The organism is Nostoc sp. DSM 114160 (genome assembly GCF_053470305.1).
This window is the reverse complement of the sequence record NZ_JBPFGO010000001.1, coordinates 3,257,416-3,372,758: the sequence shown is the minus strand read 5'-3', so window position 1 is coordinate 3,372,758 and position 115,343 is coordinate 3,257,416. Positions and strand designations below refer to the sequence as shown.

Sequence of the window (115,343 nt, the reverse complement as noted above, 5' to 3'; positions counted from 1 at the left end):
ACTGGAATTCGTTAAAACTATTTGGGCTGGGGCTTTACAAAAATTTAGTTTTGCGGCAACTTCGATATTTTTTTTCATCTGTTTAATTGTTGTAGCCTGATTCATAGCTTGTTCAAAAAGAGTATTTAATTGTTTGACTATCTGAGGCGATTTTAAGTTTTGGTTTGCAACAACTTTATTGTTAATTATTTCCACTATACTGGAAATATTTTTTTGGGTAGATGCCGCATCTAGAAAGGGAAGAATGACAATGTAAGCAGTGGGAAATAATGCTTCGTCGCTATCTACATGAAAGGTAAAAATAGTTCGGCGACGGCCACTTTCAATGCTTGGAGGTTGTTTCAGCCCTCGATATTCTTGAGCAATTTGGTAGTAAGCACCAGCGATCGCAAAATTGGCTTCATGTTCTAGAGCTGCATCAACAATAATCCGAATTGTTGGCGGTGTTTCGTTAAAAAAATCTCGTGACTCTTCAGAATGGAAATTTTGGACAATGGAGCGATCGCCATTTGGGCTAAGATCGACCCATTCACAAACTATGCCTTCGGTTTTTAAACCAAATCTGGAAGTGGCATAAAGCTTGGCTCCCGTTAAAGTTGCTCCTGTTAAGTCAGCACCGATCCATTCTGCTCTAATTAATTTTGCCTGAGTTAAATTAGCGTGGACTAAACTTGTATTTGTTAAATTGGCATTGCTTAAATCTGCGCCAATTAAATCAGCCCCGCTCAATTTTGCGCCGCTTAAATCTGCCCACCGGAGATTTGCGCTGCTCAAATCTGCCCACCGGAGATTTGCACCACTCAAATCAGCCCCGCTCAAGTTAGCATGGCTGAGATTGGCTTGTCTGAGTTCGGCATCTCGCAAATTTGCACCGCTCAAGTCAGAACGACTCAGGTCACTGGCGTTTAAGTTAGCTATCTCCAAGTTGGCTCCAGTTAAAGAAGCACCTCTCAAGATCGCCTCACTTAAGTTAGCGTGACGGAGATTCGCTTGGCGCAGTGTCGCTTCTCGCAAATCAGCACTGGTGAGATCGGCCTCCAACAAGTCAGCACGACTGAGGGTCAGCGCGAACTAATTCGGTGCGGATTAATGAGGCTCCTCTAAGTTGAGCGCGACTTAGATCCGCTCGAATCAAATTAGCGACGTTGAGACTGGCGTTATTGAGGATAGCGCTGCATAAATTCGCACCACTCAGTCTGGCTACATTCAGCTTGACATTGCTCAAGTTAGCTTCACTCAGATTCGCGCCACTCAGGTTGACTATACTCAAATTAGCATCGCTCAGATTTACGCCACTGAGTTTAACTCCACTCAGATTGGCTTCTGGGAGGTCAACACCACTAAAGTTTAAGACTCCTGCTGCGTATTGTTCCAGTAATTCCTCTACAGTCATCGATGCTACCCCTTGGATGCCAACTTTAATAGTTGGTAAAGTCATAAAAAACGAATGTCAAAATCAAAAATGAATATTGGAATTTTAGGATTGGGACTGATTGGCGGATCTTTGGGTTTTGATTTGCGATCGCAAGGACATCATATCTTAGGAGTTAGTCGCCGTGAAGCAACCTGTCAAAAGGCAGTTACCTTGGGCAGTGTTGATGAAGCATCAGTCGATCTGAGCCTATTAGCAGCCGCAGAAGTTGTATTTATTTGTACACCTCTAGCCCTTATTGTGCCCCAATTTGAACAGTTAATCGCTCATTTGCCTACGGCTACAGTCGTCACTGATGTCGGTTCGGCGAAAGCACAGATAGTTAAGGATATTACTCCCCTTTGGGATAATTTTATCGGCGGTCATCCAATGGCGGGCAGAACAGATAGTGGGATAGAAGCTGCACAGCGAGATTTATTTGTTGATAAACCTTATGTCTTAACACCGATAACGACAACACCAACTAATGCAATTACAGTCGTAGAAGAAATTGTGCGATCGCTCGGAGCTAATATCTATTTTTGTCAACCAGAGCAACACGACCGCGCTGTGAGTTGGATTTCCCATTTACCGGTGATGGTTAGTTCTTCGTTGATTGCTGCTTGTTTGAGCGAAACTGACCCCGATGTTTTGCAATTAGCCCAAAAGTTAGCTAGTTCGGGTTTTCGGGATACTAGTCGTGTGGGTGGTGGGAATCCAGAATTGGGCGTGATGATGGCGCGGTATAATCGTCAAGCATTGCTGCGATCGCTGCAACAATATCGTCAAAACCTCGATGAATTGACTAATTTAATTGAGCAAGAAAATTGGGCAGTTTTAGAGGAAAAGTTCAAATCAAGGCAACAGGCACGACCTGATTTTGTTTAATAGTTGTCGGGTGCGTTCAGCTATCGATAACGTACCCATTTTTTAATTTAAACCTCGTCTACCTTGAAAACCGTAGTTTTGTAGGTTGGGTGCAGCGATAGCGTAACCCAACATAAAATTTGGTGGTAATGTTGGGTTGCGTTTCACTCCACCCAACCTACAAAAGTATATTTTTTAAAAAACTCTAGGTTTCAACATAGATGAGGTTTAGTAAGTTAATTGATAAACAGAATTCAGAATTCAGAATTCAGGAGTCAGAATCAATCAGGAAACTTTAGTTATAAGTTGGTCAGCGATAGCCAAGCTGTCATAGTAGAAAATCTTCATGTATTAGGCATGGTACGCAATCATAAATTGGCGAAATCAATATCTGATGCAGGATGGGGAACATTCACCAACTTTTTAGCCTACAAGCTAGAACGCGGAGGTGGAAAGTTGGTTGAGATTGATAGATGATTCCCCAGTTCTAAGCTTTGCTCTAATTGTTTCTATCAAATCGGTGAGATATTATTGGATGTCCGTGAATGGACTTGTCCTCATTGCAAAACTCATCACGATCGTGATGCGAACGCAGCCGTAAATATTAGAGCAGAGGGTATCAGAATGCTTGCCCTGAGCGCAGCCGAAGGGATAAAGGCGGAAGGTTCAGCCGTCTCTGCTGTAGAAGGGGAGGTAAGACCAAAATTAGGGCGAAAGTCCAAGTTGCGGCACTCCCCCGTGATTACAGAAGCCAACACTGTACTTGGTACTCCAAGTCAGTGTGAGTAGTTCACAAATGCTACTCAACAGTCTGATAGTCACCAAACCGATGTACCATACAGATAAATTTACAAAAATCAACAATGGTAGAACGTCCAATCAAGAAATCGGAACGTCAGGCTCAAGCAAACACTGACAGCAATTCCGAAAATTCGGATTCTGTAACTCCGATTGAATCCAACCCCAAAAGCTCAAAACCGAGCCGCGAACGCTCATCTGACAAAGGGAAAAAAGCATCATCTAGGGATGAAAGCAGACCACCGGTAAATCCGGCACTAGCGCGTGGCCCAAAACCGGTTAAACCTCCAACCCCCAAAGTTAAAACAGAAGAACTTGAAACCGAATCAGAATCTATCTCTGAGGAGTCTCAAGACTAAAATTACAAGTGTTGTTGTGTGTGATGTGGGAGGCTATAAGCATATTAAAGATTGAGATTTCTGACTCCGAAGGCAGCGATCGCGCCCCCCATCACCATTAGATTATTTTTAGCGATCGCGTCTCTCATAGAGTTCCTGTATGTCAAATGCGCGAATGGGTAGGTGTACAAATTTCACACCCTCAAAAAATTGCTTCTATCTCAATACCAGCAAGCATTTCACGCCACTCATTACCAAATTATCATCCGCGCAATCTCTGAAATGCTTACAAAAACTAGGATATCAGCCTTTAACTTTTCCCGGCACTCTTCCCAAAGGAATTCTCTAATGCTATGATTGCTCCAGAATCGCGCAACCGCACCTTGAAAACTAAATATAGCTTGGCTTTCAGGCTCCCGCTATTGCAATTCATCAAAATCCCTATTAGGGATTGAAACTGGCTATTTAGAAAGGTATATCATCATCATCCCAGGATTGCAATTCATCAAAATCCCTATTAGGGATTGAAACCTCATTTTTTCTTAGAGGAAAGTACTGAGTGCAAATTGCAATTCATCAAAATCCCTATTAGGGATTGAAACTCAGAAATCGATGGTTACTGCTGCGATATCCTCAAATTGCAATTCATCAAAATCCCTATTAGGGATTGAAACACATCTATTCCTGCTGAGTGGCTATATTCGGCTTATTGCAATTCATCAAAATCCCTATTAGGGATTGAAACAAATGCAATTGGAAAGAGTCAGAGTTTATTTCAGAATTGCAATTCATCAAAATCCCTATTAGGGATTGAAACACTCACCATTGCATCTCGCACCGATCGCGCCCTGAATTGCAATTCATCAAAATCCCTATTAGGGATTGAAACTCAATGCCACTTCTGATGATATAAGTTTCATCGGCATTGCAATTCATCAAAATCCCTATTAGGGATTGAAACAAAACAAGGTGCTTCAGAAATCTGGAGTTGAAGTATTGCAATTCATCAAAATCCCTATTAGGGATTGAAACATATCAAATACAGTATCCTCTCCATCTATTACTCCATTGCAATTCATCAAAATCCCTATTAGGGATTGAAACTCAACTCCAGTGCTTTTTGACCCTAACGAAATCACATTGCAATTCATCAAAATCCCTATTAGGGATTGAAACGAGAAAGAAGTTTGCACCTGGAACTAGCTGGCATAAATTGCAATTCATCAAAATCCCTATTAGGGATTGAAACGTACCGAACGCGAGCTTTTTTCCCTAAATCACCCATTGCAATTCATCAAAATCCCTATTAGGGATTGAAACTCTAGAACTACAAGATGGTCGAGTATTCCGAACTTTGAATTGCAATTCATCAAAATCCCTATTAGGGATTGAAACCCAACGATTTATGTAAATGGAGAAGCACCGGGACCTGGGGAATTGCAATTCATCAAAATCCCTATTAGGGATTGAAACTTCAAGATACTGGGCTTGCACCATCGCATCTATCATTGCAATTCATCAAAATCCCTATTAGGGATTGAAACTTGACATGAGCGCCATTGACGGATGTAGGCGATCGCATTGCAATTCATCAAAATCCCTATTAGGGATTGAAACGGATCTGTGCTTCCTCCACCACTATTACCGCCACTGATTGCAATTCATCAAAATCCCTATTAGGGATTGAAACAAGTTTTTTAAACGGCGGCAATATTTACCTAAAAATTGCAATTCATCAAAATCCCTATTAGGGATTGAAACTGAACTGATATAAAGCTTCAAGTGTGCCTCTGCTATTGCAATTCATCAAAATCCCTATTAGGGATTGAAACAGTTTATCCCTTTGGGCGAGGGTAAGGTGCAGGAATTGCAATTCATCAAAATCCCTATTAGGGATTGAAACGTGTAATTACGACGTATATAAAAACAAGGATAAGATTGCAATTCATCAAAATCCCTATTAGGGATTGAAACATAGCAAAGGGAAGATTTACTATACAACATGGCAAATTGCAATTCATCAAAATCCCTATTAGGGAAGCTGAAACCCCATATAGGTTTTAGCATTAGCGTTGCTAAAACCCTCTTCCCTCCTGCCTCCTGCTTCATCCCAACGACAAATATTTACACGCACCTACTGATTACTGTTCTTCGCCTTTTTCTTGAAGGAGCGATCGCCAATCTTCAATCGCCTTTTCCGTCCACAGCCAATTTTTAGTTAATTTATCTACCTGGAAATTTTCTGGATCGGACTTGAGAACCGTTTGGCGCAATTTGATCGCTTCATTCAAATATTGCGTCTGCTTACCATTAGATTGACTAAGTGCAGATTTATACAGTCCAAGAGCTAAACCAGCATAAGAAGTTAAAGCATCTTGAGGAACTGCTGTGTTTTGGGATGTTGATTTTGTGTTCTGTTCTTTGAGAGCTAAATTCAAAGCCTTGAACCAAGAATCATTGGCGCGATTCAGATTGCCTTCTGTGTAGTAGGCAAATCCCAAAGCGTTATTATACAAAAGCGATTCGGGTTTAGCTTTGGCAGCAGTTTCCCAATAACGACGGGCATCATCGACGCTATAATTATTGTCTCCAGTTTGGATAGACTGCCACGCCAATCGTCCCTTGTAAAAATTCACAGATGGATCGTCAGCTTGTTTACTGGGAATTAGTTTTAAGGAAGTTCCAGCCGCAGCCAGTGCGCCCCGATTCAGTAGTTCTTCTACAGCCAATAACCCACCTTGCAAGTCACCCTGACTCAATTTTTCCGTAGCAGTAGCGGTGACAATTCCAGTTGCTTCTATTCCTAAATCGATGTTCGGCTGCTTTTGAATCGGTCGAGAATCAGGTAAAGACTGGGCGGGAATTTCTGGTATTTTAGGCAATGCTTGGGGGCGATTTTGCCACCAATTTAAACCGATCGCAGCTGCGATCGCACTAATTCCCACAACACCCACAATCGGCCACAGTTTGCGGCGACGAGTACGATTTCTTGGCGGGGGTGGTTGCGATTGCGAAAAATTAGAATTTTGCCAATTTTCTTCAAGGTTTCCAGGAGTTGCAGGTGGCGGTGGGGGAACTTCTCCCCACAAATCTGCTGACTCTTCTGAAGAAGTCATTTCCTCTGAAATCTGGCTTTGGTGAAGACTATTTTCGCTAATTTGTCGATCCGGTTCAGTTGCAGGTTTTTGGTTATCTAGCTGACGAAATAAATCCGAAACGATCGCAGAATCTTCTTCATAGCTTGGGTCATCATACTCAATTTCATCAACCAGATCGCCCCAAGTCTCTTCACCCAGCCAGTCCAACCCAGAATCCCGCGTTAAACCACTAGGAATCATATCTTCCATTCCTAAAGGCATCTCGCTATCATCAGGCATACCAGGGTACATCATGGAAGTTACCCCTAAAGGCGAACTATACTGATTCAGCGAATCTGTACTTGTAGATACCTCAGTTTCCTGACTTAAAAAACCGTCAAATTCTGGCTGGAGATATAAAATCGGTAATGCCCAATACATCTGGTGAGAACCATAAGCCGAAATTAATCCTTGGCGCACCCGACTTACACACAAATCTACTGGATATCCCTGACTTAAATTGCGGTAAAACAATTGTGTGAGCGTCAACGCCACTTCATCAGGAATCCGTTCTGACATCGCCAAAACGCTTCTAATTCCGCGCTTCACCAGACTTTCTGCTAAGTTTCGTTCGCCAGTATCTCCAGAGGGATTAGACGCTGCTGTGTAAGCGCCCAAGCAGGAATTAAACACTGCCATTTGGATATTATTGTTGACGAGCAAACCTGCCAAATCGTCCCCAGTTAAGATTTCCGTTAAGCCAGTTCTGCGACTAACAAGATAAATTTCTCCGCCATTTGCGCCTAAGTTACTATGACCAGAGTAATGGAGAACGTGGTATCTGCCTTGTTCTAGGGCTTGCGTCAGTTCTTCCCGTCCTGGTTGGTCTAAGACAGTGAGTTCAATTTCTGGGAAACGATTGCGACTTTCACCAAGTCGTGACGTTTGACGGTGAAGTTCCGCTTGCAGTTTAATTGCTTCTTGTTTCTGTAAGTCAAGACGGACTTGATCTGAGGGAGAAGCAATTACCATCAAAACTCTGACACCACCTTGTTCTGGTGGTGTGGGCATATTTTGGGATCGCAAAGGAGAAGCCCCCAAAATTCCACTTTGGAAGCGAGAAAAAGCCACATAAGGCCCAGTAGCCAAAGGGCGATCGCCTGCGTGCATCACTTCCCAAGGCAAACGAGCTAATCTAGTGTCTTTTAGCCCCAAGCGTAAGCGTAGTACTTGTTGATGGTTCTGAGCAATACCTTGGGCAGTAATCCAACTATCTCTGAGAGTGCCTTGAAATAGGGCGTTATAAAATTGTTGACCCAACGCCACCAAATTCACAGAGTTTCTGGCGATATCGCTTTCATGTCCGCCAGAGGTAAATGGATCTCCTTGCAACACTGAATTCAACGGGTCATTCATCAAATGCCCAGCAGCCATCAACCAATCAGCTATAGGCCAAGTCACCAATTCTTCTGCCAATGGTACCCCAGGCGCGACTTGTTCCGTCCGCACCAAGTAGTCATTTTGCCCTACTGGGGTTACGGAAATATGGAATTCCTGGGTCACAACTTCTCCTGTCCCGCCTCCTAAATCTGGTTTGAAACGCGAAAGTTTCAAGTCGATTTTTCGCTTTCTCTGATAATTTAGATGCATCCTGCCCCTGAATGTTTCTGATTCGGTGTCGTTTTGGTTTTTCTGCCTTTACAACTTTATCCGGATCGGATTACCTGGGTCTAGAACACTTAATTGGTAGATGCACCTTGATCTTCAACTCCCCTAGTTGGCTAACACCCACTGGGGGTTTTTTTATTTTTGGCAAACAACAGCAACTTCTGACGCAGATATTCTCTACCAGAAAATAGTGCTTAATCCTAGAATACTTGATTAATAGATGGATGTCCCTCGATCTTTAACTCCCCTCATTGAGTTAATATCCACTTTGGTTTTTTTGACACACGATAACAATCAATTTTCTCATAAATTTATCCGGAGCATGGTGGTTAAACCTAGAACATTTAAGTGGTAGATGCACCCTGATAACTAGCTCCCCTGGTTGGCTAACGCCCACTGGGGGGTTTTTTTATGAAAATTCAGTCCTATTGATTAACCCTGAAACACCCATTTTGTAAAGCAGCGCACCGATCGTTTAATTGGTAGGTCTGTCCTGATAACTAACCCTTTTGAAGTTTCTCTTCCATCGACAAACAGTAACAACTTCAACCTCTGCTAATTTATCCGGTAGCGACCCATTTATTTTAGAAAAGATTATTGGTAGATTCACCCTGATAACTTACTCCCCTGGTTGGTTAACACCCACTGGGGGTTTTTTCTAGTTGCGTCACCGATAGCGATCGCAAATGCCTCTGGTAGAAAAATCTGCGCGAGTCTTTTACTCTCAGAGATGCTACATGTAGCTTGCTTCTCCATGAGGTACGAGCTTTACAGCCCATCGTCGTAGACATCGCTTCTGATTTCGCTCATTTTTCCCGGAAGATGCTATCTGCCCTTAGAAAAGATTATTGGTAGATGCACCCTGATAACTCACTCTCCTAGTAGGTTAACACCCACTGGGGGTTTTTTTATTAAAAAAAATAACTGACCCTGATAACTCAACTCCCTTGATAGGTTAACACCCACTGGGGGTTTTTTCTAGTTGCGTTCCCAATAGCGATCGCAAATGCCTCTGGTAGAAAAATCTGCGCGAGTCTTTTCCTCTCAGAGATGCTACGCGTAACTTGCTTTTCCATAGAGGTACGAGCTTTACAGCCCATCGTCGTAGACATCGCCTCTGATTTCGTTCATTTTTCCCGGAAGATGCTATCTGCCCCTAGAAAAGATTATTGGTAGATGCACCCTGATAACTCACTCTCCTAGTAGGTTAACACCCACTGGGAGTTTTTTTTATTAAAAAAAAATAACTGACCCTGATAACTCAACTCCCTTGATAGGTTAACACCCACTGGGGATTTTTTCTAGTTGCGTTCCCAATAGCGATCGCAAATGCCTCTGGTAGAAAAATCTGCGCGAGTCTTTTCCTCTCAGAGATGCTACATATAGGTTGCTTCTCCATGAGGTACGAACGTTACAGCCCGTTATAGACATCACCATTAACTCTAATTGAGTTCATTTTTCCCGGAAGATGCTGGATGCCCCTAGAAAAGATTATTGGTAGATGCACCCTGATAACTCACTCCCCTAGTAGGTTAACACCCACTGGGGGTTTTTTATTTAAAAAATAACTAACCTTTGTGCAAATTTATCCGGAGTATGGTCTTCAACCTGAGAACACTTAATTGGTAGATGCACCCTGATAACTAACTCCCCTAGTAGGTTAACACCCACTGGGGGTTTTTTTACCCCAGACGCGTAGCAGTGAGCCATACAACCAGAGTAAATCACTATCACTAGTCTTGTTGCTACTGCTGGTAGACCTTGAGTCTCCTCCTGTTGCCAGGATAGAGCATAACTTACTCACTCAATCCCTGAATCGCTTTCTTTTTATTGTGAGCTAGAGACGCCACTCCAAAATGATTGCTATGATATTTAATCACATTCTTAATTTTTTTTATATATTTTGACCGATATTCCTTGATGGTACAAGCCCCTAGATTTATCTATAGGGTCAATCCAAAATCCAAAACTTGTACTGAGCTTGTCCTGAGCGTAGTCGTACCCCTCCGGGGAAGCAAGCTACGCGTAGCGTCTCCGACAGGAGAAGGGCGAAGTCGAAGTATCTAAAATCCAAAATTGTCTGACGAGTTCCCTTTTAACTTTCACTATTTGTCTGCCTCAGCACCCACTAACAGACTAAATATCAGGCTACCGTTAACAGCACCCCTGAAGCAATTGAAAACTGCTAGAAGTTCCAATTTTTTAGCTGGTTGGGATTAGACGCTAATTGTGTGGTAAACAGGCGGTCTAAAATTTCTGATTTCTGTTCTGAACTGAAGTTGTCATAAAAATTTTCCAGCTTCTCAACTATTCCGAAATTTCTGAAAGCCTCTAAATTAGAATCTGGTTTTTCAATTAAAGGTTTTTGTCTATTCTGGGAATAACTAAGTATATCTACTGTATGATTATTCCTTCGATGCACAAGCTGCATCAATAAATCTATTGCAACAGTTGGCAGAACGCGGTAGGTAGAAGTCACAAAAAAATCAAAAGTCATATTTCCTAGACGGATGCGATCGCCGTCTTTGAGCTTAATCGGCCTAACAGCGCGATTACCGTTCACAAAGGAGCCATTGGTACTGTTGAAATCAATTAAGTAGAAGCCTTGCTGGTCAATATGCTGAATAGCAGCGTGGCGACGAGACAGATGATTGTCAGCAATACAAATACCACTGGTGCGATTACGACCTATCGTCCAGATTTGTTGTGGCTGTCGTAAACTCTGAGTCTCATTATCGCCCAAGTTAGTCATCAGATAAACAGCAACACTATCCACTACACCATGTACGTAACCTGTCGTCTTGACTCTCCTCAACGACGGTTGAGATAGGTTTTCTAGCTGAAGAATTTCATCTAGAAGGCTGCTGTGGTGTTCGTACAACTTGAGGAATACTTGATATAAAGTTAATCGCCGTTCTATTTCCGTTTGTGCAAAGTCAGTCATTATACGTGAACCTTATACTACCTGATTTCGCGTGTAATATACATTTCCAGCCGACAATCAGGAATAATTGATTTTTTGCTTTTTGCTGCCATCTGAAAAATTTAGTGGTTTAGAAACATGCTATTTTACAAATTTTAAGTGTGAGATTCTCTGTTATTTATAGCCATCAAAAGCATGTAAATACCTTTATAAAATTATTATGATGCTTTATGGTTTATTGTAAATAATCATTTGTTATTTGTAACAGATAAAAATCATAAAGATTTCATGAAGAATTGACAACCATCTACGTATTTTTGCTAGATAGTCGGATATTTCTTAATATTCGTGAGAGTGATGGCTATGGCTTAACTGAAACATTATACATATTTGGTCAATTTTGAATAAATCTAAGTTTTATTGAAAAGAATCAGGGCTAATTTTCCCATATATAAGAAAAGTTCAGCATTGTGATTTCGATCGAACAAGTGTTTGAAAATTGTTAATAAAAATGGAGAACTGAAAAGCAGGGAGGTTGAGGCTATTCTGCTAATCGAAAATAATTGATTTCAATAAAAAAGATTCATCCTTCAAGATAATCTAGAACCTAATATCGGAGAATATTCGCATAGAAATACGACGGCAAAACAGACTATTCCCGAGGAATCAGGAAACTCCATTCGTCTAAAGATTGGGTAGTTCACACTTTCAAATCACAACAGGCCTCGTTTGCCATTGGGACGCACGGTCATCCAATTTGTTTTTGCTAGTGCTAGCTGCTCATCAGAAATTTTGGCACTGGTGAGATTAGCACCACACAGATTAGCTCCTCGGAGGTTCGCATTGCTGAGATAAGCATTGCTAAGGTCTGCGCCTCGCAGGTCTGCTCCTTCTAAATCAGCATGGTTAAAGTATGCTTTGCTCAAATTAGCATCTTTAAGATTTGCTCGAGTCAGACTGGCTCTGCCAAAGTCACTATTGTGAAGATTAGCTCCCTGAAGATTGGTTTTTTGCAATTGAGCAGAATGGAAATTTGTTTGAGATAAATCAGCACCTTGCAGATTTAGCAAATTTAAATTGTGTAAGGCAAAATCTCGTCTTCCCTTCAGATAAGCTGTCAATAAACCTTGGGTATCTAACTTTCGCCCAACTTTAGAATTTTGACTTTGTGAACCATTGCTGTTGCTACTGAAAGTCGTTGATTTGGCCATCCCAGAACCCTGGTGTAATCCTGCAGCTTCCGCTGCCTTGGCTCGTCTAGCACGAATCGCTGCCGCTACCTGTGCCACTCCAGTGTTGGTACCAGCAGGATTGTTACATAAAACAGCAGAATTTTCCAGGTGGTTATGTGTTCGCTCTTTAGATCGATTATCAGATTTAGTCAGCAAACCCTTTGCTAAACTATCTAAGTATGGTTCTATTTCCAATGCTCTGAGAACTTCTGCCGCTGACTGATAGCGATTACGTACAGACACCTCTAACATTTTTCGCAACACATTGCCCAAGTGATCGCTCACTTGCACAAGCTGCTCCCACATCATCTCGCCAGTGTTGGGATTGTAATCTAAATCTTTAGGAGTTTTGCTAGTCAGTAAATAAATGCATGTCACACCTAGTGCATAAATATCACTGGCGTAGACTGGACGCATAGCCATTTGCTCTGGAGGTGCAAAACCAGGAGTACCAATAGCATATGCAGTTAATGCTGTCTGTCCTGATGGGCCTGCCGCACTTTGGCTAATTTGGTTTTTGACGGCACCAAAATCGATGAGTACCATTCTGGCATCTTGAGTGCGGCGGATTAAGTTGGCTGGCTTGATATCACGGTGAATCACCTTTTGCTCGTGGATGTATTGCAACAGTGGCAAAATCTCGCTCAAAAATTGCTTAACTCCAGTTTCGCTCAAGATGCCGTTAAGTTTGACCTCCTCTTGCAAGGTGTCACCACTGATATATTCTTGAACTAAGTAGAATTGCTCGCGATCTTCAAAATAGTCTAACAATCTTGGTACTTGGGGATGATTGCCAATCTTACCTAAAGTTTTAGCTTCTCGTTCAAAGAGTTCTCTGGCCATCTGTAAAACGTATGGAGCGCTTCCTGATGGACGTAATTGTTTGATTACGCAACTCGGTTCTCCTGGTAAGCCTCGATCGTTGGCTAGGAAGGTCGCTCCAAAGCCACCCTGACCCTAATGGTTTGATCGTCTGATAGCGATCGCGCAACAGTAGTTGCGAGCCACAAGACTGACACCTTTGGCTATATACCAAATTTTCTGGATTGGAACAGGTAGGATTTAAGCAGTAGCTCATGCACTCTCAACTCGCTGCACGAATAATCACGGGGAGTGTTATACTCTCTTCCAATTATTTAGACATTAATCAACTCTTGCCAGGTAATTTTTGCTGGAAATCCTTTGAAGAGTTCCTAAAGTTTAACTGAGATTACCTAAAGCGATCGCTAAACAAGATTATTTATTATACTTACATTGGTAAAGACTGTGTATGCTACTTTCTACCAATTCCTAATTCCTAATCACGCTTTCTCAAGGCTTGTGGCGTGCATCGTGCTGTTATTCCATTCAGAAAATCAGCTTTAATCTGGTTTTTTGTATGGGAGAACTGGTATTAAAAGGTATTGGAGGGCAGTGCCCAACGCCAGTTACTAATTTGGGGAAACCCCAGACGCTCGCCGACTCGCTTGCCGCCGACGCTATCGCTTTTAGCGTCTCCCCTTCCTCCCAAAGGGAGAAGACCGCACTGGCTACTCTACAGAAATTCGCTGTAGAATTTTGGATGCCCAAATTTGGAGGCAATTTAGAATTATCTCCATTAGTCATTAAGAGATTATTAGCTAGCTTTCATATTCACACTAGTCAGTTGTTCGATAAGTGCAAAAACATCACTGCGGCTGAGTTTCTCTTTACCATTAGCAAGGGCGTCAAGAGTGCCGTTTGCCAGGGTGAAGGGGATTTGACAAAAATCTAAGGCTGGCCCGGTAGGAAGGTCTTTGATATAAGCTTCGGCCAAACCTAGATTGCGTCGGGCATACTCTTGCATATTTTCTGCACTCCAACCTTCTGGGAAGAATTCTACCCCACGCTTCAAATCTTCAGTGTGGTTACGCAAGATATTGACTGCTTGTAAACCCCGCCCAAAACCAATCGCCTGGGTACGGTTTGTTTGTGTTCCATCGTACCAAGTCCACAAGTCAGAAAGTAATAGTCCCACTGCACCTGCAACTCCAAAGGTATAACGATCTAAATCAGATTCTGTATAAATTTTCCAGTTTTTTTCTGACCAATAAGCCATCCGGTCAGCCATTGCAGCAGTGGCATCCCAAATTCGAGGTGCAATGGTGTCTGGTGCTAGCAGTGACCATTCTCTAATCCTCAAAGTGACTTCTTCTAATGAATTCTCATACCCACTAAATCCTGCAAAGAAAGCATCTACCGCAAAGCCATCAACTCCTGCCTGTAATGTCAAGCTAATGGTTCTTAACAGCTTTGCTTTAGTAGCGTTATCTAGTTCGGGATGATCTTCAATTTCATCAATGGCACGCATACACAAATATGCTGATGCTACTGCTTCTTGCAATCCTGGCGGTAAAAGACTAATTGGAATATAAAAAGTTCGGCTAGTTTCTTTGAGGATTTGCAATGCATCTCTACGTAAATTCATGTTTTCACTCCCCACTTGATTTTTGCACCACATGAAGTTTGCAGTTTTTTGATGATACTGGATATAGTTTTGACTAAACTTTAAAAACTATAGACTATAAGATACGCTAGTATTTCATCTAAAAATTGATAGTTTTTGGTATTGCAATTAACAAAACTCTCAAATTTATCAAAGTCTAGTCTAGTATAGAGGTTTTTGGGTGCAAAAGTGTTTGAAGTGTCGTTTGATATAGCTTTCATAAACTTTTAGCATACATATAAAGAATTATGGTAATATTTGGTTGGATATGACGAAATTGTTCTATAAGCAAACATCCATTTTAGCGATTTGAAAGTGCTTGAAGTCTGCGTTAATCTGACTAACAAAATGTAATTCTTGTATATATAAAGACAATTCAGGAAAAGCTGACAACGGATAACAGCATTTGTACATACCTTTGGATGGGTACAATGGTTTACCGAAGATTTAGGGTCAGTTAAATTGGACAACATATAAGGCTGCAATGCCTGAGTTGGACTAAGCCTAATCGATTGGAGTCAGAACCGTCTTGCTGTTTAAAGTGACATAAAGTGACCAAAACTTAGAACAAGAAGTTCCCGTATATTTACGAGATTGGCAAAAGTCGGGAAAATTCCATACCTTTTCCCGACTTTTGCAAGAAGTGGGAATGAGAGGACACCTCCCCATCTGCTCTTAGGAAGGGGAGATGCCGTAGGCATTGGGGTTCTTTCGCGTATTCATCAAGAATCGGTGTTATAGTCTAGATTATGTTTACAAACAAACCGAACAGTTTGTAAAAAATTAAAAAAATATAGAAGTATTCCTAATTATTAAATTTTCTGAATCTCTTGTTGATACTGTAAATATTTTTTATGTAATTCCTCTGGAATGGGAATAAGACGATTATTTTGCAAACTGACAAAACCACCCTTCTGACTAGCCACTGCTGCTAACTCATTGTTAGATAAAATTTCAGCTTGCACAGTCCACTTTAAGCGTCCTAAACCACTCAGCCATAAACGTCCAATCACTCGATCGATAATCTTTATTGGACGTTTATATTCAATTTCAGTCCCAGCTAGAATTGGTGTATATCCTAGCTCAATTTGTTGATTGAGTTGCCAATGTTCATCTAAAAACTTTAGACGTAAATCCTCTAGCCATCTGATATACACGATATTACTCACAATTCCCATAAAATCAATGTCGTATGTTTTGACAGGAATTGCTAATACTACTTCTAATGGTCTGTGTAAGTTGTTATTTACTAGCATTATTTCTCTTGATATTTTTTAATACTGCTTGGTCTGTTCAATTAAAGAGAAGTTTTTAAGTATTGATTCAAGTGATTAATTACCCTATGGATATGAATTGAATCTCCATAAAGCTTGCTGATCATTATGCCTCCTTCCAGTGTTGCGATTATGATGGTAGCGATTTCATCAGCACTCACTTCCGGGCGAATTTCACCCTTTTTAATTCCTTTTTCAATAATTCGACAAATTAGATGTAGCCAAGAGTTCATCGCTTGTTGAGCACGTTGTCGCAACGCCGGATGAGCATCATCACTTTCCACAGCAGTATTCAGCAGTGGACACCCGCCCTTGATTGGTGGATTTTCTGCGAAGCTACTAAACACCCCAATGATTGCTTGCAGACGTTCTACTGCGTGGTGTTTGCTTCGTAATGCAAATCTAGTATGCTGCTTAATGCGAGCGATCGCAAAATCAAAAGCCTGTAGTGCGAGATCGTCTTTGCTTTGGAAGTGATTGTAAATTCCTCCTTTCTGCAATCCAGTTACACGCATAATGTCTGACATCGATGAACCTGCATACCCCTGTTGATTAAACAGTTCGGCTGCTTGCTCAAGAATTCTAGTTTTTGTTTCTTCGCCTTTGGACATTACAGCGATTTTGATAGTAGGGAGTGAGGAGTTTATTGAATTGAAAATTGCTGTAAATAAAATATTACCGACCGAATGGTTTGATTTAAACTATCATGATAGTTGCTTGTAAGTCAAGATTTTTTCAACACTGAGTAAAGAACTAGGCATTAGACCTGCCTTGAAAATAAGGCAGGAGGCAGTGTTTCGACTCCCAACTCTTGGAAAGGCTGCACAACTCTTGGAGACGCTCTTGCTAGCTTGCTTCCACGAAGTGGTACGACTACGCTCTGTTACTACGCCAACGACTACCAAGAGGGCTAGTCGCTCAACAACCAGGCAGTTCTTGCTGGAGGAAAAGTTTGCCAATGCAGACTTCACCTGGTTATAGACGCCGTTAGTTTTGATGCTACCCCACCATAATTAATCAGGATTTTGGCGCGATCGGGAATTTCAGCAGCAATGTTGGCGATTTGACCTTTGCCAAACAGGATTTTGACTGGATTGCAAAAAACAAAGTTTTCCATGAGTCATTAAACTAGGGAATCGAAATTGACCTTGAGTATTGTAATCACTTTCAGGATATTGCCTAATTGCAGCATAAATGCGATATATCGCGTCTCTACAAAGTTTGATATTATCCCTATGCTTACTAACTTGTAGGTAAATTTTTGAGCAACCAGTCCGTAGGGAGTTTGACTGACTGCGGTGTATTATCCAGATAATTGAGCAATATACAACGCGAATACGCTAGACGTTTAATCATACTTCCGAGTAAAATACGGTAAGTGCATCGCCTTACGTGGTTTTATATGTAAAACTGTAGAAAAACCTAGTTAGAAGTTGAGTTTCGCAGAGCGACTGACCAATAAGCAGTTATCAAATTCTGTTTGAGCTAAATGCCAGTTGTCATGCTTACAAAAACTTCCAGACAGGTTTTAAGTTGTCCAGGAATCATTGAGAAACACAATAACTTGTCATAACTAGCTCTGTCTACCACTGGGCTATAGTTTGGCTGAGTTGCTGCTCTCTAACTGCTCGTAATTAAGTCAGTGAACAGTTATCAAGGCTTCGTTTGGGGATCTAATCAACCCTTACCGACGCTGCTCACTTATAGAAGTGGGAGATTCAACAGGACTTTGATAACTGATAACTAATTGTTGAAACCCCTGAAGAGTATGCACTATTTATTACTACCGTTCTTAAGCTTTTTTGTTGGTATCATCGTTGGTTTGACGGGTATTGGTGGAGCGTCTCTCATCACCCCAATGTTAATTTTTATTTTTCAGGTTCCGCCTTCTATCGCTGTGAGTTCTGATGTTGTGGCCGCCACCTTAATGAAAATTGTTGGTAGCGTCAAGCATTGGGAACAGAAAACCCTCGACACAGAAGTTGTCAAATGGCTGACCTTTGGAAGTGTTCCAGGCTCATTGTTCGGAGTAGGGATTTTGCACTTCATTAAACATACAGGTGAGTATAGCCTGGATAATATCTTGCTCCGTTTGCTTGGCGGGATGATTTTGCTAGTCACATTGTTAGCACTAGTGCAATTGTTGTTATTGACTTTTTTCCCCAAATTTAATTTACCCGAACTGCCAAAGTTAGACTTAGAAACTAACTTTGGTCGATTTATGACAGTTACTTTAGGAGCAATTTTAGGCTGTCTGGTGGGTCTAACTAGCGTCTCCTCAGGTTCGATGTTTGCCCTAGTACTGATTGGGTTTTTCCGCCTTGACGCCCGGAAGTTAGTGGGTACAGATATTTCACACGCAGCGATTTTACTGCTGTTTACAGCCCTTGGTCATCTCAGCCTGGGAACAGTTGATTGGAGTTTGGTACTGCCTATATGGTTAGGCTCTGTGCCTGGGGTGTTACTAGGTGCTAAAATCTGCCAAGTAGCTCCGCAACGGCCACTACGGTTTATTATTTACGCCATTTTAATGATGGTAAGTTGGAAATTAGTTCATCAAGTGTAACCAACTTGAGATTTTCAATTCCAAATCCAACATCCAACATTGATTAACTTCTTACCCAAAGAGTAGAGTGAATGTACCTCGCTCATACATAATCAACAGACCCCCAAGCCAATTAACACAAAAGGTACGGCAGCTTTACCGTAGCGACTTAAAATATTAGCAATGGTAGGTTGACGGCTTAAAAAATAAGCGATCGCACACCAAACTCCTACCATGATAAAAAATATACCTAAAATTACTCCCAAACTGGTAAGGTTATGACCAGCGAACAAAGGGATATATATACTAATATTGTCACCACCATTAGCGATCGTTACTGCTGCCACTTTATAGGTTTGGGGGTGCAAAATACTCAAAATAAAAGACAATACCGGGTTAGTAGGTGTAGGCTCTATAAAATCACTACTGACTGTCTGAACTGTTATAGTTTCTTCTTTTCTAGATATCAATTGTTGAATACCAATTGCTATTGGTAGTAGTCCTAACAATCCTATCCATTCTCGCTGTACAACCAATCCACCAAAAAATCCTGGTAAGCTAGCGATGATAATGGCTGTAAAACCCAAATATTGACCGAGTAAGATATGCCGCCGCCGAAAATTAGCATCTACTTGTGAAAAAAATATTAACAAGATAATGATGTCATCTATGTTAGTGGCGATGAAGGCAATTATCCCTTCACTGAAGGCTGTCCCTAGCTGACTCATGCTGGATTTTTAGAATCTACGATTTACCACCATACCAAATTCACTAATTCGTAATTCGTAATTATTGACAAATACTCGCGCATCATTATCAATCACGAATTATTTTAACCTTCTGGTACAACTTAGATTTAAAATGACACAGTAATTATTACTGACTCCTCAATTCTTCTTGATTTTAAAATATGAACGAGTTAGTTACTGCAATTACTACAGGGGCAATCGCATTCATTGCTACTAATATTGATGATATTGTCATTCTATTATTATTTTTTTCTCAAATAAATGCTAACTTTCGCCCCCGGCATATAGTTGCTGGCCAGTTTCTCGGTTTTACAGTTCTGTTAATCCTTAGCCTTTCGGGTTTATTTGGGGGATTAGTTTTATCAAAAAACTGGATTGGATTACTTGGTTTACTACCAATGTCCATAGGTATCAGTAGCTTAGTCAATCAGGAAGAAGATTCATCAAAAAAAGTTGTAGCTGCAACAGAAAAAGCTGAAACATCAACGATTACTAGCTTTTTTTCTCCCCAAGCTTATAGTGTGGCTGCTGTTACAATTGCCAATGGAAGCGATAATATTAGTGTTTATATACCTTTATTTGCTAGCTGCAACTTAGAGAGCTTTTTGGTAATTATCGGATTATTTTTTCTCTTGTTAGGAGTTTGGTGCTACGTTGCATATAAATTAATTAACAACAGAGTTATAGCTGAAGTATTTACTCACTACATTAACAATCTAGTACCTTTTGTTCTTATCGGATTAGGCGCTTTTATTGTATTAAAAAGTGAAGCTTTAAGTCCAATAAAGCTAGCTGCTAGTAGTATCTGTTTGATTATTTTGGTGAAAAATAATGAAAGTAATGATAAAATTGGCGGAAATTCTAGTAAATGAATGTAACTAGTACGACGGACGTGGCGAAAATCTCCGAAAGGATTGATGTTTGAAAAAATTTCTGTTTCTGTATCAGCTAACGGCTGTGCGTACACAGTAGAACAGCAGGAGAGTGTGCTGAAGCAATCGCAATATTCCAAAAGAACAGAAGATTAGGCGATCGTTATTGTTAATCAGATGCTCCAGCGTGTATTAATAAACATTGTCTTTGTTCTTGATTAACTATCAAAAATGTAAATCCCCAGATAATAAAATCCCACAGTTCGTCATCGATATCAAAGGCTGGATTATATTGAAAAACTCTCGCATTCTGGTAATCAATACACTCATTGACATTCCGCCAAAAACTTGTAATCAGATTGCGCTTTTTAGATTTTTCAACGTTTTTGAATCCGTCAGATGGGTTGATGCGTGCAATAAAAGTATTAATTCTGGTAGTCAGCACTGTGGAAGCATGATAACACTCACACATGGTAGCCAGTTCTGGCTTTGCTCCTGGATAAGCCAATTGGATTAATCTTTGCATTTCTAAATCTGGCGTTGCTTCTTGAGAAGTTTTTTGAATGGCTAGTTTGTCCAATGTTTGAGGCTCTAAATCACCATCCTCAAGCTTTATTCCCTTCGCACTGAACCAGATGACATAGTTGCCACCTTGTAGGCAACAACTCATAGCTTCCATGTATCCATTTAACCTACCCAGTTCTGGTGTATTCTGTATTATCATACTGTTATTGGTTTTGAACGGCTCGAACTTCTCTGTGCCTCCAGTCCAGTATAGTTGCCTTCTTGTACTAAGGAATCAGGATTAAATAACTCCCCAAACTGTAAAGAAGGGCGGATTTGACTATCTAATTAACAGTTGCGCGACTATATCGAGGAAACCCGCCCCTATCTAATCCTGGAACTTGTTTAATTCACGATTCTAAGTTGCCTCATTAAGAGTCTTATCCTGAGAATTCTTACCATAAGGAATCAAACTTTACTCAACCACTCATTCTCCTCTGGATCTTTGAACAGTGAGGTGCTGAGGTAACGTTCGCCGAAGCTAGGCTGTACCATGACGATGAGGCGACCCTGCATTTTCTGGTCGTTGTGCCACTTGAATAGCCGCGTATAAAGCAGCGCCAGTCGAAATCCCCGATAGTAATCCTTCTTCTTTTGCTAGGCGACGGCTGTAAGCGATCGCTTGCTCATCTGCTACCTGAATCACTTCATCTACCAGTTCGGAACGGTAAATTGCTGGGACAAATCCCGCGCCGATACCTTGAATTTTGTGAGGTCCTGATTTACCGCCTGCTAATACCGGACTGTTGCTGGGTTCAACTGCGATCGCTTGAAAACTCGGCTTCCGTTTTTTAATAACTTCTGAAACTCCTGTAATCGTCCCACCAGTACCCACTCCCGCCACGAGAATATCTACCTCTCCATCGGTATCATTCCAAATTTCTTCGGCTGTGGTTTCGGCGTGAACTTTCGGATTAGCAGGGTTGCGGAACTGCTGCAACATATAAGCATTGGGCGTTTTAGCTACAAGCTGTTCTGCATGAGCGATCGCTCCTCGCATACCTTCTACCCCTGGCGTTAACTCTAATTGAGCGCCATAAGCTTTGAGCATGGATCGTCTTTCGTGGCTCATTGTGTCAGGCATCGTTAGAATGAGATGGTAGCTCTTGGCAGCTGCCACCATCGCTAGCGCAATTCCTGTATTTCCAGAAGTCGGCTCTACTAAAACAGTTTTTCCGGGGTGAATCAAGCCTGCTTCTTCTGCCACTTCCACCATACTCGCGCCAATCCGGTCTTTCACAGAAGATGCTGGATTCATGCTTTCTAGCTTCACCACAATCCGAGCAACCGCTCCTGAAGCTTGGGGAATCTTGTTTAATTGAACTAGAGGAGTTCGGCCGATTAACTCTGTGATATCTTTCGCTATCCGCATGTGGGTACTCCGTCGTGTCTAAATATAATACATTGGACTCTGCTGGGCGCGAGTTTCTCTTTCCTCGCACAAGTCTTGGAGTGTATAACGACCCAAAACTTCTATTGAGGCAGCGTTAGCTTGCTCCCAAACTTCATAAACCAGAGTCTTTTCTAGAGTCGGAGAGTTAGAGGTATCTTTCTCTTTCCGCTCGCCTTCAACCAAAGTGACAATTTCAAGTATTGTAATCTGCCAAGGTTCCCGAACTAAAACGAAACCTCCTTTAGAGCCGCGTTGACTCTGCACCACACCAGCACGCCGGAGGTTAGTCAAAATTTGTTCCAGATAGCGCTCAGGTATGGGTTGCTTGGCAACGATCTCGCTCATGGTTAAAGGAAGTTTTTGTCCGTGGTGGCTTGCTAGTTCTAAGAGTGCCAGCAGCGCGTATTCCACTTTGGAAGACAGATCCAAGAGAGCGTAGTTTTGGCTATTCAAGACTGTACTCAATATACTACGGTGAATTGAGGGACTTATCGCAGTTTATGCGAAATTAATTTTTTTCAACTGTGGAATGTGATAGCATCCCACTTATTACCCACAAAAACACTATAATCTATCGACTTACCGTAGATTTAGATATTACACAATTCCCAATATAAGGACTCGACCTTTTTCTGGGAGTCATCCTGAGTTTCTGTTTTCAGAGCCTCACCCATCAATAGAAATCTCAACAGAGTATGCTACTAACTGATTTGCAAACCATTTTTGAGCGTGATCCAGCAGCCCGTAACTGGCTAGAAGTATTGTTTTGTTACCCTGGACTCCAAGCTCTAGTGTTTCATCGATTGGCGCACTGGCTGTATAAAATTGGAATTCCTTTCATACCAAGATTCATCTCTCATCTTAGTAGGTTTTTAACCGGAATTGAAATCCATCCTGGGGCATTAATTGGCCAGGGAGTGTTTATTGACCACGGTATGGGAGTTGTGATTGGCGAGACTGCGATCGTGGGGGATTATGCCCTGATTTATCAAGGTGTCACCCTTGGCGGGACTGGGAAAGAAAGTGGCAAACGCCATCCAACTTTAGGTTCTCATGTGGTTGTGGGAGCAGGTGCGAAGGTATTGGGAAACATTCAAATTGGCGATCGCGTCCGTATCGGAGCCGGTTCAGTGGTGCTACGAGATGTTCCCAGTAACACTACAGTAGTTGGGATTCCAGGGCGTGTGACTCGTCAGAACAACTCATCTACCAATATTCTGGATCATGATAAAGTCCGCGACGTAGAAGCTGAAGTCATCCGTGCTTTATTTGAACGCGTCAAGTCTCTAGAGAAACAGTTCGAGGAGTTGGAACAATCAAGTTTGTCCCCAACTGAGCTTGGCGACGAATTAACTGACAACCCTAAGAGCAAAAATTCTGATGGGATGATTGAAGATTTTCTTGATGGTGCAGGAATTTAAGTGAGGGAATGGGGCATTGGGCATTGGGCATTGGGCATTGGGCATTGGGCATTGGGAAGAGACAAAAAAGACAAGAAAGAAGGGGAGACTTGGGAGAGATTTTCAATAATTCCTCCTTGTCCCCCTTGTCCCCCTTGTCCCCTGCTCCCCTGCCCCTCTGCCCCCTCCTCCCCTCTTTAAAATACCCATAGGTTCTTATAACCTGATATAAATGTAATACTACGGTTAATTTATCGGAGAATGGTTTTATATAATATGGTGTCTTTGTACACAAGTTTATCAAGTTCAAACAGTAACAATACTAAGCAACTTTTTGCCCGTAGGTCATTTCTGCCAGAGCATCATAACGACCTTTGGAAGATTGAAACGGGTTTTGTAAGAACTTTTAGCTATCTGGAAGATGGTACAACTGTTGCTTTAGGATTGTGGGGGCCTGGAGATGTCGTTGGTAAAAGGTTGTCAAAATTAGAACCTTATCAAATGGAATGCCTAACTAAAGTGGAGGCAACAGTTTTACCTCTAGAGGAGTGGACTGAACTCACAGAAACTCTACTAGCCCATATCCAACAGGCTCAAGAATTGATGATCATTCGTAGCCATAAAAAAGTGGATACTATGCTTATCAAGCTATTGGCATGGTTATCCAAAAAGTTTGGTTCGGAAGTTGAGAAGGGACGTTTAATAGATATGCGTCTGACTCATGAAGACCTGGCGGAAATGGTCGGTTCAACTCGTGTTACGATCACTCGTGTTCTTGGGCAGTTTGAGCAAGAGGGCTTGATCGATCGCCTCTCCTTACATCGAATTGTTCTCAAAGAAGAAGAAATTTGGTACTACGAAATTTAAATTATTTCAGTAAAACCAGCTATCGCCGTCGGCATTCGGCTTGCCCACAATTCTAAGATTCAAGGATTCTAGGTAAGCTAAACCGCGAGAAATTTGTGGCACTGTTCCCCGCAGTTCAATGTCAAAGCATCCTTCTGTATTTGGTTGTAGCATAGCCTTGGTAATATTAACTACCAAGCCGTAAGTAGAAATTAACTGCGAAATCACGGGCGCTTGCAGATAGCATTTGGGAATATGTATCCGCAGACGAATTTGAGTGATTTGGCTTTTTTCAGAAACTGAAGAAACCAGTGATAATCTGTTTTGGGAATTGGTTTTTTGGTTATTTAGTGCTGACATTGGATAGTGATGATTTTATTAATTAGCGTAGGCGTAGCCCGTCGTAGACATCGCTATAAACGCTAGACAAATCTAGCCAAATCGGTAGTCCCAGTTTTTCTAAATAACTCAAGCTAGAGTAGAGTTGCTTTGTTCTTCCCCACAAATCCAAGTCAAACCAGCCGTCATCTTGCGTATCGGGTTGAAGTATCGCACTGGTAATATTAACTGTTAGTCCATAACCAGAAACTAACTCGGAAATTACTGGTTCTTGGTAATAAGATTTTAAGATGCACAGTTGTAAGCGCAATCGATTGGTTTGACCTTGAGAAATCCATTGCTGGAATTGTTCTTGCCATTTATTTGTCAGCCATGCAGAGTCTTTGGGACTGAGTTTACTAGCTGAATTTGGGAAAGGTAGAGTGTGCTGGTTAAGTTGAATTTGGTTAGCGATCGCTAGTTGCAGTAAATTCACTCCTAATCCTTGCAAGTAAGATAGGCTATTTGTCAGTTTTTGAGGATTTCCTGAAAGTTCCAAATCAAACCAGCCATCGCTGTCATTTTCGGATGTCAGGGATGCAGCTTTGATATTGACGGTTAAACCATAACGAGAAACCAGTCGAGAAATTACAGGTTGCCTGTTATACCGTTGAGGCACAAGAATTCGACTGTGGACTGAAGCAGGTTCTACGGATTTACTCTGAGACATCAGATTAATTCCCAATAGCGATGCCTACGGCGGGCTGCGCCTACGCAATTTTTGGGTTCGGCAGAGAATCTTGCTGATGTCGTGCCCCCACAACTCAACTGTGCCTGCTTGAATGTTAGCCTCATAGAAATGTTCATATTTCTAGCTTTTATTAAACTACTGTAAATCTATCGATTTTATGCACTTAATTGTTATGTAAAGGAGACTCCCACAAAGACGGAAAAAATACAATGGGTAAAATAACGTAAATCAAACTCATTATATTTTGACTAGCTTGAGGTTAATACGGTTGACATTTTTACAAAAAAATAGTATGTATACCTTTTACAGAGATAGTCCAGTTTAAGTAATCCACGCGCAACTTGAGACTTAGGCAGTGGACGATGTTAGATGCTCTACTTGGAAGGAAAGTTTTTATTCATACTTAATACTTATTTCCTCCAGGAATAACTGCTATCTCTTGTGAGAAGTAGAACGGTGTTAATAATTAAAGGTTTAGATTAAGCGGCTCTAGCCCTCAAAGTAGGGCTAGAGCCTTCAAAGCAGAGAAAAATTATGTTTTTTACATTATTTAATGTACTTTAATTTGTGACTGCCTACTTACTTAAATATTTTTGGTACTTCAGCTAATTTTTAATAAAATGAAAAGTCAGTGTTGACGCGATCGCAGAAACTTTAAACTTTAAGTTCATATCCTAAAATTGCCTTGATCTTTACCTTGTTAGGATATTAATGACTGTAGAATAGTCGCTTAAATTTTCATGATAAAAGTTGATGATTAATATTACTAAATTAAATAAATTTGACTTTTTAGTTTTGATTGGGATTGTGATTATTGGTCTTATACATTTGCCTTTTCCATTTGATGGAGATCAAGCATTTTTTCGGCTTGGTGCTTTGGAGATGCAACAAGGAAAGTTACTCTATCGTGATTTTTGGGATGTCAAGCAACCGGGGATTTTTTGCTTTTACTTTTTGGGAGGAATTTTATTTGGTTTTAATGAGATTGGCATCCATCTCTTTGAACTTATTTACATGGTGTTTCTGTCTATAATATTGTTGCTGAGTCTAAAAAGCTATTTTCAGCATCCGATAATCGCAAGTTTAGTACCTTTGTTAACGGTTGGCGTTTACTATATTGTTTCACAGCCTTGGCATCTTACTCAAGTAGAGGCACTGGTTAGTTTGCCTTTATTTACTTGTGTTTGGTTAACTTCTCAATCTTTTAAATATGAAGGTAGAAAAGCATTTTTTATACTTTTACTATCAGGCTTTCTTGGTGGAATTATCATCACATTTAAATTAATACTTTTACTAATATTACTTTCTTTTTGGCTAACTACTTTGATATATTCTTTGCTGATCAAACGGCAGCCAATTCCAAAAGTATTTATAGAAATCTTTATTCCCATTTTTATGGGGATTATATTTCCTATTTTATGTATTGTTAGTTATTTTGCCTGGTTTAATAGTTTACCAATTTTGTATCAGACATTTTTTTTATATCCACCTCGGATTGTTGCTAATTCCCAATTTAACCCAAGTGGGCTTTTTGCAGGAATAAAATGGTTTTTAAATAATTTTTACCCTCTAATTTTAGCTGCTACTGTTGCCGTAGATGTATCATTACGTAAGTCTAAGAATATATTGACTTTGCTACTTGTTATTTGGTGTATTTTTGCTTGGGGTGTGATTGCTCTACAACGTGGCGCATTTTGGGAATATCATTATTTACTATTGTTTGTACCTTTAGGTATTTTAGCTACTAAAGGATTAGATGTTTTATGGGAGTCTTTAATAAAATTGAGTTCCCCATTTACGACAATCTTGCTGATATTTTTGTTTTTCTTCCCTTTATCGCACACTTTGATAAAAAAGAGTGTTGTTCTGGTTAATAATAACTTTGCTTTAACTGAAGAGACACGATTCAAATATCAGACTGTTTTTAGAGAAAAATACCCATCTCTTCGTTCAGAAGCTGAATTTATCTCCCAACCAGGAAGTCTTCTTGGTAAGATTTATGTAGCTGGCGATCCATCTATTTACTACTTCTCCAATCGGACTCAGGCAACATCACTACGTGGTTGGGCACTTGAATATTTTCTGCCTGAGCAATGGACAAAACTTTTAGAAGAGTTAGATTCATCTAAGCCTCCTTATATCTTTATTGATGATATTCAGCAGCCTACTATCAACAAAAATTTTCCCAGAATGCTAGAATTTCTTGAGAGTAAATACCGTATTTTACGTCAAAATAATAACGGTACTTGGTATACACTTTTGTAGACAAATCACTACAGCAATTCTGAATCATTTATCAGAAATAAGATCCCCGACAACTTTTATAAAGTCGGGGATCTGCGGGTTTTAATACAATACAGTTCAGTTAAAGAAAATTGTAGGTTGGGTTAAGCAAAGCGCAACCCAACAAAACCCCGAAAATGTTGGGTTTCGTTCCTCAACCCAACCTACACATTTCAAAGTTTTTGGCACTAACCCAAGCGTATTGGGTTTCAAGACTCTTAAAACCAGACAAATAAACTGTTTGTGTTACTATAACTCTTACCAATCGGTTGCTTTAGTATCATCCCAGACTTCCAATTCCAAATCGCGGAGATAAGTTAAACCGCTTTGAATTTGTGCATCTGTTCCTTGTAGTTCAAGGTCAAACCAACCATCTCCGACAGCATTGGCTCCCAAAATCGCTGCCGTGATATTCACAATCAGTCCGTAGTCAGACACCAGGCGAGAAATGACAGGTTCCTGGTGATAATCTTTAGGAATTCTGAGTCGAATCCGTTTATTGGTAAGTGTATTGTCAGTAGCCATATCTGAGTTATTTCAATCCCTAATCGGGATTGGTACAGAACTACTCTTAACCCTAACGGTAATTTCCTGATAGGTACTAAGTAGATCGTACCATGTCCCATGATTTGCTTGTATCCTATTTCAAAAGATAACTATAATCGCTTGATTTTTCTATTCAACATCTTTAATGCGGGTTTTCCGTTCTAGAATCTCCTTCAGCACCAAGGTTACTACTGCTAACAACGCTAACAGTACAGCCGCAGAAAAAGCCGCTTCAGTTTCGTATTGTTTGTAAGCGTCTTCTACAAACAGTGGTAGGCTCTGGGTTTGGTCAGCAATGTTTCCAGATACCACTGAAACCGCTCCGAATTCACCCATTGCTCTGGCATTGGTCAAAATTAAACCATAGAGTAAGCCCCAACGGATACTAGGTAGAGTGACGCGCAGAAATATCTGCCAATCTTTTGCACCTAGAGTTCTTGCAGCTTCTTCTTGATCCTTACCAAACTCTTCTAAAACAGGAATCACTTCCCGCGCCACAAAGGGCATACTCACGAAGGCTGTAGCTAGTACCATACCTGGAAAGGCAAAGATAATCTTGATATCATGGGCTTGAAGCCAAGGGCCAAACCACCCATTCCGTCCGTAAAGTAGGACAATCATTAACCCTGCAACTACAGGCGAAATTGAAAAGGGCAGATCGATAATGCTCAAAACTACGGCGCGTCCAGGAAATTTATGACGAGCGATCGCCCAAGCTGCACATAAACCAAATACCGTATTTAAAGGTAGAGAAATCACAGCTAGTAACAGTGTTAGCCAAGCTGCATGGATAAAAGCTGGTCGCGTCAGATTGGACAGAAACGGCCCAACACCCTTACTAAAGGCTTGGACAAAAACGTTAATTGCCGGGATATATTGAACTAGGGCTAAATAAGCGATCGCTATCCCAATTAAAACTATTGGCACCCAACTCTTCTGCTCTTTCGGCTTGGCCGTATGTGTCTCAGATGCAGATGAGTGAAAACTTGGCTTATCTACTGTCATATCGCCTTGCCCATGCTTGTAAGAAATTAATTGCTAATAACAGTACTAACGAAATTGATAGTAAAACTATGCCAATTACTGTTGCACCAGAATAGTCGTACTGCTCTAGCCGTTGGAAAATCAGTACAGGTGCGATCAAATCTTGAAAAGGCGTATTAGAAGAGATAATCACAGTCGAACCATACTCTCCAACTGCACGAGAGAAACCCAAGGCAATACCAGTCAAAATCGTGGGAAATAAAGGTGGCAAAATCACTTTCCAGAAGGTCTGCCATTGAGAAGCACCCAGACACCAGGCGGCTTCTTCAATTTCATGTTCCATTTCCTGAAGTACGGGTTGCACAGTTCTCACAATAAAAGGTAGTGAGATAAATATCATTGCTACCGCTACTCCCGTGCGGGTAAAAGATATCTTAATTCCCAGTGGTGCTAGTAGCGAACCTAGCCAGCCGTTATCGCTGTAAACAGTTGCCAGTGTTAAACCTGCTACAGAAGTTGGTAGTGCAAAGGGTAAATCCACTGTGGCATCAATCAAGCGCTTGAAGGGAAAGTCGTAGCGAACCAGAACCCAAGCAATTAAAGTTCCAAATACGCCATTGAGTAAGGCAGCAAATATTGCCGTCACAAAAGTTACGTTGTATGTTGCTAGTGCGATATCACTGGTTGCGATCGCCCAAAACCTAGATGGAGGTTCTGTAGCTGCTTTCAGGAACATTGCAGTTATGGGGATCAGCAACATAACTGTCAAGTATACAATGGTGATTACCCAAGTCCAAGAAACTCGCTCCAATCTCTTCAAAAACGGTGTTTTGCGTTCAACTTCTACAGAAGGAGATACAGTCGTCATAGTCAAAAATTCAAAATTGGAAATTCACAAGGAGCTTTTTGCCAGTGTTCGTAATTGCTAATTCGTAATTCAACCACAGACCAACTATTTTTTATTCTGGAGAAAAGAAAGTTGTGGAGTCAGAATTACGAATTACGAATTACGAACTTGTACTGAGCTTGTCCTGAGCGTAGTCGTTGGCGCAGCCTCTCGTAGAGAAGGGCGTAGCCGAAGTATTACGAATTATTTTTTGCCTTGAATCTTGTCAAACACGCCCCCATCTGCGAAGAACTTCTTATCAATTGCTTCCCAACCGCCCAAGTCTGCAACTGTACCCAGAGTTTTCAGCTTAGGAAATTTGTCAGTGACTTCCTTGGTTTGAGCTAAAGTCTCATCCACAGGACGGAATCCTAATTTGACAAACTCTTGCTGTGCTTCTGGGCTATAGAGGTATTTCACAAAACCTTCAGCAACTTCGCGGGTTCCGTGCTTATCGACGTTTTTATCTACCACAGCGATCGGATTGTCGATGGATATATTCACATCGGGAACGACATACTCAACCTTCTCGCCCTTTTGTTGTGCCAAAAGAACTTCGTTTTCGTAGTTGATTAAGACATCTCCCTGCCCTTGCTTGGCAAATGTATCAGTAGCTTCCCGCGCATCTTTAGGCAAGATTGGCACATTTTTGTAAACTTTAGTCACAAATTCAGTAGCTTTCGCCTCATCGCCACCTGTTTTAATTACAGAATCCCATAGTGCTAAGAAATTCCACTTAGCACCGCCGGAAGTTTTGGGGTTAGCAGTAATCAATTTCACACCATCTTTGGCTAAATCTTGCCAGTTCTTGATGCCTTTAGGATTGCCGGGACGAGTGACTATTGCTGCAACAGATTTGGAGACAATGCCATTGTTGGGAACTTCTTTCTCCCATCCTGGCTGAATCAATCCAGCCTTCTCAATCTTTGTAGTGTCTCCAGCTAATGCTAAGTGAACAACATCTGCTTCCAAACCATCAATAACAGCGCGAGTTTGGGAACCAGAACCACCATAGCTTTGCTTGAAGACGACAGTTTGATTATGATCTTTTTTCCACTGTTCTACAAACTTAGGAATAATTGCTTCGTGAGCGGCTTTGGTGACAGCAAAGGAAACTAGAGTTAGTTCAACACTATCTTTGCTTGCAGCCACAGGAGTAGCATTAGCAGCAGGGGTTTCAGAGGAAGAAGTACTCCCAGTTCCTCCACCAGAGCAGGCGGCAAGGGCTACACTCAATACAGTACCTACCAAAAAGAGTGATATAAAGCCTTTGAGCGAATTTAGTTTGAATCGATACGTTCTATTGAACGCGTAGATGCGTTCGCCTTTGGCGTTGCCGTAGGCTAGCAGCTTGTCGTAAGACATCGCTTGTAATCTTTTCAATAAGCGTTGCCACAAACTCATTCTATTTCCTCCACTAAATCCACAAATAATCGATGGGAATACAGTTATATAGTGTTTATCATACTGGATGATTCCATGTATCTAGTTGCAAACACCAAAAAACCTCACATTCTTTATCAAGAACATGGTGATTTTACCAGTTCTGTGAAAAATTAAAAATGCTTTTATTTTCAACTATCAAATTGCATAGGCGCAGCCCTTCATAGGCATCGCAATCAACTATCTGCTGCATCAAGCAACTTGCTATAGAATAGCTAATCTAGCGTAGGCGTAGCCCGCACTTCGAGTGAGCTTCAGTGACCATCGTAGATATCGGCTTCGTTCAACGCAGTGCAACAAAATCAAATAACGTCTTGAGTGCAAGAGAAATTACTGTAGTGAGAAATATACGGCGCAACCAGAGGTTACTGAGTATGAGAGCAACCCGCGATCCAACAACTCCACCAATGAACATAGTAATACTCAGAATAATACCTAGTTTGTAATCAACTATTCCCTGCATAAAGAAAATAATGGTGGCAATTAACGAAGAAAAAATGTTGATAAACTTTGTGTTTGCGATCGCCTGCACAAATGTCATCCGAAATAGACTGACATAAACTGCTGTGAGCATAGTGATATAGCCTCCACTAAAGAAACCACCATAAACACCAAGCACAAAAGTTGCCACATATCCACCAATTTCTGCTATTGGTGAGGGTTTCCCTATTTTTGAAACGATTCCAGCATTCCGATTGGTGATTGAAAAGACGGTAACTACAATCATCAAAATCGAGATAATCAGAGGCATCGATTTTGAAGGTACAACTAAAACAAGTAATGCACCGATAATTGAGCCTAAAAGTGTTAATAAAATCATTATTGGCAAGCGACTGCGGTCAACTACTTTTTTACCAATAAAAGGCAATGTACCACCAACACTCATAAAAGTTAATGCCAGCATATTAGTGGCAAGAGCAATACGCGGTTCAATGCTCAATTGAAACATTACAGGGACGGTAATTAAAGAAGTGCTTCCTGTAATGACACTTATAACACTTGTGAGAAAGAAAACTGCAATGAGTAAAAATAATTGGATAGCATTCATTAGAGATTCGATCTTTATGTTGTTATAAATACATTTTTTTACAGAATGCTTGCAGTAGATAAAAGATATCTAAAGCCCCTAATCTGAAGGAGATACAGCTTTTTGGAATTATATTAATATAAATATAATTCCGTGTAAACTTATAATTTTATACCAAGTTACAGCAAATTTGAGGTTCATGAGGTACAGTAGCAGCAATTAGTAAACCAATTTTTTAGATGCTTTGGATCAACTAGTTTCAGCGCAATTTTAATTAAACCATCAACGACAGATGCACTCTTGGGAGAAAATTGTTTCAGAAAAGCTTTTAATTGTGACCACCAATGTTCAATTGGATTGAATTCAGGAGAATAAGGAGATAGATAAAGAACACTTGCTCCCACTCCTTCAATCAAAAGCTTAATCTCTTCGACTTTATGAGCAGGTAGATTATCCATTACAACGACTGCACCAACCCATAATTGCGGAAGTAAAAAATGTTCTACAAAAACTTTATATGCATCTCCATCCATTGAGCCGTTTAAAGTCATCACGGCTAAAACCTTCTTTAAGCTAATTCCTCCGATTACACTTATTTTTGCTCCCCGATAATATGGTTTAAAATTATACGTTCTAGTACCGCGCTCGCTTCTTTGATGAGTTCTAGTTAAGCCAAGTAAAACACCCATTTCATCTATAAATACAAGGTCTTCTGGGTCTACTTGCTTTACTTTCTCCCAATACTCTATTCTCAGTTTTTGGACTCTTTCTGTTTTTCCTTGGCTGCACTTTCACTTTTTTTTCGCGTTAATTTTTGTTTTTGTAATGCACAACACATCACACTTGCACACACCCAAACGTTGTATTTTTCTCCAAAATATTCGCAATATTCCAATAAAGTTGCGTCTGGGTAAATTTGAACCATTTCGGCTAATTCGCTCACGAAATCATCTAACCTACCCTTCATGGCTCCACCTTGCTTTTTAGGTTCTAGATGTCCTTGCACTCTATGAAGTTGGATTAGCTTTTGCACATAGCTTTTTGCTACACCAAATTGCACAGCAACCTTTCTTATTGAAGTACCACCCTTTTCGTAAGTATTTACTATTTTTTCTCGTAAATCGATTGAGTATGCTTTCATTTTAAGTCTTGATACACCAATATTATGTGTACCTCATTTACCTCGAAAGTGCTGTAAATGGTAAATTTTATATATTGGTAACAACTAAGTTGGGGGACTTTATATAAATTGATAAATTACAACAGTGAGCCACATCCAATACTGTGCGATCGAGAGTTATTGGTGTAGATAATTGGTCTTTCAATAAGCGATAAATAGTGTCTCTACATCAGGGTTTGATTGGTGATACCAATTCAATTAATGATTGCAACATATCCTTGGCTAAAGAAGCGATAAATCGCGTCTCTACAAATGATCTATTTGTCGCATTCTTTTTTCAATTGGTATGATTATGAACTGTATGTATTACAATATAAATAGCATCAAAAACAAAACCCATTTAGAAATTATCTAAATGGGAAAAATCGAACAAATATTTATGATTAACTGAATGCATATTTCAGGGGTAGCCCGTCCTGAAAAACTAGTAATTCCCCTGGTTGAATTTGTGTCCAAACTTCATTGTCAGTCAGGGGCGTGGTAGCAATGACAGCGACGCGATCGCGTTCAGTAGTCACTTCCCGAAAATCTACGGTCATGTCTTGGTCAATTAAATGGGCAGCAGCAAAGGGCGCTTGGCGAATAATGTAGCTGAGTTTAGTTGAGCAATAAGCAAAAAAGTGTTCTCCATCTGATAATAAGTAATTAAATATACCTACTGTAGCAATTACAGCAGTAATTTCTTGCAGCACAAAATACAATTCCTTGATATCGGGCTTACCTTTAGGAAAGCGCGATCGCAATGTTTCTAGGATCGTACAGAATGCTTTTTCACTATCGGTATCACCTACGGCTTGATAAAAGCCCAAATTTTCTGGATCAAAATCTGGCAAATTACCGTTGTGGGCAAACACCCAATACTGGCCCCACAATTCTCTGCGGAAAGGATGGCAATTGTGTAAGGCAATTTCACCCTGAGTAGCTTTGCGGATATGGGCTATGACATGGGTTGAGTGGATGGGATAACTCCGCACAAACTCAGCTACCGGAGAAGCAACAGAAGGTTGAGCGTCTAAAAACATTCGACATCCCTTTCCTTCAAAGAAAGCAATGCCCCAACCATCGCTATGGTCATCCGTTTTTCCTCCCCGTGCAGAAAACCCTTCAAAAGAAAAGCAAATATCCGTTGGAACATTGCAATTCATTCCGAGCAATTGGCACATTAGCTCTCAATTTTTGACTAAGGTCTCAGGATCAAGATACTTCAGAATGCTGCATTGATTCTGGAGCGATCGCTTCAATCTTAGAATTTAAGGCTGAGATATGCCAAACGATCCCCAAAAATAAAGAGTCTGCTTCTAGTTAGGATGATGACACTATGCCAAAAGATGGTAACGGCGGATATCTGGTGCAGCAGTCACTAAACCTTCGAGTTTAGCTGCGGCCGCTTGGAAATGGGGTGAATCTAGATGAGTATTCAGGGCTTCATCAGAAGTCCACTCTTCTACAAAAGTAAAGTCTGTTGGATCGTATTGGTTTTGCAAAAGTTCATACTTAATCGCACCTGCTTCCTGACGGGTTGGCTCAATAAGTTCCAACAGTACAGCTTTTAGTTCTTCTACTTTGTTAGGCAAAGCAATAACACGGGCAACAATTTGAATAGTTTGGTTTGTCATTTGTTATTTGTCATTGGTCATTTGTCATTGGTCATTGGTCAAAACAGTGTTGAGTAATGAGTAATGAGTAATGAGTAATGAGTAATGAGTAATGAGTAATGAGTAATGAGTAATGAGTTTTGTTTATCCCCTTGTCCCCTCACTCCCTCATCTCCCTCATCTCCCTGCTCCCCTGCTCCCCTGCTCCCCTGCTCCCTGCTCCCTGCTCCCTGCCCCCTGCCTCCCCTGCTCCCTGCTCCCTGCCCCCTGCTCCCCGATCTTCCCTGCTGCTCTGGTATTAATATTTATTAAAACATCTGCTGTAAATATTGTTCATAGCCTAGTTGTTCTAGTTTTGCTTGCTTTGCAATTACTGATTCACATAAGGTTTGACGATATTGTTGTACTTTTTCTAACAATTCTGGTTGATGAGTTGCGAGGATTTGTATTGCTAAAAGACCGGCATTTTTGGCATTACCGATCGCTACTGTTGCCACAGGAATACCACCAGGCATCTGTAAAATAGAATACAAAGAATCTACACCTTGTAAGTTCCGAGTGGGTACAGGAACACCGATCACAGGAAGGGGAGTCAAAGACGCTACCATTCCAGGTAGATGGGCAGCACCACCGGCACCTGCAATAATTACCTTAATACCGCGTTGGTGTGCAAGTTGAGCATATTGCACCATGCGTTCTGGGGTGCGGTGAGCCGAAACGATCGCTACTTCGCTCTCAATACCAAATTCTTCACAAACTGCGATCGCATCTTTCATAGTGGGCAAATCGGAATCGCTGCCCATGATAATACCAACTAGAGGAGCCATAGAATTTTGGATTTTGGATACTTCGACTTCGCGGTAGTTGAATCTCGACTTCGCTCGATTACCGCGCAGTCGAAACTCAGTACAAGTTTTGGATTTTGGATTAATCGTCGGTTGTTTCATCTAAAATCGGAGAGATTTAGCTATCTTCTCCTCAGTGTGATGACCCAAGCAACACAAAATCCTGTAGATATTATCAATGCTAGAGTGCCTGGTTACAAAGATTTGCAGATGCTCTTGGTTAATCAAGAGGGCATAATAGAGCAAATCTTGCCAATGGATACAGTCGGGAAAGACATCTGTGCATCTGCGATCGATGTTGCAGGTGACTGGATTTCATTGGGTGGCGTTGATTTGCAAATTAACGGTGCATTGGGTTTGGCATTTCCTGATTTAACGGCTGAAAATGCTCATGTACTCCAGAAAATAACGCAATTTTTGTGGGATGTCGGGGTAGATGGATTTTTACCGACACTTGTAACAACTTCAGTAGAAAATATTCAGCGATCGCTTGCTGTGATTGCTGATATTATCCCCTGTCAACAAGCTGGTGCCAAGATTCTCGGAGTCCATTTAGAAGGCCCATGTTTGAATTACCATAAGCGCGGCGCACACCCAGCAGAGTACTTGTTACCCTTAACAATTGACGAGGTAAGGCGGGTTTTGGGAGATTATGCCCGCGTTGTGAAAATCATCACTTTAGCGCCGGAGTTAGATCCCACTGACGAAGTAATTCCATATTTGCGTTCTTTGGGAATTACCGTTAGTTTAGGACATTCTCAGGCGACATCAGCCCAAGCGCAACTTGCTTTTGAACTCGGTGCAACGATGGTAACTCATGCTTTCAATGCCATGCCACCATTGCATCACCGCGAACCAGGATTATTAGGAGCAGCAATTACCCATTCTGATGTGATGTGTGGTTTTATTGCTGATGGCGAACACGTTTCGCCCACAATGCTGCAAATATTACTTCGCGCTAGCTATCAAGAAAAAGGGCTGTTCCTCGTTAGTGATGCCCTTTCACCTCTGGGGCTACCCGATGGCGTGTATCCTTGGGACAGTCGGGAAATTGAAGTTAAAAACGGTACGGCACGACTAGCCGATGGCACTTTATCAGGGACGACTTTACCTTTATTAGTGGGAGTGCAGAATTTGGTGAAGTGGGGGATTTGTGATGTAGAGACTGCCATTTTACTAGCTACGGATGCACCTAGACAAGCGATTGGTTTGCCTGGAATTACCAAGAGTCAACCTGCTAATTTATTACGCTGGCATTGGGATGAAGCGACAAACGAACTAACGTGGCAGCGATTATTGGGCTAAATTTCGCTTCAAGGTGATAGGGGAAGAAGCGTTAATTATACTCAGTAAAAATGTACATTTGTGAGATAGACATCATAAACCAATCGGATATCGCTAGGGAAATAGGCGATCGCAACGGCAAAGGTTTATCCTTATATAATTTGGGCAATGCTTACAACTCACTGGGACAGTATGAACGAGCGACAGATTTCTTGCAGCAGTCTTTGGGTATAGCTCAAGACCAATTTGGAGAATAGTTATCAAACCATGCGATCGCTCTTGTCGATTCCCATCACTGAGACAAAAGCGATCGCATACGTGTAGAAGCCGAGGATATGGCAAATCAATTAATGTTTCTAACAAAATATATTGATAATTTTTAATCGGCGATCGCTTTGTGTGAAAATCTGTAAATTTATAATTGTATATAGTTAAATTATGGAATGTATGTAGAAGGTAAAAAAATGACAATTACTACCAAACTAAAACAACTCTATGAAACCGATGAGAATTTATGGTTAGAAGAAACTATTGAATTATTAAAACAAAAACAGTTTAGCCAGCTTGATTTAGAAAACTTAATTGAGGAATTAATCAGTTTGGGTAGAAGAGATTTAGCTAAAGCCAAAGGTCTTTTAAGGCAAATTATTATTCATATATTGTTACTCCAATATTGGCAGATTGAATATGAGAGAAACTATCGTCATTGGATTGGAGAAATTAAAACTTTTAGATATGACTTAAATAATCATTTAACAACAAATTTAACAAAAAAGTTACAGGATGATTTAGAGAATATTTATCAAAGTGCAGTTGATTTTGTGAAAGTTAAAACCGATTTAACTATTTTATTAGAAAAGTGTCCTTACACTCTTGTACAATTATTAGATGAAAATTATTTACCTTAAAGATAGCAGTATTATCTAATTTTGGTTAAATCAAAGCAGCACCAAGAGCGATCGCAGTTTCACGAATAGTCATGGGAATAATCCTTTTTCAGTTCTCTTCATTTTTACTCAAGGATTTTACTAAACGCACGCTAAGGGCGAACACTTACATCTTTATCTAATCTGCTTATCTTAATAAAGTTTTCATGACTTAATTAACTGATAAAATCTAGGTTAATTTCTCCGAGTCTTTACAATTAGGACAAATAGAAACTTCAGTAAAAGAACCAAATGGAGTTCTTACGCGTTTGCGAACTTCTCCCGATCCTTTGCAAGCTTGACATACCTGAGTATGGACAAAGTGTGCCTCGATTTGTTGCTTAATTGGCAAAATATTATCGTCTTTTAACCCTAGAAGCTCTTGAAGCATATTCAGTTCTTTACAGGCTTCCTCACTTAAAGGATATTCATGCTCTGCTTCTGCAATTAAAGCTTCTCTATAGGTTTGTAAATTCTCTAATCGCTCCTGATAAGGGCGTAATACCTCGGTTTCAATTTCAGTAGCTTCTTGAGAGGTCAAGCCTAACTGCTGCCTCAGTGTATTCAGAACAGCCCGACCAGCAGGTCGAATACTTCCGACATTTGCATAACGTGAAGCGGCTTTCCGATATCTTAGCTTAGGGTCAGTAACTCGTGCTTTAGAGAGAACAATTTCAAACCCCTTGTCTTTAAGAACGATGATCTTTGGGGTCATCTTTGGGGCAGTTTCCTGTACTTTACTGGCAGCATACTCATGCAATTCCAGCACCGAAACAAACCCATCCTCATTGCGATCGCCTGCTCCTGTTTCAATCCCCTCGACTAGATATCTGGTGTAAATCGATAAGTCTGATCCCTGCTGCTCAAAGGAATACTGAGTTGAACTGGAGGAAGTGAGTACCACTCGCCCTTCAGATCCAAGTTGTGTTTGCAAGTCAACCGATCCATCATCTTTGACTTGTAAGGCAGGGTCGAACGCTCCACTAAAACAACAGTCTAAGATAATTGCCTGCCGTTTAGCACGGCTATTGTTCATAATTTCTTGAACAAAGTTGGCAGGTACAGCTGTTGACCGAATCAACTCCTCTTTGGAATTCTTGCGAGTTATCCGAGTTGCAAAATACAGCTTGCCACCATCATCTTTGATGCCGTGTCCAGAGAAAAATAGCAACACAAGATCGTCTTTGGCTCGACCCGAAAACAAGGTTTCAATCTCAGATTCCATTGTTTGTCGGTCAGGATTAGGAAGCGCTTTCACGTCATCAAACCCGCCCATTTCCGAATCTTTCAAAACCCGTTGCAACGCCTCGATATCTTTGACAGCCGCAGGTAAAGGATTTAGTCCTGGCTCATACTCACTGACTCCAATCAGCAATGCTACCTTTGCCATGTTTTCTTGTCTATGCTGCAATAAAATCTTGGGCTGCTTTGATGGCCGCTTCTAGTTCTTCGCGACTGTGGGCTTTCACCGTCAACTTCTTGCCATTAGCTTTCACCGACAGTTCAATAGGTTTACCACCGAGGCGATCGCCCAAAAATCCCATAAACTTTTTCGCATTGGCTGTATTTACCTCAGCCATTAATAGACCCACCAGAAACCCGCCTAATGCTTTGTTGCCCTCTGGTGGTCTGGGATCAAGAACACGACCAACTGCATCTACCTCGTCAATTTGCTTGAGTTCAGTAATTAGCCGTTGAACCTGTTCGTCCCTTTCTTCCGCGTCCAAGTCAGCGTCGTTGAAGGCGATCGTAAACTTAATGTTATTTGCGGTCATACTGCACTAATAAAAGTTTAGTTAGTTGTTTTTATAAAGACTGACAATTATGTTTATTTATACCAGTCAAAACCTCATTCTTTAATGAACATAACGAACATTTGCATAAATCTTCATAGAAGAAAAATTTGTCTTTTCAGATATAAGTACGACAAACAACAGTAGAAAGTTTCGAGGACTTGAGCAACTTAAAAAAGACATATACAGATGTAACCAACAAAATAAAAAGCCCACTAATGAATGTGGGCTTTCTAAATCAATCAACTTTACTTACCGTTTCGCTAACTTCTTCGACATCTTCCGTAGACGAATTGATTGGGGTGTAACTTCTACCAATTCATCGGGGCCAATGTATTCCAAAGCACGTTCTAGGCTCATGTCTATCGGTGCTTGCAGTTGCACTAGTTCATCGCCACCAGCCGCGCGGTGGTTGGTTAACTGCTTGGTTTTACAGATATTCAGTTCCAAATCTTGCGGACGATTGTGTTCGCCGACAATCATGCCTCTGTAAACCTTTGTGCCGGGAGTAATAAAGAATGCTCCTCTATCTTCGGCGTTTCTCATGGCGTAGAATGTAGAAACACCTTCTTCAAAGGAGATTAAAACGCCTTTGTTACGGGCTTCAATATCACCACTGAGTGGACGGTAGTCCAAGAAACTGTGGTTCATGATGCCTTCACCACGAGTCATTCGCATGAATTCACCCCGGAAACCAATCAAACCACGGGCGGGTATGACAAACTCTAACTGGGTGCGATCGCCACTACTTGGTTGCATATCTTGCATTTCGCCTTTGCGTTGTCCCAGGCGTTCGATACAGCTACCCACAGCATCAACAGGAATGTCTAACACCAAGAGTTCGTAAGGTTCGCAAGGTTGACCGTTGACTTCGCGGTAAATAACCTGTGGCTGAGATACCTGAAACTCGAAGCCTTCCCGGCGCATGGTTTCAATTAAGATACCCAGGTGGAGTTCTCCACGACCGGAAACGAGGAATTTATCGGGAGAATCGGTTTCTTCGACACGTAAAGCCACGTTGGTTTCAAGTTCGCGGAATAGGCGATCGCGCACTTGTCTTGATGTTACCAACTTGCCTTCTTGACCAGCAAAGGGTGAATCATTCACCCAGAAGGTCATTTGCAAAGTTGGTTCATCTACTTTAATTAGTGGTAAAGCTTGGGGTTCGTTAGGATCGGTAATCGTTTCCCCAATATAAGCATCGGCGAAACCAGCCACCGCCACAATATAACCTGCGGTTGCTTCTTCCAAGTCTACGCGCTTGAGTCCTTCAAAGCCCATCAACTTGGTAATTTTACCTTTGACAATGGTGCCATTTTCTGTAACTAAAGCGGCTTGTTGTCCTGAGCGGATAGTACCATTGTGAATTCTGCCAATGATAATCCGTCCCAGATATTCAGAATAATCTAGGGTTGTGACTTGTAATTGTAGAGGCTTATTGCGATCGCCCACTGGTGATGGAACGTGTTTCAAAATCGCGTTAAACAAAGGTTGCATGTCTACCGATTCTGCTTCCAATGTTTCTTTGGCAAAACCTCCCATCCCGGAGGCGAACAGATAAGGAAAATCACATTGGTCTTCATCTGCGCCTAATTCCAAGAACAGATCCAAGACTTTATCAACTGCAACGTGGGGGTCAGCTTGACCGCGATCGATTTTGTTGATGACAACGATGGGACGCAGCCCTTTTTCTAAAGCTTTTTTCAGAACAAAGCGTGTTTGGGGCATGGGGCCTTCATTGGCATCGACAATCAGCAGACATCCGTCAACCATGCCAAGTACCCGTTCAACTTCGCCACCAAAGTCAGCGTGTCCAGGAGTATCAACAATATTAATTAGTGTTTCTTTGTAGCGAACTGCTGTATTTTTGGACAGGATAGTAATACCCCGTTCCCGTTCTAGGGCGTTGGAGTCCATAACGCAATCCGGAACGTCTTCGCCTTCGCGGAAAATGCCGGATTGTTTGAGAAGTGCGTCAACCAGCGTGGTTTTGCCGTGGTCAACGTGGGCGATAATGGCGACGTTGCGAATTGGGAGCGTCATAGAAGCTTTTGGTGAACTCTAGAGGGTGTTTATAAGATTTACATTTGAATGCTAGGCTGTTTTAACAGAATTGAGAAGGATCGGCAAATTCTGTAAAGAACCTTTAATAATTCTAGCGTAATCGTCACAATTGCGGGGAGTTTTGTAAACCCCACAATCGAGATGTGTGGTAATTACGGCGTTGGTGGGATAAAAAAGCTTCTGTGACAAACAGGTGTTAACTGAAGGGCTGTATTGCTTTTGAGAATTGCGGTTGATTCGCATAGAGAATTTTGTCATTGAAATACTTTGGTGAAAAGTGCGATCTTTGTCACACAGAGATGAAGTTCCTGGCTGCTAAAAGTCAGGTTATTTCGTGTTTGGGATCGATAGAGAAGCGATCGCCAAGCCTGGTTTTTATTGACTAGAATGGGGTGGGTATCTCTACAAAAATATTCAACTTACACAGAATTCTCACAATGTAGAGCGAGGTCAATTGTTTAGGAGAGTAAGAAGCGATGTCTACGATGGTCACTAAGCTTGTCGTACCACTTCGTGGAAGCAAGCTAGCAAGAGCGTCTCGTAGAGAAGTGCGGGCTACGCCTACGTCATTATCTATGTAGAGACTTTACAATGTAACGCTTCTAGAGAATTTAAGGTATATCCTAAAAACTAATAAAATGACAGCGATAGTTATATGGTCTGCTGCCTAAATCCTAATTGCGAGAATCCCAAAAATCCTGACGGGGCAAATTTCTGCCTCAGTTGTGGCACACAGTTGGTATCGCTATTGAGAAATCGTTACCGAATCATCGCACCATTAGGAAGAGGAGGTTTTTCACGCACATATATTGCAGAAGATATAGACAAGCTCAATGAACGATGTGTTGTTAAGCAGCTGGTTCTAAGTCAATTTTATGCCAGTCAGGGTAGTCAGGCACATAAAAAAGCGACTGAGTTGTTTGAACGAGAAGCTAAACGTCTCAAAGAACTAGGAGAACATGTCCAAATTCCCAATTTATATGCATATTTTAAGGAAGCTGAATATCTGTATTTAGTGCAGCAGTTTATCGAAGGGCAAAATCTGTTGCAAGAGTTAAAACAACAGGGAGTTTTTGATGAAGCCAAAATTCGAGATTTTTTAAATGATTTATTATCCGTAATGGTAGACATCCATCAACAACAAGTAATTCACCGAGATATTAAACCAGAAAATATTATTCGTCGTCAAAATGATGGGAAGTTAGTACTAATTGATTTTGGGGTGGCAAAACAAAAAACGGAACCTACAAACACTACGATCGGGACAATTATTGGTTCTTTGGGTTATGCACCAATTGAGCAAATGCAAACGGGTAAAGTTTTTCTGTCTAGTGATATTTACAGTTTAGGAATAACTTGCTTTCAACTGCTGACCAATATTTCTCCTTCGAGTTTGTGGATGAAACAAGGCTATGGTTGGACTTCTAGTTGGCGGCAGCATTTAACGCAACCCATAAGTCAAGAATTAGAGATGATTCTTAACAAGTGTCTACAAGAAAATCACGAACAGCGTTATCAATCTGCACAGGCTGTCTTACAAGACTTGAAGAAGTTGCCACCGCTAAGGTATACATCACCTCCTACAGTTATTCCACCTACTCTACCATCAAGAACGCAACTGCAAAATCAATATCAATCAACTCGATATCTACCACAATTATCTAACAGGAGATTATTGTCTGGAGCAATAATAGCTGGATCGGGTAGTTCATTTTTAGCGATCGCACTTATAAGTTTTCTTGGAACGACTTGGATTAGCTCTGGATTGTGGTTGCTCATTTTAGTAGGATTAATCTTTATTCAATCTCGCCCACTTCTAGAAAAAGCTTATTTAATTGTTATTGCTATCATCGCCAATTTACTCGTTGTCTTTATTTTCAGAAATCTCTTAACTAATAATCTTTTTAAAGCTGGTTTAAATGGGATGTTACTTGTAGGATTGCTAGTTATTCTAGCAGGTTTATTAACAGTTATTATTGTGGGCGTATCTGAAATAATCAACAACCTGATTGCTAAATATCTTTAGTTTTTTGGTTTTGTTCAATTGTCATAAATCTCTCTATTAAGATAAATTTTGTAAAAGATTGGTAATTATTCATGATAAATAAAAAAGAAAACTTGAGACTACTTATTTCTTTGGGCCTGGCTGGGGTAATGGTAGCAGCTATTTTATGGTTAATTAACAAAGTATCTTCTACTATCGTAACAACACCATCAAACCCCACACAAACTTCATCTTCATTTACAAATAAGTCGTCATTAATGAATTTGGGTACAAGGATTTTGGTGAAAGTGCAAACATCCCCTGAAAAGACAGATGGAGTTAAAGCTTTTGCTGAAAAAGATTACGTTACTGCCGTTAAAAAGTTTACTGATTCTCTGAAAAATAATCGCAATGACCCAGAAACTTTAATTTATTTAAACAATGCCAAAATAGCGCGAGATAATTCATCAGCTATAAAAGTTGCGATCGTCGCACCAATTAATTTCGATCCTAGTTTAGCAGAAGAGATTTTACGCGGTGTAGCTCAAGCTCAAAATGAAGTTAATACCCAAGGAGGAATTAATGGTAAAAAATTGCAAATTGTAATTGCAAGTGCTGATAATAGAGAAGATTCTGCACGGCTAGATAATGAATTAGTTGAAGATCGAAGCCTTGTAGCTGCTGTGGGTGTTAGACGCAACGCAGAAATATATAAAGAGAAAGGTTTGGTTTTAGTCTTACCCGTCGAGCTACCAAATCAAGCAGAAAATCCAGGAAAGTTAAATAATAATACATTAAATAGTCAGCCTAATAGTTCCACAAATAACTACTTATTTCACGTAAATCCCTTATATGATAATTTAGTAGATACTCATTCTCGCTACATTGCTCGACAAGCAAGGAATGTTGCTATTTGTGGCGATGTTCGTAATTCAAGAGATAATCCAACCTCTTCATCAAATCAGATACTTGTAGAAAAGTACACTCAAGCTATCCAAAATTATGGCAGCAACGTTATTAGTACGCCTTGCAATTTAGCAGATAAGAATTTTGACCCTAAAGCTTTTGTAGATAAAGCCATAGAAACAGAAAATGCAAATGGCTTTTTACTAATGCCTTCAATCAGAAATATCTACTTTGCCACCAAAGTAGCACAAGAAGTTAAAGGTAGAAAGCCACTGTTTGCTTCTGAAACTATGTACAGTGCAACAACTTTGCAAAATGGCAAGGATCTCGAAGGAATGGTATTACCTGTGTATTGGCATCGTGATGCTAATAAAGATAACCCCTTTGCCAAAAATGCCTTTCAGCTTTGGAATGCACAAGTAAATCAGAGAACAGCAGGAGCTTATGATGCACTCCAAGCAATTATTGCTGGTTTAAAAAAAGATAGTACCCGCGAAGGATTACAAAGGGTATTGTCTAATCCGAATTTTTCAACATCTGGTGCAACCGGAATGATTCAGTTTTCGGCATCCGGGGAGCGTCAAGGAGAAGCAATGCTTGTCAAAATTGAGCGTTGCGAGTCTTGCTCTAGTGGGACTGGTTACGATTTTGCCCTCTTGAATAAGAAGTAGTTTTTTCGATCTTAATTGTCATTCTAAAGATATAAATTGCTTTCAAATAGGTAATTTATTCAATTTGAATGTCATACTAAACTGCTTAATTTAATGGCAATCAAAAATTGAAGCGATCGCTTCGATTTTTCTCTAAGGAAAAGTTTTTTTCTCTACCCAGAGTTGCGAGCGCGATCGCTCAAAAGAAAGATGGAATCCCCCTAACCTCTGTGTCAAGGTTATATCAAGTAAGAATTACGAACACTTTGCCGAGGAGAACACGGATGGTAACTACTTTAGATGATACGAAACGGAATGCTATTGCTGTAAAACTAGCAAGTCTTAAAGCTCTGCAACAGTTGGTCATCGAAAATGAACAATCGCTTTTGACGCAAGGGCTAGATGCTGAAATTGCCGATCGCATCCGAAATTTTATAAATGATGATGAAAAAAACCTTGGTGTTCTGGAAACCGTAATTGGTCAGTATGGTATTCAAGCTGAACCCAAACAAAATGTTACACAATTCATTGAAAAAGCTCGCGAATTGTTCAAAGGTTCTGAGTTGAGCCTGTATGAGAAAGTCTCTCAGCATGAATTGTTGAAACATCAAATAGTAATGAGTGGCTTGATAGTTCACAAAGCTGCTCAAAAAGTTGGCGCTGATGTGTTGCTAGCGATCGGGCCTTTGAACACCATTAACTTTGAGAACCGCGCTCACCAAGAACAACTCAAAGGCATTCTGGAAATTCTGGGTGTTCGCGAACTCACCGGACAAGATGCAGATCAAGGAATTTGGGCACGTGTTCAAGACGCTATGGCCGCAGTCAGTGGTGTAGTAGGTAGTGCTGTCACCCAAAATAGCGACAAAAAGGATCTCAATATCCAAGATGTTATCCGCCTCGATCACAACAAGGTAAATACCTTATTCACCGAACTACTGCAAAGCGACGATCCACAAAAGATCCAAGAGTACTTCGGTCAAATTTATAAGGATTTAAGTGCTCACGCTGAAGCTGAAGAGGAAGTAGTTTACCCACGAGTACGTCCTTTCTACGGTCAAGATAACACCCAAGAACTGTTTGACGAACAAGCTGAAATGAAGCAGGTGTTAGATCAAATTAAGGGTATTAGTCCTTCTTCATCTGAATTCAAAGATCGAGTTAGACAGCTAATGGAAGCTGTTGGCGACCATATTCGTCAAGAAGAAAGCACAATGTTTGCTGCTATTCGTAACAATTTGAGCAGCGATGAAAGCGAGCAACTGGCTACTGAATTCAAAGCCGCTAAGACCAAAATTCAAGAGAAATTGGGCGTTGTTAGCGAATCCAATGCGTAGAATGCTTAAAAGCATTCTATAGCAAAGTGCTGTTAGCGAAGCTCGGCGTTGAGCCAGTGCTGAGTAGAAACCCAGTTAGATCGTGGCTTTTAGCAATCAACATTGTCCTAACCTATGTGGCTACGGCTATATATCCGCTAAAAAAGGTTAGTTAAACAAAAACTCCCAGCGTTTATCTGCTGGGAGTTTTTGTTTACAAATTTTGCTGACAGTATTTATAAGCGGTGTATGCCATAGTTACAACCCCGGTGATAATTGCAGATTCATCGACTTCAAATTGGGGATGGTGTAATGGGTGGTTAACGATCCTTTCTTTGTAGCCGACACCCAAGCGAAACATAGAACCGGGGACGTGTTCCAAATATATAGAAAAATCTTCAGCACCAAGGGAAGGTTCGGGTAATACTTGAACGCGATCGCTACTCCAAGCTTCTTCTGCGGCTGATTGTAACAATTGCGTCAGGGCGTAATCATTTTGGACGCTGGGTACACCCTGGCGATAATTGACTTGATACTTTGCTCCGTAGGTATGGCAAACATTAGATACAATGTTTTCAATCCAGTTTGGGAGATGGGCACGGGTTACGGGATGGAGCGATCGCACTGTTCCCAATAATTGCACTTTATCAGCAATTATATTCGGCGCTCTGCCACCATTAATCTTCCCGATACTCAATACTACAGGACGCAAAGGATTTTGTGTCCGGCTGATAGCTTGTTGCAGTGCCGTAATCACTTGGCAAGCAATCCAAATCGCATCAATCGCCTCATGGGGACGCGCCCCGTGTCCAGATTCTCCCATAATCAGAATCTCTAAATCATCAGCGGCGGCTGTTAATGCCCCGTAACGCACGCCAATAGAACCTGCGGGTATAGAAGGGAAAACATGAACCCCTAATAAAGCTGAGACATTTTCCATCGCCCCATCTTTCACCATCCAGCTTGCCCCTTGGGCAATTTCCTCGGCTGGCTGAAATAAAAACCGCACTTTCCCACCCAACTCCTCAGTCATTTGGGACAGCACCATTGCCGTTCCTAACCCTACAGTGGTATGAACATCGTGACCGCAAGCGTGCATAATCCCATCTGTACGAGAGGCATATTCTAAATTAGTACCCTCTTGAATTGGCAAGGCATCCATATCAGTGCGAATTGCCAATAAACGGTCATTTTGGCCAGTGCCTTGAAGTTCTCCAATCACGCCCGTTTTACCAACTCCTTCTTGTACGTGCAGTCCACTGGAAGACAAAACACCAGCAACAAAGGCTGCTGTTTGGTACTCTTGCCCACTGAGTTCTGGATGAGAGTGGATATGGCGGCGAATTTCAATTAAGCGGGGCGCTAGTTTTGCTGCTAAGTCTTTTATATGGGTAAGCATCGATTTAATTAATCTATAGGCTAGGCTTTTTTCCCATGATAAAGAACTGTTAACAAACAAAATGCTTTTGCTATACAAGGATAAGGGAGGCAGGGGAGCAGGGAGCAGGGGGCAGAGAGCAGGGGGATGTGGTTCGACTGCGCTCACCAACCGGGAGATGAGGGAGTAAGGGGACAAGGGGACAAGGAGATAAACAAAACTCCTAACTCCTAACTCCTAACTCTTAACTCCTAACTCAGCACTCCTAACGCCCCATTCCCAATGCCCAATGCCCCAGTTTATTTTGAATAGCAGGTTGTGCCTCGAGTATTTTCGGGTTTAAACTCGTTACATTCTCTGGGATTTTGACGCTCTAACGACCAGCCATAGGGTTTGTCGGAGGTAACGACACCATTAGCCAGAGTTGTTAGTCGGTAGTTAGCCCCTCGAAAATTAGTAAATTGCAATATGGCATCTTTTAAGTTTGCTGCTTCTAAATTGGCGCTGATAAAACCGGCAAAAGACAGATCGGCATTTTCCAGGGATGCTGATTTTAAATTTGCTCCAGTTAAAGAAGCACCATTGAGATTCGCCGAATTCAGAATCGCACCTTCTAAATTTGCACCGGTGAGATCGGCATTTGTGAGATTAGCTTGAGATAATGTAGCGCCGCTCAAGTCAGCCCCTCGCAAATTTGCTCCAGTTAGATTCAGCCTAGTGAGGTCAGCGCCACTCAAATTACACCGAGGACAGGCACTTGTTGCCTTCAACTGATCCAAGTCTAGCTGATTTAATGCAAGAGCCTGCTCTGCAAACCCTAAACAAGCTAACAGGGAGACGCTGGCAATAATCTTAAGTTTCATATTTTTTACTGATATTTACAAAAATGACAAGTTACGAACATCACGTACTGTCATCCTTACATATACCGCTTCTCTAAGGAAGTACAGGGATGAAGCATTGATTAAGAAGCTGTAAAAATACTATAAATTATAGTATTAACACTACTCAAACGGAAATATAGGCTATAGAATCAAATCGTAAGGAACTATACCGAACCAATTATAGACTACCAAATATGTGATCCCCCTAGCTCGATGAAAAATACGACTAGGGGGATCTTGTTTTTGGGCATTGGGAATGGGGCATTGGGCGTTAAGAGTGCTGTTAGCGAAGCTCGGCGTTTAGCCAGTGCTGAGTTAGGAGTTTTATTTATCTCCTTGTCTCCCTTGTCCCCTTGTCTCCCTTGTCCCCTTGTCTCCCTTGTCCCCTTGTCTCCCTTATCTCCCGGTTGGTGAGCGCAGTCGAACCACATCCCCCTGCTCCCACGGTTACTGAGCGTAGTCGAAGTATGCTCCCCTGCCTTCTTCACCGCCATCCTAAAAAGCGCAGTCCAGGAACAATTAGGTAATAACTCACTCCTAACCAGAAGCTGATAAAGAAGCCTACAGAGCCAAAAAAAGTCAGAGGTAACTTTAATGCTGACCAAGCTGGTTGACTGGCAAATTGGAAAATTGGGGGTGCTAAATTCAAAAGAATCAAAACTGCATAACCGATCGCACTGCCAAAGGCCGCGAACACAGCGTACACTACATGATGGCTGCGAAGTCCTAAACTCAAGGTGAGTAGGCAAACTGCTACTAAAATCACAGCTACTAAGCCCTCGCCGCTATCTTTTGGGGTGATTAATTGCAAAATCAACCAGCCGAAGCCATAGCTAATCATGCCCATCAGGGAAGCCACTAAAAACCGCCGCCGTTGACCAAAACACCCGGATACTGTCAGTCCCCACGCGGTTCCCCAGCCTGCGGCGACGAACACCAAAATATCTGCCCCGAAGACGGGTTGAGTATTTGGTACTAATTGATTTAGCTGACTCCCAATCAATTCCACAACCTGAGGCCCCAAGCTGGTGCGATAGGCCAAAATAAAACCAGCGATCGCACCAAAACAAGCGCCGATAGTACTCAGGATCATCGCCCAAATCGTCGCCAAACAAGCTCGGAAAATTTTGATGATTGTCTGAGCGATAAAAATAACGGTTTTGGTGACAGCTAGGCTAAAGTTAACTAAAACTTGTTCAATAGCTTGTGTTATCAGTGTAAATCTCTGGGAAACTTGCGTTGAGGCTTGCTTAATCTTGTCTTGCAGTTGAGCAAATAACCCTGGTGGCGATAATGGTTGAGAAATCTTCGCCAAACGTTTTTGAATTATAGCTGCATTGGCTGGACGCGATCGCACATCCTCCTGCACCATCTCATCCAGCAAATCTGCTAGTTGCGGGTTGACATTCACCACAGTTCGCCAGCGCAATTTACCCGTTTGCCGATCTTCCAACTCTAGTGGGTATTTGCCTGTTAGTAGTTCAATCACCGTTCGACCAAGAGCATAAAAATCGGCACTTGGCCCAACAATACCTCCAGTCACTTGTTCTGGTGGACTGTAGCCAGAAGAAAATAATCGCGTGGAACTGGACACAGAACGTACCTTAGAGGCACTAAATTGTTTCGCTCCACCAAAATCAATTAACACCAAGCGATCGCCTTCTGCTTGCCCTGGAGACGGGGTTACAGATGACGAAGTACCCAGCATTAAATTAGAAGGTTTGATATCTCGGTGAAGAATCTGACGTTTGTGTAATTCTTGTAAAATCTGCACTGCTTGGGCAAACCAATTTAAAACCAAATTCTCTGGACACCCTTGGGGAAAGTTTTTTAATATCTCCTCTAAAGTCTGCCCATTGATTTTTTCCATTACCAGACAAGGGAGTTGGTGCGGTTTGGGGTTAAACAGTTGTATCTGAAAATATCCTTCGGCATCGACTCTGGGGACACCTGGATGGTGCAAACCGGATAAAACCGCCGCCTCTTGGGTAAATAACTCCAGTGCCTTCGGCGAATCTTCTACCAATACTTTCAACACTTTCTCTGTTTGAGTTTTTTCATCCCAAACTGTGTAGATTTGAGCAAATCCTCCCGATCCCAAGGACTGAAGTGGAACATAGCGGTCTAACAACTCTAGCGGTGCGCCACAGCTGTTGCAAAATTTGTTTCCCCAAGGCTGAGGATAAGGACGTTGACAATCAGGATTTATGCAGTGAACCGCACTCTGAGTGATGTGGGACACAACCGCTACAATACAAAGGCTGACTTGATTTTAGCGTTTCTTTAGGTTTCCTGATTTGAAAATAGATAAAAGGAAAACCCCCATAGAATCTATGAGGGAATTCATTCATATTTACAGCGAATTTCAAAGAAGGTGAAGTACACAAGCTTGCGTCTCAAAGCAAGGTATAAAGCCTGTTTGACTTCTGACTCACTGAATTCTGCTGTATCTCAGCCCTTAATTACGAAAACTTCTCTTACTTTGTCTGTGCTTGGCAACTTCTTTGCGCTTGCGTTTTTCTAAGGGTGTTTCAAAATGACGATGCTTTCTCATGTCTGGAAAAATTCCCGCCTTGGAAACTTCTCGTTTAAATCGTCGTAAAGCTGACTCAATGTGTTCATTGTCACCTACAATTACTTGGGTCATTATTTCTCCTACTAAGTTGACTTCATCAATGGCTATGCAGGCGGTAACATTACAAAAAAAAGACAGACTCTTGTTTGTCTGACCTTAAGACTCTTGGTAAGTTTTTGTTTCCAAGGTTAGTACCGTCCGCCACTGCCACCGCCGCGGTTGCCGTATCCTCCTCTGTTACCACCAAAGGAACCTCTATCACCTCTGTCTTCCTTGGGTTTAGCTTTGTTAACTTTCAAGTCACGACCCCCATCCACTCAGCACCGTCGAGAGCTTCAATGGCAGCAGTTTCTTCAGCTTCAGTTCCCATTTCCACAAAAGCAAAGCCGCGCGGACGACCTGTTTCACGGTCAGTAGGTACTTGAACGCGCTTTACAGTACCATATTCTGCAAAAATACCACTTAAATCTTCTTGTGTAACGTCATAAGAGAGGTTACCTACATAAATTGACATCGATTCTCTCCAAAATCATCACTGTGTAGAGATTTTAATTTCTCTCAGAAGTCTGTAAATACTAAAAGGAAAAAGCCTTTCAATACTAAAACCAAAGACATCACTAAATTAACTCTCATAAATCTAGGATGACATACGAGCCAACTCTTTGCACCCACTAGATAGTTAACTAGTGATGCGATCGCACCTAAGCGATCGCCCGCCCCCACATACCCTAAGTACAATCCACCGCAAAAAGGGGTTGGAAATGGAATAAGATAAATTCTGTAGGGTGATATAGAAAATCAGACATGCAGGGGCGCATCTTTGAATATCCGAATTGAACGTTTGACTGCATTCACCATGAAGCATTACTTCAAGATTTTAATACGAAAGGCAAAGTCAGGCAACAAATATAAAACTATTGTGACTTGTATTCTTTGGGAAAACCTGCTATAAAAGCAACTGCGATGCTGATAGCAGTAAGCATCGCGAGTCTTTTTCTTTGGCGCTAGCCTCTTTTTTTGGAAAAGGAGAGTAAGTGGCATGAAAAAGAGGGGGAAAGGGCAAGGGGGAAAAGGGAAAGGGAACCCCGTATTTCAAAACAGGGGTTTCAGATATCGAGTCGGCAATTTTTATCGCACTACGTGGCGGGTAAAATCTTCTTTTTTGTTCATGATGTAAAAGTTTTTCCTTCTTCCCTTCCCCCCTCCCCTTATCCCCAGAGGGGGCCCCACCTTCCCCTTTCCCCTTTTCCCCTTCTTGGTAACATCATGTTCGGCTAATTAACCAAAGTTGCAATCTTAAGTTGCCGAACATCACCTTTCCACGCTGTCTCCAATTCAGCTTTAACAAGTTGAGCGGCCTCATCTTTGCCTAGTGCCTGCAAAGTTGCCTGCAAGCCAAATAAAGAACGTCCATTATGGGGATATTTTTTTAAATCGGCACGAAAGACTTTCTCAGCTTCTCTATAATCACCCTTAGCCAAAAGCACAGCACCCAAAGATTCCCGCGTTGGAAAGTACCAGTCTGGTGGTTCCACGTAATTAAGGGCATCTTCTGCTACTACTGCTTTTTCTAGCAATTGGATGGCAGATTCATAATCATGCTTTTTTCTGGCAATTTTAGCGTCTAGAACTTTTGAGGCAATGTCTAAAATAGTACTGGCTGGACTGAATCCAATGGTTGCTTTAGTGGAAATTCCCTGTTTGGCAGCCAGTAATGCCCGACTTTCACTTGCTGCATCTTCAAGTTTGCCTGTGGCTGCGCTTGCCATACCGCGAGCAAAATGCCAAAGTGCAGAGGTAGTGGGCAATTTAGCTTCGGGAGCAGGAGTTTTGAAGATCGCATCCCAATCACTAAAGCGTGTCTGAATCAGCATTTTGCTGCCGAGGAATCCCTCAAGCATTGGTGCATAGGGGTCAATTGCAGTAGCATTTGCAACTAATTTATCTGCGGATTTCAGAGCATCTTCATATCTTCCTGCCATGCTGCTAGCCACCATGAGGAAATGTACGTTGTGGTTGTAATACATCATGGGGTAAGTGCCCTGGACTTGATATTTTTTGATGTAAATATCATCTTGAGCGATCGCCAGCTCGTTTGCCTGCATTGCTCCTTGATAATCTCCCACACGAAAATAAATATGACTTGGCATGTGTACCAAGTGTCCTGCTGCTGGCGCTAGAGTTCCGAGTCGGTTAGCACTGACAAGGGCCCGTTCTGGAGAAGGTGAGGCTTCTACTGCATGAATATAGTAATGATTAGCTCCTGCATGATTCGGGTTACGTTTGAGAACTGATTCTAAAACAGCCACAATTTCTTCTGTATCTGGCTGTGGTTTACCATCTTTAGTCCAGTGCTGCCAAGGATGCAGATCCATCAAGCTTTCAGCGTAAAGTGTCGCTGCATCCAAATCATCAGGATAGCGCTTGACTAGGTTTCCCATTGCTTTGGCGTAATCTACTGCTAGTTGATACAAATCAGCATCGGCATCTTGAGAGTAACGTTTTGCTAAGGCGTTAATGTAGTCTCGTTCTGGGGTGGAAGCTTGGGTAGAAAGGGCCAAAGCTTGCTGTACTGCTTGGTAAGCAGCTAATTCCCGATTGGGGTCTATTTCTGAATTAATATTGGGCCCCAAGGCTAAAGCAACACCCCAATATGCGATCGCTAAATGCGGATCGAGTTTGGCAGCGTATTGAAAAGAACGCACTGCCTCATCATGATTGAAAGCGTAAATTAAATTTAATCCCTGATCGAAAAACTTTTGGGCTTGGGGATTAGAAGTAGAAACTGGATGGTGGATTGTACCAAGTCCAGATATTAAGTTGTATGGCTGTTTTAATTCAGTGTAGACGTGTTGGTGTAGGCTCTCGTCGAGAAGCGGCTTGTTGTCAGATATCGCCGCACTAGGAGCGACTAAAGAGAATATAAGCACCCAAACTAGAAATAAGTACCTCATTATTATTGTTCTTCAAGCTCTTTTTTAATATTCAAATGCCACAGTTTCTCTAAATAAGCAACTTGTCGGCAAAAAACAGCAGTCCGGTATTGCTTATAGATATTAAACCCGACAAACACAATCATTGGAATCAAGATAGAATATCCGATGAAAATGTTAACAGACGAATCAGTTGGCATTTTGTAGTCTATATATTGGGAGTTGGGAGTTGGTTGAGTACTAAAATTTGATTGCATAAATATCTTCATAAATACTACAAGTAAGAAGCTAGAAATAAACGTGGATAATTGTTCCTGCTGTCTTTGAGCAGAAATTAATCACAAGTTCTATTAGGTACTTCAAAGTCGCTGCTGAGACTTATCTATGCCTTTTTCCACTAGCTAAATTATTCTTCAGTTAAAACCTGAAAAATTATGTTGATTTCTGCTAATTTTTGTGACAAAATCCTTATTCTGTAAGCTACTGCTCCTAAAGTATTTACTGAAATTTCAACTATTTTTAGTGTCAGTTATTTCTAGTACAAGCTTTAATTAGTCAGAGTTGCAGAAGCAATATACAGCGGATTGCAAGTTAATAAGTGACTATTAAAAAGATGTGACTAATATATAACCCAATAAGCTTGGGTTAGCCCTAAAAACCTTAAACTATGTAGGTTGGGTGGCACTGGCCCCTTGCGGTTTCCTGACTTGTACCCCTACGGGGAAGCAAGCTACGCTTTTAGCGTTCCCTTCAGGTAGCAAGTGGCGTTTGAGGAACGTAGCAAGATCCCAAAGTGTAACCCAACATTTGCACGACTTCATATTTTTTTAAATTATGAGTTATATTTTCGATATATCTCTTTTTCAAGTTTTAGCTTTTCTTCATCTATTCGGATTATCATGTCATCTTCCTCTCCATCTTCATCTGGTATGAGTTGATATAAACCAAACTCACAACACTCTGCAATTACAGATATCATACTGATAAGATTTTTATATATTCTTACTGAATCTTCATGGCAACCAACATCCCAAAGATAAACCGGAGATGGATCGAGATCGCCAACTACATAAAGCATTCTTTTATTTTCATACGCTGCAATAGGAAACCATTCTTGCTTCCAATATGCATCATCGTAGTTAGTTGCTTTCCCTATACTTTTGTAAATATAAACTGAATCTTGCAAGGAACAAAAAGAACAAATGATATCGGCTCTTAATTGCTCAGGAAACAAAAAATAGAGTGGTAGATAGCCATTGTTATAACCAAGATCGGCGGTTCCATTGCGCCATTGATAAAGTTCGTATACTTCTTCCGATAACCGGAATGGTAAATCCTTTGTAATTTCGTCAATCTGCTGGCGAGTTAAACCTGGATTGTAACAATCAAAGAAATCATGATTGGTAGATTTTAACCAATTCAAAATATATTGAAGTTCATCCGTAAGTTCAGACATTTCACTAACCTCATTTAGTGATTAAAAACGAAAGTAATTTGAAGCATCTCCTCTCATTTACCCAGAATTAAGTACACGGACTCGCTAATACTGCACTATCTACCACCAATTTGAAAGCCTACGCACCCTGTTGACATATTTACTATATCCAGTGGTAATAAGCCAAGTTGTGGGTTATCAGCATCACTATCTACCTGAAGTTATAAGTTATTTTGTCTAAAGATAGAACAATAAAACGATCCTTTCCCTCTTTTGGATATTACCTGAATTTCCAAAGATGAGTTTTAAGGTTAAATAACTATGTACAATGGACATAAATATTTGTCATAAAAACATCGTCAGATAGAAGAAGCAAAAGTTATTTAAAAGTAATCTATAGATATTGCAGCGCTTTTCAAGCAAGCAAGAAATAATCAAGACTTAAACTATTTTAGGAGCAAAAAAAATGAGTATCGAAGATAAAGCAAAAGCTTTTGCTAAAAACGTCGAAGGAAAAGTACAAGAAGCAATTGGCGAAGTAACTGGCGATCCTAAAGATAAAGCTGAAGGTAAAGCTAAACAAGCTGAAGCCCAAGTCCGTCACACCGCTGAGAATATCAAAGATGAAGTTAAAAAGACTTTAGACTAGTACAGCGTGATAGAGGTTTTCCTCGTTGTCACAAATTGTTCAAGTAGTTAGATTTTGATGGTAATGTAATAGGTGAAATTTTATTTAGGAAGAAGGTTTAAGTTAAATAATTATTTACTGAACCTTCTACCTTTATTCACTCTGTTTTTTACCTAAGATTTTCAGCCATTTTGAAAATAACGATCGCAAAACATTTTCTCAATCTATTACTGATTTTTTCAAAATAATTCATAATTAATATTCTATTTACCTATCTTTTAACAGACATCCCAACATCACAAGGTAACTCGACTTATACTAAGCTGTTACCCAAAAAGAAAAGCACATCAACTGGTGAAAGTTGTCCTAAGTCAATTGTCCAAAGTCCAGTTGGTAAACACAAATGACTAATGACTAATACTTCTCTACGAGAGGCTGCGCCAACGGCTTCGCGGTAATTGAATCTCGACTTACTTCGACTACGCTCAGTACAAGTCGCTCGATTACCGCGCAGTCGAAACTCAGTACAAGTGACTAATGACGGTCTTAACGGAGTTTGTGCAATATGTAGGCGCATTAGCTTATTTTACTAACAGCGTTATTAGGGTAATAATTTTTTGTCGCCTACTTTTAGTTTTCGTCAGCTAAAGGTAGGCGGATAGTAAATGTACTACCCTTGCCTGGTTCAGATGTCACATCGATTGTGCCTTGATGTGCTTCGATAATACAGCGAGAAAGATATAATCCCAAACCACTACCAGAACGTTGGTGTTTTCCTTGACGAAATCGCTCGAATAATATTGCCTGATCTGGTTTAGAAATTCCTGGGCCTGTATCTTGGATATCAATATTCACAGCTATCGGAGTCAGATAACAGTGAATATTTACAGAGCCTTTGTCTGTAAATTTGATAGCATTGCCGATCAGATTTGTCAAAACTCGCCGCATTTCTAAGCGATCGCCCATAATGGTGCTTGCAGTTTCACTTAGATCGATGTTTACAGCTAATCCTTTTTCTTCAGCTAAAGGAGTTAATTCTTGGCAAACTTCACTAACTAATTCCTGAATATTGCAGGGAGAAATTTTTAAGGTTTTACAGCCCGCTTCATGACGATAAACTTCTAACAAGGTATTTACCATTTCCAGCAGGTCTTGGTTGCTGCCAATCATGGTATTAATTATTTCTTGCAATTGTGGCGAAACATCGCAAAACCTGCCTTCCAGCAATAATTTTAATACGCGGTTAGAAGCTACTAGGGGAATGCGTAAGTCGTGAGTAAAACGGGAGACGAAATCTGCACGGAGGTTCGCCATCTGATCTCGTTCGTCGATACTATGCTTGAGGCGCAGGAGCGATCGCACCCTTGCATGGAGTTCATCAGGATCGAATGGTTTGCGAATGAAGTCATCTGCACCAGCGTCTAGTCCTTCAACAACGCTAGACTCATAGTGAGCCGTGAGCAGCAGAATCGGGATAAACGGCAACGCCTGATTCTGTCGGATGCGCCGAGTGAATTCATAGCCATCTAGCTCCGGCATCATCACATCTAAGAGAATTATGTCTGGCGGTGACTCTTCAACCATAGCCAGAGCAATCTTACTATCTTCTACCAAGCTAATTTCATAGTCCTCATCTTCTAGGACTGCTTCTAAGACCAGTAGATTGTCAAAAATATCATCGACAACGAGAATTTTATCTTTTTTGACAGTTTTAGGTAAAGACATGGCTATATAAAAAAGAAGTGCTTGGCTATCCCTAGCAAATCTAGTAATAGCTTACTTCACCAGCGCTGAGATTATTGAGGATTAACATTTTCTTTTGGAGTTTCCTGAGTTTAATACCTTTTTTCTGCGTAATTACACTGCTCTTTCTTTTGTATTGTGTATTATTTGTTTTACAAAATACTCTTCTCATAAGTATATTAGTCGCCTAAATTATCCAATTAATATGAGTGCCTAAGTGCTAAAGTGAGTTATTCTAGTCGCTTTTATGTGCATAATACCGCTCAAAGCAAGGATAACTACTTAATAGTCACCTACTTTTACTTGCTACCAGATTTTTCCGGAAAATTTATTTAGCATAACACATCGGGCATTGGGTTTATGTATAAAAATATTTTCTGATTAACTTATATTGTCATATCGAAACTCTTGCCTTAGAAAAGCTTACGAGATAAGGTTATCTATGTCTAATGGTAGATGAAGTTCAGGAAATAATACCAAACGCATTGCTTTTTGTATAAGATCCCGAATAGAAGAACGAGATGATTTTAATCTGTACTTTAGATAAATAACAGTAAAGTTAAGCAACTATGAGTGAAATCAAGATCCTTGTGATTGAAGATCACAACCTGACAAGAATCGGCTTGCGGTCTGCGTTACAAACCCAGCCAGAGTTTAACATTGTTGGTGAAGCAGCCAATGCAGCTGATGGTATCAAGCTTCTAAAAACTCTCAAGCCGGATGTTGCTACTATTGACATTGGTTTGCCTGACATGGATGGTATTGAGCTAACACGCACATTTAGGCAATATCAGGCAGATAATGAGGACTATACAACAAAGCTGCTAATTTTAACGATGCAAAATAGCGAACAAGCAGTTTTAGCAGCATTTGCAGCAGGTGCAGATTCTTATTGTATGAAGGATATAGAAACTGAGAAACTAGTAGAAGCTGTGCAAACGACTTATGCAGGTAGCTCATGGATCGATCCAGCGATCGCAGACCTTGTACTACAACAAATACGTCAAGATTTCCCCGATGGCAACAAAGGCGCATCTGGAAAAAGAGTTTTGATTGAAGGTATTGACCCAGATGTTGAGAAAAGTATAGTCAGCTATCCTTTAACTCATAGAGAGATGGATGTTTTAGAGTTGATTGTCGCTGGCTGTGACAATGCAGAAATTGCCAAAAGGCTCTATTTAACAGTCGGTACTGTCAAAACTCATGTTCGAGGTATTCTCAATAAACTCTGTGTTGCTGACCGGACACAAGCTGCTGTCCGTGCGTTACGAGCCGGATTAGTACCGTAAGCAAGTAAGCAACCATCATCAACTGTGTACACGAGAACACTTAACAAATAAAAATATTTCTTTCCCAGTCTCCAGTAAATTGTTTTTTGGTCAAAGCAGTTAACTGGGACAAAGATTTATGAAGAAATCGTTACAAAGTTTAGTAGAATGACATAATTGACTAAATAAGTATTTTTCTATACATACATGATAGCGGATCGATTTCCCTGGCTTACCGCAATTGTCTTACTGCCACTTGTTGCTTCTCTGCTTATCCCTGTGTTGCCTGATAAAGATGGTAAACTCGTGCGGTGGTATGCACTAAGTGTAAGTATTGCAGATTTTGCATTAATGTGCTATGCATTTTGGAAGCATTACGATGCCAGCAGTGCTAGTTTTCAAATGGTGGAAAATTATGCCTGGGTGCCTCAGTTAGGTTTTAACTGGGCGGTATCAGTCGATGGGCTTTCAGCGCCACTTGTGCTTTTAGCCGGATTTGTCACCACACTCTCGATTTTTTCAGCTTGGCAAGTCGATCGCCGACCCCGTCTCTTCTATTTTTTGATGCTGGTGCTGTATTCGGCACAAGTAGGGGTGTTTGTTGCTAAAGACTTGCTGCTATTTTTCATCATGTGGGAAGTAGAGTTGATTCCCGTCTATCTACTAGTCTGCATTTGGGGTGGGCAAAGGCGACGTTATGCAGCTACAAAATTTTTGTTGTATACCGCAGCTGCTTCTATATTTATTTTGGTGGCAGCCTTGGCAATGGGGCTATACGGCGGCGGTGATATGACATTTGACATCACCGCCCTTGCCAGCAAAGAATATCCTCTTAGTCTACAACTGCTACTTTATGCAGGATTGTTGATTGCATTTGGTGTCAAGCTTGCTGTTTTCCCCATGCATACTTGGTTGCCTGATGCCCACGGCGAAGCATCCTCTCCTGTATCGATGATATTAGCTGGTGTATTGCTGAAGATGGGCGGATATGGACTGATTCGCCTGAATCTTGAGTTACTTCCCGATGCACACATTTACTTTGCGCCTGTTTTAGCCATTCTCGGTGTTGTCAACATTATCTATGGTGCATTGAACTCCTTTGCTCAGACGAATATGAAGCGGCGTTTGGCTTATTCGTCGATTTCTCACATGGGATTTGTATTGTTGGGGATTGCGTCCTTCACTGATCTGGGCATCAACGGCGCGATGTTGCAGATGATTTCGCATGGTTTGATTGCATCGGTGCTGTTCTTCTTAGCAGGTGTTACTTACGATCGCACCCACACAATGGTAATGAAAGATATGGGCGGTATTGGTCAAGCCATGCCCAAAGTCTTTGCCCTGTTTACAATCGGAGCGATGGCATCTCTGGCACTTCCCGGTATGAGCGGCTTTGCTGGCGAACTCTCCGTATTTGTTGGGATGACAAGCAGTGACGTTTATAGTTCAACTTTCTGCACCGTCACAGTTTTTCTCGCCGCAGTTGGAGTTATCCTCACACCGATTTATCTACTTTCTATGCTGCGAGAGGTATTTTATGGTAAAGACGCAGCCCTGCTATGCGACATTAATAATGCAGGCTTGGAAAATCGAGAAGATGAGGGAACAGTTTGTTTTGGTACGGACTGTCTCGTACCAGAAGATGCAGTCTACGAGGATGCTAGACCCCGTGAAGTGTTTATCGCTGCCTGTTTTCTGCTGATGATTATTGGTATTGGTTTCTATCCCAAGATGGCGATGCAGATGTACGATGTGAAGACCGTTGCAGTCAATGCTAATCTTCGCCAGTCTTATGCCATAGTTTCGCAAACCAATCCCCAGATTTATGCTAAGGCACTCTTGGTTCCGCAAATTTCCGAGGTTGAGGTAGCGCCCGTTTTAGGAACTTTGAAGTAAGCTTTTTGATCGATAGATTTGTGGAAAAGAGCGAACTCTAGGTATCTTTTTTAGGAATAATAAAGCATTGATAGCCGCTCACTATGGGTAGGCTATCAATTTAATATTAGAGTTATATTAACGATGGCGGACTCTACACCCAACCATAGCATTCAGTTGCTTTATTAATAAACTAAAAATCAAGCTATGAATACTACAAAAGAAAAAGTTCAATCTCTACTGAATCAATTGCCAGACGATTGCTCAATCGAAGATATCCAATACCATCTATACGTAATTGAGAAAGTTAATAGTGGATTAGAAGCAGCTGATATAGAAGGAGTAATTACACAAGAAGAAGTTGAAGAACGTTTGAGCCAAATATATCATACATAAATGAATACTAGGTTTTGGACTACTTACAGACAATTAATATAATTCATTCGCAAATCAACCCTTTACATGGGATGCTGGTTGATGATTAGTGAGTTTTGCCAATGTCTGTTGTTTCTACCATCACTGTTAACGTTCCCGCCACAACTGCGAATTTGGGGCCTGGTTTTGATTGCATCGGTGCAGCATTAAAACTGTACAACGAGTTCAAGTTCACTCGCATAGAAGAGAGTGGGTTAACTATTCATGTCACTGGTACGGAAGCTGAACGAGTCCAAACTGATGAGAGCAATCTCCTCTACCAAGCGTTTGTCAAGTTCTATCAACACATAGAGCAGACACCGCCGGCTGTGAAAATAGAGATTAAGTTAGGTGTACCGTTGGCGAGAGGTTTGGGTAGTTCGGCGACAGCAATTGTTGGTGGATTAGTTGCGGCTAATCAACTAGAAGGTGCTACTCTTTCTCAGTCGCAGGTGATGGAGTTAGCGATCGCAATGGAAGGACATCCTGATAATGTAGTTCCAGCTTTGTTGGGAGGATGTCGTCTGGCTGCTAGCAGTGGCGCAGGTTGGGAAATTTGTGATGTTCCCTGGCATAAAGATGTTGTGCCAGTTGTAGCTATTCCTAATTTTGAACTTTCCACTTCAGAGGCGCGAGGCGTTCTGCCAACAGAGGTAAGTCGTGCTGATGCGATTTTCAATACCGCCCATTTGGGCTTATTGTTGCGCGGCTTGGAAACTGGTAACGGACAATGGTTAAAGACAGCTTTGCAAGATCGATTGCATCAACCCTATCGTAAAGCTTTGATTTCTGGTTATGATGCTCTCAACATTGCAGCTGTTAGTGCTGGTGCTTATGGTATGGTGATTAGTGGTGCGGGGCCGACACTGTTAGCTTTGGCAGATAAGTTACACTCAAAGGAAGTAGAGGCGGCGATGTTAGCTGCTTGGCAAGAAGAAGGAATTACAGCCGAGGTGCGATCGCTTTCTCTAGATACCCAAGGCGCAAAAAGCTTTTAATATTTTACTCAGCACTTAAAACTCGATTTATGGAGCAAACTCAGGCTGAAATAGCAGCGCTTAAATCTCAAATTCAGGCTCTTTTAGAAGAACGCGCTGCACTCACGATCAAAAGTAATGTCATCTCTGGCGAGAATGATTCACCCCAGGCGATGGTAGAAGCTTATCGCCGTCAAGCCAGAGAAAATGCCCAATTATCAGTTGAACTCCAAGGCATAGATGCAGCGATCGCCGCTTTAGAAGGCAAGATAAAACAAAAACAAGGTAAGTTAGTGCGTTGGCAAGGTGAATCCAGACAACTTATCCAACAGCAGCAGCTAGAGGAAGCGAAAGAAGTGGCTCAAGTTCATGCTGAACGCATTAATCAACTAGCAAGTGAACTGGCCGCAGAAGTCCGTTTTCTTAAGGCTTGTGCCAATCAACTGAGTCCAATGTATTGGCAGATTTATTACAAGCCCTTTATTACTGGCTTGAAGACAATCTCCGTTCCCTATGTCCGCTCTGATGGAGAAGTGTGGACAATTGTCAACCGGATTGTTTAATACTTTACTCTTTTCGTTTGTAGGCAATACATTAGACCTCTTGGCAAAAGTGCTTTTTGCACTCTTGGGGGAAAAGGTTAAAGGTTAAAGGGGAAGGGGACTTTTGCAGAACCTTTTCCCCTTTTCCCGACAAATGCCAAGAAGTCTATTGACCTCTCGCCTTTTAGCCTATCTATTATCCAAATCTTTCTCAACAAAAATATAACTTACTTAAAACAAGCGCAAAAACATTGATAGTTATCCACTCAAATTCTTTAGTTTGTGGTTAGCGATCGCCTAGAAAATTTTCGTCATTTACATTCTTCTGCTTTTGTCTATCCGCAGATCGCTTTGTTCTACAATCCTGTTCCTAGCTTATTTGCAACAATCTTAAGAAAAATGTGACCAAAACAGACTTATGGTACTACAAGCCCCTAAATTTATTTATGGGGATAATAATTTTGAATTTTGAATACTTCGACAAGCTACCTCGGCTACGCTCGGCACAAGTCAGTACAAGTTTTGAATTTTGAATTCCCCAAAGGGGTTGACTAATGCATAGCAATTTTCAGAGAGGAATTTAGGCTCAGTACCCAAAGATATTTATTGCGAAATGAGATGCTCCCTCATGCTCAAAGATAAATACTGACTTTCTTCACAACTTCCTCAAATTATTTTGCTATACATAAATATAGGGCAAAAACCTTTAAGAGATTTAAGATTTAAAAGTCGCTAAACATAGTTGAGGGATTAGTCATTTTTGACAATCCAGCATCTGGAAACCCGAAACCGTAAAGACCAATCACCAATGAAATCGGAGGTCTATATGATGTTTAAAAAGATTCTAGTTGCATTAGATCGCTCGGAAATAGGGCAACAGGTTTTTGAGGAAGCATTAGATTTAGCAAAGTTAACACAAGCTAGCTTAATGTTACTTCATGTCCTGTCTTCCGAAGAAGAGGGTAGTCCTTATGTACCTATGCTGTCTAACATGGACTACTATCCAGGATTGACCAATCAAAGCTTTGAGTTATACCAAAAACAGTGGGATACCTTTAAAAATCTAGGAATCCAGATGTTGCAATCTTTCTGTGCCCAAGCAAACACAGCAGGTGTGATTACGGAATTTACACAAAATGTTGGTAATCCTGGTCGCATTATTTGTGATTTAGCCCATAGTTGTGGCGCCGATCTAATTGTTATGGGGCGTCGGGGCCATTCTCGGCTGATGGAACTATTTCTTGGTAGTGTGAGTAACTACGTTCTTCACCATGCTACTTGTTCAGTGCATGTTGTGCATCTTTCAGTTACTCCTAAAAAAGATGAAGTTGTCAAAGAAACTACAAATGCTTTTAGCGTTAACTAACTACTAAGCTGTTCCACATTTAACTTGCATAGTTAGGGTGGGCAAAACTTTGGCGCGATCGCTACTTCTCTGCAAGAGGCCGCGTTAAGCATAACGCTCAGTATGCTGCCTACCCCATAAAAGTTAGTTATCTCAATCAACGATCTCTGTAAATTGAGTCTCCAACAACCGATCGCTAACTACACTGTATTGGGCTAAAATTGAGCGTAGGCGTAGCCCACACTTCTGGTGTGTCCGCTTTAGCTTGCTTAAGAGGAGGGGTACGACTTGGCTCAGTGACCATCGTAGACATCTCTTTTTTAGTAAGAAATAAAAAGTCCGCTATCCAAAATTAGAGTTGAGATCGAAAAGTGGATCTATGGAAAAAGATACTATTGAGATCGTTGGTTTTCATGCTCATGTTTACTTCGATCCTGCGAGTCGGGATGCAGCTGCGCGTGTACGTGAAGGATTAGGCGCTAGGTTTGAGGTGAAACTCGGACGCTGGTTTGACAAGCCCATCGGCCCCCATCCAAAAGCGATGTATCAAGTTGCTTTCTTACCGAATCAGTTTGAGAAAGTCGTTCCTTGGTTAATGCTCAATCGTGAGGGATTGGATATTCTCGTTCATCCTGAGACAGGGGATGCTGTGGCAGACCATGCAGTTCATTCCCTATGGTTAGGAGAAAAGCTAGATTTAAATATTGAGTTTCTTCAACAGCTTAGTCCGACTTTATCCAATTAAGAAAAGTAAACGACGTAGTTGGGTAAAAGTTTTGCTTTGAGGCGTGAAACTTTTTCTATTGTGACTAATTCTGGTGAAGTTGAAAAAGTCCAATTTCCCAATAAATACAGGTTTCAGGCTATGTGTAGGCGCTTTAGCGGTTTGCTGCAAGTGCAATCAAGGAAAAATAAGAATTGGTATTCAACTCTTAAGTATCTAGGCATAATAAATTTCAAGTTTGTAGTAAGGACTTTAGTCCTGATAATCCTTGCTCTGAGCGATTTATCGCTCACTACAAACTAGGAGTTTATTTTATATTTAATTATGTCTACCTACTTAATTGCAGAGAACTGTTTATTAAGACTTTGATTAAAAATAGAAGTAATATCAAGTCCGCTTAATTAGTTTTAATTCCCGAATCTATGCAGAAAGCCCAAAAGCCCCTCTCCTCTGCCCCTCTGCCCCTCTGTTCCCCTGCTGCCTTAATGATAAGTCTTGAACCGGACATGATATAAGACATCCGTTTTGCAGAATGCTATGCTGTTAAGCAGCATTCTCATAAAAATAAATTTGTCTGATGAAAAATATGTCTGCGAAAGGAAAAAATGCAAGCATTTCCCAATTCGGCAAAGCTAATTTCAGAGTTACGAAGAAACAGATTTTATTTAGTACTCTTGTTTTCTGCTTTGGTTTGCTGGGACTAGGTGGTTTCTGGTTTAAATCCAGATATAAATTTGATAATCAGATGAATGTAAAACTACAAGAATTATCTAATGTCGATTATCCAGCCAATCCTGCACCATTAGGAAAAAATTTTAAAAGATATTCTAATCGAAAATTAACACTTATTAAGAAAGATGATACACATTTCGATTTCGTACTGGAAGCAACAGATAAAAACACGGCAAAAATAGTTATAAAAAATATTGATTTAGAGCTATTGGTTCCTAAAATACCTGAATGGGTTAAGAAAGATCGAGGTTTAGAAACAATAGCTTTTACAGATAGGGAATGGAACAGGCAACAGATTAGTTTTCCTGCTAATTCAAAAAATATAGAAATTGTTGGAGGAGATGGTTTTGAAAAGCAAAATATTGTAGAGATAGCTTTGGCTAATAATTGCTTAAATGCCGGATTGTGGGAAATTTTACTTTTTACTAAAGAGGATAATAACAAATCCCTTTATTATCAAAGTTGGTTTACTTTCCCAATTGGACATTACAAAAATATTTTTGAAAAAATTAATAAGATTTCATATTGGCAGCATTGGTGGAAATTAGAACACTGGCAAGATCCGAGTGGCACAATAGTCAAAACTAATCTTTTAAGAAATGTAATAGATCAAAAAGAAGTTGCTACTCAGTTCCCCCTTGATGAGAGGATAATTGTATCAGGAGAGCAAAGTAGAAAAGTTAGAACTACACTAGCGACCAACATCAGCAAATGGAGAGATTTTTACGACGTTAAAAATGAAGTTAGGTTTGCAAGTTTTCGAGCGCCAGGATTTTACGATCAAAATAAGCCTTGGGGAAATCAATACTGGAGAATAGGTAAATTTGATAAAGCCATTTTAAGGAATATTAAACCGATTGGTGTGGAACAAAATTTACAGGAAATTGAGTTAGGATTCACAGATACCAAGACTGGTGAACAAAATAAATTATTCATTAGTGGCATTAATCTGAAAACGCTTCCTCAATTGCCTGTAGCAGATTATTCCAAAGGCTTATATATGCCGATGGGAATTGGGATACCTCCTTTTTATCAAAGCTATGAAGAATTAACTAAAAATCATCCAGATGTCAGCCCTTATTTCAGTTTTTTACTAGATTCACAGGGGCGATGGATAGATCATCACCACTTAGCAGTTGATGGTTCAGTAATGCACCTTGATAAAGATAACTCAAATCTTTTGCATCTTTACTTGCTATCCTATGAAAGAAATACTTTAATAGCTCATTTTTTGATCGATTTAACATAGTTATAGCTGTTATCGGTTGAGTAAGGTATAAAAATATTACTTCCCTCCTTCATAACAAGCGAAGAGGCGGCTATGATATACGTTACTTTTACTATTATCTAGTCATCAGATAATGCCTCTTTTAAGAAACCAGATTTTCTGAGAGATTTTGTTACTTTAGGGAGAAAAAATAAATCAAATATTCAACTAGCAAAAGGAAAACTGATTGGGAAAGCCTGAAAATCATTCATGAAGTCGATTAATTTCAAATCACCTACTAGAACACAAAGCGCGATCGCTCTTAATTACTTTCTGGTTAGTCTGCAAATAATCATGTAGCAAATCGCAACCGCGTGCCAGTAATTTATCCAGTTGGATATCTGCTAAATCTCGGAAAATTACTGTGCCATTACCACTACCCGCAGCCAGAGTCTTCCCGTCATGGCTGAAACTGACGCTGGTTAACTCATCTTTATCGCCTTTCAAAGCAATCAGCAACGTTCCTGCTCGGTTCCAAATCCTCACTTTGTCATCACTGCTAGCTGCTAAAGTTTTGCCATCGGGGCTAAAACTGACACTGATAAAACTATCGCCATCGCCTGTGAGAGTATCTAGTAAATTCCCGTCTCGATTCCAAATCTTCACCGTGCTATCAATACTAACTGAAGCAATGCTTTGACCATCAGGCGACCAAGCAACTCCATTGACTCGACGGCTATGACCAATTAATGTGTATAGCAATTTACCCTCTATAGTCCAGATTTTCACGGTTTTATCATCGCTGGCTGAGGCTAGCAACTTGCCATCGGGGCTAAAGCTTACCCAATTCACCGCTTCTTGATGTCCCTGCAAGGTGTTAAGTAGTTTACCGTTGCGACTCCAAAGTTTTACTGTTTTATCTTTACTAGCCGAGGCAATTATTTGACTGTCAGGCGACCAAGCTACACTCAAGACGGTATCATTATGACCCTGTAAGGTTTTGAGTAGTTGACCGTCACCACTCCAAAGTTTTACTGTTTTATCTTTACTAGCCGAGGCAATTACTTGACCATCGGGCGACCAAGCTACACCCCAAACTTGACCCTGATGTCCTATGAATGTACGCAGTAGTTTACCGTCTCGACTGAAAAGTTTTACAGTTTTGTCTCGGCTTGCTGCTGCCAAGGTGCGATCGCCTGGGCTAAAACTGATGCTAGTTACCCAGTCATCAATATCAGCTTTCGGCTTTCGCAGTAACACATCGTCCCAATGCCAAAGTTTAATAGTTTTGTCCCGACTGGCGGAAGCAAGGGTACGACCATCCGGGCTGAAGCTGACACTGTTAACCCAATTATTATGTCCCTTCAGGGTTCCCAGCAGTACGCCTTCAGAACTCCAGAGTTTGATTGTCTCATCAGTACTTGCAGAAGCGATCGTGTTACTATCGCGGCTAAAACTGACGCTGGTAACTCCAGCACTATGACCCGATAAGGTTCGCAGTAGCTTACCTTCCAGATTCCACAGTTTGATTGTCTGGTCTAAACTAGCAGATGCAATTGTTTTCCCATCAGCCGACCAAGCCACACTTTTGACTGCATCCTCATGTCCTTGCAAGGTTTTGAGCAGTTTACCATCGCGGCTCCACAGTTTCGCCGTTTTATCAGCACTCCCAGAAGCTAAGGTTTGACCATCATTTGACCAAGCCACACTCAAGACTGCACCATCATGTCCCTGCAAAGTTTTGAGCAGCTTACCATCGCGACTCCACAGTTTCACTGTTTTGTCTGTACTCGCTGAAGCAATAACCTGGCCATCTGGGCTGAAACTCACACTATTCACTACACCTTGATGTCCTAATAAGGTAGCAAGCAGTTGACCCTCTCGACTCCAAAGTTTTATCGTCTTGTCTTGACTGGCGGAAGCAATGATTTGACTATCTGGGCTAAAACTGACGCTATTAACTACATCTTCATGCCCCGACAAGGTTTTAACTAAGCTACCATCGGGACGCCAGAGTTTGATTGTAGTATCCGCACTGGCTGAGGCAATTAAAGAGCGATCGCTGCTGAATATAGCACTATTTACCCCAGATACATGCCCGTCCAAGCGGTTATATTCTCTGACCCCTGAAACAGCTTGATAAAGCGCCGTCTGTACTTGTTCTCTTGTATTGGAATCGACCCAGACTGTTTGTTGTAATTTTCTCCCTGCTTTTAAACTTTCTTTTAAGGCATCAATACCTTTTTGGGAGGCAAAGAGAGCTTCACTGGATGCACTGAGTGTTTTAATTTCGCTATCTACTGCTGTGACGATGGAAACACTTAATCCGAAGATGGCGAGAACAGAAGCGGTGAGAGCAATTTTCAGCGAACGATTTAATTGAGCTTCACTAAGTCTTTGTTTCTTTTGACTTTCTGCAAGTTTAGCTGTTAACTCTTTTTCTTTGAGTTCAGCTCGTAATTGCTCAATTTCTAACTGACTTAATTCTTCCCGCTTGTGTAATTCTCGCAATTCCGTTAATAAGTCTAATCCCTGTTGCGGATGAGAATCTACCAATTTGGAATGCTGCTTATTTTGACTAAGTTCGCTTTTGAGTCGCTCAATCTCAGCTTTACTTTGTTCTACTTTGTAGCGCAACTGATTTAGTTGTACTTGTAAGCTCGATTCTTGTTGTTGCAGGTAGCGAATCAAGTCTACTAAATAATCGTGAATCAGTTGATAGCGTTCTGGGACATCAGGAAAGAGAACCACTAAACCGGAGCGCACTAAAATTTCTAAGACTAACTCTAATTTGTCAGCATCTTCTAATTCTGATAGCTGCGCTGCTAACTCAGCACGAGTTTTAAAAGGTCGGTTGTTGCTTTCATCTGTTAATAAATATAAGACGAGTAACGCGGCTCGTTCATTTTCTGGGCCGCAGTCTTTAATCAGTTCCTTAATATATCGTTCGATGAGTTTGTTCGGTCTATATGGCTGATATTCTTCTAGGGTAGTAATGCGTTCATCTTGAATTTGCGCTCCCACAACTTGTAATTCAATCGGGCGGACTTCGCCAAATTCTGTTGATAAATCTTCGATTAAAGCATCAATTAAAGCAGGTTCTAAATTAAACTGCGATCGCTCGGTCAATTTTTGGATAATTGCTTTGGCATATTCTGGCGAAAAATTATTTAACTGGTAGCGGATATGCTTGTCGAGAATATTATTATTAATCGCTTCCAGTGCCGAAAGATGTTTAAAGTCTAATAACCGATGTAAATAATCTTCTCGCAAAGAAAGGATGACTTTGACAAATGGTATTTTGAGACAATCGCTAATAAATTTATCAAACTCTTGCTTTTGATTGCGATCGCTATAACCAAAGAAAAATTCTTCAAATTGGTCAAAAATTAAAACTGCGATCAAATGGCGATCGGCATTTTCTTGGAGTTGTTGTAAAATGCTAATGGTGAAGGGTGTACCAGAGTAAGGTAAAGCCTCTGATTCAATGGCTGCTTCTGGCTTAATATCAGCGTAAATCGCCAGGGATGCGTCACTAGACACCGCCTCACTTAAAGATTTCCCTAATTCCCGTGCCCAATCGGTATAAACTTGCAGTACCACAGGCACGGCTATTTGATCGCCAATGGCTCGATTTTGCAGTGCTGGAACTAAACCCGCCGTTACAGTGGAACTCTTACCCACCCCCGATTGACCGTGAATCACCGTCAACTTTTGATCGGCGCGGCTAATTCTGCCAATTAAGTTATTAATATCACGCTCTCGACCAGAAGCCGCAATTTCTAAAGCAACGCTACTACTTCCAGAAGGTGACATCAATGCTGGGTTTGTCGCCTGTCTTTGAGGTTGCAAGCGCCCTGCACCAATAAAAGCCCGAAAACCATACTGCTGCTCAACAGAACGCCGTTTCTGTCGAATGTAATAGGCTTCTAAATATCGCCCTTCTTCAAAGTAGAGCGATCGCAGTCTCCGCAATAAGCGAATATAACGATGGGCATCGTATTGATGGGCACTGCTTTCTAAAGCTGCTGGCAGTTCTTTTGTCGCCTTATCTAAGTATTCACGAGCAACTTCTAGCTCACCAACATTTCGCTGTGCTTTCGCCAACACTAAATAGTAAATTTGCGCCAATAATAATGGAAATAAGCAGTTATAAGGGTCGTTCTGCTTTTGCGCCTCACCTAATTTCAGCAGTGATACGTGTGCTAAGATACTCGCCTGTACCCACCGCGACTGCTGCACAGCCACTTGCGCCAAAAAACCGTAGTCACAAGCTAATTGAATTTGACTACCATAGGTTTGATGTAACTCCAAAGACTTTTGAGCAACTGTCTGCAATTCTTCCCACTCTTGCAGATATTGCAAAACCTCAGCAAGTTGATTAATAAATCCAGCAACTACATCTAAACGCCCAGCCACCTGCAAAATATTTAAGCATTGCTGAAAATAAGATTTAGCAGTGTACCAATGACGGCGGTTTTCTATTTGATTTTGCTCTGCAAAACGGCAGTAACACAGCCCAATATAAAACAGCAAGATTCCCTGTCGCAGAAGTAGAGGAGATGGAGGAGATGGAGGAGATGAGGAAGAAAATACTTCTTTATCCCCCTGATGTCCCTCTGCTTCCCCTGCACCTCTGCTCCCCTGCTCCCTTGCACCTCTGCCCCTCTGCTCCTCCGCTTCCCCCTTCTCTGCCAACTTTTGCCAAACTTGCAAGCTTTGCTGAAAATGGCTTAAACCTGTATTGATGCGATCGCTAATATAATTATCTAGACCAAAAACAAATTCTAAACTAGCGTGTAGTTCTGGCTCTAAGGTAATACCACGATTGTGCAACTCTCTAATGGCAAAGTGGAGTTCATAACTATGTTCCCAGACTTGCTCGACAGTGGAATAATGCTTTGCAAGTTGAGGAGGTTGGTGTTGGGCAGCATCGTTTGCTAACACCGTAGCAAATAAAGAGTCAGTTTCCTGTTGCAGAAATTGCAGCAGTGATTGAGTTGTCATTTCAAACCGAATTGGTGTCGCCGCCCAACTAGCAAAATCTGGTGCTAAACGCGCTACCTTTTGCAACACTTCGTCATTCACCCAGACAATCATCGGAAATGGGTGGCGTTTGCGAAATTCATCCCGAATATGATTAATAGACCTCAGGAAATCGTCGAGTCCATCTACTGACTCTAAACCCAAAATCATCAACGCCGATGGCGGATTAGCTTCGGTTAGCAGTTGTAAATGAATACTTGTATAAAGACTTCTGGCATTATGCGGCAGAATTACCTTTTGAATGCGGTGTACTCCTGAAGAAATTTCTTCGAGTCGTTGCAGCATTTGCTCTTGCAAAACTCGATAATTGCAGCACACCAAAACCAGGGAAAATTGACCGCTAGAAAGGGTAATTGCTCTCCCCAAACTCCGTAAAGCCCGCTCGTTAGCTGCTCTGATATCTACTTGTGCGTGTCGCTCAACCATGATTTAAATTTTTCCGTCTCTGCTAAAACTGGGTTGACGGCAAACCAAGCTCCCTGATGATCGCGATATTCAAATACAAATAGACTTCGCAAGAGGGTGTGGTATTCTATATCACCTCTAACTCGTTGCTGTTGCACTACCTGAAAGATTAATTCCCACTCTTGAGGGTCGATAGCGTTGGCTCGGTAATCCCGTTGTCTTTGAATTACCAGTTCGACACATTCCCGGTCAAAGGGTGGATCTTGTTCTCGCAGACAGTCAAACAGTAAACCTAATAAGTCGCGTACATGACCACCACTTATCAGGCACAATCGGTCTAAGGTTTCTAAACTATCAAACACCTCTGTAATTAAGCCTAACCGATCGCTAGGTAAAATGTCTGGAAAAGCTCTAGCTAGCACCATCTGCCGCATCATTGTTAGACCTTGCGGAAAAATCTCACCAGAGCGTAAACGCACAGGTATCATCGGTAACATTTTTGGGGCAACTCCACCTCCCAAACGATGCTGAAGTTCGGCGCTATCGTTGGAGAAAGTTAAAGCTAAAGGAATAGTGTAGACTACATGACAATTCAGTTTGCGTAACTGTTCGCCACGCTGAATAAATAAATATTCTGGCAGCGATCGCCCCGATGGTAAAGGTCGAATTGCAACTCGATCCAAGTTATCAACAATTACCACCAATCCTTTTTTACCCTTGGTTTTGAGTTCTTTGTTGGCAGGTTCTAGTAATTCTTGATTAATCGACTGTAAAATATTTGCGGTTCGTGGTTCTAAATAATCTCTTAACCGCCGTCGCAATTGGGGACTTTCTTTTGTTTTAGCTGTAATTTTGGCAATCCCTACAGACAATTCTGCTTCTACCCCAACGTCAATTGGCGTTTGCAAGAAATCTACAACTTCACCAAACAACTTGCTAAAGTAGCGAGGCTTGAGCCTAATTTTCATCGCTTCTAGGCTTTCACTCACCTGTCCAGCGATCGCTAACAAAATATCAGTCACATCCACATCCGCCATTTCTAAGACGTGAGTAGACTCAAAGTAAACTACATGAAATTGCTGCGCTTCTAACTCAGCTTTCAGGCGCAACAACTCCGTTGATTTTCCACAGCCAAGATGTCCGGTAAATAGTTGACAGGTTGGTGTATCTGGCGATATTTTAGCGATCGTGCGCTGCAAAGCTTCGATAATTTTGCCACCCCGCACCGCAGCAAAATCGATATAGTACCTGCGATCGCTAGCGTTTCCTATAATTAGAGGTCTGCTTGGATTGCAAGCCTGATAAAATCTTTCTAAATCTAGGAGCATAACTAATCGAGTTCACTCAGGAATAGGGATGACAAAATCTGCTGAATAAATATATTGATGATTCTAGGCAATTTATGCTTTATTTTAATCAGACTACTAACTAAACTAGCAGCATTCAGGATAATTGATTATATCTATGTTCGATATAGCACATATTAATGGTGATGTTTTGGTTAAAGTAAGCAAAAATACTAGTATAAGTACAAATAGCTAAAATGTTTAAGATAGAATAAGGTACTCTTATGAATATTAAAAATATCTAACACAAAAAAAGGTACTGTTAAGTACAATTTTGTCGCTCTTTTGAACTCTTCATCAGCTTGATTGATTAACAAGCTTTCGTTAATTTTACAAAACAGTAATCTACAATCCTTATAGCATAAAGCTTTTAATAAAAACGTTGGTTAAGTCAACTTGAGTTGAAAGTCACTTTTTGACTAAATTTTGCTTCTCGTTCTGAAATCAGCACGATTTTATATCATGTCCGCTTGATTACTTACTAAACCCCAAGAACTCCACCCCGCCAAAGCTACGCTTCGTCTCCCCTCCCCTCTCTTCGGGCTACGGTGTACACACAAGTTGAATTACCCCCCTTAATCCCCCCTTATAAAGGGGGGAAACTGGAAAATCAGTTCCCTCCCCAATACATACGGGGAGGGTTAGGGTGGGGTAAAAACTTGGTTAATCAGCTATTTCAGACTTGTGGGTACACCGTAGGCTCTTCGGGAGGGGTTGGGGGTGGGGTGCAATGACTGTGGGAATCATAACTAATTACCCGGACTTGATATTTATTGATGAAAATCAATGATTTTGTTGATAAAAATATGATTTTGTTGATGAAAACCATAATTTTGTTGATAAAAATATGATTTTATTGATGAAAACCATAATTTTGTTGATGAAAATCATGATTTTGTGATGAAAATCATGATTTTGTTAATGACAGCCTTTGCATTCAGAGTGACAAACTCTGAAGTATTGACAATCAGGAATCTACAGCCCCATTGAGTATAAAATTATCTTGTCATGTAGCTTGTCAGGCAAAATATGCTTGATCAGCGCTCCAATTTTGGCATCTTGTCCAACAAGATAGCGCGTCTTGGGTTTTTTTGCAGTCAGCGCATGGACAACAACTTGAGCGACAATATCCACAGAAATTCCTCTAGATGCAATAATTTGCATTTTCTTGCGGACAATATTCATCGCTTGTCCGTAGAGATTTTGTGCCGATTGTGGTAAATCATATTGTGCTACCTCAGATTGACTAAGAGACTTTTCCCAGATTGGTGTAGCAATAGAACCAGGCTCAATAATTGAAACTGAGATTCCCCAAGGTTGTAACTCCATCCGCATCACATCAGTGAGTGCTTCCAAAGCAAATTTAGAAGCATTATAAGCGCCCAAAAACGGTGTTGGACTCCTACCAGCAATGGAACCCATATTGATAATTCGACCCCGACTTTGGCGTAGAAGACCAAGAAATGCTTGTGTCACAGCTAATTGTCCGGTGACATTAACCTGCATCTGGTGTTGAAATTCAGCGATCGCTAATAATTCTAACGGGCCAGGAACAGCAATTCCGGCATTATTCACTAAACCTAAAATCCCCACACCACCAACTGCATTTGTTACCGTATCAACCGCAGCTGCGATCGATTCAGCGTCAGTAACATCTAAAAAAATCGGAATCAGCCTTGGCGATCCTTTCTGTTTAAGTGTTTGAGCATCAACATCTTGACGCACTCCAGCAAAAACAGAGAAGCCCAATTGGTCTAAGAGCAAAGCACACGCTTGACCAATTCCTGTTGAGGCTCCTGTAACCACCACTGTACGTTGATTTTCTACAACCATTAATTTTCTTTGATGATGGGGCTGCCGTAATTACGAATTACGTTAACGTAGCGGGGCGTAGCCCATTACGCACTACGAATTGGTATCAATCTTTGCAAGTGCCAGCACGAAGGCAATCTTCGGTTTGGTCATCTCTAGCCGATATTCGCCACGGCAAGATGCGTAACTGAGCATTTGTACTGTTAGCAATTAGAGTAGCTATTGTGGGATACTGGTTTTTAACAATTGCCACGTCGCTACTAGAAGTATTGCCTAGCCCAACATTGTATAAATAAACAGGCAATGCCATGAGGGCAATGCAAATTATCCGGTTCATACCCAACCTCAGCTAACAATTTCCGATTACCATCTGTATAGATGCCACCTAAATGAACCGGATTTTTAAAACTGAGTATTAAGTGTTGATGTTGTGCTAATTTACTCAGCGCAGTGGTCTGTCAAGTTTAAATTGATGGGTAAGCTAGTTCGTAGTCAGGACTTTAGTCCTTCATTCTCTAAACACTCAAGTGCTTACTACAAACTTATCAAAACCAATAAGACAGACTACTAGCCGCAGAGACATGATTTCTAATTTATCGGTTCCACCCTTTTTTATTTTAGGTTAGGCATTGCCTACAAGATGTCTTCCCACTAACTTATGCAGATGCAAACCCAAAAAACAGGACAAAAAACCCACAGCACCCAAAAACATATCTTAGTAGCTGCATTCCCCAGATAAAATAATGAAGAGTGCTGAGTCACCAAAATGGTCGATGACCGACAAAAAAAGATACAATCCCTAAATTTATTTATGGCATTGTTAATTTTTAATTTTTAATTTTTAATTTTGAATTCGGAGCGAAGCGAAGTGACGCCTTCACAAGACGTAGATACTGTAAACGTTCCTAACCTCGACCCAGAAGGATATGGCAACTCAGACACCGATCCGCTTGATGAGTTGCCTGGTGAAGTCGAAATGTCTCTTTTCGACCATCTAGAAGAATTGCGGCAACGGATTTTCTATTCGTTGATTGCCGTAGCAGTGGGCATTATTGGCTGTTTCTTTGCCGTTAAGCCGATTGTCCAGTTACTTGAGGTTCCAGCACAAGGAGTAAAATTTCTTCAACTTGCACCTGGAGAATATTTCTTTGTCTCCCTGAAAGTTGCAGCATACACTGGCATCGTACTTACTAGTCCTTTCATTCTTTACCAGATTATCCAGTTTGTGCTTCCAGGGGACTGACTCGCCGCGAACGCCGTTTACTGGGGCCTGTGGTTTTGGGTTCGAGTGTGCTATTTGGAGCAGGTTTAGTATTTGCCTATTTACTTCTTATCCCCGCAGCCTTGAAATTTTTCATCAGCTACGGAGCAGATGTAGTCGAACAACTTTGGTCAATTGATAAATATTTTGAATTTGTGCTGCTACTGTTATTCAGCACAGGTTTAGCATTTCAAATTCCGATTATTCAACTGTTGCTTGGTAATTTGAACATTGTCTCGTCAGAACGAATGGTTTCTGGTTGGCGTTACGTGATTATGGGAGCAGTAATTTTAGGAGCCGTCCTCACACCTTCTACTGACCCCTTGACTCAAAGTCTTTTAGCGGGAGCAGTTTTAGCGCTTTATTTCGGCGGTATTGGATTAGTGAAGCTTACAGGTAAATAACATTTGGAATCGGTTCTCAGGAGGACTACGAAGACGGACATCTGATGAAAAAGATATTTATAGGTTATTTATTAGGGTTGACATTATTAACCGCTTGTAGCGAAGCAGCCACAGATAAGCTTACACAAGAACTACAAACTGTAAAATCATGGACAGCTACAAGCAAAATGGTTGCTGATGCTTGGGTACGAGGTGCTGTGCCAAAAGTCTATGCAAAACAAACACTCAAGAAAGCACAACAAGAGTTGCAAACAGAAACCGACAACATCGCCCAGATAGAATCATCTACAGCTATTCCCCAGCCTTACAAGTTAGAACTTTTAGATCGTATTAAACGGTTAGCAAAAATCACAGAGCAAATGTCAACCGCAGTCGAACAAGAAAATCATTCTGTAGTGGCACAAAGACTTAAGGATTTATCGCTAGAAGGACAAACGCTAGACTCGCAACTACCACAGCAGAATAAACCATGAAGAAAATTTTTGAAATCGCGCTGGGGATTGTGACTAGTATAGGTGGCTTCTTGGATGTGGGTGCGATCGCTACAGCAGCCGAGGCTGGATCTATTTTCGGCTTTCAACTAATCTGGGCGATTATCCTGGGTACAATTTGTGTGATTTTTTTGGTAGAAATGTCTGGGCGGTTAGCAGCAGTTAGCAAACATACTTTAGCTGCTGCGGTACGCGAACGTTTTGGATTTAATTTTTATATTATTCCACTGATTGCAGAAGTCGTAGTTGATTTTCTAGTGTTAGCAGCGGAAATTGGTGGTGTTTGCATTGCCTTACAACTGCTAACAGGGATTAGCTTTCAGTGGTATGCTTTACCCGTTGCCTTTGCAATTTGGTTGCTAATTTGGTACGGCAACTTTGGCATTATTGAAAATGGTATTTCTGTATTAGGCTTGGTGACACTAGTTTTTGTTGTCGCTACTTTCAAGTTGCATCCATCTCTAACACAACTTGGCAGTGGTTTGTTGCCAACTCTGCCACAACAAGATACTGCTCATTATTTATATCTTGGAGTTGGGATTTTGGGGGCTTTGATTAGCCCCTATTTATTTTACTTTTACTCATCTGGGGCAGTCGAAGATAAATGGGATGAAGAGTATATCGGTGTAAATCGTGCAGTTGCCGGTTTAGGGATGAGCTTTGGTAGCGTCGTATCGCTAGGGGTGCTGATTGTGTCAGCATTGGTACTCAAACCCAAAGGCGTTGAGGTAGATAGCTACGAACAAGCAGCGTTGATGTTGACAGAAACTTTTGGTTACTGGGGCTTTGTACTATTTGCAGTGTCCTTGGGCATTGCTTGCTTTGGTGCAGCACTGGAGGTGACTCTCGACACAGCTTATATTGTTGCTCAATCCTTTGGTTGGAATTGGGGCGAAAATCTGAAACCAAAAGATGCCGCCCGCTTTAGTTTGGTCTACACTGTGTTTGTCTTTCTCGCTTCTTTATTAATGGTATTTGGAATCGACCCGTTGCAATTGACTTTGTTTTCAATGGCGATTACAGCAGTGATTTTGCCGCCTGTGATTGTGCCATTTTTGGTATTGATGAATGATGAATTATATGTTGGCAAGTATCGCAACGGTTGGATAAGTAATAGTGTTGTCATCTTTACAATTGTGCTGACATTCGTGTTAGCGATCGTTGCTATCCCACTAGAAATTCTTGGAGGGTGATTGCTGCTGTGCGTTCTTGTTAATCATCAACTGGAAGTGAAAGAAAATGGACATTATTAGAGATGTACTCGATAACCAATTAGTTGACAGCGATCGTCGCCATCTGGGCAAAGTCGATGGAATTGTCATAGAGTTACGCGATGGAGAAGCGCCACGACTCACTTATATCGAAACTGGTATGACAATTCTTGCACGACGTATTCATCCACGTTTAGGCAGGTGGGTAGCAGCAATTGAAAGTAGCTGGGGTGCTAAACAAAGCGAACCCTTGAGAATTCCGTGGTCAAAAGTGCGGGATGTTGGTATTGATGTCGAAGTCGAGATTGAAGCTGACCAAACTCCGGCATTAGCTTATGAAAAATGGCTTCAGAAACACATTATTGGCCGAATTCCAGGGGCAGAACATGGTAAGTGAAATTCATCTGGAATTACTACTAGGCAAACAAGTATTGGATTCAACTGGTAAACCCGTCGGACGCATTGAGGAAGTGCGTGCCGAACAGCAAGGTGAAGAATGGGTTATTCAGGAATATCTAATTGGAACCACTGCGATGTTAGAAAGACTATCGGCTTGGGCAATTGGATTGAGAATCTTACATTTTCTTGGGGCACACAAGATCCGCAGTGGCTATACAATATCTTGGGAGCAGCTAGATTTGACTGACCCTGAAAAGCCTCGTTTGCTCTGTACCTTAGATGATTTAAAAGCATTAGAGACTTCCAAAAAATAAAAATCTAACGTATGTTTGACTGCTCTGGCTATCAAGCAGTTTCACGAAATATGAGAGCTACGGAACTTGCGATCGCTTCTCTGAGTTGCATTTAAGGCTCAAGCCGATTTTTTTCAAAGTATTTTTGCATAAAAAATACTGTAATTAAGGAGAAATTGATTAAAGTTAATCAAATAATTGGTCACAATATCCATTCCGAAGAACGTTCGCCCAAATCTAGAGGGATGCTGACAGCCTTGCCAAGCCGGGGGCGATCGCGGGTTTGGGCAATAAAAGTTTGTACCTGTGTTGACCCACCCAAGGCATGAAGATAATTGGCAATGCGATCGAGATGTTCTTGGTACTCCGCCTCACTCAAGGGAAAAGAAGCTTGCTCTAGATATTTCCACATTACTTGCAAAAATATCTTTCCCTGTGTCCGCCGGAACTGGACATCGTAAGAATATCCCCACTTATCAAGCAACATCTGGCGTAATTCCTGTCCTGTCATAGCTTTTCTCAATCAGATTTTACATTTAGTTATGATGTTAAGTTCCGTGACTCCAGTATGATAAGGATATAAAGAAATGTAATGCTAACAGAAAAGATGCTTTTTATATCTTGGAACAAAGAATTATGGCATCGTTGTCAGCGCTAGCATTTCGACTTAGACAAGAGTTGCTCAAGTACTAGTACTTTTGTCAAAATGCTTAACAAAATACACAAAGAGCGCGTAGATTATGGCTCAATTTTCTGAATCAGCAGACGTGCCCGATATGGGGCGTCGTCAGTTCATGAATCTGCTCACTTTTGGGACTGTCACTGGAGTAGCTCTGGGTGCATTGTATCCCGTTGTCAAGTACTTTATTCCACCAGCAGCAGGTGGCGCAGGTGGCGGTACAACAGCAAAAGACGAGCTAGGTAACGATGTTAGCGTCACTAAATTTCTAGAAAATCGGAATGCAGGCGATCGCAACCTAGTCCAAGGACTAAAGGGAGATCCTACCTATATTGTGGTAGACAGCAAAGAGGCGATCAAAGATTATGGCATTAACGCCATCTGCACCCACTTAGGTTGTGTGGTTCCCTGGAACGTTGCTGAGAACAAATTCAAGTGTCCTTGTCATGGTTCTCAGTATGACGAAACTGGTAAAGTTGTTCGGGGCCCAGCACCTCTGTCTCTGGCTTTAGCCCATACCAGCGTCAACGACGACAAAATCGTTTTAACCCCTTGGACTGAAACCGACTTCCGCACAGGTGATGCACCTTGGTGGGGTTAATAATTTTGTCCTTAGTCATTTGTCCTTTGTTCAGGGCTTAATGACTAATGACTAATGACCAATGACTAATGACTAATTCAATTGTCGCCCTTATAGAGATGAGAAATGTTTTCCTAACAGCGAGGTTAACTCGCAGTGCTAGAGCGATTGTAAAAACATTGCTCATAGCGATCGCTACTGTGACATTTTACTTCACCAGCGATCTAGCCCTTCCCCAATCAGCTGCCGCCTATCCTTTTTGGGCACAGCAAACCTATCCCGAAACCCCCCGCGAACCAACAGGGCGAATTGTTTGTGCCAACTGTCACCTAGCCGCCAAGGTTACAGAAGTGGAAGTTCCCCAATCGGTGCTACCTGACACTGTATTCAAAGCTGTGGTGAAAATCCCCTACGATCTAAGCGCTCAGCAAGTTGGTGCCGATGGTTCTAAGGTTGGCTTGAACGTCGGTGCAGTACTGATGCTACCTGAAGGCTTTAAGATTGCTCCTGAAGACCGTCTTTCCGAAGAACTTAAAGAAGAAGTTGGCGACACTTTCTACCAACCCTACAGCGAAGACAAAGATAACGTCGTCATCGTCGGCCCATTACCTGGCGAACAGTATCAGGAAATCGTCTTCCCAGTTCTTTCTCCCAACCCCGCAACCGACAAAAACATCCACTTCGGTAAATATTCAGTTCACGTAGGTGGTAATCGGGGACGCGGACAAGTTTATCCTACTGGCGAAAAGAGCAACAACGCTGTTTACAACGCTTCCGCTACTGGCACAATTACCAAGATTGCCAAAGAGGAAGATGGAGACGGTAACGTTAAATATCTAGTAAACATCCAACCTGAATCGGGTGATGTTGTTGTTGATACGATTCCTTTAGGCCCAGACCTGCTTGTTTCCGAAGGTCAAGCAGTTAAGACTGGTGATGCTTTGACCAGCAACCCGAACGTTGGTGGATTCGGTCAAACAGATGGAGAAATCGTATTGCAAGATGCCTCTAGAGTCAAATGGATGATTGCATTCATCGCTCTTGTAATGTTGGCTCAAGTTATGCTTGTGCTGAAGAAGAAGCAGGTTGAAAAAGTTCAAGCTGCTGAGATGAATTTCTAAATTCTTTGCTAAATCATTATTTGTAGGACAGGCATCTTGCCTGTCTTTTTTAATGTTAGTTACACGAGGTCTGGAAATTTTGTTGGGACTTAACTGCTAGTAAACTTTGAGTGTAAATGCTTTAAAATCACAACAAAATAGACCTTTTTCAAGAATAATTTATGGAAGAATTAAGTGTTTAAAAAAAATCTATTGATAAGATGGCAGAGTTGAGGTAGCCATTAAGCTAAATGCTTATGAATGGAAAAAATTAATAGGATTATACTTATACTTTAAACACTTTATCATAACATACTATGGCTCAAGGTTTCGTCTACATTCTACTCAATCCATCATTTCCCGATCAAGTCAAAATTGGACGAACAGAAAAAACTTCTCATCTTAGAGCAAAACAACTACAAACTACCGGGGTTCCAACACCTTTCATTGTGGTTTATGACGAGTTAGTATCGGATTGTGAAGTTGTTGAAAATATCTTGCATAGTAGATTTACAGCTTACCGCACTAGTTTAGATCGGGAATTTTTTCGAGTCCCTGTTCGTGAAGCTATTCGTGTTCTTCAAGAAATTGCAATGGCTTACAGAATTAGTGACGTAGCTCCGTCAAATCGAGTGGATATTCTACCGAGCATTGAACAGAAGTACAAAGATTATCTAAAGCCAAATATCGTTTCTATAGCAATTGTTCAGTTGACAGATGTATGTTTCTTAGAAGTTACCCAACTAACTTATCCAAAAGCAAGGGATCAGATTATCGAACGAATGGATCTTTCAATTTTTGGGGCTAAGAGTGGAAAAATGTTTCCAACTACAAATCCTATTGATATAAATGCCCATCGTTTCCTTGATGAATTAGATGATTACGATTTAATAATGACTGGTGCACCTCTCTTCACTAGTGAAGCCTGCAACCAGATAGCGTATGAATGGGAAAAGGAAGGAGGCAAACTTGATCAACGTCGCTCTCGTTAGTTTCAACTTGTTGCTAAACCAGCCACCTAACAATCCGTTGGAGCAAACTAAAGGGAAATATTGGGTGAGATGCAAAGGTTATTTGAAGCGCACAGCAAATGATTAACAAAGAAACTGCCGAGCATTATCTGTGGGGTAATAATTGTCATAGCTGGCATCTTGTTAAGCAACCATTGAGCCTGATTCACAAACTTATGCTACCAAAAACTTTTAAGGTGAAACATTATCACCAGCTTCGCACCAGTTTTTCTTTATCTTATCTGGAAAGGCAACTTTAGAAATCGATGGTTCCCACCAAATGCTTTCTCAACATGAAGGTGTAAAAGTTCCGCCTAATGTTCCTCATCAGATACTCAATGAAAGTGATGCCTACGGCTGGCTACGCCTACGCAATCTGGAATTTTTGGTAATTTCACAGTCTCCCAGTTCTGGCGATCGGGTTTTGGTTAGTTAGCTGTAGTAAGAAAATTATCTGTGGCACATTAAAGCAACACAAAGGTAATCTGAATAGTCCGCTAGAATTTCCTGAATTTTAAGTTGCCACTCAGCTTCTTCGTCACTGACTATCTGATTTCCCTCTAACGTATTTACAAAGGCTTTTATCCCTGCATCTTCGCCCAATTCATACCATTCACTATTGGGAGTTACAATCGCATACGGTACTACTTGAGGTAAATCAGCAACCCGACACGGATAGGGTATAGGTGTTCCTGATTCTACAGGTTCAAATTCTATAAAACGATACCAATCCCACTTGCCTTGAGGATTATAAGTTAATACTTTATATTCACCTTTTTCATCAATGCCATCTACTTCGTCTTCAAACCATTCCAATTCTATTTTGGCTAAAGCTTCCAAATCATTACTACAAACTTCCCAATCTGCTGCCATTTTTTCAATCTTGTCTAAAGGAAAAGTTTCAAGGCGTTTTATCTCGTTTGCCAGTTTCTCATAGTTCAAGTATTCTCTGTAAGGTTCAACTTCTATATTTTCGTTGTAGTAACTTAAAAGTTCTCTTACTTTAGTTTCGATATTGTCTGTATCTAATGGCATTATAACTAAAGCAGAAAAGTGCATTTTCCCTCCAGTGCTATAACTAAACTTAGAGAAACATAAGAAATTTGGTTCACTTTTTATTTGGCTAAAGAATTCAGATGCTAAATTTAATCTAGCCCTAGTTGAGTTGAGTTACTACCCATGACAACCTCAGTAGAGTATATCCCCATTACCCCGATTGAGTATCCAGATGAGGACGGTAAGCCGATGGCTGAAGGTGATTTACAGCGCAAGTGTCTCGTATACGCTACGACTGTGCTGGAAATTTATTTCCAAAATCACCCAGATGTATACGTAGCTGGTAATCTATTTATTTACTACGAAAAAGGTTATCCCGAATCAGTTGTTGCTCCCGATGTATTTGTGGTGTTTGGAGTAGAAAACTGTGACAGACGTTCTTACAAAACCTGGGAAGAAAATAATCAAACCCCAGATTTTGTTCTAGAGATTACCTCAAAAACCACCCGTAGCAAAGACCAAGGTGCAAAAAAAGGAATTTACGCCTTTCTGGGAGTGCGTGAATATTTCCAATATGACCCTACAGGCGATTATCTCAATCCCCAACTCCAGGGTTTACAATTGGTCGATGGAAATTATTTTCCAGTGGCAGCTAATACCCTGTCAGATGGTACAGTATCTCTACCCAGTGAAGTTTTGGGGCTAGAGTTACGCCTAGAAGCAGGAAAACTCCGTTTTTACAATCCCGCTACGAGTCAAATACTGCTAACTCATGAAGAGGAAGCATCTGCACGACAAGCCGCAGAAGAGAAAGCGCAAAGATTAGCTGTTAAACTCCGAGAATTAAATATCGATCCAGATAGCCTTTAGCTAAATCCAGCAGTGTTAATAAAATAATAGGGTGAGTATGATTTACCCACCCTAATTATGCTTACTGAATTAGACAATAATTTCAAAGCTCTCCGTTAATCTTACGCCTGATGATTTCCATCTGGGCTTGCATATCAGCTTCTGTCACAGGCATAGGATACTTTGGAGAATTAGGGTCGCGTTTGCTCATCAAAAAACGTAGAGCTTCAATATCTTCACGGTTTTCCACCACGTAAGCTCTCAACTCTGTAAAACTCATTTGCTCATAATTCTGGTTCATTGACAAAATCCCAGATTCCATTACTCAAAACTATGATTTTAACTTCATCTTCAGCTAGGATGTAAACTTGCCCGGTTGTGTCGTCAAATCGAAATAAGCGGATGTCTTTGTAAAGATTTGACAGCATTTGACAAACCGTACACAAGCTAAGGCTTGCTCTGTTGTTAGTAAAATACTTGTACTGAGCTTTGTCGAAGTAAACGCTCCTCACTACTAATATAGGGTGAGCAATGCCCACCCTACTGCTGTTAATTACTTTTTGTGAAGACTATAGCGCAATACGGTTCAGTTAAGGCTAAAAGTCTGTTACCAAAGTCAATTTTTTAACGAACCGCCAAGGCGCAGAGTAAGCAGAGAGAAGAAAGAGATGCTTAACTGAACTGTATTGGACTATAGCGGACGGTAGACTCGATAGTTGATTTCCGGGAAGATATTATCCATTAACTCGACTTTTTCCAGCCAACCACTGTCAATTTTACCGATTTTCACGTCTTCATAGAGCTTATTGAACCGCATTAGGTGCGATCGCGTCCGTCTGACTGCATAGGGTACCATCGTTCCTGTCCGCATAATAAATGCCCAGTCGGAAGATTGTGCTAATAACAATTCCCGCGCTGCTTGGTTCAATGCTTTCCACCCCAACTCATCTTCTGGCTCCAGTTGCGAGATTTCAATCATCCGTTCAGCAGCTTTGTGCAAATGCGGATAAACCCACGCATTCGTTTCATTCAACCAATACTCGTGGAAACCCTTAAAACCCCAACTAGACTGCGAAGGACGACAAACTTGCTGCGTCGGCTGCTCCCGCAAATAGTCTGCTAAATGGGTCATTCGATATGTTCCTTGGTCATACCAAGACTTACGGAATAGGTAATCGATGAACCAAGGGCCTTCATACCACCAATGTCCAAATAACTCTGCGTCATAAGGTGAAACAATAATTGGCGGTCGTTGCATTATACCATAGAGATGCTCAGATTGCCGCTCTCGATTATACATAAAATTAGCAGCGTGTTCTGCTGCCTTTTCTCTAGCCCAATAAGGATCGTAGAGCGCCTTATCTGAAAGACCTAAGCCACGTCCCGTAATTTTGTGATATTTAATGCCCGTGTTTTTTCGTTGACCATTGGGCATAATGTAGGGCTTGATATACTCATATTCTGCTTCCCAGCCCAAATCTTTATAAAATTCCCGATATTCCGCTGCCCCAGGATAGCCTACTTCAGAAGACCATACCTGTTGGGAAGATTCATGATCTCGACCAAAAACAGCAACACCAGTTTCTGTATAAATTGGGGCATAAGTGCCAAAGCGCGGCCGGGGACGGGCGTAAAGGATGCCATGCCCATCAGTGAGGAAATAGCGTAACCCAGCATCAGCTAGCATCCGCTCTAAACCTTCATAGTAGGCACATTCCGGCAACCAAATGCCTCTAGGTGCTTGTCCAAAGGTTTGTTCGTAATGTTCGCAGGCTACCTTAATTTGCGCCCACACAGCTTGGGGATACATTTTCATCAACGGTAAATAGCCGTGAGTAGCGCCGCAAGTGATAATTTCCAGGTTGTTACTGTCTTGGAACTTCTTAAAAGCTGTCACCAAGTCCCCGTCGTAGCGTTTCCATAGCTGACGCGCTTCGCTAAACTCAGTCGCGTAATGTTCGGCTAAATAACGAAGATGCCCGTTGTTGACATTATGTTCTACTTCTAGTGCTACAAGTTCTTCTAGTTGAGCTAAGTGTAATTCATAGCGTTCTTGAAGCAGGGGATCGCGAAGCATCGACACTAAAGGGGGTGTCATACTCATCGTGATTTTAAAGTCGATACCGTCTCGCTTTAAGCCTTCAAATACTTTCAATAAGGGGATGTATGTTTCTGTAATGGCTTCATAAAGCCATTCTTCCTCCAGCACGTAGTCACTTTCTGGGTGACGAACGAAGGGCAGATGTGCATGGAGTACAAGCGCGACGTAGCCGATAGCCATAGTGATTTTGGGGTGATACTTATAAGTTGAAGGTCGAGAGGTTTGGCAGAAATTAACAATATTTTAAGACTTTATGGGGATCGTAAAGTAGATTTATAGCAGTTTTCAATCAATTTAAAAGTCTTGTGCCAATCTTTCAGCCCGTTATCATTCCTGTTCTAGTTTTTGGTTGGCTTATTGCAGTAAAAAAATCAGGTTTCTAAGTTACAGTCCTTTTGTGACCTTTACGGCTTGAGAGTTTAATAATTATTTTTGAGCTACGTTCGGGTAGTTTCAGTTTCAATCAGCGCTTCGCCGCGAGCGCTCAGTTGAACGTTTAATCCACCCCTGAAATTTTCTTCTTTACGAGACGCTATGCAAACAATTTTGAATGCATAAATTTTGCTTTCTCCAATCAAGTTGAGTTGGAACGATGCCTACGATGGTCACTGAGCCTGTCCTGAGCGTAGCCGTAAAGCCTGCGGCATAGCTACGCTTCGGGCGCAGCCTCTCGTAGAGAAGGGCGCAGCCGTACCACTTGCCTACGGCACGCTGTTCGCGTTCGTGGAAGCAAGCTACGCAAAGCGGGCGCTCCAGAAGTGCGGGCTACGCCTACGCCAGAATTATACAAAAAATGCTGAACTCGAACGCCGAAACCTGAAACAATGATGATGTGATTTTGCGATCGGCCAGCAAAGTTGCGATCGGTATTTAATTGGGTAACTTCGTAATTCTAAGTTTGAGGTTGTCCAACGGACTTTATTCAGATATTGTTTGGTTCATAGCATTATTTTTCCATGTCTAGTTTAGAGCTAAAATTCTATTTTTCAGAATATTTGCTCAGGATCAATACCTGCGGCTTGCAAGCGTTCTGCCAATATTGCAGCCCGTTGACGTTCTTGTTCTAGTTGTTGATTTGTTTGCTCTAACTGTTGGTTTGTTTGCTCTAACTGTTGGTTTGTTTGCTCTAACTGTTGATTTGCTTCTTCCTCTGGCAACATCACCAGCTGTCCATCTGGGGTAAAAAAGCGTAATTTCCCTAAATATACTGCCAAATGCAGCCCTAACTGCTGACTCCACAACCAACCCGACTCATTGGGTACAAGTTCTTGGTATTGCCCATCAACTATGTGAAATCCCTGTAATTCTAAGTTATTTGGGTCAAACCAAAAGTAATCTGGAGTGCGAAATGTATTCTGGTATATTTGTTTTTTCAAACCTTTATCAACAGAGGCAGTGGAGTTAGATAATAGCTCAACAATCACATTGGGGTATTTGCCGTCTTCTTGCCATACAACCCAGCTTTTGCGGTCTTTTTTCTCTGTATCTAAAACCACAAAGAAATCCGGCCCTCGAAATTCTTCTGATTTTTTCTGATTAGGACTGAAATAGATTGTCAAGTTGCCGGTAGCATAAAAATCCTGACGATCGCGCCACCACCATTTAATCAGGCGGATAAGCAAATCAATTTGTTCGCGGTGTAAGTCAGATTCCAAGGGGGGTTCGTCACTAAAGATATCACCTGGTGGGAAAATTATACTCTCAGTGACATCTTCTAAACTACCGGTGGCAGCAAGGGGCTGAGACATACAAGATAGTTTTTTATGTTTGTCTCTATGCTATCGTGACTAACCTTTGCATTATGAGTGCGTAGGTGCAGCCTGTTATAGACATCGCACTTTTGGCGTTGCTGAATCAAAATATGAATCATGCGATCGCTTCAAACTTGCGGGCGCTATGCGCCCGCAGTGCCACAGAGCCATACTGAAGATAATGTATTACTAACCGAATTGAGTATTTCAGCATTTGTTCGGTTTTAGAGTAACAAAAAGTTTTACGATGTAGTCGAGCCAGATAATGTCAAAAAAGGGCTATTTTCACCTTCTACTCTTGTCATATACGTCTTACTAACGATGTGGACATCGCATTGCTAATGAAGCAAGGATACACAGGATAACCATCTGTGACGTAGAAATAAGATTGCCAACACTTTATTACTATCCACAAATGTTTAAACGTTTCCGAACTTCTATCGCCCAAAACCCAAGCTATAATTCCCGCAACGCTATGATTTACTACTGTCCACAACCAAATTTTGTTTTTTTTGAACCAACAAAGGTTTCAAGTTCATCAACTTCGGTAACTTCTGGTATTTCACTTCTATAAGGTGTATCTGGTAGAGTACTACCTAGTTGCTTCACCCAATTTATCACAGTAGTATGATGTACTTTTTTAACTCTTTCTATGGCCCGGAAACCAGAGCCATTTACATACATTTCTAAGCACTCACTTTTAATATCTTCCGTGTAACCTTTCTGGTCATAAGATTCGATAAACTGACGTTTACAGTCTACACATATGTAATTTTGTTTACCACGTTGCCGCCCATTCTTGCGAATGTGCGATGATGCACATCTTGGACATTTCATAGCGATCGCTCTCATTCATATTTCTATTCTGCAACGCCGCACTTTTTATATCATGTCCGCCTAATTAGTTATAATTCCCGCATCTGTGCAAAAACCAGGAAACTCTCTTTCCCCCTGCCCCCCTGCTCCTCGGTCACTGAGCGTAGTCGTTCGCGCAGCGTCTCGTAGAGAAGTGCTGCTCCCCTGCCGTCTTAATGATAAGTCTTTAACCGGACACGATATTATTCCTCATCCCGATATAACTCTTGCAAGTCTTGTAACTGAGTCTTTCGGGAAATCCGGCGATATTTTTTACTTTCTAACTTGGGTTCGTATTGACTCTGCCCTTTGCCTTTGCTTTTGCTTTTTAACTTCATGGTGGATTCTGGATCGGCTTGTTGATGTAGCTGTGTTTGATGAGCGATCGCCGCGTCCAAAAATTCTAAATAATGTTCGTATCGTTCCCAGTCTCCCCGAACGACGCACTCAGGCTCGTCTCGATGCAGACAATCACTAAACCGACAGCTAGCAACTGCTAACCGCTTTCTGGCTTCTGGGAAATAATGGATTAATTCTTCTGGTATACAATCCATGTCCGGCTGATTAAAACCGGGAGTATCAGCCAGTAAACCACCGCTAGGCAACTCAAATAATTCTATATGGCGAGTGGTATGACGACCACGAGCTAACTTTCCAGAAACTTCTCCGACTCGCAACTGAAGAGAGTCAATCAGCGTATTAATCAGGCTAGATTTGCCAACGCCGGAAGGCCCAGCGATTACAGTAATTTTATTGCTCAGGTATTTGGCTGCTTGGTCAGTATTAATACCATCTTTAACGCTGATAAATATTGGCTGATAGCCCCAACCGAGCAGGCGATCGCTAACTTGTTGTTGTTCTGGTGGTGAAATTAAATCACTTTTATTCAAACATAAAAGTACATCCAAGCCAGTAGACTCAGCTTTAATGAGAAATCGACTCAGTTGATAAGGTTCCAAAGGTGGATCGGCAACGGCAAATACCAAGAGAATTTGGTTGACATTGGCGATCGCCGGACGATCTAACTCACTTTGGCGGGGTAAAACCTCAGCGATCGCCCCCCGTCCTCCAGCCCAATCTGGCTCTTCTATTACAACACGATCGCCTACCATCACCTGTTGTCCAATTTTTTTCAGACGTGTTCGCCGAGTACAAAGCAGCAGAGAAGGCGAGGGCAAAGAGGCATTTAAATCCAGTTTCTCCTCTGCTCCCCTGGTTACTGAGCGCAGTCGAAGTATGCTCCTCTGCTCCCCTGCCTCTCGATCCATCTGTACTCGGTAAAAATTAGCTTGTACAGCCACCACCGTACCCAATAACTGTCCAGTTACGTCAAAATTTTTCCCTGTCATTGGCTAGCAACTGGACGGCGCACTAACAGAGAAAAATAACTAGTGCAGTCTGTAATTTGTTCCACCTGATAACCTGCCATTGTCAAACTATCAGGAACCTGCTCAATCGGCTCACCAGGGTCTAACCAGACTTCTAGCAAACCTCCCAATGGCATTTTCTCCAGACGTAGTTTTGTCCGCACGAAATTAATCGGGCAAGGGGTGCCGCGTAAATCAAGTTGAGCATCGGGAGTTAAAACAGAAGAGGGCATCATCACTTAAATAAATTTCCCAAGAATCCTTCTAGACCGCCTTTACCAGTGCGATCGCCCTTAATTTTAGCTAGCTTTTCCAGCAGTTCCCTCTCCTCTGGGGTGATTTTATTGGGAATATCAATTAATACGTTCAGCATGTGATCCCCACGACTTACGGGATTACCCAAGCGGGGTACGCCGCGATTTTCCAACTTCATCACTGTATTCGGTTGAGTTCCAGCTGGAATGATTAGTTCTACTGGCCCATCTACTGTATCTACCTCTAACCGACAACCTAAAATCGCTTGCAGGTAGCTAATTTTGATTTCCGAGAGAATATTAATCCCATCTCGTTGAAATTCCTCGTCCTCATTTACGAACAAGTAAACGTATAAATCCCCAGGAGGGCCACTACGTTGACCAGCATCTCCTTCACTAGAAATCCGCAAACGCGTGCCATTATCCACCCCCGCTGGAATAGTAATTTTGAGTTTCTTTGTGACTTGATTTGCACCCTTACCATCACATGCGTCACACTTATCTTCAATTACCATCCCTGTGCCATTACAGGTGGGACAAGTCGAGACCTGGGTGAAACTGCCAAAGGGTGTTCTAGTCACACGCCGTACTTGAGCCGAACCGCCACAAGTCGAACAAGTCCGAGGGCGGGTTCCAGGTTTAGCACCAGAACCGCTACAAACTTCGCAATTTTCTAGATGGGAAATGCGAATTTCTTTTTCGCCGCCAAATATGGCTTCCCGAAAGTCTAACTTCAAATCTAGCCGCAGGTCATCACCCCTGGCGGGCCCACTGCGGCGTCTTTGTTGGGTGGGATTACCCATACCGCCAGCAAAGCCACTAAAAATGCTTTCAAAGATATCAGCAAAACCACCCATATCGCCGACATCTTGAAAACCCGCGCCAGCACCAGATACACCCTCTGGACCAAAGCGATCGTAACGAGCGCGGGTTTCGGGTTCTGAGAGTACCTCATAAGCGCGGTTAATTTCTTTAAAGCGATCCTCCGCCCCCGGTTCTTTGTTCACATCTGGGTGATATTTCCGGGCTAGACGGCGATAGGCTTGTTTGATTTCTTCTTTGTCAGTGTCACGAGAGACACCCAGGATTTCATAATAGTCGCGGGCCATATAGCAAAGGTAAAAGTTAGAAGGAAGAAAGCAGAAGTCAGTAGAACGTCATTCACGGTCACTTGCTACCCTATGGATTAAGTGTTATTGCCTACAGAGATGCAAGAGCAACACATTATCCTTTAGAGGGCGGCTTGCCGGAGGGCAGGCAGAAGATAAAATTAATTTTTATTAATAACTGATTTTACCCTTTACCTTTTACAAAAATCACCGACAAATCTTGAGCAACAGGTGCTTTCCTCGTGGGAGACGACAAAAGCTATAGAAGTTAGGAACAGGGGGAGCCTCTGCTCAGACTTCTCACTGCCGAGTCGGCTGTCTCTTTTACAATTGTGCTACGTAGGAGAGGAAAACCTCGCCCATCAACCAGAGGGGCTAGCCGCACCATTAGGTGTGGAAAACCACCCTTATGCAATGGAAGTGGCTCTGAACTTGCACATTGCCCAGCCCAAAGTAATTTGCTTCTACAATCTAGCAAAGGACTGAGGTCTTGTGAAACTTCGTTAAATATTTAAATATATTAAAATATCTTAATAAAAATTTGCAAATTAGGATATTGGGAATTGGGGATTGGGAATTGGGGAGGCAGTGCGGTCTTCTTCCTTGGCGCTAGCCTCTCCCTTTGGGAGAAGGGGAGACCCCATCGCCCTTGGCGTCTCCCCAAGTGGAGCAACTGCCGTCATTGGGCACTCAAAAGAGGCACAGGGGAAAACTAATCTCCCTGCTCCCTTGCTTCTTCCCCATGCCCCATACCCAATGCCCATTCCCTAATCTATCGCCTCATAATCAGCCTGAGCTGTACTTTCTTCGTCAAAATCAAAGTTGAATTGTGGTATTAGCGTGCCATTCATTGGTGAGTCTACTTCTGGGGTAAAGTGACTAGATGAACCCCCCTCAATCTCATCAGTTTGGCTGTTAGCTCGATTGTAGACATCAGCACCAATTGCAAACAAGGTTTGTTGGAAGTCGTCTAAGCGCTGCTTAAATTCCACTGGGGAAATGCTGGAGTCAATCATTGCAGCTTGGAGTTGTGCAACTTTTTCACTGGCCAAGGTCTTCATCTGGTCGCCGATAAAGTTGCTATTATCCTTGATTGTAGATTCATAACTGAACAACAAATTATCTGCTTGGTTTTTGAGTTCAACCAGTTCTTTACGTCTTCTATCTTCTTCGGAAAACAGTTCGGCCTCTTGGCGCATCCGTTCGACTTCGTTGCTACTCAAACCACCTGTATTGGTAATCCTGATACTCTGTTCTCTACCTGTACCTTTATCTTGGGCAGAAACCTTGAGGATGCCGTTGACATCAATTTCAAAGGATACTTCAATTTGCGGTACACCACGGGGCGATGGGGGAATTCCTGCTAGCAAAAACTTGCCGAGACTCTTGTTATCTCGTGACATCGCTCGTTCACCTTGGAGGATGTGAATTTCCACTGAGGTTTGTCCATCAACTGCGGTGGAAAAAACTTGTGACCGACTTGTAGGAATTGTGGTGTTGCGTTCAATGATTTTGGTGAACACTTCACCTAAAGTTTCAATTCCCAAGGACAGAGGAGTGACATCCAATAGCAAGAGATTATCGACTTCACCACCTAACACACCTGCTTGGATAGCTGCTCCCAATGCTACAGCTTCGTCAGGGTTGATGGAGCGATCGGGAGCTTTGCCGTTGAAAAACTTAATTAGGGCGTTTTGGACTGCCGGAATACGGGTAGAACCACCTACCAAAATAATCCGATCAATGGCTTCTGGTTTGAGATCCGCATCTTTGAGCGATTGGATTAGTGGTTCGATGGTCGCTTCAATTAATTTCGCGGCGAGTTCTTCAAATTTCGAGCGACTGAGTTCCATCTCCAGATGCTTTGGCCCGGTATCATCAGCTGTGATAAATGGCAAGTTGATGGAGGTATTCACCATACTGGAGAGTTCAATTTTTGCCTTTTCCGCAGCTTCTCGCAGGCGTTGCAGTGCCATTTTGTCTTGGGAAAGGTCGATTTTCTCTTGTTCTTGGAAACGTTCCATCATCCAAAGGACGATCGCATTATCAAAGTCGTCTCCACCCAAGTGGTTGTTACCACAAGTCGCCTTCACTTCAAAAACGCCATCCCCAAGTTGCAGGATCGATACGTCAAAAGTACCGCCTCCCAAGTCAAATACTAAAATTAGCTGCTCTTGGTCTTGCTTTTCCAATCCGAAAGCTAAAGCCGCAGCTGTTGGTTCATTAATGATTCGCAGGACTTCTAAACCTGCAATTGTGCCAGCATCTTTAGTTGCTTGTCTTTGGGCATCTGTGAAATATGCTGGTACGGTGATCACTGCTTGAGTGACTTCCTCACCCAAAAAGTTTTCCGCATCCTGCTTCAGCTTTTGCAGGATCATTGCAGATAATTCTTGTGGCGTATAATTTTTTGAGCGAATTTGGACATCAACAGTCTCGTCTCGACCTTTGATACAGTTGTAGGGGACGCGATCGCGTTCTACTTCAGTATCTTCCCAACGCCGCCCGATGAATCGTTTAATACTGTAAATTGTGTTTTCAGCATTGGTTACGGCTTGGCGCTTTGCCAATTGACCAACCAAGCGATCGCCACTCTTCCCAAATCCCACAATACTTGGAGTCGTTCGTCCCCCTTCAGAATTGGAGATCACAAGTGGTTGACCACCCTCCAAAACTGCGACGCAACTGTTAGTAGTGCCTAAGTCGATCCCAATAACTTTTCCCATATTTGCCAGTATTTTTACTGAATATTTCTGCTGTAATATGTCGCGGACTAATACCATTTTGGATTTGAGATTTGAGATTTTGGATTGTGAAACATCCATTGGATAAGTGTTTCAGTTTTCCATCTGTCGCAATCATTTTTCACGCTTGGTATAACTTTTTTGCTAAGAACAAAGGCTAGCGGATAACGTCTGTGCAACCCCTGTTGCTGGTAGCAATCATAAAGTTGAAACACAGAGAGTTATCCAAAGCCTTGTCCAAGTTTGAGGTACGCGATGCTCGTCCTTGCTATAACCCAGGCACTTGAGGTCAGCGAGGCGAGCGACTACAGCTTAACTGCTGGCTGAACTCGACTGATCTTCTGGTGCAAAAGGTGTATTTTCCTTGGGAGCAGCTACTTTGACCATTGCATGGCGTAGCACGCGATCGCCCAAGTAATATCCGCGCACTAACTCTTCTAACACTGTTCCTTCAGGATGTTCATCCGTAGGTTCCCGCATTACTGCTTCGTGCAGGTTAGGATCGAATTCTTGACCTTCGGGACGCATTGGTGAGACACCCAAGCGCTTCAGGCTATCTACTAATTGTTTGTAAACGCCTTGGTAACTTTTGTGCATGGTCATTTCGCCCTCAGACTGCGGTTTGAGGTGCGATCGCGCCCGCTCAAAATTATCGACTACTGGTAGCAATTCCAAAATTGTATTCCGCTTCACCTGCAACTCTAGGTCTTCTTTTTCTTTGCTAGTGCGTTTCCGGTAATTCTCAAAATCAGCGGCAATCCGCATATATTGAGTACTACGCTCTTCTAGTTGCGTTTTGACGGACTCGATTTGTTGAGTCAGTTCTGCCAAAGCTGCCCTTTCTACTTCAGTTTTCTCAGTTGCAGCGACGCTATTTTCTGAATTGACAGCAGTATCGCCTGATACATTTGTTTGGGCCGCTACTTGTTCTGTCACCTCGCTGCCAGATTCATTGAAATTAGTTTGGGCTGGGAAGTCACTCTTCATTGCTTGCTTTACCTCTGTTGGTTCACCCAATTACTGGCTTGTATTGTTTATCTGTTTATTTTCATCGATCGTTGTCTATTCATTCCAGATCCTATTTATGGCAGTGTATCTCCACAGCTTGCAACCGTCGTCATCCACGACGTGCCACTGAGGCTGATTTTATTGCCGACAAGTTTCTGGAAGCGATCTAACCGTCCTCTTATTGTGACAAATGGTGAACGCGTTAGCCCAGACGTTACTAAGGCGGGAACCCGAACGAGTAATTTGCAATAATAGCGCCAAATGCGACTCGTCCCTCATCTTATTTGAAAATATCTTGAATGCGTGAATTTTGAATTCAAAGCAAAGCGACGTGACTCAGGACTTTTTTGGGAAATGAGAATTCTATCTCCCAGTAGGGGAATACTTTAAGCAGAGGTTCCCCCTACTCATTCGCTCATTTATGACTTACTCGTCACCACAACGGCGCAGTACCGCTCTAACTACCAGAACAGAGTTTTCGCCCTTCGGCAACAAGCTAGTGCAATCTGGCTATGTCAATACCGAACAGATGAGGCAGGCATTAATTGAAAGCCGCAAATCTGGCAGACCCTTAACGGAAGTATTAGAGTCAATCACTGGGCAACAACTATCGCCTGAGTTGCTCAGGCAATACAAAAAACAGCAGCTATTTGAACTGAAAATATTATACGGAGTTGAATTCCTCGATCCAGAAGTCAATTCCGTTGGCAACACGATGATGGGGAACCTGATTGAAACCCTCATCCCAGTGGATATCTGCCGCCGCCATCGCTTAGTACCACTGTCGAAACACGAAGACCAAACTCCGCCCTCAGTTTTAGTGGCGATGGTCGCTCCAGATAATCTAGAGGCTTCCGATGACCTGAACCGCATCTTGCGCCCCCAAGGCTTGGCGTTACAGCGCATGGTGATTACCCAGGAAGACTACCAGCAGCTAATCAACCAATATTTGGATGAAATGGCTGTTCGGCAAAAACACCTAGAACGAGAAAACTCTACAGATATTAGTCAAGATTTAGAAAATCTTGGGAATCTCGATCTTGCAGATGCTCCTGAAGAAATGGAGGCTGATTTAGGCGCAGCGATGAAGGGTGCAGAGGATGCCCCAGTTATTAACCTAGTTAATAGAATCCTGGCTAAAGCCTTGCATGAGGGCGTTTCTGATATTCATATCGAACCGCAAGAAGAAAGCTTACGCATTCGCTTTCGGAAAGATGGCGTACTGCGTGAAGCTTTCCCCTTAATGCCGAAAAAAATCATCCCGGCGGTGACAGCCCGATTTAAAATCATCTCCAATCTAGACATTGCTGAACGGCGCCTACCTCAAGATGGGCGTATCCGGCGGCTGTTTGAAGGACGTAAGGTGGACTTCCGGGTGAATACCTTACCCAGTCGCTACGGGGAAAAGGTGGTGCTGCGGATTTTGGATAACTCCTCCACCCAACTGGGATTAGATAAGTTAATTACCGATCCAGAGACTTTGAATATTGTCAAGGATATGGTTAGCCGTCCCTTTGGGTTAATTTTGGTAACTGGGCCAACTGGTTCGGGAAAAACAACTTCGCTGTATTCTGCACTTTCAGAAAAGAACGATCCCGGAATTAATATCAGTACCGTAGAAGACCCAATTGAGTACAGTCTTCCAGGGATTACTCAAGTACAGGTGATTCGGGAAAAAGGGCTAGATTTTGCTACCGCTCTGCGGGCTTTCTTGCGGCAAGATCCAGATGTGTTACTGGTGGGTGAAACGCGGGATAAGGAAACGGCAAAAACAGCAATTGAAGCTGCCTTGACCGGTCACTTAGTATTAACTACCTTACATACCAATGATGCCCCAGGAGCGATCGCTCGTTTGGGAGAAATGGGGATTGAGCCTTTCATGGTTTCTAGTTCCCTAATTGGCGTTTTAGCTCAACGTTTGGTGCGGCGTGTATGTTCTGAATGTCGTGTCCCCTACACCCCCACAACTGAGGAACTAGCTCGTTATGGTCTATCAGCTTCCTCAGATGTCGGAGTCACTTTCTATAAGGCTAACACCTTGACATTAGATGCGATCGCAGATGCCAAAGCCAAAAATAACCTTTGCCCAAAATGTAATGGTGTCGGCTACAAAGGGCGTTGTGGTGTTTATGAAGTCATGCGAGTCACCGAAAATCTACAAACTCTGATCAACGAAGATGCACCCACAGAACGCATCAAAGAAGTGGCAATAGAAGAGGGCATGAAAACCTTACTGGCTTACAGTTTGGACTTAGTGCGTGAAGGTTCCACCACTCTAGAAGAAGTAGAACGAGTGACGTTTACTGATACTGGCTTGGAAGCAGAGTTAAAAGCCAAACGCAAGACTGGTCTTACCTGTCGGAGTTGCGATGCCACATTGAAACAAGAATGGCTGGATTGTCCTTACTGTATGACAGCTCGGTTTTAAGAATAGTCATTAGTCATTGGGCATTGGGCATTGGGGAGGCAGTGCGGTCTTGGGGTCTCCCCAAGTGGAGCAACTGCCGTCATTGGTCATTAGTCATTGGTCATTAGTCATTAGTCATTGGTGAATGCTTAATAACTTTAAACAAATGACAACGGACAAATGACAAATGACAAATAAAAAACATTAAAAGGAAGCAGAACTATGGAAATGATGATTGAAGACTTGATGGAGCAGTTGATTGAATTGGGTGGCTCGGATATGCACTTATCCGCAGGTTTACCTCCCTACTTCCGCATCAGTGGCAAACTTACCCCCATAGGTGAGCATGTATTGACAGCCGATCAATGTCAAAGGCTGATTTTTAGTATGCTCAACAATACCCAGCGTAAAACCCTAGAGCAGACTTGGGAGTTGGATTGTTCTTATGGTGTTAAGGGTTTGGCTCGTTTCCGGGTCAATGTCTATAAAGAGCGTGGTGCTTATGCTGCTTGCTTACGAGCATTAAGTTCTAAGATTCCTAACTTTGAAAAATTAGGTCTGCCAGATATCGTGCGGGAAATGTGCGATAAGCCTAGAGGACTTATTCTGGTGACAGGCCCTACAGGTTCCGGTAAGACAACTACTCTAGCGGCAATGATTGACTTGATTAACCGCACCAAGGCAGAGCATATTTTAACGGTGGAAGACCCAATTGAATTTGTCTATGAACCAATTAAAAGCTTGGTTCACCAGCGGCAACTGGGAGAAGATACTAAGAGCTTTGCTAATGCTTTGAAAGCAGCCCTGCGGGAAGATCCAGATATTATTCTAGTAGGGGAAATGCGCGATTTGGAAACAATTTCTTTGGCGATTTCCGCAGCAGAAACAGGACACTTAGTATTTGGTACGCTACACACGAGTTCCGCCGCCCAAACTGTTGACCGGATTATCGACGTTTTCCCTCATGAAAGACAAACCCAAGTGCGAGTGCAATTGTCTAACTCATTGGTAGGGGTATTTAGTCAAACCTTGGTGTCCAAGAAAAACCCTAAACCTGGTGAATATGGTCGGGTGATGGCTCAAGAAATTTTGATTGTCACTCCTGCTATTTCTAACTTGATTCGAGAAGGTAAAACATCTCAAATTTACTCAGCAATTCAAACTGGCGGCAAATTGGGAATGCAAACTCTGGAGAAGGTTTTAGCTGATTTTTACAAAGCCGGAACGATTTCTTTTGAAGCGGCGATGTCTAAGACTTCTAAGCCTGATGAAATTCAACGTCTCATCGGTACTTCTGTACCACCGCAGGCAGCAGGTGCGAAACCTGGTACGGCTGCCAAAGCACATTAAAGGAACTGGGGAGTAATAATTTTAGATTTGAGATTTGGGATTTTAGATTGAAATTTAATCCAAAATCCTCAATCCAAAATCAAAAATAAAATTGTTTCATGCCCAATTAATAACAACTATTTTGAATTTATTTTATGCCAAACTTCGTTGCCCGTGTTCGGGATTCGCAAGGAAAATCTCGAACAGAAAAAATTGTTGCTGAATCTTTGGTACAAGCTCGTACTAATCTTAGAGATCAAGGTTTTGTAATCCAAGAACTCAAGCAATCTCAAGGATTTCAGCCAGATGTTGCCTTAAAAAACTTTCAGAATTCCTTGGTTAAGGTTTCTGTGAAAGACAAAGCCGTTTTTTCGCGTCAATTTGCCGTTTTGATGAATGCGGGAGTTGCGATCGTTAGAAGTTTGGGGGTGCTTTCCGACCAGTGTAGTAATACTAAACTGAAACAAGCCCTTGTGGAAATTAGCACCGATGTTCAAAGTGGAATGAATCTTTCAGAAGCAATGCGGAAGCATCCTGACTGTTTTGATGGATTATATGTGAGTATGATTCAAGCTGGCGAAGTTGGCGGTGTACTAGACGAAGTATTAAATCGTTTAGCCAAGTTGTTAGAAGATGTTGCCCGTCTACAAAACCAAATCAAATCAGCATTATCTTATCCAACGGTCGTGGGTTTTATCGCAGTTGCGATCTTTCTTGGTATGACCATTTTTCTGATTCCGATTTTTGCCACAATTTTTGTACAACTTGGAATCACATTACCACCTCTAACGCAATTCTTGATGGATGCTAGTAAATTTCTGAGAAGTCCGGGTGCTTTAGTTCTTCTTGCTGCTATTATCGGACTGAAATTTGCCTTTACACAATACTCTAAAACTCCTGTTGGTCGGATCACAATCGATCGTTTTTCCCTGAAAATGCCATTGTTTGGTGACTTAATTCAAAAATCTTCAGTTGCCCGTTTTAGCCGGACTTTTGGTTCTTTGACTCGTTCAGGCGTACCAATTTTAACTTGCTTAGAAATTGTCCGAGATACATCAGGAAACCAAGTGATTGCCAATGCCATAGACGCAGCCCGGATGGAGATTCAACAAGGAGGCATGATTAGCATTGCTTTACAAAAAGATGCCGTTTTTCCGGCTATGGCAATTCAGATGATTAGTATCGGAGAAGAAACTGGAGAATTAGATGGAATGTTGATGAAAGTTGCCGATTTCTATGAAGATGAAGTCGAGCAAGCCGTAAAAGCAATGACCAGTATTTTAGAACCGGTGATGATTGTAGTTCTAGGGGGAATGGTGGGAACCATTTTGCTAGCGATGTATTTGCCTATGTTTGCAGTATTTGAAAAGCTGGGATAAAGGATTAATAGTTAAGAGTTAGAAGTTATGAGTTAGGAATTAAAATTTTTATTCCTAACTTTTAGCCGATCGCTAATTAATTTTATTCTTAACTCCTGTACAGACGCGATTAATCGCGTCTCTACTCCTCATACCAATTCTGTATGAAGATGCGCCAAACTACGTCAAACTTATAGATGGATGGATTTAGTAATTTTGTGATGAGTGGTCCATTCCAAATCGAGATTTCAGAAAGCCTTGAAGAATTGGAGAAAGCTCTCAAACATTCCACAACGGCAAGCAGCAAAGAACGATTGCAAATGCTCTATTGGCTCAAGAGTAGTCAAGTCAGCAGCAGGCGATCGCTGGCAGAACGTTTAGGGCGTGATGAAGCAACCATAACTCGTTGGGTGAGAAAGTATAAAGATGAAGGAACAAGGGGCTTGCTTGAAGTCAAACATGCACCCGGAAAAGCTCCGAGCATCAGTGGTTCAGACTTAGAACGCTTGAAAAAGCGGTTACAGGAGCCATCTGGTTTTCAAAGCTATGGTCAAATTCAACAATGGCTCAAGAGCGAATTAGGGCTTTCACTGGCTTATAAAACGGTCTATGAAGTTGTTCGCAACCGTTTAGGTGCTCCCGTTGAAAGTACCTCGTCCTCAAAGCACCAAACAACAACCAGAAAGTCTATCTCACTTTAAAAAAAACTTCCTCTAGCATTCAAATTCTTGCAGGAGGAATTTGGAGAGGGGAAGAGATTAAGGTACTTGTGCGGAGCCGGAGACGCTCCGCCTCCGGTCAAGACGAAACACGATTAGGATTAAAGACAATTACAGGACGTTTAATTACAGCTAAAGGAGTTAAACCTGTTGGCTTAAGCCAGTGGCAACGCCAGAATTTTTATCTATACGGTGTTGTCGAACCTCTGAGTGGATACAGCTTTTTCTATGAGTTTCCCTACCTGAATGGGGATTGTTTCCAACGTTTTTTGGAATTACTGTCTGCTGACAAGAGGAGATGATATCGCAGTCATACAGTTCGACCAGGGGTCATTTCACAAAGCTAAAGCTCTCGATTGTCCAGATAATATTATCCCTATTTTTCAACCTCCTCACTCTCCCGAACTCAATCCGATTGAACGTGTTTGGGAATTTCTCAAATCGAAACTGCAATGGGAAAATTGTAAAACTCTTGTGCAACTACAGCAGAAGTTAACTGATGTACTAAAAACAATTACACCTGAGGTGATTGCTTCTCTGACTTCTTACGACTTTATTCTTGAAGCTTTATTTAGCGCAGCTTCATAAAGAAATGGTATCACTATTTAATAAACTATGACTGTGCAAAAATCTCAGTACGAAGCGAGTTTGGCAGAGTACAGCAATCATCTAGCTGCGATCGCCTTACTAAAGCAATATCGGCCATACTTGGAGATGATTCCCAGTCTGCGCCGTCCTGATGAAAGTGTCATCACTATACCCTTACCAATTGTTCGGCTTCGCAATCCTGCTACAACAGCCCTACAAACGATTTGCTTACCCTGTGATGTGGCAATTTTGATGTGCGATCCAGAGTGGAAAATCAAAACTGGAGCAGAAATTTTAGTCTTTATTCATCGCGCTGACGAAGACTTTTCTGATTTGTTAGGACGTTGGCGACAAACCCAAGTTTATCTAGACAATGATTATGAGTGGTTGATGCCTCTGCGTCACAGTCATATTTTGAGTGAGGGAGCTAATACTGTATATCCTCTGTTTATCGTTTTTAATGAGACTTTAGAACGCATCCAAAGAGGTCTTGTGGGAGCCGAACTCCCATTTATTGTGCAAACACCGGATTTGCTGGTTGAGGAGAATCTCACAGATATTTTCTCTTCACAAACTCCACCAGCTTAGGGACTGATACCAATTCAAAATTCAAAACTTGTACTGAGTTTCGGCTGCGCGCTAATCGAGCGAAGTCGAGATTCAACTACCGCGTAGCCGAAGTATTCAAAATTCAAAATTAAGAAAGTGAGAATTAGCATAGGTTTTATGGTTCGCATCTGTATCATATTTTTTGTGAATTGGTATGACAGCAGAATTCAAAAGTAAAATACGCTTTCTACCTGGGTAACAGACGAATCGTTGTGTACCTAACTAGTTTAAAATCTGCTGTATAGTCAAAAAAACATCATAAATGTACTAAGTGTAAAATTACATATTTTTACTTCCGGCTACGCCGTCCCCTTTTGCTAAACTAGAGGGGTTTTATTATGTGTATCTTCATACAAAATTTTTATAAATACCCACGCAACAGACTTTCACCTTTACAAAACTACAAATTAGCTCTTCACACATCCGTGAAAAGACTAATTCTACAAAAATTTATTTTTACTTTTTGAAGAGTAATGAGGATTTGGCAAAGATTCAGTAATCTTACTGTTGCCAATAAAGAATTGTCATAGAATTAGAGACGTTTAAGAGCAGATATTTTATACTAATGAATCGTTTTCCTCAAAAAATAACGAATTCTCAAGAGAGCATTTCACAACAAACTCAGTTGAGTCATATGTGTGGTTCCAAACGGCTATTTCGCGATCGCTATGAAATACTGCAAATTTTAGGTAGAGGTGGTTTTGGTGTAACATTTTTAGCCAAAAATGCCGTATTACCTGGGAAGCCACTGTGTGTTATTAAACAGCTTTGTCCAAAAGTGACTAGTCCTCAAAGTTGGCAAAGGGCATGTATGCGCTTTGAAAAAGAAGCAAGAATTTTGGGACAACTCGGTAGTCATTCGCAAATTCCCATGTTATTAGACTACTTTCAGGCAAATGGGGAGTTTTTTTTAATTCAAGAATATGTGCCGGGTTTGACTTTGGCGCGAGAAGTGCGGCAAACTGGGCCCAAAAGTGAAGCCTCAGTTAAGCAGTTCTTACAGGAATTATTACCTGTCTTACAGTATCTTCATAAACATCATGTGATTCATCGGGATATTAAGCCTCAGAATTTATTGCGATGTGAATATGATGGGCGCATAGTGCTGATTGATTTTGGTGCGGTGAAAGAGAAATTAGTTGATGTTTGTGAAAACTCAATCAATCAAGCTGTAAATACCAACTTTATCGGGACTAGGGGATTTGCACCACCAGAACAGTTTTCTTTACGTCCAGTTTATGCCAGTGATATTTATGCACTGGGTGTAACTTGCATTTTTATGTTGACTGCTAAAAGTCCTTTAGAATTGGACTACGACCCAAAAACTGGTGAAATATCTTGGCAAAAACAGGTAAATATCAGCAACAGTTTTGCCCAGATTTTAGGAAAAATGGTGAAAATTACTTTAGAGGAGCGGTTTAAGACTGCCGATGAAGTAATGACAGCTTTAAGTAATGAAAGTTATTTGCCTACTTTGGCTAACTGTTTAACTACCCAAAAATTAAATAATAAAAGTATTACACAACACGAAATTACACAAAATAAAATTACACAACATGAAATTATACAACACGAAAATTATGATGTATACATACCACCTGTAGCTAGAACTGCTAGTGCCATTCGGAAATGGAGAGCAAGAGCAAGATTCAAGGAAACAAGATAACATACAGCAGAATTCAAAATTCAGAATTCAGAATGGGCTACGCCCCGCTGCGCTAACAGGAGTAAAACATACTTTATACCTGGGTAACAGACTTAGCTTGTGTATCGCACTTTCCTTGAAATCTGCTGTATGTTGCAGCCTTTTTAGTTGAGGTATCAAATGAATAATTAATTATGGGCAATTTAAAATAGCTAAAACAAATTTAGTAAGCATTTTGACTATATTTGATAGTCAGTAATGATTTATTGATCGGGGTTTATATTCATTACTTAGTCAGTTGTCGCTTGCTAAGATACAAGCAAAATTACTATGTTTAAAAGTTCCTACCAATATTTTTATTTAAATTATTATATAATCGATAGAATAATTAATCTTATGGCTCTCGTAGTTTTCCACAGATGAGGAAGACTGACTACTATTTACAAAAGCTAACTATATAAGTAATTCCCCAATCCCCAGAACAGGGTTGATCTACCACAAGTAAGCGAGAGTCAATTATCTTAAGGGAAAGTTCGGGACAAACTTAGCCTAAGTTGTCATGCAGTCGCGCCTGTCAGATCATGATCTGCTGCTTAAATCCCGATTGCTCAAATCCCCTGAATCCCAATGGAAAGAAGTTTTGCCAAAGTTGTAGCACCCCGCTGGTGTCACTTTTAAGAAATCGCTTTCGTGTGATCCGAGTCCTTTCAGATGAGGGGGGATTTGGCAGAACCTATCTATCAGAAGACGTAGATAAACTCAATGAACGCTGTGTTATCAAGCAATTAGCTCCAAAATTCCAAGGAACTTGGTCGCAAAAAAAGGCGATGGAGTTGTTCGCCGAAGAAGCGCAGCGACTACAAGACCTTGGGGAACATCCCCAAATTCCGACTTTGATAGCTTATTTTGAGCAAGACGGCTGCCTATATTTGGTGCAGCAGTTTATTAATGGAGATAATTTGTTAAAGGAGTTGCAACAGCGCAAGGCTTATAACGCTAGAGACATTCAATCTATTTTGTTAGATTTACTACCCATCCTAAAATTTATCCACGATCGCAAAGTTATTCACCGAGACATCAAGCCAGAAAATATTATCCGCAATAAAAATGATGGACGATTAAGCCTAATTGATTTTGGCTCCTCAAAGCAATTTACCGCCAAAGTTCAGCAGAAATCTGGCACATCCATTGGTTCGCATGGTTATTCTCCCCTAGAACAAATTAGAGATGGGAAAGCTTTCCCCGCCAGCGACTTGTTCGGTGTGGGGGCTACGTGCTTTCATCTGCTAACGGGAAATTCTCCGTTTCAGTTGTGGATGGAATCTGGGTACGCCTGGGTAAGTAATTGGCGAGAATATTTGCGGAGTCCGTTAAATCCTGAGTTGGATTTTGTCATCGACAAGCTTTTGAAAAAAGATATCCAGGAACGTTACCAGTCAGCCGAAGAAGTCCTAAGAGACTTGACTCCCAAACAACTCCTCGCACTGCCACCTGCGGGTAAGTCATCTGGGAAATTACCAGCAACTAAAGCACCAGCTTTACCAAAAAGCTATCCCTTACTGAGGATTTTAATCTTGGTAAGTGCTTTCATTCTGTTATTTGGATTCAGCGAATCTTGGTATAAAAATTTTCGCCGGATTCAAACTAGTTTGGTCTCTAGGTTGATTCAACAAAATAGTCCTAGTAAAAATGATGCGATTTTGAGCCAGATTAACTTGGGTAAAGTTTCCTTAGCTAACACCCTCCAAGGACACGAAAACTCAGTTTTATCTGTCGCCATCAGTCCCGATGGTAAAACCATAGCCAGCAGTGGCGACGATGGCACTATCAAACTTTGGAATCTCGCAACCGGAAAACTAATCGCTTCACTCAAAGGGCATTTTCAGCAGGTGAATGTCGTAGTAATTAGTCCAGATGGCAAACTTCTAGTTAGTGCTAGTGATGACAACACGATTAAAATCTGGAATTTGGCAACGCGAAAACAAATTCGCACTCTTATAGGGCATTCTGACTCAGTTCATGCCCTAGCCATCAGTGCTGATAGCGAGACTTTAGTTAGTGCGAGTGATGACAATACGATTAAAATCTGGAATTTGGCAACAGGAGAGCAAATTCGGACACTAGCAGGGCATACATTCTGGGTGCGGGTCAGTGGCTATTAGTCCTAATGGTGTGATTCTGGCCAGTGGCAGTTTTGACAAGACGATCAAAATCTGGAATCTAGCAAAGGGATACCCAATCCGCACACTAGAAGGAAATTCTCAAACAGTGACAACTGTGGCTATTAGCCCAAATGGTAAAACTTTAGCCAGTGCTAGCCGCGATGTCTACGACGGGCTACGCCTACGCACCATTAAACTTTGGAATTTAGCTACGGGAAGAGAACTTCGCACCTTAGCAGGACATAGCAATACTGTCACATCCGTAGCCTTCAGTCCCGATGGTAAAATTGTTGCTAGTGGTAGCCGCGATCGCACTATCAAACTGTGGAATACAGCTACAGGAGAAGAAATTCTCACATTAGCAGGGCACACCAACACCGTCACATCTGTTACCTTCACTCCTGATGGCAAAACCCTTGTTAGCGGTAGTGAAGATAACACGATTAAGATTTGGCGGTTGTCTCAGTGAGTGGAAATTATGGATTGGGGATTGGGGATGAAGCAGAGTTAGAATCTCGTTCATCCACCTTTGAATCGCCAACCATTCCCCAGTCTCCAGCCCACGATCCCCAATTGCGATAAACTGTCTCAAATGGGGAGGGGTAAAAATGAGCAGCATCACCAATCATCGCCGCGATCGCAGGTTTGGGATTAAAATAACAAAACTGTTTTCGGGTTGGCAGCAAGTATTTAAAGAAGCACGCACCCGGATTTTGCTCTGGTACTTGCTGATTTTGGGGATAACATTTCTCATCGCCATTCCGGCGTTTCGCTATAAGCTCTACCACCGCATTGATGAGCGGGTTCGTCAAGATATGGTAGAAGATATGGCGGCTTTCAATGCCTTAATTAAAGGTGAAACCTTTGCTACAGAGGATGCGCGGACTGAGGACGATCCAGAAGACGTAGTAATTGGCCCGGAGCAATTGAAATGGTTGCTGGCTGGAAAAAAACAAATTGCTCCTCCCACTTCCAAAGAAGATTTGATTAAGCTTTTCAGAGCTTATCTGTTATATCGACTACCAGAGGATGATTCTTATTTCATCACCTTTGTTGATGGTGAATTTTATAAGTCTAGCCCTAGAGCGCGTCCCAAACCACTTGCCAAAGACTCACCACTCATGCAACGGTGGGCAAAACAAACTAAACCAGAACAGGGAGAAAAAGAATTTTCCGACCCCGATCTCAGTAAAATCCTTTACATGGTGGAAGCGATTAAAATTAATGGAAAAACGCGAGGTGTTTTTGTTGTTGCCCATAATACAGATGGTGAGCGAGCAGAGACACTAGAAGCAGTTTCCGTAATTATTGAAGTTTCTAGTTTAGTGTTTGTAGTGTCATTCTTTTTGGCGTGGTTGGCGGCGGGACGAGTGCTAGCTCCCCTACGGACAATTACCACCACTGCCCATGCAATTAGTGAGTCAGATTTAACCCAGCGCTTACCTACGCGAGGTAAGGGAGAACTGGCAGAACTAGCAACGACATTCAACGAAATGATGGACAGACTAGAGGCAGCTTTTGCCACCCAGCGAGAATTTGTCAACGATGCTGGGCATGAACTCAGGACTCCCATTACCATAATTCGCGGACATTTGGAACTGATGGGAGATGACCCTCAAGAGCAACAGGAAACCTTGGCACTGGTTATCGGAGAATTAGACCGAATGAGTCGTCTGGTGGATGACATGATTTTGCTGGCAAAGGCAGAACGCTTAGATTTTTTGCAGTTAGCGACGGTGAATGTAGCCGAGTTAACCCAAGAGTTATTTGCCAAAGCCCAGGCACTGGCAGAGCGGGACTGGCAAATAGATGCGGTAGCAAAAGGTCAGATTATAGTCGATCGCCAGAGAATTACTGAGGCTGTAATGAATTTAGCCCAGAATGCGACTCAGCATACTGGAAAGAATGATACTATTTCCATAGGTTCTGCGATCGCTAAAGGAAAAGTACGTTTCTGGGTAAGCGATACAGGCGAAGGCATTCCCCTTATCGATCGAAGACGGATTTTTGAACGTTTTGCTCGAACTCATAACAGTCGTCGTCGTTCCGAGGGTGCGGGATTGGGGCTGTCAATTGTCCGAGCGATCGCACAGGCGCATGATGGACAGGTATTGCTTCAAAGTCAACTAGGAAAAGGTTCAATGTTTAGTATCGTTTTACCCCTCGATTCCCCGCAAGAAATGAGTGCTTATGCCCAACATTCTCATCGCTGAAGATGAACCCCGCATTGCCTCATTTATTGACAAAGGATTGCGATCGCAAGGTTTTACAACGACAATAGTTGCCGACGGACTGCATGTGGTGGATGTTGTCCACAGTGGGGCTTTTGACTTACTAATTTTGGATTTGGGATTGCCTAGAAAAGATGGCTTTCAGGTATTGGAAGAACTGCGGGGACAGGGAGAAGATTTACCTGTAATTATTCTCTCGGCTCGGAGTGACATTCACGATAAAGTCGCTGGACTAGAAGGAGGTGCGGATGATTATGTCACCAAACCTTTCCGATTTGAAGAACTTCTGGCGCGGGTAAAGTTGCGTTTGCGATCTGCTAGGTCAGTGAGAGATACCCCAGAGTTTATCCTCACAGCGGGTAATGTGGTACTCGATTTGCGGACTCGACGGGTAAAAGTAGGCGATCGCTTTGTAGAATTACCTGCCCGTGAATTTACAATGGCAGAAATGTTTTGTCGTCATCCCGGACAAGTTATTAGTCGAGAACAACTCCTAGATTTCGTTTGGGGGTACGATTATAATCCAGGTTCTAATATTGTTGATGTCTATGTTGGTTATCTCCGCAAAAAACTAGGCAGCAACATCATTGAAACCGTTAGAGGGATGGGTTATCGCTTACGAACCTAATACCAATCGCGGCAATTAGTCCTTGCTAATAAAGGGAAATTCGTAGACAGGGACAGACGCTGCCCATTATTATCATCACAACTCGTCAAGACGATCGCAAACGAGCGATCGCACTCAAAAATAGAGCAAATGACTGTATTACCAAGCTATTTCGCTTCAGAGACTTACTGGAACGAATTGAAATCCATCTAAGTCGTGGTTGAGTATGAAATAGCACAGTAAGTTCGATACACTAACTTTTAAGCAATATTAGTGCCAAGAAAACTCCTAGCGTCGAAAAAAAACCAACTCATGGAAATAAAACCTTAATGTTTTCCAACAAGTTTATCCAATTGTTAGATTGCAAGCTGGCCAATTTTCTCACCAAAGCAGTGTTGAGTTAGCGATGTTAAAACCATTCATACAAATGGAAGGTTTTGAAACCTAAACTTTCAGTTACCCTGAAGTTAGTTGCCTAATTAATATTGATTGTTCCATAACATAGAATAGATGACTGAACAAACTTCTAGAATTTGTATCCTTGGTGGAGGCTTTGGTGGTCTCTACACAGCCTTGCGGTTAAGCCAATTACCTTGGGAATCTACGCAAAAACCCGAAATTGTTCTAATAGATCAAAGCGATCGCTTCCTATTCTCTCCTTTACTTTACGAATTACTCACTGGCGAACTGCAAACCTGGGAAATTGCCCCACCCTTTGAAGAACTTTTACAAGGCACAGGGGTACGTTTTTATCAAGGCGTTGTGTCTGGAATTGACATCGACCAGCAACGGGTAAATATCCAAGAAGGCCCGGAAATTCCTTACGACCGATTAGTGCTGGCGCTAGGAGGTGAGACACCGCTAGATTTAGTCCCTGGTGCGGCAGCCTACGCCTACACATTCCGCACCATCTCTGATGCTTATCGTTTAGAAGAACGTCTGCGATTTTTAGAAGAATCGGATGCTGATAAAATTCGAGTAGCGATCGTTGGGGCTGGCTACAGTGGTGTAGAGTTAGCTTGTAAGTTAGCTGACAGACTAGGCCAAAGAGGACGCTTTCGGATCGTTGAAATCGCCGACCAAATTTTGCGAACTTCCCCAGAGTTTAATCGGGAAGCAGCAAAGAAAGCATTAGATGCCCGTGGTGTATTTATTGACTTAGAAACCAAAGTCGAATCAATCGAGCAAAATTGCATTTCCCTAGAGTACAAAAACCAGTTAGACACGATTCCTGTGGATTTGGTAATTTGGACTGTAGGAACTAAGGTTGCGCCCGTAGTGAAATCTCTTCCTCTCAAGCAAAATCAGCGCGGCCAAATCATTACTACATCCAATCTGCAAGTCCTCGATCGTCCAGAAATCTTTGCCTTGGGAGATTTAGCAGACTGCCATGATGCTGAAGGGCAGCAAGTCCCTGCTACGGCACAAGCGGCTTTTCAACAAGCTGATTATACTGCTTGGAATATCTGGGCAACTCTGACTAATCGCCCCCTCCTTCCCTTCCACTACCAACAGTTAGGAGAGATGATGGCGCTAGGAATAGACAACGCTACTCTCAGTGGTTTGGGAATTAAACTAGATGGTCCCTTAGCATACATCGCTCGCCGTGCTGCTTATTTATATAGATTGCCAACTTTAGACCATCAGCTAAAAGTTGGTTTTAATTGGCTATTCCGTCCGATTATAGAAACACTTTCTCGGTAACTTTCAAGGTTGGGAATTGGAAATTGGGCATTGGGGAGGCAGTGCGGTCTTGGGGTCTCCCCAAGTGGAGCAACTGCCGTCAACTGCCGTCATTGGGCATTGGTAAAAACCAAGATGTTTACGATGATTTGTTTTATTTCCGCCAATCTACTTAGCAGATGCTAGACTCGACCCACAGAAGCTTTGAACAAGCCAAAATCTAAAATTCAACATTCAAAATTTTCAAACTTTAATGGAACAACCGAAAGTTATTTTTTTAGATGCTGTGGGTACACTCTTCGATGTCAAAGGTAGTGTGGGCGAAGTTTATAGTCAGATCGCCCAGGAATTTGGCGTTACAGTTTCAGGCGAAACATTGAATACAGCTTTCATCCAAAGCTTTAAAACAGCGCCGCCGCCGATATTTCCAGATGCAGAACTGCAAGATATTCCCCAGCGTGAGTTTGATTGGTGGCGGATAATTGCTCTGAACACTTTTGAAAGGGCAGGTGTTCTCAAGGAATTTTCTGACTTTTCGGCTTTTTTTAGCGAACTTTACATTCACTTTGGCACTGGCGAACCGTGGTTTGTCTATCCCGATGTTTTACCAGCTTTAATCAACTGGCGGCGGTTGGGAGTTAGCTTGGGGGTGCTGTCCAATTTTGATTCTCGGATTTACTCAGTATTGCAAAGTTTGGGATTGAGAGAGTTTTTTACCTCCGTCACCATTTCTACGCAGGTACGTGCAGCTAAACCCGACCCGCAAATTTTTGCCATTGCCTTAGATAAACATAAATGTTCCCCAGAGGCGGCGTGGCATATCGGCGATAGCATTGTAGAAGATTACCACGGAGCTAAAGCAGCTGGACTCAGAGGCGTTTGGATCGACCGTGGAAAATGAGGGAGATACTTTCAATTTAACAACGCCAAATTTTTTTAAAGTGGAATCCAATCCAATCTATCAATCCACTCTTCTGCCTCAGTCGTTTCCCAAATCAAATAAATTGTTTCTGCCCAAATACTCAGGTTCCCACTCGAACGCAACCAAACTAGTCCCCAAATATGTCCTCCATTTCCCCAGTGTTCTTCCAGATGTTGGGGCATACTTTTGCGGTTGTCTGTAACTAATATTCGTTGGGATAATTCCAGGTAGCGCAGGATATCTGGGTCAAGCGTACCTAATGGTGGTGCTTCGGCATCGCCTACGCGCAGAACATCTATTGCTGGATTGAAGCGCAAAACAGCTATCTTCAGTTTGGGCGACAAATTTTCATCAATGAGAAAACGCACCTTCACCAAGAGTTTAGCAACTCCTGCTCGCGTTGCGCCTTTAATACTCTTAAACGTTGCATCAAAGTTGAAGGATTAGCTAATGATTCTTGATAGCGCTGTTCTCGCCACTTTGCTAGCCGCAACATATAAGCATCTATTTCAACACGATTATGCAGATAGTAGGTAAGCGTAGCGTAAATTTTCTCCAAATTCAGGGAAGGTAATTCTTCTAAAATTTGCTCTGGTGAATATCCTTGCAAGTAATATTGAATTACATTATCAATACCAATGCGATGCCCTTTGATACGGATGTCATCTGGGTCTAAAAACTCAAAATAATCTTCTAGTTGCATCCATCTACCTCTGAAATGTCTTTTAGCATTATCCTAATTACTCTTGGCTAATTCCATACGAGCGCTGAGGTACTGTACTGTTGTTGCATTTTTTCCAACTTTTAAAGCGTCAGGGACATAAAACCTCTAGGTCTGACATGCTTAGTATTTATATTATCCACCTCAAAGACTCGTTCATCCCCCTTGACCCGACTCCCCACTCTCCACTCTCTTATTCCCCAATACGGTTCAGATAAGGATTCTTCACCTCCCTTGTGGTTTGAGAAAAGGGGAAGATGTAAAGGGGAAAGGTTTGAATTCACCCTTTACCCTTTTCCCTTTCCCCCAAAACCCGAACTGTATTGTCTTATTCCCCTGCTGCCCCAACACTCGTATGATCGAGATATCAGAAAAACATAACAGCCAGATTTTTACCGCAAAACATGGGCAGTATTTGGGAAATCGATTTTTACTCCCGTCCGATTTTGGACGCTAATCAAAAAAAAGTTTGGGAAGTCTTAGTCTGCGAAAGCCCCTTGGATATCGGCGCAAAAGTAGACTCTTTGTTTCGCTATGCTCAATATTGTCCCAGTACCCAGGTAAATTCGGGCTGGTTGCGGACAGCATTGCAGGAGGCTATTAACCAAGCTGGAAAAGCACCAATTAAAATCCGCTTTTTCCGCCGCCAAATGAACAATATGATTACTAAAGCTTGCCAAGATTTGGGTATTCCCGCCCAGCCTAGCCGCCGCACTTTGGTTCTCAACCAATGGTTAGAACAGCGGATGGAAGAAGTGTATCCTCAAGAGACAGGGTATCAAGAGGGGACTAATCCCTCAGTCCGCTTAGAGAAACCTTTGCCACAACGTTTACCAGATGCTTTAGAAGGACAACAGTGGGTATTTGTTACCTTAGATGCTGCGGATTTTGCTGATATGCCAGAGTGGGAAATTGGCTTTGGTGAGGCTTTCCCTTTAGAGTTGGCGAAAGTTTCACCCGAAGCCCGTATTCCTGGTATTTTGATTTTCTCATCGAGAGCGTTGCCCTTGGCTGGCTGGATGTCAGGTTTGGAGTTAGCTTTCTTAAGATTTGACGCCAGCGAAGAGGCGAGATTGCTTTTAGAAACTGGCGTAACTGAAAGTTGGATTGTGGCAAATATTAAAAAACCTCAAATCTTAGCAGAAGCCAAAGGTTTTGAAGCAGCCAAGCAAAAAGCTAATGGAGTACATTTTATCGGCGTACAGTCCGATCCCAAAGCAGAATCTTTTGCTGGTTTTTGGCTGTTGCAGGAGGTTAATTTGTAAAAATGGGCAGGGAGCAGCACTTCGGCTACGCTCAGTGACCGGGGGGCAGGGGAGCAGGGGAGCAGGGGAGCAGGGGGCAGCACTTCGGCTACGCTCAGTGACCGGGGGGCAGGGGGCAGGGGGCAGGGGGCAGGGAGCAGGGAGCAGGGAGCAGGGGAGAATAA

Annotated in this window: 98 protein-coding genes, 10 pseudogenes and 1 CRISPR repeat array (1 of these 109 running past the window's edge); of the genes and pseudogenes, 50 read left to right on the top strand and 58 right to left on the bottom strand. The window is 41.8% G+C overall.

Annotated elements, in window-relative coordinates; all coding sequences use genetic code 11:
- A pseudogene (locus NSTCB13_RS14895) lies at window positions 1–1,393 on the bottom strand (pentapeptide repeat-containing protein) (it extends 171 nt beyond the left edge of the window).
- Window positions 1,394–1,462: 69 nt separating this feature from the next.
- Between NSTCB13_RS14895 and NSTCB13_RS14890 the strand changes: the two are divergent.
- The 3 genes and pseudogenes from NSTCB13_RS14890 to NSTCB13_RS14880 all read left to right on the top strand — a co-directional run bounded on the left by NSTCB13_RS14890 (window position 1,463) and on the right by NSTCB13_RS14880 (window position 3,435).
- Window positions 1,463–2,299 carry a prephenate/arogenate dehydrogenase gene (locus NSTCB13_RS14890; protein ID WP_448272822.1) on the top strand — a complete coding sequence of 279 codons (837 nt, stop codon included), beginning with the start codon at window positions 1,463–1,465 and terminating at the stop codon, window positions 2,297–2,299.
- A 273-nt stretch (window positions 2,300–2,572) separates the two neighbouring features.
- Window positions 2,573–3,067 (top strand): annotated as a pseudogene (locus tag NSTCB13_RS14885) (RNA-guided endonuclease TnpB family protein); the annotation flags it as partial.
- 74 nt (window positions 3,068–3,141) lie between these two features.
- On the top strand, window positions 3,142–3,435 hold the full coding sequence (locus NSTCB13_RS14880) for a hypothetical protein (protein ID WP_445627892.1): 294 nt from the start codon (window positions 3,142–3,144) through the stop codon (window positions 3,433–3,435).
- Window positions 3,436–3,835: 400 nt separating this feature from the next.
- Window positions 3,836–5,460: a CRISPR direct-repeat array (repeat unit 37 nt; unit sequence ATTGCAATTCATCAAAATCCCTATTAGGGATTGAAAC).
- A gap of 95 nt (window positions 5,461–5,555) precedes the next feature.
- Here the strand turns inward: NSTCB13_RS14880 and hetF are convergent.
- The 9 genes and pseudogenes from hetF to NSTCB13_RS14835 all read right to left on the bottom strand — a co-directional run.
- Window positions 5,556–8,054, bottom strand: coding sequence for a cell division protein HetF (hetF, locus tag NSTCB13_RS14875; RefSeq protein ID WP_448273208.1), 2,499 nt, complete (start codon window positions 8,052–8,054; stop codon window positions 5,556–5,558).
- Between the two features lie 740 nt (window positions 8,055–8,794).
- Window positions 8,795–8,950, bottom strand: coding sequence for a hypothetical protein (locus NSTCB13_RS14870; protein ID WP_448272821.1), 156 nt, complete (start codon window positions 8,948–8,950; stop codon window positions 8,795–8,797).
- Between the two features lie 147 nt (window positions 8,951–9,097).
- Window positions 9,098–9,271, bottom strand: a complete 174-nt coding sequence (locus NSTCB13_RS14865; RefSeq protein WP_448272820.1) for a hypothetical protein — start codon at window positions 9,269–9,271, stop codon at window positions 9,098–9,100.
- Between the two features lie 1,073 nt (window positions 9,272–10,344).
- The gene (locus NSTCB13_RS14860) at window positions 10,345–11,103 is read right to left on the bottom strand and encodes an FHA domain-containing protein (RefSeq protein ID WP_445627895.1); all 759 of its coding nucleotides are present in this window, start codon (window positions 11,101–11,103) and stop codon (window positions 10,345–10,347) included.
- A 692-nt stretch (window positions 11,104–11,795) separates the two neighbouring features.
- Window positions 11,796–13,392 (bottom strand): annotated as a pseudogene (locus tag NSTCB13_RS14855) (protein kinase domain-containing protein).
- 537 nt (window positions 13,393–13,929) lie between these two features.
- Window positions 13,930–14,760: a squalene/phytoene synthase family protein gene (locus NSTCB13_RS14850; protein WP_445627897.1), complete on the bottom strand. Its 831-nt coding sequence runs from the start codon at window positions 14,758–14,760 to the stop codon at window positions 13,930–13,932.
- An 830-nt stretch (window positions 14,761–15,590) separates the two neighbouring features.
- Entirely contained in the window at window positions 15,591–16,034 is a 444-nt protein-coding gene (locus NSTCB13_RS14845) for an acyl-CoA thioesterase (RefSeq protein ID WP_445627898.1), read from the bottom strand.
- Window positions 16,035–16,075: 41 nt separating this feature from the next.
- Window positions 16,076–16,663 (bottom strand): TetR family transcriptional regulator C-terminal domain-containing protein, encoded by a 588-nt coding sequence (locus tag NSTCB13_RS14840; RefSeq protein WP_445627899.1) that lies wholly within the window; start codon window positions 16,661–16,663, stop codon window positions 16,076–16,078.
- A 342-nt stretch (window positions 16,664–17,005) separates the two neighbouring features.
- A pseudogene (locus NSTCB13_RS14835) lies at window positions 17,006–17,169 on the bottom strand (NADH-dependent alcohol dehydrogenase); the annotation flags it as partial.
- 651 nt (window positions 17,170–17,820) lie between these two features.
- On the opposite strand from NSTCB13_RS14835, the gene NSTCB13_RS14830 reads away from it, so the two are divergent.
- Window positions 17,821–18,618, top strand: a complete 798-nt coding sequence (locus NSTCB13_RS14830; RefSeq protein ID WP_445627900.1) for a sulfite exporter TauE/SafE family protein — start codon at window positions 17,821–17,823, stop codon at window positions 18,616–18,618.
- Window positions 18,619–18,669: 51 nt separating this feature from the next.
- Here NSTCB13_RS14830 and NSTCB13_RS14825 read toward each other — a convergent pair.
- A pseudogene (locus tag NSTCB13_RS14825) lies at window positions 18,670–19,325 on the bottom strand (cadmium resistance transporter).
- Between the two features lie 182 nt (window positions 19,326–19,507).
- Here NSTCB13_RS14825 and NSTCB13_RS14820 point away from each other — a divergent pair.
- A complete protein-coding gene (locus NSTCB13_RS14820) occupies window positions 19,508–20,218 on the top strand; it encodes a cadmium resistance transporter (protein WP_445627902.1) in 711 nt (236 codons plus the stop codon).
- A gap of 169 nt (window positions 20,219–20,387) precedes the next feature.
- Here NSTCB13_RS14820 and NSTCB13_RS14815 read toward each other — a convergent pair whose 3' ends face one another.
- The 3 genes and pseudogenes from NSTCB13_RS14815 to NSTCB13_RS14805 all read right to left on the bottom strand — a co-directional run bounded on the left by NSTCB13_RS14815 (window position 20,388) and on the right by NSTCB13_RS14805 (window position 22,655).
- On the bottom strand, window positions 20,388–20,942 hold the full coding sequence (locus NSTCB13_RS14815; RefSeq protein ID WP_445627903.1) for a hypothetical protein: 555 nt from the start codon (window positions 20,940–20,942) through the stop codon (window positions 20,388–20,390).
- Between the two features lie 248 nt (window positions 20,943–21,190).
- A pseudogene (cysK, locus tag NSTCB13_RS14810) lies at window positions 21,191–22,154 on the bottom strand (cysteine synthase A).
- Between the two features lie 18 nt (window positions 22,155–22,172).
- Complete coding sequence (locus NSTCB13_RS14805; protein ID WP_445632191.1) at window positions 22,173–22,655, bottom strand: RrF2 family transcriptional regulator; 483 nt, start codon at window positions 22,653–22,655, stop codon at window positions 22,173–22,175.
- A 215-nt stretch (window positions 22,656–22,870) separates the two neighbouring features.
- Here NSTCB13_RS14805 and cysE point away from each other — a divergent pair, with 215 nt between their 5' ends.
- Together cysE and NSTCB13_RS14795 are read left to right on the top strand one after the other, a co-directional pair.
- Complete coding sequence (cysE, locus tag NSTCB13_RS14800; protein WP_445627905.1) at window positions 22,871–23,596, top strand: serine O-acetyltransferase; 726 nt, start codon at window positions 22,871–22,873, stop codon at window positions 23,594–23,596.
- Between the two features lie 255 nt (window positions 23,597–23,851).
- Window positions 23,852–24,442 (top strand): Crp/Fnr family transcriptional regulator, encoded by a 591-nt coding sequence (locus NSTCB13_RS14795; RefSeq protein WP_322692966.1) that lies wholly within the window; start codon window positions 23,852–23,854, stop codon window positions 24,440–24,442.
- A gap of 6 nt (window positions 24,443–24,448) precedes the next feature.
- Here NSTCB13_RS14795 and NSTCB13_RS14790 read toward each other — a convergent pair whose 3' ends face one another.
- Window positions 24,449–24,781 carry an NIL domain-containing protein gene (locus NSTCB13_RS14790; RefSeq protein ID WP_445627906.1) on the bottom strand — a complete coding sequence of 111 codons (333 nt, stop codon included), beginning with the start codon at window positions 24,779–24,781 and terminating at the stop codon, window positions 24,449–24,451.
- A 22-nt stretch (window positions 24,782–24,803) separates the two neighbouring features.
- Window positions 24,804–25,469, bottom strand: coding sequence for an NIL domain-containing protein (locus NSTCB13_RS14785; RefSeq protein ID WP_445627907.1), 666 nt, complete (start codon window positions 25,467–25,469; stop codon window positions 24,804–24,806).
- Window positions 25,470–26,243: 774 nt separating this feature from the next.
- On the opposite strand from NSTCB13_RS14785, the gene NSTCB13_RS14780 reads away from it, so the two are divergent.
- Window positions 26,244–27,755, top strand: a complete 1,512-nt coding sequence (locus tag NSTCB13_RS14780) for a hypothetical protein (protein WP_448272819.1) — start codon at window positions 26,244–26,246, stop codon at window positions 27,753–27,755.
- A gap of 276 nt (window positions 27,756–28,031) precedes the next feature.
- On the opposite strand, the gene NSTCB13_RS14775 is transcribed toward NSTCB13_RS14780, so the two are convergent.
- From NSTCB13_RS14775 to purE, 10 genes are all read right to left on the bottom strand, one after another.
- Entirely contained in the window at window positions 28,032–28,298 is a 267-nt protein-coding gene (locus NSTCB13_RS14775; RefSeq protein WP_094351023.1) for an NIL domain-containing protein, read from the bottom strand.
- 150 nt (window positions 28,299–28,448) lie between these two features.
- Window positions 28,449–29,324, bottom strand: coding sequence for a sulfate ABC transporter permease subunit CysW (gene cysW / locus NSTCB13_RS14770; protein WP_322670851.1), 876 nt, complete (start codon window positions 29,322–29,324; stop codon window positions 28,449–28,451).
- Window positions 29,311–30,171, bottom strand: a complete 861-nt coding sequence (gene cysT / locus NSTCB13_RS14765) for a sulfate ABC transporter permease subunit CysT (RefSeq protein ID WP_448265326.1) — start codon at window positions 30,169–30,171, stop codon at window positions 29,311–29,313. The genes cysW and cysT overlap by 14 nt, the downstream gene beginning before the upstream one ends.
- A 222-nt stretch (window positions 30,172–30,393) precedes the next feature.
- On the bottom strand, window positions 30,394–31,593 hold the full coding sequence (locus tag NSTCB13_RS14760) for a sulfate ABC transporter substrate-binding protein (RefSeq protein ID WP_448272818.1): 1,200 nt from the start codon (window positions 31,591–31,593) through the stop codon (window positions 30,394–30,396).
- 322 nt (window positions 31,594–31,915) lie between these two features.
- The gene (locus NSTCB13_RS14755; RefSeq protein WP_448272817.1) at window positions 31,916–32,680 is read right to left on the bottom strand and encodes a sulfite exporter TauE/SafE family protein; all 765 of its coding nucleotides are present in this window, start codon (window positions 32,678–32,680) and stop codon (window positions 31,916–31,918) included.
- A gap of 176 nt (window positions 32,681–32,856) precedes the next feature.
- The gene (locus NSTCB13_RS14750; protein ID WP_445632092.1) at window positions 32,857–33,408 is read right to left on the bottom strand and encodes a transposase; all 552 of its coding nucleotides are present in this window, start codon (window positions 33,406–33,408) and stop codon (window positions 32,857–32,859) included.
- Window positions 33,409–33,410: 2 nt separating this feature from the next.
- Window positions 33,411–33,800, bottom strand: coding sequence for a helix-turn-helix domain-containing protein (locus NSTCB13_RS14745; protein ID WP_445628212.1), 390 nt, complete (start codon window positions 33,798–33,800; stop codon window positions 33,411–33,413).
- A gap of 422 nt (window positions 33,801–34,222) precedes the next feature.
- On the bottom strand, window positions 34,223–35,002 hold the full coding sequence (locus tag NSTCB13_RS14740) for a class II glutamine amidotransferase (RefSeq protein WP_448272816.1): 780 nt from the start codon (window positions 35,000–35,002) through the stop codon (window positions 34,223–34,225).
- A 153-nt stretch (window positions 35,003–35,155) separates the two neighbouring features.
- On the bottom strand, window positions 35,156–35,455 hold the full coding sequence (locus NSTCB13_RS14735; protein WP_448265322.1) for a putative quinol monooxygenase: 300 nt from the start codon (window positions 35,453–35,455) through the stop codon (window positions 35,156–35,158).
- 287 nt (window positions 35,456–35,742) lie between these two features.
- Window positions 35,743–36,261, bottom strand: a complete 519-nt coding sequence (gene purE / locus NSTCB13_RS14730; RefSeq protein WP_445632192.1) for a 5-(carboxyamino)imidazole ribonucleotide mutase — start codon at window positions 36,259–36,261, stop codon at window positions 35,743–35,745.
- Window positions 36,262–36,420: 159 nt separating this feature from the next.
- On the opposite strand from purE, the gene nagA reads away from it, so the two are divergent.
- From nagA to NSTCB13_RS14715, 3 genes are all read left to right on the top strand, one after another.
- Window positions 36,421–37,584 (top strand): N-acetylglucosamine-6-phosphate deacetylase, encoded by a 1,164-nt coding sequence (gene nagA, locus NSTCB13_RS14725; protein ID WP_448272815.1) that lies wholly within the window; start codon window positions 36,421–36,423, stop codon window positions 37,582–37,584.
- Window positions 37,585–37,634: 50 nt separating this feature from the next.
- Entirely contained in the window at window positions 37,635–37,820 is a 186-nt protein-coding gene (locus NSTCB13_RS14720) for a tetratricopeptide repeat protein (protein WP_448272814.1), read from the top strand.
- A 207-nt stretch (window positions 37,821–38,027) separates the two neighbouring features.
- Window positions 38,028–38,471 carry a DUF29 domain-containing protein gene (locus NSTCB13_RS14715; protein WP_448272813.1) on the top strand — a complete coding sequence of 148 codons (444 nt, stop codon included), beginning with the start codon at window positions 38,028–38,030 and terminating at the stop codon, window positions 38,469–38,471.
- Between the two features lie 208 nt (window positions 38,472–38,679).
- Here NSTCB13_RS14715 and NSTCB13_RS14710 read toward each other — a convergent pair whose 3' ends face one another.
- The 4 genes from NSTCB13_RS14710 to NSTCB13_RS14695 form a co-directional block, all read right to left on the bottom strand.
- Window positions 38,680–39,879 carry a caspase, EACC1-associated type gene (locus NSTCB13_RS14710; protein ID WP_448272812.1) on the bottom strand — a complete coding sequence of 400 codons (1,200 nt, stop codon included), beginning with the start codon at window positions 39,877–39,879 and terminating at the stop codon, window positions 38,680–38,682.
- A 10-nt stretch (window positions 39,880–39,889) separates the two neighbouring features.
- On the bottom strand, window positions 39,890–40,264 hold the full coding sequence (locus NSTCB13_RS14705; protein WP_448272811.1) for a hypothetical protein: 375 nt from the start codon (window positions 40,262–40,264) through the stop codon (window positions 39,890–39,892).
- Between the two features lie 270 nt (window positions 40,265–40,534).
- Entirely contained in the window at window positions 40,535–42,325 is a 1,791-nt protein-coding gene (gene typA / locus NSTCB13_RS14700; RefSeq protein ID WP_448272810.1) for a translational GTPase TypA, read from the bottom strand.
- A gap of 51 nt (window positions 42,326–42,376) precedes the next feature.
- Complete coding sequence (locus NSTCB13_RS14695) at window positions 42,377–42,604, bottom strand: hypothetical protein (RefSeq protein WP_448272809.1); 228 nt, start codon at window positions 42,602–42,604, stop codon at window positions 42,377–42,379.
- Window positions 42,605–43,001: 397 nt separating this feature from the next.
- On the opposite strand from NSTCB13_RS14695, the gene NSTCB13_RS14690 reads away from it, so the two are divergent.
- From NSTCB13_RS14690 to NSTCB13_RS14680, 3 genes are all read left to right on the top strand, one after another.
- Window positions 43,002–44,372 carry a protein kinase domain-containing protein gene (locus tag NSTCB13_RS14690; protein WP_448272808.1) on the top strand — a complete coding sequence of 457 codons (1,371 nt, stop codon included), beginning with the start codon at window positions 43,002–43,004 and terminating at the stop codon, window positions 44,370–44,372.
- 71 nt (window positions 44,373–44,443) lie between these two features.
- Window positions 44,444–45,907, top strand: coding sequence for an ABC transporter substrate-binding protein (locus NSTCB13_RS14685; protein ID WP_448272807.1), 1,464 nt, complete (start codon window positions 44,444–44,446; stop codon window positions 45,905–45,907).
- A gap of 263 nt (window positions 45,908–46,170) precedes the next feature.
- Window positions 46,171–47,223 (top strand): hemerythrin domain-containing protein, encoded by a 1,053-nt coding sequence (locus NSTCB13_RS14680; protein WP_448272806.1) that lies wholly within the window; start codon window positions 46,171–46,173, stop codon window positions 47,221–47,223.
- Window positions 47,224–47,416: 193 nt separating this feature from the next.
- Here NSTCB13_RS14680 and NSTCB13_RS14675 read toward each other — a convergent pair whose 3' ends face one another.
- From NSTCB13_RS14675 to NSTCB13_RS14640, 8 genes and pseudogenes are all read right to left on the bottom strand, one after another.
- Complete coding sequence (locus tag NSTCB13_RS14675; RefSeq protein ID WP_448272805.1) at window positions 47,417–48,601, bottom strand: M20 family metallopeptidase; 1,185 nt, start codon at window positions 48,599–48,601, stop codon at window positions 47,417–47,419.
- A gap of 278 nt (window positions 48,602–48,879) precedes the next feature.
- Window positions 48,880–49,443: a pentapeptide repeat-containing protein gene (locus tag NSTCB13_RS14670; RefSeq protein WP_445627925.1), complete on the bottom strand. Its 564-nt coding sequence runs from the start codon at window positions 49,441–49,443 to the stop codon at window positions 48,880–48,882.
- Between the two features lie 505 nt (window positions 49,444–49,948).
- Window positions 49,949–51,706 (bottom strand): serine/threonine protein kinase, encoded by a 1,758-nt coding sequence (locus NSTCB13_RS14665; protein ID WP_448272804.1) that lies wholly within the window; start codon window positions 51,704–51,706, stop codon window positions 49,949–49,951.
- Window positions 51,707–51,922: 216 nt separating this feature from the next.
- The gene (gene rpsU / locus NSTCB13_RS14660; RefSeq protein WP_012407716.1) at window positions 51,923–52,111 is read right to left on the bottom strand and encodes a 30S ribosomal protein S21; all 189 of its coding nucleotides are present in this window, start codon (window positions 52,109–52,111) and stop codon (window positions 51,923–51,925) included.
- Between the two features lie 116 nt (window positions 52,112–52,227).
- A pseudogene (locus tag NSTCB13_RS14655) lies at window positions 52,228–52,553 on the bottom strand (RNA recognition motif domain-containing protein).
- A gap of 760 nt (window positions 52,554–53,313) precedes the next feature.
- Complete coding sequence (locus tag NSTCB13_RS14650) at window positions 53,314–54,993, bottom strand: tetratricopeptide repeat protein (protein WP_448272803.1); 1,680 nt, start codon at window positions 54,991–54,993, stop codon at window positions 53,314–53,316.
- Window positions 54,994–54,995: 2 nt separating this feature from the next.
- Window positions 54,996–55,229, bottom strand: coding sequence for a hypothetical protein (locus tag NSTCB13_RS14645; protein ID WP_445627929.1), 234 nt, complete (start codon window positions 55,227–55,229; stop codon window positions 54,996–54,998).
- 575 nt (window positions 55,230–55,804) lie between these two features.
- Window positions 55,805–56,428, bottom strand: a complete 624-nt coding sequence (locus NSTCB13_RS14640) for an SMI1/KNR4 family protein (RefSeq protein WP_445627930.1) — start codon at window positions 56,426–56,428, stop codon at window positions 55,805–55,807.
- A gap of 445 nt (window positions 56,429–56,873) precedes the next feature.
- Between NSTCB13_RS14640 and NSTCB13_RS14635 the strand changes: the two genes are divergently transcribed.
- Window positions 56,874–57,056 (top strand): CsbD family protein, encoded by a 183-nt coding sequence (locus NSTCB13_RS14635; protein ID WP_334804111.1) that lies wholly within the window; start codon window positions 56,874–56,876, stop codon window positions 57,054–57,056.
- Window positions 57,057–57,348: 292 nt separating this feature from the next.
- Here the strand turns inward: NSTCB13_RS14635 and NSTCB13_RS14630 are convergent, their stop codons facing one another.
- Together NSTCB13_RS14630 and NSTCB13_RS14625 are read right to left on the bottom strand one after the other, a co-directional pair.
- Window positions 57,349–57,612: a hypothetical protein gene (locus NSTCB13_RS14630; protein WP_445627931.1), complete on the bottom strand. Its 264-nt coding sequence runs from the start codon at window positions 57,610–57,612 to the stop codon at window positions 57,349–57,351.
- Between the two features lie 53 nt (window positions 57,613–57,665).
- Entirely contained in the window at window positions 57,666–58,760 is a 1,095-nt protein-coding gene (locus tag NSTCB13_RS14625) for a hybrid sensor histidine kinase/response regulator (protein WP_448272802.1), read from the bottom strand.
- 587 nt (window positions 58,761–59,347) lie between these two features.
- Between NSTCB13_RS14625 and NSTCB13_RS14620 the strand changes: the two genes are divergently transcribed.
- The 8 genes from NSTCB13_RS14620 to NSTCB13_RS14585 all read left to right on the top strand — a co-directional run bounded on the left by NSTCB13_RS14620 (window position 59,348) and on the right by NSTCB13_RS14585 (window position 67,904).
- Window positions 59,348–60,067: a response regulator gene (locus tag NSTCB13_RS14620; RefSeq protein WP_445627933.1), complete on the top strand. Its 720-nt coding sequence runs from the start codon at window positions 59,348–59,350 to the stop codon at window positions 60,065–60,067.
- 186 nt (window positions 60,068–60,253) lie between these two features.
- A complete protein-coding gene (locus NSTCB13_RS14615; protein WP_448272801.1) occupies window positions 60,254–61,942 on the top strand; it encodes an NAD(P)H-quinone oxidoreductase subunit 4 in 1,689 nt (562 codons plus the stop codon).
- Between the two features lie 186 nt (window positions 61,943–62,128).
- Window positions 62,129–62,317, top strand: coding sequence for a hypothetical protein (locus NSTCB13_RS14610; protein ID WP_448272800.1), 189 nt, complete (start codon window positions 62,129–62,131; stop codon window positions 62,315–62,317).
- Window positions 62,318–62,418: 101 nt separating this feature from the next.
- Window positions 62,419–63,333 (top strand): homoserine kinase, encoded by a 915-nt coding sequence (gene thrB / locus NSTCB13_RS14605; RefSeq protein WP_448272799.1) that lies wholly within the window; start codon window positions 62,419–62,421, stop codon window positions 63,331–63,333.
- Between the two features lie 29 nt (window positions 63,334–63,362).
- Window positions 63,363–63,875, top strand: a complete 513-nt coding sequence (locus NSTCB13_RS14600; protein WP_448272798.1) for a hypothetical protein — start codon at window positions 63,363–63,365, stop codon at window positions 63,873–63,875.
- A gap of 808 nt (window positions 63,876–64,683) precedes the next feature.
- Window positions 64,684–65,220 carry a universal stress protein gene (locus NSTCB13_RS14595; RefSeq protein WP_445632194.1) on the top strand — a complete coding sequence of 179 codons (537 nt, stop codon included), beginning with the start codon at window positions 64,684–64,686 and terminating at the stop codon, window positions 65,218–65,220.
- A 358-nt stretch (window positions 65,221–65,578) separates the two neighbouring features.
- Complete coding sequence (locus NSTCB13_RS14590) at window positions 65,579–65,944, top strand: DOPA 4,5-dioxygenase family protein (RefSeq protein ID WP_445627939.1); 366 nt, start codon at window positions 65,579–65,581, stop codon at window positions 65,942–65,944.
- 556 nt (window positions 65,945–66,500) lie between these two features.
- Entirely contained in the window at window positions 66,501–67,904 is a 1,404-nt protein-coding gene (locus tag NSTCB13_RS14585) for a hypothetical protein (protein WP_448272797.1), read from the top strand.
- 249 nt (window positions 67,905–68,153) lie between these two features.
- Here NSTCB13_RS14585 and NSTCB13_RS14580 read toward each other — a convergent pair whose 3' ends face one another.
- The 4 genes from NSTCB13_RS14580 to NSTCB13_RS14565 all read right to left on the bottom strand — a co-directional run bounded on the left by NSTCB13_RS14580 (window position 68,154) and on the right by NSTCB13_RS14565 (window position 76,808).
- Window positions 68,154–73,334 carry a WD40 domain-containing protein gene (locus tag NSTCB13_RS14580; protein WP_448272796.1) on the bottom strand — a complete coding sequence of 1,727 codons (5,181 nt, stop codon included), beginning with the start codon at window positions 73,332–73,334 and terminating at the stop codon, window positions 68,154–68,156.
- A complete protein-coding gene (locus NSTCB13_RS14575; RefSeq protein ID WP_448272795.1) occupies window positions 73,310–74,641 on the bottom strand; it encodes a P-loop NTPase fold protein in 1,332 nt (443 codons plus the stop codon). Before NSTCB13_RS14575 ends, NSTCB13_RS14580 begins: the two co-directional genes overlap by 25 nt.
- A gap of 993 nt (window positions 74,642–75,634) precedes the next feature.
- Window positions 75,635–76,492 (bottom strand): SDR family oxidoreductase, encoded by an 858-nt coding sequence (locus NSTCB13_RS14570; RefSeq protein ID WP_448272794.1) that lies wholly within the window; start codon window positions 76,490–76,492, stop codon window positions 75,635–75,637.
- An 85-nt stretch (window positions 76,493–76,577) separates the two neighbouring features.
- Window positions 76,578–76,808 (bottom strand): hypothetical protein, encoded by a 231-nt coding sequence (locus NSTCB13_RS14565; protein ID WP_445627945.1) that lies wholly within the window; start codon window positions 76,806–76,808, stop codon window positions 76,578–76,580.
- Between the two features lie 531 nt (window positions 76,809–77,339).
- On the opposite strand from NSTCB13_RS14565, the pseudogene tatC reads away from it, so the two are divergent.
- The 5 genes and pseudogenes from tatC (at window position 77,340) to NSTCB13_RS14540 (ending at window position 80,551) form a co-directional block, all read left to right on the top strand.
- Window positions 77,340–78,136: pseudogene (tatC, locus tag NSTCB13_RS14560) on the top strand (twin-arginine translocase subunit TatC).
- A gap of 44 nt (window positions 78,137–78,180) precedes the next feature.
- Window positions 78,181–78,609 carry a hypothetical protein gene (locus NSTCB13_RS14555; RefSeq protein WP_448272793.1) on the top strand — a complete coding sequence of 143 codons (429 nt, stop codon included), beginning with the start codon at window positions 78,181–78,183 and terminating at the stop codon, window positions 78,607–78,609.
- The gene (locus NSTCB13_RS14550; protein ID WP_448272792.1) at window positions 78,606–79,820 is read left to right on the top strand and encodes an Nramp family divalent metal transporter; all 1,215 of its coding nucleotides are present in this window, start codon (window positions 78,606–78,608) and stop codon (window positions 79,818–79,820) included. The genes NSTCB13_RS14555 and NSTCB13_RS14550 overlap by 4 nt, the downstream gene beginning before the upstream one ends.
- A 46-nt stretch (window positions 79,821–79,866) precedes the next feature.
- Window positions 79,867–80,235, top strand: a complete 369-nt coding sequence (locus NSTCB13_RS14545; RefSeq protein WP_448272791.1) for a hypothetical protein — start codon at window positions 79,867–79,869, stop codon at window positions 80,233–80,235.
- Window positions 80,225–80,551, top strand: a complete 327-nt coding sequence (locus tag NSTCB13_RS14540) for a hypothetical protein (RefSeq protein ID WP_445627950.1) — start codon at window positions 80,225–80,227, stop codon at window positions 80,549–80,551. Before NSTCB13_RS14545 ends, NSTCB13_RS14540 begins: the two co-directional genes overlap by 11 nt.
- A 181-nt stretch (window positions 80,552–80,732) precedes the next feature.
- On the opposite strand, the gene NSTCB13_RS14535 is transcribed toward NSTCB13_RS14540, so the two are convergent.
- On the bottom strand, window positions 80,733–81,041 hold the full coding sequence (locus NSTCB13_RS14535) for a DUF3067 family protein (RefSeq protein WP_322710417.1): 309 nt from the start codon (window positions 81,039–81,041) through the stop codon (window positions 80,733–80,735).
- A 229-nt stretch (window positions 81,042–81,270) separates the two neighbouring features.
- Between NSTCB13_RS14535 and petC the strand changes: the two genes are divergently transcribed.
- From petC to NSTCB13_RS14510, 5 genes are all read left to right on the top strand, one after another.
- The gene (petC, locus tag NSTCB13_RS14530; RefSeq protein ID WP_289797433.1) at window positions 81,271–81,810 is read left to right on the top strand and encodes a cytochrome b6-f complex iron-sulfur subunit; all 540 of its coding nucleotides are present in this window, start codon (window positions 81,271–81,273) and stop codon (window positions 81,808–81,810) included.
- Between the two features lie 98 nt (window positions 81,811–81,908).
- Window positions 81,909–82,910: a cytochrome f gene (gene petA / locus NSTCB13_RS14525; RefSeq protein WP_448270063.1), complete on the top strand. Its 1,002-nt coding sequence runs from the start codon at window positions 81,909–81,911 to the stop codon at window positions 82,908–82,910.
- A 296-nt stretch (window positions 82,911–83,206) separates the two neighbouring features.
- The gene (locus tag NSTCB13_RS14520; RefSeq protein ID WP_448265295.1) at window positions 83,207–83,881 is read left to right on the top strand and encodes a GIY-YIG nuclease family protein; all 675 of its coding nucleotides are present in this window, start codon (window positions 83,207–83,209) and stop codon (window positions 83,879–83,881) included.
- 98 nt (window positions 83,882–83,979) lie between these two features.
- Entirely contained in the window at window positions 83,980–84,159 is a 180-nt protein-coding gene (locus NSTCB13_RS14515; RefSeq protein WP_448272790.1) for a hypothetical protein, read from the top strand.
- Window positions 84,135–84,335, top strand: coding sequence for a cupin domain-containing protein (locus NSTCB13_RS14510; RefSeq protein ID WP_448270061.1), 201 nt, complete (start codon window positions 84,135–84,137; stop codon window positions 84,333–84,335). Before NSTCB13_RS14515 ends, NSTCB13_RS14510 begins: the two co-directional genes overlap by 25 nt.
- Window positions 84,336–84,349: 14 nt before the next feature.
- Here the strand turns inward: NSTCB13_RS14510 and NSTCB13_RS14505 are convergent, their stop codons facing one another.
- Window positions 84,350–84,958 carry a hypothetical protein gene (locus NSTCB13_RS14505; protein ID WP_448272789.1) on the bottom strand — a complete coding sequence of 203 codons (609 nt, stop codon included), beginning with the start codon at window positions 84,956–84,958 and terminating at the stop codon, window positions 84,350–84,352.
- Window positions 84,959–85,078: 120 nt separating this feature from the next.
- Between NSTCB13_RS14505 and NSTCB13_RS14500 the strand changes: the two genes are divergently transcribed.
- Entirely contained in the window at window positions 85,079–85,765 is a 687-nt protein-coding gene (locus NSTCB13_RS14500) for a Uma2 family endonuclease (protein ID WP_448272788.1), read from the top strand.
- Between the two features lie 82 nt (window positions 85,766–85,847).
- On the opposite strand, the gene NSTCB13_RS14495 is transcribed toward NSTCB13_RS14500, so the two are convergent.
- The 10 genes and pseudogenes from NSTCB13_RS14495 to grpE form a co-directional block, all read right to left on the bottom strand.
- The gene (locus NSTCB13_RS14495) at window positions 85,848–86,045 is read right to left on the bottom strand and encodes a DUF6887 family protein (protein ID WP_335116743.1); all 198 of its coding nucleotides are present in this window, start codon (window positions 86,043–86,045) and stop codon (window positions 85,848–85,850) included.
- Complete coding sequence (locus NSTCB13_RS14490; RefSeq protein WP_448272787.1) at window positions 86,029–86,172, bottom strand: DUF6888 family protein; 144 nt, start codon at window positions 86,170–86,172, stop codon at window positions 86,029–86,031. Before NSTCB13_RS14490 ends, NSTCB13_RS14495 begins: the two co-directional genes overlap by 17 nt.
- A 263-nt stretch (window positions 86,173–86,435) precedes the next feature.
- The gene (locus tag NSTCB13_RS14485) at window positions 86,436–88,025 is read right to left on the bottom strand and encodes a glycoside hydrolase family 57 protein (RefSeq protein WP_448272786.1); all 1,590 of its coding nucleotides are present in this window, start codon (window positions 88,023–88,025) and stop codon (window positions 86,436–86,438) included.
- A gap of 806 nt (window positions 88,026–88,831) precedes the next feature.
- Window positions 88,832–89,593 carry a Uma2 family endonuclease gene (locus NSTCB13_RS14480; protein ID WP_448272785.1) on the bottom strand — a complete coding sequence of 254 codons (762 nt, stop codon included), beginning with the start codon at window positions 89,591–89,593 and terminating at the stop codon, window positions 88,832–88,834.
- Between the two features lie 118 nt (window positions 89,594–89,711).
- Window positions 89,712–90,433 (bottom strand): annotated as a pseudogene (locus NSTCB13_RS14475) (IS1 family transposase).
- Between the two features lie 221 nt (window positions 90,434–90,654).
- Window positions 90,655–91,800, bottom strand: a complete 1,146-nt coding sequence (gene rsgA / locus NSTCB13_RS14470) for a small ribosomal subunit biogenesis GTPase RsgA (RefSeq protein WP_448272784.1) — start codon at window positions 91,798–91,800, stop codon at window positions 90,655–90,657.
- Entirely contained in the window at window positions 91,797–92,054 is a 258-nt protein-coding gene (locus tag NSTCB13_RS14465) for a sulfurtransferase TusA family protein (protein ID WP_099102520.1), read from the bottom strand. The genes rsgA and NSTCB13_RS14465 overlap by 4 nt, the downstream gene beginning before the upstream one ends.
- The gene (dnaJ, locus tag NSTCB13_RS14460; RefSeq protein ID WP_322668135.1) at window positions 92,054–93,181 is read right to left on the bottom strand and encodes a molecular chaperone DnaJ; all 1,128 of its coding nucleotides are present in this window, start codon (window positions 93,179–93,181) and stop codon (window positions 92,054–92,056) included. The genes NSTCB13_RS14465 and dnaJ overlap by 1 nt, the downstream gene beginning before the upstream one ends.
- Window positions 93,182–93,948: 767 nt before the next feature.
- A complete protein-coding gene (dnaK, locus tag NSTCB13_RS14455; RefSeq protein WP_445632197.1) occupies window positions 93,949–95,907 on the bottom strand; it encodes a molecular chaperone DnaK in 1,959 nt (652 codons plus the stop codon).
- Window positions 95,908–96,237: 330 nt separating this feature from the next.
- On the bottom strand, window positions 96,238–96,942 hold the full coding sequence (gene grpE / locus NSTCB13_RS14450) for a nucleotide exchange factor GrpE (protein ID WP_445627961.1): 705 nt from the start codon (window positions 96,940–96,942) through the stop codon (window positions 96,238–96,240).
- On the opposite strand from grpE, the gene NSTCB13_RS14445 reads away from it, so the two are divergent.
- From NSTCB13_RS14445 to NSTCB13_RS14375, 15 genes and pseudogenes are all read left to right on the top strand, one after another.
- A complete protein-coding gene (locus NSTCB13_RS14445; protein ID WP_445632269.1) occupies window positions 96,912–97,103 on the top strand; it encodes a hypothetical protein in 192 nt (63 codons plus the stop codon). The genes grpE and NSTCB13_RS14445 overlap by 31 nt on opposite strands.
- A gap of 251 nt (window positions 97,104–97,354) precedes the next feature.
- Window positions 97,355–99,361 (top strand): GspE/PulE family protein, encoded by a 2,007-nt coding sequence (locus NSTCB13_RS14440; RefSeq protein ID WP_445627962.1) that lies wholly within the window; start codon window positions 97,355–97,357, stop codon window positions 99,359–99,361.
- 201 nt (window positions 99,362–99,562) lie between these two features.
- On the top strand, window positions 99,563–100,690 hold the full coding sequence (locus tag NSTCB13_RS14435) for a type IV pilus twitching motility protein PilT (protein ID WP_448272783.1): 1,128 nt from the start codon (window positions 99,563–99,565) through the stop codon (window positions 100,688–100,690).
- A gap of 134 nt (window positions 100,691–100,824) precedes the next feature.
- Complete coding sequence (locus tag NSTCB13_RS14430) at window positions 100,825–102,048, top strand: type II secretion system F family protein (protein WP_448272782.1); 1,224 nt, start codon at window positions 100,825–100,827, stop codon at window positions 102,046–102,048.
- A gap of 200 nt (window positions 102,049–102,248) precedes the next feature.
- The gene (locus tag NSTCB13_RS14425) at window positions 102,249–102,728 is read left to right on the top strand and encodes a helix-turn-helix domain-containing protein (protein WP_448265850.1); all 480 of its coding nucleotides are present in this window, start codon (window positions 102,249–102,251) and stop codon (window positions 102,726–102,728) included.
- A gap of 68 nt (window positions 102,729–102,796) precedes the next feature.
- A complete protein-coding gene (locus NSTCB13_RS14420) occupies window positions 102,797–103,048 on the top strand; it encodes a hypothetical protein (RefSeq protein WP_448265851.1) in 252 nt (83 codons plus the stop codon).
- A complete protein-coding gene (locus NSTCB13_RS14415; protein WP_448265852.1) occupies window positions 102,993–103,334 on the top strand; it encodes a transposase in 342 nt (113 codons plus the stop codon). The genes NSTCB13_RS14420 and NSTCB13_RS14415 overlap by 56 nt, the downstream gene beginning before the upstream one ends.
- A gap of 27 nt (window positions 103,335–103,361) precedes the next feature.
- On the top strand, window positions 103,362–103,922 hold the full coding sequence (locus NSTCB13_RS14410; RefSeq protein ID WP_445627964.1) for a hypothetical protein: 561 nt from the start codon (window positions 103,362–103,364) through the stop codon (window positions 103,920–103,922).
- Between the two features lie 586 nt (window positions 103,923–104,508).
- Window positions 104,509–105,609, top strand: coding sequence for a protein kinase domain-containing protein (locus tag NSTCB13_RS14405; RefSeq protein WP_448265285.1), 1,101 nt, complete (start codon window positions 104,509–104,511; stop codon window positions 105,607–105,609).
- 560 nt (window positions 105,610–106,169) lie between these two features.
- Window positions 106,170–108,219, top strand: a pseudogene (locus tag NSTCB13_RS14400) (protein kinase domain-containing protein).
- A 139-nt stretch (window positions 108,220–108,358) separates the two neighbouring features.
- Window positions 108,359–109,963, top strand: a complete 1,605-nt coding sequence (locus tag NSTCB13_RS14395) for a sensor histidine kinase (RefSeq protein ID WP_448272781.1) — start codon at window positions 108,359–108,361, stop codon at window positions 109,961–109,963.
- Window positions 109,941–110,609 carry a response regulator transcription factor gene (locus NSTCB13_RS14390; protein WP_448272780.1) on the top strand — a complete coding sequence of 223 codons (669 nt, stop codon included), beginning with the start codon at window positions 109,941–109,943 and terminating at the stop codon, window positions 110,607–110,609. Before NSTCB13_RS14395 ends, NSTCB13_RS14390 begins: the two co-directional genes overlap by 23 nt.
- Window positions 110,610–110,647: 38 nt before the next feature.
- Window positions 110,648–110,812 carry a response regulator gene (locus NSTCB13_RS14385; RefSeq protein ID WP_448273207.1) on the top strand — a complete coding sequence of 55 codons (165 nt, stop codon included), beginning with the start codon at window positions 110,648–110,650 and terminating at the stop codon, window positions 110,810–110,812.
- 286 nt (window positions 110,813–111,098) lie between these two features.
- Window positions 111,099–112,292, top strand: coding sequence for an NAD(P)/FAD-dependent oxidoreductase (locus NSTCB13_RS14380; protein WP_445627970.1), 1,194 nt, complete (start codon window positions 111,099–111,101; stop codon window positions 112,290–112,292).
- A gap of 232 nt (window positions 112,293–112,524) precedes the next feature.
- Window positions 112,525–113,172, top strand: coding sequence for an HAD-IA family hydrolase (locus NSTCB13_RS14375; protein WP_448272779.1), 648 nt, complete (start codon window positions 112,525–112,527; stop codon window positions 113,170–113,172).
- Window positions 113,173–113,207: 35 nt separating this feature from the next.
- Here NSTCB13_RS14375 and NSTCB13_RS14370 read toward each other — a convergent pair whose 3' ends face one another.
- Window positions 113,208–113,567, bottom strand: coding sequence for a DUF5615 family PIN-like protein (locus tag NSTCB13_RS14370; RefSeq protein ID WP_448273205.1), 360 nt, complete (start codon window positions 113,565–113,567; stop codon window positions 113,208–113,210).
- Window positions 113,564–113,896, bottom strand: a complete 333-nt coding sequence (locus NSTCB13_RS14365) for a DUF433 domain-containing protein (protein ID WP_445627973.1) — start codon at window positions 113,894–113,896, stop codon at window positions 113,564–113,566. The genes NSTCB13_RS14370 and NSTCB13_RS14365 overlap by 4 nt, the downstream gene beginning before the upstream one ends.
- A gap of 422 nt (window positions 113,897–114,318) precedes the next feature.
- Here NSTCB13_RS14365 and NSTCB13_RS14360 point away from each other — a divergent pair, with 422 nt between their 5' ends.
- Window positions 114,319–115,179: a Tab2 family RNA-binding protein gene (locus tag NSTCB13_RS14360; RefSeq protein ID WP_448272778.1), complete on the top strand. Its 861-nt coding sequence runs from the start codon at window positions 114,319–114,321 to the stop codon at window positions 115,177–115,179.
- Window positions 115,180–115,343 lie beyond the last annotated feature (164 nt).

What these genes read in the sequence shown, in the direction of transcription:
- NSTCB13_RS14375 (WP_448272779.1), top strand. Translation starts at nt 112,525, where the DNA reads ATGGAACAACCGAAAGTTATTTTTTTAGATGCTGTGGGTACACTCTTC.
- NSTCB13_RS14850 (WP_445627897.1), bottom strand. Translation starts at nt 14,760, where the DNA reads ATGAATTTACGTAGAGATGCATTGCAAATCCTCAAAGAAACTAGCCGA.
- NSTCB13_RS14595 (WP_445632194.1), top strand. Translation starts at nt 64,684, where the DNA reads ATGTTTAAAAAGATTCTAGTTGCATTAGATCGCTCGGAAATAGGGCAA.
- petC (WP_289797433.1), top strand. Translation starts at nt 81,271, where the DNA reads ATGGCTCAATTTTCTGAATCAGCAGACGTGCCCGATATGGGGCGTCGT.
- NSTCB13_RS14615 (WP_448272801.1), top strand. Translation starts at nt 60,254, where the DNA reads ATGATAGCGGATCGATTTCCCTGGCTTACCGCAATTGTCTTACTGCCA.
- NSTCB13_RS14435 (WP_448272783.1), top strand. Translation starts at nt 99,563, where the DNA reads ATGGAAATGATGATTGAAGACTTGATGGAGCAGTTGATTGAATTGGGT.
- rsgA (WP_448272784.1), bottom strand. Translation starts at nt 91,800, where the DNA reads ATGACAGGGAAAAATTTTGACGTAACTGGACAGTTATTGGGTACGGTG.
- NSTCB13_RS14720 (WP_448272814.1), top strand. Translation starts at nt 37,635, where the DNA reads ATGTACATTTGTGAGATAGACATCATAAACCAATCGGATATCGCTAGG.
- NSTCB13_RS14550 (WP_448272792.1), top strand. Translation starts at nt 78,606, where the DNA reads ATGAAGAAAATTTTTGAAATCGCGCTGGGGATTGTGACTAGTATAGGT.
- NSTCB13_RS14585 (WP_448272797.1), top strand. Translation starts at nt 66,501, where the DNA reads ATGAAAAATATGTCTGCGAAAGGAAAAAATGCAAGCATTTCCCAATTC.
- NSTCB13_RS14640 (WP_445627930.1), bottom strand. Translation starts at nt 56,428, where the DNA reads ATGTCTGAACTTACGGATGAACTTCAATATATTTTGAATTGGTTAAAA.
- NSTCB13_RS14545 (WP_448272791.1), top strand. Translation starts at nt 79,867, where the DNA reads ATGGACATTATTAGAGATGTACTCGATAACCAATTAGTTGACAGCGAT.
- NSTCB13_RS14740 (WP_448272816.1), bottom strand. Translation starts at nt 35,002, where the DNA reads ATGTGCCAATTGCTCGGAATGAATTGCAATGTTCCAACGGATATTTGC.
- NSTCB13_RS14785 (WP_445627907.1), bottom strand. Translation starts at nt 25,469, where the DNA reads ATGTCTCAGAGTAAATCCGTAGAACCTGCTTCAGTCCACAGTCGAATT.
- NSTCB13_RS14390 (WP_448272780.1), top strand. Translation starts at nt 109,941, where the DNA reads ATGCCCAACATTCTCATCGCTGAAGATGAACCCCGCATTGCCTCATTT.
- NSTCB13_RS14845 (WP_445627898.1), bottom strand. Translation starts at nt 16,034, where the DNA reads ATGCTAGTAAATAACAACTTACACAGACCATTAGAAGTAGTATTAGCA.
- NSTCB13_RS14625 (WP_448272802.1), bottom strand. Translation starts at nt 58,760, where the DNA reads ATGTCTTTACCTAAAACTGTCAAAAAAGATAAAATTCTCGTTGTCGAT.
- purE (WP_445632192.1), bottom strand. Translation starts at nt 36,261, where the DNA reads ATGGCTCCTCTAGTTGGTATTATCATGGGCAGCGATTCCGATTTGCCC.
- NSTCB13_RS14675 (WP_448272805.1), bottom strand. Translation starts at nt 48,601, where the DNA reads ATGCTTACCCATATAAAAGACTTAGCAGCAAAACTAGCGCCCCGCTTA.
- NSTCB13_RS14705 (WP_448272811.1), bottom strand. Translation starts at nt 40,264, where the DNA reads ATGACCGCAAATAACATTAAGTTTACGATCGCCTTCAACGACGCTGAC.
- dnaJ (WP_322668135.1), bottom strand. Translation starts at nt 93,181, where the DNA reads ATGGCCCGCGACTATTATGAAATCCTGGGTGTCTCTCGTGACACTGAC.
- NSTCB13_RS14670 (WP_445627925.1), bottom strand. Translation starts at nt 49,443, where the DNA reads ATGAAACTTAAGATTATTGCCAGCGTCTCCCTGTTAGCTTGTTTAGGG.
- NSTCB13_RS14890 (WP_448272822.1), top strand. Translation starts at nt 1,463, where the DNA reads ATGAATATTGGAATTTTAGGATTGGGACTGATTGGCGGATCTTTGGGT.
- NSTCB13_RS14405 (WP_448265285.1), top strand. Translation starts at nt 104,509, where the DNA reads ATGAATCGTTTTCCTCAAAAAATAACGAATTCTCAAGAGAGCATTTCA.
- NSTCB13_RS14645 (WP_445627929.1), bottom strand. Translation starts at nt 55,229, where the DNA reads ATGCAATCAAATTTTAGTACTCAACCAACTCCCAACTCCCAATATATA.
- NSTCB13_RS14565 (WP_445627945.1), bottom strand. Translation starts at nt 76,808, where the DNA reads ATGAACCGGATAATTTGCATTGCCCTCATGGCATTGCCTGTTTATTTA.
- NSTCB13_RS14870 (WP_448272821.1), bottom strand. Translation starts at nt 8,950, where the DNA reads ATGTCTACGACGATGGGCTGTAAAGCTCGTACCTCATGGAGAAGCAAG.
- NSTCB13_RS14820 (WP_445627902.1), top strand. Translation starts at nt 19,508, where the DNA reads ATGAACGAGTTAGTTACTGCAATTACTACAGGGGCAATCGCATTCATT.
- nagA (WP_448272815.1), top strand. Translation starts at nt 36,421, where the DNA reads ATGACCCAAGCAACACAAAATCCTGTAGATATTATCAATGCTAGAGTG.
- NSTCB13_RS14860 (WP_445627895.1), bottom strand. Translation starts at nt 11,103, where the DNA reads ATGACTGACTTTGCACAAACGGAAATAGAACGGCGATTAACTTTATAT.
- NSTCB13_RS14695 (WP_448272809.1), bottom strand. Translation starts at nt 42,604, where the DNA reads ATGACAAAATTCTCTATGCGAATCAACCGCAATTCTCAAAAGCAATAC.
- NSTCB13_RS14830 (WP_445627900.1), top strand. Translation starts at nt 17,821, where the DNA reads ATGCACTATTTATTACTACCGTTCTTAAGCTTTTTTGTTGGTATCATC.
- NSTCB13_RS14620 (WP_445627933.1), top strand. Translation starts at nt 59,348, where the DNA reads ATGAGTGAAATCAAGATCCTTGTGATTGAAGATCACAACCTGACAAGA.
- NSTCB13_RS14650 (WP_448272803.1), bottom strand. Translation starts at nt 54,993, where the DNA reads ATGAGGTACTTATTTCTAGTTTGGGTGCTTATATTCTCTTTAGTCGCT.
- NSTCB13_RS14775 (WP_094351023.1), bottom strand. Translation starts at nt 28,298, where the DNA reads ATGGCTACTGACAATACACTTACCAATAAACGGATTCGACTCAGAATT.
- NSTCB13_RS14715 (WP_448272813.1), top strand. Translation starts at nt 38,028, where the DNA reads ATGACAATTACTACCAAACTAAAACAACTCTATGAAACCGATGAGAAT.
- NSTCB13_RS14380 (WP_445627970.1), top strand. Translation starts at nt 111,099, where the DNA reads ATGACTGAACAAACTTCTAGAATTTGTATCCTTGGTGGAGGCTTTGGT.
- NSTCB13_RS14425 (WP_448265850.1), top strand. Translation starts at nt 102,249, where the DNA reads ATGAGTGGTCCATTCCAAATCGAGATTTCAGAAAGCCTTGAAGAATTG.
- thrB (WP_448272799.1), top strand. Translation starts at nt 62,419, where the DNA reads ATGTCTGTTGTTTCTACCATCACTGTTAACGTTCCCGCCACAACTGCG.
- NSTCB13_RS14440 (WP_445627962.1), top strand. Translation starts at nt 97,355, where the DNA reads ATGACTTACTCGTCACCACAACGGCGCAGTACCGCTCTAACTACCAGA.
- NSTCB13_RS14360 (WP_448272778.1), top strand. Translation starts at nt 114,319, where the DNA reads ATGGGCAGTATTTGGGAAATCGATTTTTACTCCCGTCCGATTTTGGAC.
- cysT (WP_448265326.1), bottom strand. Translation starts at nt 30,171, where the DNA reads ATGACGACTGTATCTCCTTCTGTAGAAGTTGAACGCAAAACACCGTTT.
- NSTCB13_RS14430 (WP_448272782.1), top strand. Translation starts at nt 100,825, where the DNA reads ATGCCAAACTTCGTTGCCCGTGTTCGGGATTCGCAAGGAAAATCTCGA.
- NSTCB13_RS14535 (WP_322710417.1), bottom strand. Translation starts at nt 81,041, where the DNA reads ATGACAGGACAGGAATTACGCCAGATGTTGCTTGATAAGTGGGGATAT.
- NSTCB13_RS14465 (WP_099102520.1), bottom strand. Translation starts at nt 92,054, where the DNA reads ATGATGCCCTCTTCTGTTTTAACTCCCGATGCTCAACTTGATTTACGC.
- NSTCB13_RS14540 (WP_445627950.1), top strand. Translation starts at nt 80,225, where the DNA reads ATGGTAAGTGAAATTCATCTGGAATTACTACTAGGCAAACAAGTATTG.
- NSTCB13_RS14590 (WP_445627939.1), top strand. Translation starts at nt 65,579, where the DNA reads ATGGAAAAAGATACTATTGAGATCGTTGGTTTTCATGCTCATGTTTAC.
- NSTCB13_RS14490 (WP_448272787.1), bottom strand. Translation starts at nt 86,172, where the DNA reads ATGCTGTCAAATCTTTACAAAGACATCCGCTTATTTCGATTTGACGAC.
- dnaK (WP_445632197.1), bottom strand. Translation starts at nt 95,907, where the DNA reads ATGGGAAAAGTTATTGGGATCGACTTAGGCACTACTAACAGTTGCGTC.
- petA (WP_448270063.1), top strand. Translation starts at nt 81,909, where the DNA reads ATGAGAAATGTTTTCCTAACAGCGAGGTTAACTCGCAGTGCTAGAGCG.
- NSTCB13_RS14410 (WP_445627964.1), top strand. Translation starts at nt 103,362, where the DNA reads ATGACTGTGCAAAAATCTCAGTACGAAGCGAGTTTGGCAGAGTACAGC.
- typA (WP_448272810.1), bottom strand. Translation starts at nt 42,325, where the DNA reads ATGACGCTCCCAATTCGCAACGTCGCCATTATCGCCCACGTTGACCAC.
- NSTCB13_RS14710 (WP_448272812.1), bottom strand. Translation starts at nt 39,879, where the DNA reads ATGGCAAAGGTAGCATTGCTGATTGGAGTCAGTGAGTATGAGCCAGGA.
- NSTCB13_RS14520 (WP_448265295.1), top strand. Translation starts at nt 83,207, where the DNA reads ATGGCTCAAGGTTTCGTCTACATTCTACTCAATCCATCATTTCCCGAT.
- NSTCB13_RS14555 (WP_448272793.1), top strand. Translation starts at nt 78,181, where the DNA reads ATGAAAAAGATATTTATAGGTTATTTATTAGGGTTGACATTATTAACC.
- NSTCB13_RS14570 (WP_448272794.1), bottom strand. Translation starts at nt 76,492, where the DNA reads ATGGTTGTAGAAAATCAACGTACAGTGGTGGTTACAGGAGCCTCAACA.
- NSTCB13_RS14755 (WP_448272817.1), bottom strand. Translation starts at nt 32,680, where the DNA reads ATGAATGCTATCCAATTATTTTTACTCATTGCAGTTTTCTTTCTCACA.
- NSTCB13_RS14635 (WP_334804111.1), top strand. Translation starts at nt 56,874, where the DNA reads ATGAGTATCGAAGATAAAGCAAAAGCTTTTGCTAAAAACGTCGAAGGA.
- NSTCB13_RS14580 (WP_448272796.1), bottom strand. Translation starts at nt 73,334, where the DNA reads ATGGTTGAGCGACACGCACAAGTAGATATCAGAGCAGCTAACGAGCGG.
- NSTCB13_RS14880 (WP_445627892.1), top strand. Translation starts at nt 3,142, where the DNA reads ATGGTAGAACGTCCAATCAAGAAATCGGAACGTCAGGCTCAAGCAAAC.
- NSTCB13_RS14610 (WP_448272800.1), top strand. Translation starts at nt 62,129, where the DNA reads ATGAATACTACAAAAGAAAAAGTTCAATCTCTACTGAATCAATTGCCA.
- NSTCB13_RS14515 (WP_448272790.1), top strand. Translation starts at nt 83,980, where the DNA reads ATGATTAACAAAGAAACTGCCGAGCATTATCTGTGGGGTAATAATTGT.
- NSTCB13_RS14680 (WP_448272806.1), top strand. Translation starts at nt 46,171, where the DNA reads ATGGTAACTACTTTAGATGATACGAAACGGAATGCTATTGCTGTAAAA.
- NSTCB13_RS14365 (WP_445627973.1), bottom strand. Translation starts at nt 113,896, where the DNA reads ATGCAACTAGAAGATTATTTTGAGTTTTTAGACCCAGATGACATCCGT.
- NSTCB13_RS14505 (WP_448272789.1), bottom strand. Translation starts at nt 84,958, where the DNA reads ATGCACTTTTCTGCTTTAGTTATAATGCCATTAGATACAGACAATATC.
- NSTCB13_RS14840 (WP_445627899.1), bottom strand. Translation starts at nt 16,663, where the DNA reads ATGTCCAAAGGCGAAGAAACAAAAACTAGAATTCTTGAGCAAGCAGCC.
- NSTCB13_RS14795 (WP_322692966.1), top strand. Translation starts at nt 23,852, where the DNA reads ATGGTGTCTTTGTACACAAGTTTATCAAGTTCAAACAGTAACAATACT.
- NSTCB13_RS14395 (WP_448272781.1), top strand. Translation starts at nt 108,359, where the DNA reads ATGAGCAGCATCACCAATCATCGCCGCGATCGCAGGTTTGGGATTAAA.
- NSTCB13_RS14780 (WP_448272819.1), top strand. Translation starts at nt 26,244, where the DNA reads ATGATTAATATTACTAAATTAAATAAATTTGACTTTTTAGTTTTGATT.
- cysE (WP_445627905.1), top strand. Translation starts at nt 22,871, where the DNA reads ATGCTACTAACTGATTTGCAAACCATTTTTGAGCGTGATCCAGCAGCC.
- NSTCB13_RS14480 (WP_448272785.1), bottom strand. Translation starts at nt 89,593, where the DNA reads ATGTCTCAGCCCCTTGCTGCCACCGGTAGTTTAGAAGATGTCACTGAG.
- NSTCB13_RS14815 (WP_445627903.1), bottom strand. Translation starts at nt 20,942, where the DNA reads ATGATAATACAGAATACACCAGAACTGGGTAGGTTAAATGGATACATG.
- NSTCB13_RS14745 (WP_445628212.1), bottom strand. Translation starts at nt 33,800, where the DNA reads ATGAAAGCATACTCAATCGATTTACGAGAAAAAATAGTAAATACTTAC.
- rpsU (WP_012407716.1), bottom strand. Translation starts at nt 52,111, where the DNA reads ATGACCCAAGTAATTGTAGGTGACAATGAACACATTGAGTCAGCTTTA.
- NSTCB13_RS14735 (WP_448265322.1), bottom strand. Translation starts at nt 35,455, where the DNA reads ATGACAAACCAAACTATTCAAATTGTTGCCCGTGTTATTGCTTTGCCT.
- cysW (WP_322670851.1), bottom strand. Translation starts at nt 29,324, where the DNA reads ATGACAGTAGATAAGCCAAGTTTTCACTCATCTGCATCTGAGACACAT.
- NSTCB13_RS14865 (WP_448272820.1), bottom strand. Translation starts at nt 9,271, where the DNA reads ATGTCTACGACGATGGGCTGTAAAGCTCGTACCTCTATGGAAAAGCAA.
- NSTCB13_RS14495 (WP_335116743.1), bottom strand. Translation starts at nt 86,045, where the DNA reads ATGAACCAGAATTATGAGCAAATGAGTTTTACAGAGTTGAGAGCTTAC.
- NSTCB13_RS14690 (WP_448272808.1), top strand. Translation starts at nt 43,002, where the DNA reads ATGGTCTGCTGCCTAAATCCTAATTGCGAGAATCCCAAAAATCCTGAC.
- NSTCB13_RS14415 (WP_448265852.1), top strand. Translation starts at nt 102,993, where the DNA reads ATGGGGATTGTTTCCAACGTTTTTTGGAATTACTGTCTGCTGACAAGA.
- NSTCB13_RS14685 (WP_448272807.1), top strand. Translation starts at nt 44,444, where the DNA reads ATGATAAATAAAAAAGAAAACTTGAGACTACTTATTTCTTTGGGCCTG.
- NSTCB13_RS14790 (WP_445627906.1), bottom strand. Translation starts at nt 24,781, where the DNA reads ATGTCAGCACTAAATAACCAAAAAACCAATTCCCAAAACAGATTATCA.
- NSTCB13_RS14500 (WP_448272788.1), top strand. Translation starts at nt 85,079, where the DNA reads ATGACAACCTCAGTAGAGTATATCCCCATTACCCCGATTGAGTATCCA.
- NSTCB13_RS14575 (WP_448272795.1), bottom strand. Translation starts at nt 74,641, where the DNA reads ATGCTCCTAGATTTAGAAAGATTTTATCAGGCTTGCAATCCAAGCAGA.
- NSTCB13_RS14760 (WP_448272818.1), bottom strand. Translation starts at nt 31,593, where the DNA reads ATGAGTTTGTGGCAACGCTTATTGAAAAGATTACAAGCGATGTCTTAC.
- NSTCB13_RS14600 (WP_448272798.1), top strand. Translation starts at nt 63,363, where the DNA reads ATGGAGCAAACTCAGGCTGAAATAGCAGCGCTTAAATCTCAAATTCAG.
- NSTCB13_RS14485 (WP_448272786.1), bottom strand. Translation starts at nt 88,025, where the DNA reads ATGGCTATCGGCTACGTCGCGCTTGTACTCCATGCACATCTGCCCTTC.
- NSTCB13_RS14630 (WP_445627931.1), bottom strand. Translation starts at nt 57,612, where the DNA reads ATGCGCCTACATATTGCACAAACTCCGTTAAGACCGTCATTAGTCACT.